The sequence below is a fragment of the Vreelandella lionensis genome (genome assembly GCF_044543515.1).
Classification (GTDB): domain Bacteria; phylum Pseudomonadota; class Gammaproteobacteria; order Pseudomonadales; family Halomonadaceae; genus Vreelandella; species Vreelandella lionensis.
Window position 1 is genome coordinate 56224 of the sequence record NZ_JBITWC010000006.1, and the last position, 106186, is coordinate 162409.

Sequence of the window (106186 nt, forward strand, 5' to 3'; positions counted from 1 at the left end):
TAACGGGCTGGGCGCTGTGGCAAGCCGAACTTGCTCCCACACAAACCTCCCACGATGCGGTGATGCTGGTCGGCCTTGTCTACGCCCTGTTCCACGGCGGTTTAGCGGTCGTCTTGACCGTGCTTCAAGGCCTGCGTGTGGGCTATGGCTATGTGGGCGCTCATGCTCCCTTCGAGCCGGGCGTAGTAGCCCTGCTTTGGCGCTATAACGTGGTCACCTTTGGGCTGCTCATAGGGGCGCTGGCGGTGCTGCCCCGCGTGTTAGGAGGGTAGGGCGATGGAACGATTGAACTTTACCCACCCTATCCATTTGATAGTGGGGCTAACGCTTTGGAGCGTTTGGTTTGTGGCCGTTTATAGCGGCCTATCGGTGGCCTGTGCGGTAAATCCACCGTCGCCGGAGGCAAGATCACTCACGCTGCTCAACGCAGGTCTGGGCGGTTTTACCCTTCTCTGTGCTGCTGGGCTTGTGCTGTTGGCCTGGGGGTGCTGCCGCACAGCCAAGCAGCATCAGGGGCGTCAACGCTTTCATGCCGTGGTATCCGGTTGGCTCTACTTGTTTTCTGCCTTTGGCGTGGCGTTTGCGGGGCTACCCATCATTGGCGTGCCGCCTTGTCTGTAACCGTGAACACAGACTCGCCTGCTAATGACGACGCACCGCTCTATACGCTTCATGGCATGTGGTGCACCAGCTGTGCGCTGGCGGTAGAGGGCGCGCTAGCCCGCGTGCCGGGAGTCGCTGAGGCCAGCGTTCATTACCCTACTGCAACGGTATGGGTGAAAGGCACTCCCGCAGCAACCCAGTTGGCGGCGTTAGCCCCCGTGGTGAAACGGCTGGGCTATCAGCTGAGCGAGCTAGAGCCAGTGCAAGATGCTCAGCAGCGTCTGGCCCAAGAGAGCCGCTACCTCACGCTGCGCCTGATTGTAGGTGCGGTGTTGGGTATGTGGACCATGCTGGCGTCGCTGCTGATCTACGTGGGCGCGCTGCCCAATGCCACCATAGAGCTGGTCGTTGCGTGGGTGGCCGGTGCCTTTTCACTGCCCGTCGTGCTCTATTCCGGCCTTCCGTTTTACCGAGCGGGGTGGCGCACGCTATTGGCCCGACGTCCCGGCATGGATGTATTGGTAAGCCTGGGTGTGTTTGGCTCCATGGCGGTATCGGTAGGGCTGCTGCTGCGCGGCTCTTCAGAGGTCTATTTTGATACTGCGGTGGTACTGATTGTGCTGCTTCTGGTGGGCCGACTGGTCGAAACCCTGTGCAGGCAGCGGGGGCTCAAAGCCTTTGATGCACTAAGGCTGCCGGAAGCTGATGTGGTGGTTTGCCAAGGCGGACAGCGCGAAACGCAGCCCGTTGGGGAAGTCTCCATGGGAGCCGTGATTGAAGTGCCCCCCGGTGAGCAGGTGCCCTTGGATGGCCTGCTGGAAACGCCCGGCTGGCTGGATACCGCCACGCTCACCGGGGAAAGCGTGCCCCGTTACCTGCATGCTGGGCAGCGAGTCTATGCGGGCTGCCGCTATGCGGCGGGGCTAAACGCAGCGCCTTTGAAGGTGACTGTGACGGCCACCGTTGGCCAGCGGCGGGTGGATAAACTGTGCGAGCAAATGCGCCGCGCCCAGGCAAAAAAGGGCGAATTGCACAAGCTGGCCGACCGCTTTGCCTCATGGCTAAGCCCCGTAGCGCTGCTGCTGGCTGTGCTGACACTCCCACTCGGGCTGCTATTGGGCCTTGGTTTAGAAGACGCTGCTGTGCGTGCGCTGTCTGTTTTGGTGGTGGCTTGCCCCTGCGCGGTGGGGCTGGCGGTTCCGCTGGCAAGCCTTGCCGGTAGCAGTCAAGCATTACAACAGGGCATTGCGCTTCGCGACCCTGCTGCTTTTGAAACCCTGGCGAACGTACGCGGCATTGCCTTCGATAAAACCGGTACGCTCACCCGTGGGCAGCATCAGGTAGTGCACGCCGCGCTGCGCGAAGGCGACGACCTCGCGATGTTTCAGACGATGCTGCACAGCGCCGTCAGCCAAAGCGAACACCCGCTAGCGAGCGGTTTGCTGGACTGGGCGAACAAGGCTGAAACAGCAACGCCGCCCAAGGCACTTTATAAAGTACTTCATAACGTACTTCATATTGAGGAGCATCCCGGCAAAGGCCAGCAAGCAACGTTTCAAAACGGAGAGCAGTGGTGGTTAGGTAGCGCCGCATGGATAGAGCAGCAGCTTGGCGCGCCCTTGCCAGATAACGCCCAACACCCTGACTACGCCTTTGCTTCACAGGTGGTAGTGGCCAACAGCCGCGGTTGGCTCGCCACGCTCTACTGTGCCGACCAGCCGGTGAGCGATGCGAAAGCGAGCCTTGCCGAACTACAGCGCTCAGGGTACATCGTGGCGCTGATCAGCGGCGACCGCCAGGGGCCGGTGGGCTGGCTTGGCCAGCAGGTGGGGTTAGCAAAAAACGCGTGCTACGCCCAGCGTTCGCCGGAAGCCAAAGCGGCACTGCTCAAAGGGCTGCCTTCGCCCACGCTCTATGTGGGCGACGGGGTGAACGATACCTTGAGCCTTGCCGAAGCCGGGGTAGGCGTCGCCCCCATGCAAGCCAGCGAAGCCGCCCGCGAAGGAGCCGCCGCACAGCTGCTTTGGCCTGGGGTGAGCGGTATCGTAAGGCTACTGACACTGTCTAAGCGCACCCGCCGAGTCATGGTACAAAACCTAGTGTTTTCGGCACTCTATAACGCGCTGGCGCTTGGGCTGGTGATCATGATGGCGGTACCGCCCTTGGCCGCCGTACTGGCGATGGCAGCAAGCTCGCTCAGCGTGACGTTAAATACAGCGCGCCTTGCTTGGGCAGAGCCTGATGAGGCTAGCGATAGCCCAGTACCTGACCTAAGCGCTCAGCGTTCGATGCCACCCACTGCGGGTCAATCGCCCCCCACTGCTTAATGGTGTAGTGGCCAATGTTGTGGCGCTCGCCGTCGCCTTTTTCAAATACGCACTCAATATCCAATTCCCCCAGGGACGTAATGGTGTCCTGGGCGGTGCGCCTCGGCATGCCGGTGGCTTCCATCAACGCGGGTACGCTGGCCACGCCTTGGTCAATCAAGTGGGCCACGTAAAGGCGGCGGTAAAAGCTGGATTTTGTTTTGCTGAGCGACATGGAGAGGGCGTCTTCTTAGTGATGGGTATTCCAGCAGTCTAATCAAATAAATCCCCCTGTGCCCGGGGCGGGCGAAAATCACGGGTATTCAGCCCCTGCTCGGTGCGTGGCTGCATGTTCCACTGGCGGCTAGCACGCTGAAACCGCTGGGCGATCAAGTCAGCGAATACCCCCTCGCCGCGAAAGCGCTTACCAAAGGCCGCATCGTAGGTTTTACCGCCACGGCACTGGCGCATCAAGCTCATTACCTTAGCGGCGCGCTCAGGGTAGTGGGCTTCTAGCCACGCTTCAAACAGCGGCGCGACCTCGTGGGGTAGCCTTAGCAGCATCCAGGTGGCGGTGCGCGCCCCAGCACGGCTGGCGGCTTCCAGAATGCGTTCAATTTCGTGGTCGGTCAGGCCGGGAATAATCGGCGATACCAGCGTGCCCACCGGTATTCCCGCCGTATTCAGCTCGCGAATCACTTTCAGGCGCGCCTGGGGCGATGCCGTGCGGGGTTCCAGCGTGCGCTTTAGGTTAGCGTCCAGGCTGGTCAAGCTCACGAACACCCGCACCAAGCGATGCTCCGCCATTTCTGCTAGTAGATCGATATCCCGCAAAATCAGCGTGCTTTTCGTCACTAGCGTCACCGGGTGGCGGCAAGCCAACAGCAATTCCAGCAAGCGGCGAGTGGTTTGGTAGGTGGCCTCTAGCGGCTGGTAACAGTCGGTATTGCCGGAGAGGTTAATGGGTCTGCAAACGTAGTGGGGGTGGCAAAGCTCCTCTTTTAAATGCTCCACCAGCCCGTGGCGGGCGATCAGTTTGGTTTCAAAATCCAACCCTGGCGACAAATCCCAATAGGCGTGGGAGGGGCGCGCATAGCAGTAGACACAGCCATGCTCACAGCCGCGATACGGGTTAAGCGAACGATCAAAGGGTAAATCTGGAGAGTTGTTCCAAGAGAGCGCGCTTTTACTGGCTTCCTCGCGCACTTCTGTTGCCAGCGAGGTAGACGCTTCTTCCTGCCACCAGCCGTCATCCTCCGCCACGCTGCGGGTAGGGGCAAAGCGGTTATGCGGGTCGTAGGTTGCACCGCGCCCTTTATGCACGGTAGCGCGGGAAGGGTCAAACGCCGCCATCTGCCACCTCGTAAGATATGTCGCTATATATGTTTAAACATACAGTATATGGCGTATGAAAGAAGGTGCAAGTACCAAGCGATTGGCTTCACTCAAGCAGGAATAAAAGACACTGCTAGCCCATACTGATGAGTGCGTGATGGTTTGCCTGGAAAGAGGGAATTTGCCTTATGAGCCTGCAAGCGCATTTTGTACTGATGGCACGGTATAACCAGTGGATGAATGCAAAGGTATATGACGCAGCCAGCAGGTTGAGCGCAGCTGAACTGGCCGAAGAGCGAGGGGCTTTTTTTGGCTCTATTCTAGGTACGCTGAACCATTTAGTCGTTGCCGATACGCTTTGGCTAAAGCGGTTTGCGACCCACCATTCCTCCTCAACCACTTTGGCCGTTATGGAGCCGCTGCCTATTCCAGGTCGGCTTGATCAGCCGATGTTTGATGATTTGGAAGGTTTAACAGCACATCGTAAATGGCTAGATGACGTCATTATCAACTGGATCGTCGCGCTAACAGATGATGAGTTAAACGCCGCTCTGAGTTACCACAACACGAAAGGCATAGCCTCAAGTAAACGCTTCTCACAGCTTATCTACCACTTCTTCAACCACCAAACCCACCATCGCGGACAAGTGAGCACCTTGCTCTTCCAGGTAGGTATCGATATTGGCGTCACAGACCTACTGGCCTTAATACCAGACGAGCCTGAAAAACGATAAGATACTTAGCCCTATCTAATAAAGCCTTATTGCTGATAGAGCTGTACCAAAGGCAGCCATGAATACTCTGGTAAGTATTATAGGCTGCTGATTTTATTTGATATTTTCACTATCTATACATTAGGGTGTCGGTCGGCTCACAAGAAGCGCCGCTCTAAGGAAGGAATTTCAAGCCCCATATCATCGGAGTACTCGTAGGTTATTCCATTTTCCTGCTCTAATATGCTAGATGCATAAGATCTGAGCCACAATTTTATACTTTTAGCTGAAAGTACATAGCCTTTTGAGCTTTCACTTCCTTTCAGCCGGTCTGGTATTGCCCAGCCTGTTTTTTCCAAATTAGCCACCGTCACGATGAGATGCGCGAGTAATGGTTGTTCCGGGGCTACTTCTTCATGGAAATGGGGCCAAAACTCTTGGTCACCTTCGGAGGCTTTCCATCCCTTATTGTCGTTAACCTCTGAGAGGTTTTTATAAGGATGTGAATGAAAGGTTCCAACTAGCTCTATATTGGGCCAGTAGTGTTCAAAAAACTCTTTTTTGCTACGTAATGAGTCAAAGTTGGGGGCTACCCACTCGTTATGGCGAACTGCGGAAGTTTCAACGGTGGCCATTGTAGCGATGACTTTGGCAGGTAATGTACCCTTGGCCGGAATAGAGTAGCCCCATAGCAGCCCAAAAGTTTCCAGTTGGTCAAACCCTTTTGAGCGCAGAGTGCTTCTATGGCTAAATTTGTATGCTTCAATAGCGGTAGTGAACATCTGCGGAACGATGTTATCTTCGATATATGCAATTTTCTTCATATCATTAATTATTCCTATGTGAGTTATGTAAGTAGCGTAACAAATAGTTTAATTTTCATTAAAACGCATCTTGCCAATAACGAACGGATGTTTCACCCACCACGCCATGCTGCGTACCAATCTCAATAACCGCTTGCTGGAGTGCGCGGGCCAAAGTTGGTTGGTGGCATAACGCTAATGACCGAATCATGCGCGTAATACGCAGGTGGTTATGGCCCCCGGCTTTCAACCAGATATGGGTTTGTATCGATAGCGTTGGCTGAGCGGTGATGATGTTGCCATCCCGTGTTAGCCCCAAAAAATTTAACATTACATCCAGTGAGCGTTGCTGGTGGTGGCGTAAGCGCTCGTCATTCGCAAAAGCTGCTTGCACCGCAGGCGTTAAGAGCGGCGCAAAGCTATTAAAACGGCTCGCTTCTGGGATAGGAAACAGCCACTGAATATAGTCGTGGGTATGCTCTAGCCAAAAAGGCGAGAGCGCCCAGATATCTTCAAGTAAACGCCCTTTATGATCGGGGGATTCACCGCGATAAAACGCGAGTAAGCGGGTATCGTTATCCATTATGTCTCCCCATTAACGTTTCAGCGTGGCCATGCAGCGCCAATCCGAGCGCAGGCAGTTTTCGTACAAAGCCTCAGTGTGTCTCGCAGGTGAGCGTTGTGTCCTGGTAGTGCGCTAGTACCTGCTCAGCACTCTTTTTTAATGCCTCACGCCACGTGGCAGGGGCGGTGACTTTCACATTGGCGCCCATGCCCATCAGCCACCAGATGGTTTGCTGGTCATCCGGTACTTGGGCGGTTAACCGGTACCAGTCACTGCCGGGGAGGACTTCAATGGTTTGCGTCTCGGAAAGCGGTGTTTCCTGCAGCAACCACGCCACAGGTTTCGCGATCTCCGCTTCCAGCGTCACATCGCTTGGCCCTTGCCGATAACCAAATGCGCCGCCCTGAATGTAGTGGTCAATATCAAAATCAGGTTGTGCCTGCCAGGGGTGCTGGCTGAGTGTGGCTTGTTTAATGCGATGCAGGGCAAACTGGCGCAAATCCTCAAACCCGTTTACATGGGCCAGTAAATAGGTCGCGCTATGGCGGCTGACGATGCCTTGCGGATGAAGCGTGAACGGCTTTTCTGTTTCGCTAGAGCGCGACAGGTAGACGACATCAACTGCCTTCTGCTCAAGCAAGGCTTCAGAAATAGTTTGCCAAGTGGACTCATCTATTTCAGCCGGAATCAGCGCTTTACCGTTGGGAATGGCACGTACTTTTCTTGCCCATTGGCTAAGCCCGTTGGCGTTCATTTCATCCAATAACCGCCGAGCATCGGTAAAGTGGGGCGATAATTGCCCGACCACCACTGGGGGTAAGAGCCCTTTTAAATACTCTTCCGCTAGCACCAGCGTTAAGGCGCTGGGTACATCCAGTGCCGGTAGCTGGCACTGAAAATCACGATCAAAATACCAGCGGTAAGGCTTCTGGCTATCGTCGCAGCCAATCGGAAACTGGGTGGAGAGCTTCTGGCTAAGGTCACGCTGTAGGGAGCGAGTGTCGATCTTAAAACCACGCTCGGCAAGCTTCTCTTTTAATACAGGGGTCGCGATACGCCCAGGAAAACGGGGAATCAGCTGCAGCATGGTTAAATAACGAAAGAGCGTGTCGCGTGCATCAGACATAATAACGCCAACCTTGGCCGCTGTGATAAAAGTAAACAGTCTACCGCGCCTCACAAAACTTAGCGACTCTCTCAGGTAACCCACTAGAATCTTTAGCGATGAGTTGAGCACGATGCCGCCAGAGCATGGCGATCCGCTCATCGGGCTGCGTATCGGGCAGGTGCCAACAAAGCTCGGCAGGGTGGATATCAGCCGTCACTTCGAGTGACGTGCCAGGGTGCCCCGCCAGCCAGCGATACACCTCCATTGCGTTACGGCCCACGCACACAGGAAACAGCGGTGCATCAACCGGTAGCGCCACACCTAACGCCAGCAGCAGCGTGTTCACTTCATGGTCGCACGCCAGGTGCCAACGATGCCGGCTAGCCACCAAAGGAGCGATAAGGTGGCCTGCCACACAGTGCCAAATCAGATGCGCCTGCAAATAGAGGCGCGCTTCCTCCGTTAGCGTGGCGCTATAGCGTGGGCAAAAGTAGAGAAACTTGCCATCGGTGCTAGCGCTGCCAAAGTGCTGTTCAGTAACGGGAAAGAGCGTTAAAAATTGGCTTAAAAAGCCCATAACAGGCAGCGTTTCAGCCCATGTCTCGCGATCTGCCTGCCACTTCACAAGCTCCTGCCGAGCGCAATCATCAGTAAGTAAACAATCGGGCATCATCACCATCGCTTTTACTCTTTTTGATGTTAGAGGCATACGTTATGGTGGTGATACGACAACTAATGTCGCGTTATTTTTGAATATGCATACTTAGGCACCATGCCAAGGGGTAGGCAATAGGAGAAAGTAGTAGCCTGAAGCACTAGCCCGTCATAAGCCATAATGGTAACCTCACTATCATTAATAATCACCACTGCATAACATGCAAAATATAGTGCGACATAATATGTCGGAGCATTGGGGTATCAAGGAATTTGGTGTAAAGCCAAATGCGTGGCCATGATGGCTGCGTAATGGAAGAGTGGCCAAAGCCACTACGATAACTATGGATCAAAAGGGATCATTGTAATGAAAATGCTGAAGTTAGGCTTTGCGTGTGTAACATTCGGTTTTTTAGGAGGATGTGCTGCTGCAGGGGTTACTGGGCTGCCAGCTGATACTGCCGAGAAAAACTTTGCATTTGATAAAAGTTATGATGAGGTCTGGGAAGCCACTGTAGAGTGGTTTGCAAGTAATAACACACCAATTGATAATGTTGATAAAGACTCAGGCTTAATTTCTTCAAACTATGGTCTTAATCCTGGCTCTGGCGTGATTGATTGTGGTCAGCCAACGGGAAATATAGGGCTTTATCCTGCTGTGTTTGAAGATATGAAAGCTAATATAAATGTAATTGTACGGAAGCAAAATGACCAACAAACAAGAGCGACAGTGAATATATTTGGTAATGCTTTAGTAGTTGTTCGTAATGGTTATGGTCAAACTGTAAGTGCTGCTGCTGTTGATTGTGTGTCAACTGGCAGTTATGAGAGAAGCTTTCAGCGTTATGTAGAAAATTACTAGCAGAGCTTGGCCTAGTCGTTAATGCTGTGCTAGGCCATCTTTAAAATGGTATGTGATTATGAATATTTTTAAAATATTTGTTTTTATTTTTGTTTTAAACTTTCTTTCAACTCTTGATGTTTTGGGATTTAAAGGCTTGGAGGCTGCTATTTATAACTCCTATATGTCTCAAGATCATGGTCGTTGGTCATCATTGAAACTTTCCTTAGGAGATGATGTTTTCTATAGAGCGGTTAACTCTACAGACTACTCGGATTTTGTCTTCTCTGTTGACTTCCCAGGTGAGTCTTGCTCTCCACATGTTGAAGGGCACTTCAGCCAGAGCACGAGTGCTGAAACTACTGAATATATAAGAGTCGCACCTGCATTTTTTAGAGTAGATAGATACCCTGTTCATGAGGCGCTGGTTGAGTATTCAACAGTTCGAGGAGATAAGACTGTTTATTTTGAGTTTGCCCTAGCCGATATGGCTCGTCTTGAAAATGAAATGAAACAGGGGAATGTGCTGAGGCTTAAATTAGAGCCTATTTATGGTCCAGGAAATGACGTGTTTGTTGAATTAAGCTTAGTCGGTTCTAGAGCAGCATTAGATCGCGCATATGCTCTTTGTATTAATAATCAATCAAACCCACAAGATTTTTTTCAAGAGGAAGTTACACCAAGCGAGGCTGAAGAATATTTTTGATTATCGTTTATTTTTTCTGATTGGACTTTGATGAAAGTCAAATGTATAGCTAGTGAATCAGAGTGGGCCAAAAGAACGCGCTTCAAGCTTGAGTAAGGAGACAAATGCAGTGATCTTAAAGGAAAAGGATGCTTTAGCGTCCAGTGATAAGCGCAGCCAGTACGGTTACCAGCAAGAGAAGGATGTGGCGTTTCACCTGCGCCGTGAATTTGGGGATAACGACCAAGTGCTAGTCTTCAACGATTTGCGCTTAACGCATAACGGAGAAAACGCACAGATCGATCATCTGGTGGTTTACCCGTTTGGTTTTATCGTCATCGAATCCAAAAGTATTAGCGGCAAAGTCAATGTGAACGCTGAGGGGGAGTGGTCTCGCAGCTATCGCGGCGAATGGCGAGGTATGCCGTCTCCCATACGGCAAGCCGAGCTGCAGCAGGCCTTATTGAAAGACCTGTTACGCGCAAATGTTGAGAAGTTCGTTCGCAAAATCCTCGGCATTCAAGGCCAGGTAGGCGGGCGAGAGTGGCATGTGCTTTGTGCCGTCTCCAGCTCGGCCATTTTAGACCGCAAGAAGATGCCTGCAAAAATATCTGAACTTACGGTGAAGTCCGAGTTTGTTGTAGAGCACGTTAAAAAACTGATGGGTTCGCTAGGTTCGTTGTCGGTATTAAAAGGACGTGCCCGTTTCAATGAACAAGAGCTTTCAGCGCTGGGTGACTTTTTAATTCAGCAGGATGCCGAGGCTAGGAAAACTTACCAGCCCTCACAGCCCGCTCAAGAACATGCAGTGCATACCATTCGAGAGCCCGGCGTGGTGGAAGCCCCTCGCACAGCGCGCTTAACCTGCAGGCATTGCGGCGAAGCGCATCTGCTGGAAGACCGCTACGGCAAATATGGCTATTTCGTCCGCTGCGGAAGTTGCCATAAAAACACGCCGATGAAACCCACTTGCGCTGAGTGCCAATCGCGCTCCGTCGTGGTGAATAAGAGCGGCCCGACCTATACCGCCACCTGCAAAAGCTGTAGTCACAAATTCATGCTCTTCCAGGCGGAGGTTAGTGCGAAAGCATAATCACTTTGCGGCTCTGTTCCTCTAGCTGGCAATAGCAGCGTGGCGTGTTTTTGTTGTGGTAGACGAACGCGCAACACTTACGCTGGTGAACCACTTTGATGCTAATGCCACACCTGGCGAGTGGCGATAAGCCACCAGTTCTCCGCCATAGGCCGCTGCATAATCTAAACACGCTATATTGCGCCCAAGGCGCATAGGGAACCCCGTCATTGCATAATGGCCAAAAAAGACAGGGTTGGCGTTGGTTGAGTAGCCATTTTCACGCGCCAATGTTGGTTCCAACTCCATGGGGTGAGTGAGCCCTACATCATTAGGCCACCAGCGCACACGTTTGCGTGTGGTACGGAACCCGGTCGCTGATGCGTAGGGGCGCAGTGCATGCTCGCAGCCAGCCACCACACGGTCTATTGCAAAATAGGTAGGCGAGTAAGTGTCTTGATAGGCCGCCATGGCATGGTCATCCAAGCAGTGAATACCGGCTGCCTTGAGGTGCTGAATTGACGTTTCATGCCACCATGCGTGCACCACGCGGCACTTCCCCACTTCGAGGTAGAGTGGCTGTGTTCGCAGCCACTTAAAATGATCCAACAACAACGCTAAGCCGTCTTCCTCAGCGGCAAATTCATCGACCAGCCGTTGGCGATCGTGATGTTGTCGCATTGCTTGAATAAAGGCGCGAGGGTTGTCTTGGTGCTGGTAGGTATCGCGTACCCAGTTCAGCTCATGGTTTCCCACAACCATTAGTGCCTGCCCCGCATCGACCATTTGACGTACCAAGCGAAGCACCGCACCTGGGGCCGGCCCCTTATCAATAAGATCGCCGACAAACACCGCCAAGTGCCCCGGCTGGCTCCAACCCTGGCTCTCTTCGCGATACCCTAAGCGCATTAGCAGCTTCACTAACGTGTCGAACTGCCCGTGAACATCCCCGATGATATCGTAATGCGTTATGCTACCCATGCGCGGTCTCCTACTGTGGTGAGCAATCAGCTTCCCACAGCAGTGCGACATTAGGTGTCGCTCAGGTGGCTAGGCTTGCTTTTGGCAGCATAACTCTTGGATGGAGATAGCTCCCTAAGCACTTTCCACTGGCCGGTGGCGTGACGTTTATAGAATATCAGCATTTAATGCACTGATCTCTCAGTAAACCACTGAAGGAAAGCGTATGTTCCAAACCCTGGCGTTGGAGAATTTTACCGCCTTTAAGGAAACCTCTTTCGAGTGGTCGCCGGGCGTGAACGTGCTTATCGGTGCCAATGGCACCGGTAAAACGCATATCATGAAATTAATGTATGCCTTGCAGATGCAGGGTCACGATGCGGCTGAACTGAAAAAGAAGCTGGCGGCGGTTTTTCGCCCTAGCGGCGATAAAGTATCACGCTTGGTTAACCGCAAAAAAGGCAGCAATACGGCGCGCATTAGCTTGTCCAACAGTGCGGCCCAGTCGTTATCGCTTACCTTTGATACCACTAGGCATCACACGTTTGAACTCCAGGGTGAGTGGGCTGTCGAGCGTTCCCCCGTATTCATTCCCGTTAAAGAGGTGCTCTCTTTCGCTCCCGGCTTTATCTCGCTCTATGATAAATATGAGCTCGCGTTCGAGGAAGTCTATTACGATATTATCAAACAAGCTTACTTGCCTGCCCGCAAGGGAATGCCACTCAATGATGAAAAGCCACTATTAGAGCTCATCCGCAAGACGGTAGGTGGAAAGGTGACATTAGAGGGGGATGAATTTCACCTTAGCGCAGGAAGTAAGAAGTTGGAAATGTCGCTGGTGGCAGAAGGGCACCGCAAATTGGCTCTGATTTGGCAGTTGATCCATAATGGCTCGCTATTTGCCAACAACACACTATTTTGGGATGAGCCAGAAGCGAACCTTAACCCTGCGCTCATGCCAGAGGTGGCTAAAATTCTGCTTATGCTTGCAGAGCGTGGTGTGCAAGTATTTGTAGCAACCCACGATTATGCCTTTCTGCGGGAATTGGATTTTGCGCGTCAGGAGACGCCTACACGCTACTTCTCCCTTGAGCTAACACAGGAGGATGGGGTTATTGCACATAGTTTCAGCCGCTACCGGGACATTCGGCCTAATAAAATTGCGGACGAGTTTCAGCGTCTTTACGACTTGGAAGTTCGTCACTCGCTGGGGGACTTTTCGTGAGACCCTGGGAGGCAAAGCCGGAGTGGTGCGAGTCGGATTTATACTTTGATTTTTCTCAAGCTCGTCAAGTAATTAAGCTAGACGACCAAGTGGCAGCCGCTGGTTTAACGCATCTATTAAAGGGTGGCGTTGATTTTGTTGTGGAGTGGGACACGCAATTATGGCTACTGGAAATTAAAGACCCAGAGAGCGGTGCTATTCCTGAACAGCATCGAGAAAAGCAGAGGCAACGCTTTCTTGCGGATATCGTCAGCCAATCGCTTATCGAGCGGCACTTATTCCCAAAACTGCGTGACAGCCTTATCTTTTTGGGGCTGGAGTATGGCATTGTCAATAAGCCGCTGCGCTATATTACCTTAATAGGTTTGAGTGACTTAGAGCCTGCTCAGTTAGCAGGTTTACGAGACAGGCTCTGGCGAACAGAATGGGTGTCTGGGCCGCGTTATAGCGGTTGGCGCAAATCCTTTGATGTGCAGGCGTTCAACGTTGATCAATGGAATCGCCTGATGACCAAGTGCCCTATACTGCGTATCAGCCAGCAGTAGGCGGCTTTTCTTGGCGTTCATTACCCTACACAAACCCCATCTGCTGGCGCTGCCCTTGCTGTTCGCGCTCTTCCAGTGTTAGCGCATCCAGCAGCGTGTTCAAGCGGATGGGCAGCCCACGCAAGTCCAGTTGGTCTAGCGCTGTACGCACGTTGCCGGGGGTTAGGCGGCGCTGGGCTAGGTGGTTGGCGGGAATGGTGGCTAAACGGCGGTGGTCGCGTTCGGGTAGAACGGCTTTCAGCAGTTCGCGCAGCGGCTCGGGGGCTAGCGGTAAAAACTCGACCTTGAGATCAAAGCGGCGCATTACCGCGCGGTCTAGGCTTTCCACGCGGTTGGTGGTGGCAAGCAAAATGCCGTCGAAGTTCTCAATTTGCACCATTGGAGGCTTCGCCCCCTGAGCTGCTGGTGGTCTTTACCGATGGTTATATTGCCACTCCGCCCCAGCCGCCCGGTTACCCAGTGCTGTGGTGCTTGGCAGAGGGCGGGCAGGCTCCGGCGAGCTGGGGGCAAGCGTTAGCTTTAGGCGTTGCCGACACCATAACGTAGTGATGACTACCACTCGCCACTATCCATCAGCGACCCTTGCTCAACGGCTGGGTTGTAGATGTAGCACCATGCGTCACCGTGCTGGGTAGGTAGTGTCGTGCGGTTATAGAGGCCTTGGCTTGGCGCGTGGTGAAAGTAGCCCTCCAACTGGTCGAGCCGCGCTAGCTGTTCAGCGTTAATGGCATACACCTCCACCGCAACGCCTGTGGATGGCGTGAGCTTAGCGCCTGGGTAGGGGCCAAGGTCGTAAAGCGTAATCTCTGTTAAACGGTCTTGGCCCAGCATGTCAGCGCCGTTTAACCAGTGATGATTGCGATGGCCGTGCTTTAACGTGCCGTATACCGCTACTCGTGGGCAGTGCTGGATGGCTTGGTGAAGATGCTGCATGACGTTCACCTTTTCACAATGTTCAATATGCCACGGCTACACGCCGATTTACGACGGTTGAGAGTCACTCAATAGGCGTTGACCCAAAAGCGCCCTGGCAGTCTGCCAAGGCGCTGTGCTTACTTACCTTTTAACCTAACGCTTCTTCCGCACCGGTTTTTTATCGCTGCTTGCTGGCTCGGCGCTATCGGCTTTGCGTGCGCTGGTGGGGAAGTGGGCACGCACCAGCTCAAGCAGCCCCTGAGTAGAAGCGTCGAAGTCGGCGGCGTTGGCGTCGATGCGCTCGCTGATTTCACCGGCGATGCGCTTGCCTAGCTGTACACCCCACTGGTCGAACGAGTTGATGTTCCAGATCACGCCTTGCACGAACACCTTGTGCTCGTAGAGCGCAATCAGCGCGCCCAGGTTTTTCGGCGTTAGCTCGTCGAGCAGTAGGGTGCTGGAGGGGCGGTTGCCGGGGCAGCTGTAGGGGTCGAGCTGGCTAAGCTCTTTGCTGTCGCCTTGGCTGCCTTCCATAAAGGCGTTGGCTTGGGCCAGCATGTTGGTCAGCAGGGCGAAGTGGTGGTCTTCCACGCCCGGTTCCGGCTTGAGCGAGGCGATAAAGTCGATGGGCACGTAGCGAGTGCCCTGGTGAAGCAGCTGGAAGAAGGCGTGCTGGCCGTTGGAGCCGGTTTGGCCCCACACAATCGGGCCGGTTTTGTAGTTCACCGGGTGGCCGAAAATATCCACCGACTTGCCGTTAGACTCCATATCCAACTGCTGCAGGAAGGAGGGCAACTGGTTCAGCGCCTGGTCGTAGGGCACGATGGCCTGGGTTTCCGCGCCGATAAAGTTGATGTACCAGATGCCGATCAGCGCCATAAGGACCGGCATGTTTTGAGCGAAAGGTGCTTCGATAAAGTGGCGGTCCATCTCATGGGCGCCTTCCAGCAGCTCGATAAAACCTTCAAAGCCAATCGAGAGCGCAATCGGTAAGCCGATGGAAGACCACATGGAGTAGCGGCCGCCCACCCAGGCCCAAAACTCGAACACGTTCTCTTCGCGAATACCGAACTCCATCGCCGCTTTGCGGTTGGTGGAAGCGGCAATAAAGTGCGCGCCCACGTCGGCGTCTTCGCCAGCGTTTTCCAGGAACCAGCGCCGCGCGGTCTTGGCGTTGAGCAGGGTTTCCTGGGTGGAGAAGGTTTTCGTAGAGACGATAAACAGCGTGGTGGCCGGGTCTAGCCGCGACAGCACTTTCTGAATATGGGTGCCGTCCACGTTGGAAACGAAGTGGAAGTGCAGCTCCGGATGGCGATACTTCAATAGCGCACGCACCGCCATGTTGGGGCCGAGGTCCGAGCCACCAATACCGATATTGACCACGTCTTTAATGCGCTGGCCGTTATAGCCTTTCCACTCGCCGCTACGCACCGCTTCCGAGAACAGCTTGATCTGCTCGCGGGTGCGGGTGATTTCTGGCATCACGTCTTCGCCGTCCACATACACCGGCTCATCGCCAAGATGGCGTAGGGCGGTGTGGAGTACCGGACGGTTCTCGGTCACGTTGATAATGTCGCCAGAGAACATCTGGGCGCGGCGCTGTACCAGGGCGGAGTGGTCGGCTAGCTCAATCAGTTTGGTCAGTACTTCATCCGACACCTGATGCTTGGAGTAATCTAGAAAGAGGCCGCCGACGCGCAGGCTCATTTTTTCAAAGCGCTGCGGATCATTCGTAAAGTAGTCACGAATGCGGTCATTGGCGGTTTTATCGCGCAGGCGCTCTAGGGCCTGCCAAGTAACGCTGCGAGTGAGTTGAAACATAACGGGTGGTCCTGTTGTTTTTACATCTGTTTTACATCGTTATCGCTAACGGGGCGTGTCCGACCCCTGGCGTCGCTGTTATTTATGTAAAAATACTACATGTTGCGCGCTTGAGAACAACAGTTAGCGAAAAATGGTTAATAAAACAGCGGGATGGTGGTCGTCTTGAATGTCTGACTGAAAAACAAAAGGGCGAGATTGCCTCGCCCTTAGTGTGCCGCTTTTAGCTGGCAACGGCTACTTGGGCAGCGCCACGTTTGATAAACGCGTAGCCCAGGCCGGTGATCAATGAGCCCACCACAATCGCGCCCAGGTAAAGCAGAGCGGGAGTAATGGCGTTAGGAATCAGCAGCACGAAGATACCGCCATGGGGGGCCATCAGCTTGGCACCCACCAGCATAGAAAGCGCACCCGTGACCGCGCCACCTGCGATACAGGCGGGAATCACGCGCAGCGGGTCTTTCGCCGCGAAGGGAATCGCGCCTTCACTGATAAAGCACAGGCCCAGCACGAACGATGCTTTACCCGCTTCCCGCTCGGGGGCAGAGAACTTGTTACGCGCCACGAAGCTGGCAATGCCCATACCAATCGCGGGCACCATGCCGGCGGCCATGATCGCGGCCATTGGGCCGTAGGTTTCAGAGGCCAGCAGGCCGACGCCAAAGGTGTAGGCCGCTTTGTTGACCGGTCCACCCAGGTCGAAGCACATCATGGCCCCGAGCAGAATGCCCAGCAGTACGGCATTGGTCGAGCCCATGGACTCCAAAAAGCTGGTGAGCGCGCTCAGCACGGCAGCCACCGGCTCGCCAATCACGTAGATCATCGTCAGGCCGGTGACCAAGCTGGCAATCAGCGGGATGATCAGAATCGGTTTGAGCGACTCAACGCTGGAAGGCAGTTTCACGTAGCGCGTGACGGCGAGGGCCACGTAGCCCGCCAGGAAACCGGCCAAAATGCCGCCGATAAACCCGGAGCCAATCTCGGCGGCCAACATACCGCCAATCATGCCGGGGGCAATACCGGGGCGGTCGGCGATGGAGTAGGCGATGTAACCCGCCAGAACGGGAATCATCAGCGCGAAGGCCGTGCCGCCACCAATCTGCATCAGCGCAGCGGCCAGGGTGCCTTCGTCCTGGAACGCTTCGATACCGAACACGAACGAGAGGGCTATTAACAAGCCACCCGCCACCACCATGGGCAGCATAAAGGACACACCGGTCAGCAGGTGTTTATAGACGCCTTTCTCTTTCATGCCTTTCTTGGCCGATGCGCCACTGGCGGAGCTGGCGCCGTCTTCCACAACGGCGTCGGTGAAGGCAGCCTCCAGGGTCGGGCGCGGCTTTTTCAGCGCATTGCCGGTAGAGGTGCGATAAACCCGTTTGCCTGCAAAGCGTGACGGGTCCACTTCGATGTCGCAGGCCAATACGACCACGTCCGCGTCGGCGATTTCCGCTTCCGTGAGTTTGTTTTGCGCGCCCACGGAGCCTTGGGTTTCCACGCGAATCTGGTGGCCCATGGCCTTACCCGCTTCGGCCAGCGCTTCGGCGGCCATAAAGGTGTGAGCAACGCCGGTGGGGCAGGCGGTGACGGCAACGATTTTTTTGCCGCCCGCACTGCTGGCCGGGGCCGCAGCAGTGGCTGCCGGGGCACTGTAGATCGGTGCTTCCCGCTTAGCTTGGCTTAAGAAGGCGCTGGGGTCGGGCAGGGCGCTGGCAATAGGAGCCTGGAATAGCCGCTTGCCTTCAAAACGTTCCGGAGCGGGTACGTGGTCGGCGGCCACGACGATCAAATCGGCGTTAGCAATCTGCTCGGCGCTGGCGGCTTGCAGTGGCGCAATCTCGCCGTGCATCTCTACATGAACGTTCCAGCCCAGCCGCGTGGCGGCTTGCTCTAGGCGCTTGGCGGCCAGGAAAGTGGTCGCCATGCCGCTGGGACAGGCGGTAATCAGGATTAGGTTCATCGCGTGGCTCCCTCGGTGTGGGTGTCGTCAAGACGCCGTACCCGGGTCTGTTGTTGGAGTGAGTCAAAATCATCGGCGTGGGAAGTGCCCACACCGACATGGCGTACCGCTTCGGCAGAAAGCGCCGTGGCGAAACGAAGCGTATCGTCGGGTGAGTGCTGGCTTAGCAGCCCGTGGAGCATGCCGGCCACAAAGGTGTCGCCTGCGCAAACGGTATTGGTGGCAGTGACGGTCGGCGGCGTGGATTGCCAGATGCCGTGCTGGCTCACCCATAAAACGCCTTCGGCACCTGCGGAAATCAGCGCGTGTTCGATGCCGCTGGCGTGCAGCCGCTCGGCGGCGGCTTGGCGCTGTTGGTCGCTATCAAGGGCGCTACCGGCCCAGTCGGCCAGCTCGGTTTCGTTGGGCTTTACTGCGGCAGGCTGCGCGGCAATCGCCGTGAGCAGCGCCGGACCGCTGGTATCCACCCACAGCGGCACCCCGAAACCTTTCAGGAAGGCAAGCAGCTCGCCAAACGTGGGCTGGGCGATGCCGGGAGGCAGGCTGCCCGCGACCACCACGGCCTCAGGCGGCGCGCAACTTTCAAACAGGCCGCTTAGCGTGGTGCGTAAAGCCTCCAGATGGGCGGCTTCGATGGGCATGCCGGGGCCGTTGATGTCGGTCACACGGCCGCTCTGCTCGGCGAGTTTTGCGTTGATGCGAGTGTTGCCCGGCACCCGCACGAAGGCATCTTCGACGCCGTAACGGGGGAAGGCGAGGCTGAAAGGGGCGTCGTTCTCTGCGCCCAAAAAGCCGCTGACGATCACCTCGTGGCCTAGGCTTGCCAATACCCGCGCGACGTTTACCCCTTTACCTGCGGCTTCCAGCTGCGCGCCGGTGGGGCGGTTGACGTGCCCCAGCGTCAGCGCATCCAGATTGAAGGCGAGATCCAGCGCTGGGTTGAGCGTAATACAGACAACTCTTGCCATTAGCTGGCCTCCAAGGCGTCGCGGACTTCGTCGCTGGTGGCTTTGCTCAGCGCTAACTGGGCGCTGGCCTGGGCTTGGGCAAGATCAAACTCGCGCAGGCGGGCTTTGACCAGCGGGATTTGGCGTGCGCTCACCGAGAGTTCATCGACACCTAAGCCCACCAGAACCGGCACGGCCATGGCATCAGAAGCCAGTTCACCACACACGCCGACCCATTTGCCTTGTGCGTGGGCGGCCTCAACGGTCATTTGAATCAACCGCAGTACCGCCGGGTGCAGGCCATCGGCTTGAGCGGAAAGCTCTGGGTGGCCGCGATCAATCGCGAGAGTGTACTGCGTTAGGTCGTTGGTACCGACTGAGAAGAAGTCTACTTCGGCGGCCAACGTGGGTGCTAACAAGGCGCTGGAGGGCACCTCAATCATCACGCCAAGCTGTACGTCGGTGGCGCGCTGCTGGGGGGAGATCTCCTTGAGCAGGCGGTCATAAATCGCCTTCGCCGCGCGGAACTCGGCCACGTCTTTGACCATCGGCAGCATAATGCGTAGCGGTTTACCGACGGCGGCCATCAGCAGCGCGCGAATCTGGGTTTCCAACACTTCTGGTTGGGTCAGCGCTAAGCGAATACCGCGCAGGCCGAGGAAGGGATTGTCTTCCTGGGGCACCGGCCAGTAGGGCAGCGGCTTGTCGCCGCCGACGTCAAGGGTGCGGGCGACGAGCGGGCGGCCATTAAGCGCATCGGTGGCTTCACGGTATTCGGCGATTTGCGTAGCGAGATCCGGCGCGCTGGAGTAGGCCATAAACAGGAACTCGGTGCGCAGCAGGCCGACGCCTTCCGCGCCGCGCTCTACCGCATCGGCGGCGTGGGCGGTGTTGCCGAGGTTGGCAGCCACTTCCACCTTGTGACCGTCGCGGGTTTGCGCTTGTTCAAAGCGCAGCTCCCAGGCATCCGCTTCACGCTGCTGTTGATCAAGCAGCTGCTGCTCGGCGCGGCGCAGGCGCTCTTCAGACGGCTGCGAAGTTACACGGCCGCGCTCGCCATCCAGAATCATCATGCCGCCGTTGTGTAGCGCCATCACCGCTTCACCGGCACCTACTACCGCAGGAATGCCCAGCGCGCGAGCCAGAATAGCGCTGTGCGCCGTGGCACCGCCGCGAACGGTCAGCAGGCCACGCACGCGGGATGTGTCTAAGCGGGCCACATCGGAGGGGCCGATATCGTCCATCACCAAAATATAGGGGTGGTCGGGTGGCTCGGGCAGGGTAACGTCGCAAAGCACGCCGAGCACACGGCGGCCTACATCGCGCAGGTCGGCGGCGCGTTCGGCCAGCAGGCGGTCTGCCAGCATCTCTTGGGCGTGGGCGGCGGTGTCGATGGCTTCCCACCAGCCTGCTTCCGCCGAGCGGCCTTCGCGAATGGCGTCAATCGCCGCCTGGTGCAATTCGGGGTCGTCGAGCATCTCTTCGTGCATAGAGAGAATGTCGGCCACTTCGCCGCCAGGGGCGTTGTGTACCAGCGCCTGCAGCTGGGCAGCGCCCTCTTTCAGAGCGGCCTCTAAGCGTGCGATCTCTTGGGTGGGGTCGCTGGCATGCTCCGGGTAATTAAACTGCATCGGGCGAATGACGAACACCGGGGCAATCGCTAACCCTGGGGAGGCTGCCACGCCGGTGTGCGGCTTGTCGGCGGCCAGCGGCTCCACGGCAGGCTTGCTGGCGTTGGCGGCGGGCGTGGCATCGCGGCCCCCGTCGAACGGCGTGACTTTTTCACCCAAGCCCTCTTCGACAGCGGCGGCAATGGCATCTAGCGCGGCGCTTGCCTGTTCGCCCTCGGCAGAGAAGATCAGCCATTGGCCACGGCGCGCACCCAGGCCAATCACTTTGGTCAAGCTGGCAGCAGATACCGTGGTGGCGCTGCCTTCTTCCAGGCGCACGTTGATGGGCATGGGCTGGGCGCGGGCGATTTGTACCAGCTGTTTAGCCGGGCGAGCGTGCAGGCCGTGGGGGTTCAGAACTCGCACGCGGCGGGTTTGGGTGCTGGCGGTTTCGCCTGCCAGTGCCGCCAGTAGCTGAGCGCTGTTTTTGCTCACAAAGCTGTCGCTTTCGCCGTTTTCCAGTACCGACATCAGCTGCTCGAGCAGCGGCCGGTGGGCATCGCCGCTGGTGGCCAGGCAGAACAGCGCATGAACCGGATGGCCGCCGTGTTCGATGGTGCCATCGGCGGGCGTTGCCACGCCTAGTGCGGGCTGGTTCACCCCTTGGGCGTGGCTTGAAAGCCATAAGCCTTTACCCAACCACTGGGGCTGGGCGCTCGCCACGGCACTAATAAAGCCGTTATCCACGCAGCCGCTTTGGCGCAGCCGCGCTGCCGCCGCTAGGGCTAGTTCCTGCGGGTCGCGGGCGGGGAAGTTGATGCACAGCGTATCGGTATCCAGGCGCGGTGCTAATGACGGCTTCGAGAGCAGGCGCGCAACATCGGCGGCGGAGCTGGCGCGGGCCAACTCGGTTGCTACGCCGTCGCGGTCGAGTACGTGGGTAAGCTGGCGCAGAATATCCAGGTGCTCGTCGTTTTGTGCCGCAATGGTGACCACTACATGTACGGTGTTGCCGTCGTGCCACTGCACTCCTTTAGGGAACTGCAGTACCCGCACGCCGGTACGCTTGACGTGATGGCGGCTTTCCGGAGTGCCGTGGGGAATGGCAATTGCGTTGCCTAGGTACGTTGAGGACTGCGCTTCGCGGGCGTGGAGGCCATCGCGGTACTCGGCCGCAACCAAGCCAGCCTCTGCCAGGGCGTTGGCGGCGCTGTCGAGCGCAGCTTGCCAGTTGTCCGCGTGGCGGTCGAGCAAGATGTCATCGGGGCCGAGTGTCAACATAGGGGTCTCCTGTAAACGCGGTCAGGCAACGGCAACGTCTGCGATTGGCGGCGAAAGTGCGCGCATAAAACGTTAGTCGTAGATCGTTGTGGTTAGCTGGATGAATCGTGTCACCTGTGTATAGTTGGCTATGCTGAATCGATTCACTTTTGGACACAAGGGTTGTCTTTTTAGACTTTGGTCTGAAGAGGGTAAAACGGCTGCTAAACTGCCGTCTTCATTTAGGGGGAAACCAGCATGACACTTGCCGATATTGCCCGGCTCGCCGGGGTTTCGCGCACCACGGCAAGCTATGTAATCAACGGCCAGGCCGAGCAGCGGCGCATCAGCCCGGCCACTATCGATAAAGTGATGGCCGTCGTGCGTCAGCACCGCTATCACATTGACCCTCAGGCCGCCGCGCTGCGCCGTGGCGCTAGCCGGTTGATCGGTTTGATCGTGCCGGATTTGGAAAACATCAGCTACGCGCGCCTTGCCAAACGCCTGGAACGCGGTGCTCGCGAGCGCGGCTACCAGCTGTTGGTGGTGAGTTCCGATGACTGCGCGGATAGTGAGCGCGCGCTGGCCTTAGCGCTGCGCGCCCAGCGCTGTGAGGTGCTGATTACCGCCAGCTGCCTGCCTGAAAACGACACCTTTTATACGGATATGGCCAACGAAGGGTGGAGCGTTGTTGGGATGGACAGGGGCCTGACACCCGAGCGCTTTGCTAGCGTGGTGAGCAATGACCAAGAAGCCGCTTATGCGCTGACGTGCTCGGTGATGGATGGTTCAACACGGCGCATTGCCTGGTTGGATGCCATGCCTGAACTCTCGGTAAGCCGGGAGCGTCGTGCAGGGTTTTTTGCCGCACTGGAAGGGAAGGGAGTTGAAGCCGTTACCTTTAGCGGTGGGCGCTATGAGCGAGATGTGGGCGTTGAGCTGGCGCAACAGCTCTTTGCTGCAGGCGAGGTAGATGCGCTGGTCACGGCCTCCTACGCGCTGATGGAAGGTGTGTTTGATGAACTGCTTGCCCAGGGCGGGCTGCCGGAGACGCTGCGGTTAGCCACTTTTGGTGACCACCGCCTGTTAGATTTTCTGCCTCAGCCGGTTAATTCGGCGCTGCAGGATTATGACCGCATCGCCGAGCTGACGCTTCAGTGCGCGCTGGGCGCGATGAATGGAAACTACCAATGCGGGCAGCAGGTGGTCGCGCGCCGCCTGCGTACTCGCTGAGCGCAGGCGGCGCGCGGTTTATACCGTGCGGGCCTGTGCCCAGGCGTTCGCGTCTGGAATCGACATATCATAGCGTTCGCTAAGATAGGGCGAGGAGAGCAGAAAGTCGGCACTGGCCGCATTACACGCTACCGGCACGTTCCATAGCGCCGCCAAACGCAACAGCGCTTTCACATCCGGGTCGTGGGGCTGCGGTGCAAAGGGGTCCCAGAAGAAGACCAGCACGTCGAGCTGCTGCTCGGCGATGCGCGCCCCAATCTGCTGGTCGCCGCCTAGCGGCCCGCTCATTAAGCCTTCCACTTCTAGCCCCAGGGCGGTTTTCAGCCGCCCTGCGGTAGTGCCTGTGCCAATCAGCGTGTGCTGGCTTAGTGTGTCTTGCCAGCGCGTCGCCCACTCCAGCATCTCGGTTTTTTTGCCATCGTGGGCAATCAGCGCAATACGCTTGCGCGGTTGCAGCGTGCGCACGGCTTGGCGGGGTGGGCGGGCATCGTTCATGGCATGGCTCTCCTGGTCATTCGCTTATTATTGATAGTGCGGCGAGGCGGTTAGTTACTCGGCGTCAACGGCCAGTACTTTCATGGTATTGGTGCCGCCGTGGGCATTCATATGGTCGCCGCGAGTAAGAATGACATGCTCACCTGGGCGTGCCAATCCATGGGCCTTCAGCAGTTTGATAGCTTCATGGTTCACCTCGGTGGCCTCCATGTGCGTAGTATCGAATGGAATCGAGACTACGCCACGGTAGAGCGCCATGCGCCGTTGGGCGATGGGGCTGTGGGCCAAGCCGACAATCGGCAAGCCAGAGCGGATGCGCGAGGCAATCAGCGGCGTGTAGCCGGTGGAGGTCATGCAGGCAATGGCGCGTACACCGGTTAGGTGGTTGGCAGCGTACATAGCGGAAAGTGCGATGGTTTCATCGATCCGCTCGAAGCCTTCATGAATACGGTGGCCAGAGGCTTGGGCGATGCGCTCGCGCTCGGCACCTAGGCAGACGCGGTCCATGGCTTCGATGGTTTCCACCGGGTAGTCGCCTGCCGCCGTTTCCGCCGAGAGCATGACCGCATCGGTGGCGTCGAGCACGGCGTTAGCCACGTCGAAGACTTCCGCACGGGTAGGGAGCGGCGATTCGATCATCGACTCCATCATTTGGGTGGCCGTGATCACCGCGCGATTCAGTGAGCGGGCATGCTTGATGATGCGCTTTTGGGTGCCAATCAGCGCTTCATCGCCAATCTCTACGCCCAGGTCGCCACGGGCGACCATCACCGCTTCTGACGCTTCAATGATGGCATCTAAGGTTTCATCGTTGGCCACGGCTTCTGCGCGTTCCAGTTTAGCGACCAAGCCAATCTCTTTGCCTTCCTCGCCCAGCAGCGCGCGGGCTTCTTGCATATCGGCGGCATGGCGCGGGAAGGAGACGGCTAAATAGTCCACGCCAATCTCAATGGCTGTTTTCAGGTCCTGCTTATCTTTGTCGGTGAGGGCCGGTGCCGACAGGCCGCCGCCTTGTTTATTAATGCCCTTATTGTTAGACAGCTTGCCACCCACGTGAACTTGGGTGTGAACCTCCTGCCCAACAATAGAGGTGACATCCAGCACGACGCGGCCGTCATCCAGCAGCAGACGGTCGCCGGGTGAAACGTCATTTACCAGCGCTTTGTAGTCGCAGCCGACCCGTTCGGCGGTGCCGCTATTGGCATCCATAGCCATATCGAGCACAAATGCTTGGCCGATGTCTAAGTGGATAGCGCCTTCTTTGAAGCGGGAAATACGAATTTTAGGGCCTTGCAAGTCGCCCAGTGCCGCTACGCTGCGGCCTAAGCGCTGAGCGATCTCGCGCACCTCGGTGAGGCGGCGGCGATGATCATCAGCAGAGCCGTGGGAGAAATTCAGTCGTACCACGTCAACGCCCGCTTTTAGCATGGCTTCCAACACCTCAGGGCGGTCACTGGCTGGGCCAAGCGTGGCGACGATTTTGGTACGGCGTAGGGGAGTCGGGGACGTTGCACGTGTCATATGGTACTCCTGATGAGCAGCGTTGGCTGAACGAGGCCCGAAAAAAGGGCGGGTGAATCGTTGATTAAGTATTGGACTACGATAGCCTTTATATAGTAATTTTACTACATATTGGATAGTTATTAGCCTTTAGGGGCGGTTATGGCAGGTTTTAATCGGCCTATAGGTGATTAAATACGTATTTTTAGTAATTTTTTTACTGGATACGCCATCTACGACCACTGCTTGATTGAGGTGCTACCATGACAATAAGAGTTGCCATTAACGGATTTGGACGGATTGGCCGTAACGTACTGCGTGCGCTGTATGAAAACGGCTACCGTGATCGCGTTCAGGTAGTTGCGATTAACGATCTGGGCGACCCTTCCCTAAACTCCCACCTGCTGCGCCACGATACTGTTCACGGCCATTTCCCGTTTGCGGTCGAGCACGATGCAGAGAGCATCAGCGTGGATGGGGATCGTATTGCGATCTCTTCTGAGCGCGATCCGGCCAACCTGCCTTGGGCCTCTATGAATATTGACCTCGTCATGGAGTGTACCGGCCTGTTTACCAAGCGCGAAGCGGCGGCCAAGCATATTGCTGCAGGTGCAAAGCGCGTACTGATTTCTGCGCCTAGCCCGGATGCGGATGCCACTATCGTTTACGGTGTGAATGACGATATTTTGACCGCCGAGCACACCGTGGTATCAAATGCTTCCTGCACCACCAACTGCTTGGCTCCGGTCGCTAAAGCGCTGAACGATGCAGTCGGTATCGAAAACGGCCTGATGACTACCGTTCACGCCTACACCAACGACCAGAACCTGTCGGATGTGTATCACTCCGACCCCTACCGTGCGCGTAGTGCCACCCACTCCATGATTCCGACCAAAACCGGCGCGGCGGCAGCCGTGGGTTTGGTACTGCCGGAGCTGGCGGGTAAGTTCGATGGCCTGGCCGTGCGCGTGCCGGTGATCAACGTTTCCCTGGTGGATCTAACCTTTACTGCGGGGCGTGATACCACCAAAGAAGAGATCAACGCGATTGTTGAGAAAGCCGCCGCGAACTCCCCGGTCTTGGCCGTCAACGCCCAGCCGCTGGTGTCTATCGACTTCAATCACGATGCGCACTCGTCTACCTTTGACGCTAACCATACTCGCGTTAATGGTCGTCTGGTGAAGATCATGGCGTGGTACGACAACGAGTGGGGCTTCTCCAACCGTATGTTGGATACCGCCATCGCGATGCAGAAAACCGCCAAATAACGCCTGTTTGATCTTTAAGGGCAGGTATCGCCCAGCAGCAGCTCGGTTTTGAGCAGCTGCTGGGTTTTTGGTATCCGCCCCAAAATCATTTTGGCGGCGACTCGCCCTTTGCCTGCGCTGTCCTGGCGTACGGTAGTTAAGCGGGGGGCACGGTACTGGCCTTCGGCAATGCCATCGAACCCCGTAATGCGTAACTCTCCCGGTACGTGAATACCTCGCTGCTCTGCTAGCGTTAGCGCAGTGAGCGCAATTCGATCTGACATGCATAGCAAAAGGTCAGGGCGCTGCTCAGCGGGCAGGTCAATGATCTCGGTAATCACCGGCGAGCACACGTCAAATACGTTCTCTTCAATATTCCACAGCGGAATCTGTTCGGTATCAAAGCCATGTTCGGTGAGCGCGGCATGAAAACCGGCCAGGCGCGCACGGCTTATCGTGCTGCTGTCGGGCAGCATCGTGTGCTCTTTGGTCACCCGGCCATTGCAGTGCTCTTTAGTTAAACGCAGGTTGATAATGGCAGGCCGAAGAGGGCGCTGCTTAAGCGCATGGGTTGCCATCGCGTAGCTGGCGTCGCGGTCATCGATGTGCACGGTAGGGCTTCCGTCGATATCGAAGTCTACCGACACCAAAGGGCGTTGAGAGGGCAGTTCGTTCAGCAGTTTATTGTTGGGCATCAGCCCGTAAACGATAAATCCATCGGCGATATTAGCCGAGCCGGGTGGCTGGGAAGCGTGGCCTCGGCCCGGTAATAGCAACATGGTATGGCCGTGGGCATCCAGCACTTCAGCCACGCCAGAGAGAAACTCACTGGCCACGGCATCGTTCAGGCTGTAAGTCAGGCTTTCGGCCAGAATCACCGCCACGATGCTGGAGCGTCCGGTGCGCAGGCTGCGTGCTTTGGCGTCGGGTCCACTATACCCCAGCCGCTTAGCTTCCTTAAGAATGCGGTCGCGCAGCAGCGGGGAGAGCTGGTCGGGTCGGTTAAAGGCGTTGGAAATCGTCGCGGTTGAGACGCCGAGTTCGAGCGCAAGATCCTTTAGGGTCATTCGGCGAGGGGCGGTCACGGTGCTTCCTAAACAAGTGAAGAACGTTAGCGGAGAGGGTGCGTGCCTGACACATTTACAGCGCAGGCTAATTATTTGATTGTCGCGCACAGAATAACGGCCTTGATGGTGTGACGACTACCCTCTTTGAAAGGTTGTCTCACCCAGCCAAGGCCGTTATGGGTCTTTCTATCAGTACTTAAGCTGCCGAGCGGGTTGCGGAAAGCGTTAATGCGGCGCCGCTTTCGTCGAATAAATGAACATGTTTGGTATCCGGCACCAGCGATACCTGCTGGCCCTCTTTCCACTGGCTGGGCGCTTCGCTGCGATGGATCAGCAAGGTAGAGCCCTCTTTCGGCTCCAGATACACGTAGACCTCGTTACCCAGGTACTCAACGTTGACGATATCAAAGCAGTTATCGCCCTGAGGCGCTTCCAGGCGAAGGTGCTCGGGACGCACGCCAAGTGTGAGCGAGGTGCCTTTCGAGTAAGCGTCGCCCGCTTGGGGCAATGATACTTCTCCCACTCCCGCCGCTTTCACTCGGCAGCCGTCGGCGGTGCCGCTCAGTAGCTCGGCGGGCATAAAGTTCATGGTGGGCGAGCCAATAAAGCCGGCTACGAATTTGGTGGCCGGACGCTGGTACAGCTCGTGAGGGCTGCCCACTTGCTCTACATGACCGCGGTTTAGCACCACGATTTTATCCGCCAGGGTCATGGCTTCTACTTGATCGTGGGTGACGTAAATCATGGTAGAACCCAGACGATTATGTAGACGGGCAATTTCGTTGCGCATCTGCACGCGCAGCGAGGCATCCAGGTTGGAGAGCGGCTCGTCAAACAGCAGGATGCGCGGCTCCCGCGCCATGGCACGGCCCATCGCCACCCGCTGGCGCTGGCCGCCGGAAAGGGCTTTGGGCTTACGGTGGAGAAGCTCTTCCAGCTGCAGGATCTTCGCTGTACTCATCACCCGCTCGTGCACGGTTTCTTTGTCGGTTTTGGCCAGCTTAAGACCAAATGCCATATTGTCGTAAACGGTCATGTGCGGGTAGAGCGCGTAGGACTGAAACACCATCCCCACGCCGCGTTCACGAGGCGGTAAATCGTTGACCACGGTGCCGCCAATGTTCAAATCGCCATCGGTGATCGATTCAAGCCCGGCAATCAGGCGCAGAAGGGTGGATTTACCGCAGCCGGAGGGGCCCACGAACACGACAAACTCACCGTCGCCAATGGAAAGATCAACGTCTTTGATGATGTGATCGCGGCCAAATACCTTATTGACCTTTTCAAGCGTAACACTTGCCATGGTAACTCCTTGCCGACCTCGACCGGAGCGGGTCGGCTATCGTTATTAACTGTTATGGGCGGCGTTTAGGCAACCTGCATAAAGGCGGCTTGGTACGCGGGCAGCGTGAGCGTGCTGCCATCTCGCGTGGCGGTAAATTGGGCGACCGGCAAGTCGCTGGCGACCTCCACAGGCAGGGTGGTTTGCTGCTCTTGCCCGGTCAGGTTGAACACGCACAGCAGGGTCTCGTCGCCTTTTTGACGGGTAAAGCCAAGTAGCTCCTCGCCAACGTCTACCAGTGCCAAGTCGCCATCGAACATTGCCGGTTGGCTGCGGCGGAACGCTAGCAGGGCCCGTACGGTGTTGAGCGTGGCGTTGGGGTCATCCTGCTGGCGGCTCACCGCCAAATCCAAGTGACGAGCTTCCATGGGCAGCCACGGTTCCACCGGAGAGAAGCCGCCCTGTTCGCCGTCGGTCCAGGGCATGGGTGTGCGGCAGCCGTCGCGGCCTTTAAACTCAGGCCACAGCACTTTGCCGTAGGGGTCTTGAATGCGCTCGAAGGGCACGTCCGCTTCCGGCAGGCCTAGCTCTTCGCCTTGGTACAGGCACACACTGCCGCGCAGTGAGAAAAGCATCGCCAGCATCACTTTCGGGTAGGCGTGGGGATCTTCGTCAGCGCCCCAGCGGGTCGCGCTGCGCACCACATCGTGGTTGGAAGTGGCCCAGCAGGGCCAGGCGTCACCTGCCAAGCGTTGGAAACGCTCGATCACTTCGCGCAGGTAGCTCGCGGAGTGGGGCATGTTGAGCAGGTCGAAGGTGTACGCCATGTGCAGCTTATTGCCACCGGCGGTGTACTCGGCCATGCGCTCTAGCGGGTTATCGTCGCCAATTTCACCTACGGTGGTGGTGCCGGGGTATTCATCCATCAGCGCGCGGAGGTCTTTGAGGAAGTCCAGGTTTTCCGGGCGGCTGAGGTCGTAGACATGGCGCTGCCAGGTATAGGGGTTTGCCTCCGGGGCGCCCAGGGTTTTGGCTTCGCCTTTCGGTACCGGCGGGTTGTCCCGCAGCTCAGCATCGTGGAAGTAGAAGTTGACCGTATCCAAGCGGAAACCGTCGACGCCCAAATCCAGCCAGAAACGCATGTTGTCGAGCTGTGCCTGACGCGCTTCCGGATTGTGGAAATTCACGTCCGGCTGGCTGGTCAGGAAGTTGTGCAGATAGTACTGCTGGCGGCGGGAATCGAAGGTCCACGCCGAGCCGCCAAAAATCGACAGCCAGTTGTTGGGTGGTGTGCCGTCGGGTTTCGGGTCGGCCCACACAAACCAGTCGGCTTTAGGATTGGTGCGATCCTGGCGGCTCTCCTGGAACCAGGGGTGCTGATCGGAGGTATGGCTGATCACCTGGTCGATCATCACTTTCAAGCCCAGCGAGTGAGCTTTTTCCAGCAGCGCCTTGAAGTCTTCCAGCGTGCCGAACATCGGATCCACGTCGCGGTAGTCGCTCACGTCATAGCCGAAGTCGAGCATCGGAGAAGTAAAGAAGGGCGATAGCCAGATGCCGTCCACGTTGAGGGAGGCCACGTAATCCAGCTTTTCGGTGATGCCGTTCAGATCGCCTACGCCGTCGCCGCGGCTGTCTAAGAAGCTACGCGGATAGATTTGATAAATAACGCCGCCGCGCCACCACATCATGTTGTCTTGCATTACTGTGTTCCTTAAAAAAGTGGCTGACGGATAAACATCAGCCCATCAATATATTCGTTGCGTGGGTTAGCCTTTGACGGCACCCGCGGTCAGGCCCGACACAATGCGGCGCTGGAAAATAATGACCAAAATCACCAGCGGTACGGTGACCACGACGGAGGCTGCCATGATCGGCCCCCAGGGCAGTTCGTAGGCACTACCGCCCGACAGAAGGGCAATCGCAACCGGCACCGTGCGCTGCGCATCGGTCAGTGTGAAGGTCAGTGCGAATAGAAACTCGTTCCAGGCGGCGATGAATGCCAGCAGGCCCGTGGTCGCCATGGCCGGCCACATCAGCGGCAAAAACACCTTGGTGATGGTCACCCAGGGCGTCGCCCCATCCATGATGGCCGCCTCTTCCAGCTCCATGGGGAGCTGCTTCATAAAGGTGGTGAGCACCCACACCGTAAAGGGCAGGGTAAAGATGGTGTAGCTGAGGATGAGGCCTGCCGGGTTGTTGTAGAGATTCAGCGCGCGAATCACCTCGAACAGACCAGAGAGAACGGCCACTTGAGGGAACATCGAAACCCCTAGAATGACCAGCAGTACGGTGGAGCGGCCGCGAAAGCGTACCCGACCCAGCGCGTAAGAAGCGGTGATGCCTAGTAGAAGCGCGATGAATACCACGCTGAACGCGACGATGATCGAGTTGAAAATCGCCCGCACGAAGCTCGATTGGCTAAAGATTTGTGCGTAGTTATCCAGGTTCCAGGTCGAGGGCCATAGCTCCACGCGGAACAGGTCACTGGAGGGTTTCACCGAGGTGATCACCGCGTAGTAAAACGGGAACACCGCATACACCATGATGACCGCAATTAGTGCCCAGAACCCGACGCGTTTCGCTACTTTGGCTAGCTGACGGCTGTTCATCAGTCACCTCCCAATTGAATCTGTTTGCGGCCAAGGTAGAGGTAGGCCACGGTGGCCAGCGCGATGATCAGGAACAGCAGCGTTGATGCGGCGCTGCCGTAGCCGACATCCTGGAATTCGACGAGCTGCTGGCGCGCGTAGACCGACATCGACATCGTGCTGGTAGAGTTGGAGGTCAATACATAGATCACGTCGAAGACCCGCAGGGCATCCAGCAAGCGGAAGATGACCGCCACCATCAGTGCTGGGGTAATCAGCGGTAGCGTGACCTTGAAGAACACGCGCACGGGGTGAATACCATCCACCTCGGCGGCTTCGTAACAATCTTTAGGCAGCATCTGCAGCGCGGCCAGGACCAACAGAGCCACGAAGGGAATCGTTTTCCATACGTCGACCATAATGACCGCCCACATGGAGTAGGTGGCGCTGGCCGTCCAGGCGATGGGATTATCAATAATGCCAACCACCATCAGCAGGTGGTTGATGATGCCGAACTGATCATTCAGCATCCACGCCCACATCTGGGCTGAGACAATGGTGGGGATGGCCCAAGGGATGAGGACCGCCGCACGAACAATCACACGGCCTTTAAATTCTGCGTTCAGAATCAGCGCCACGATAACGCCAAACACCACTTCCAGCGAAACGGAAACGACCGAGAAGTAGACCGTGTTCCACACGGACTGCCACCACACCGAGTCGGCTAGCACGCCAAACCAGCGGCCATTGTCGTAAACCAGATAGTTTTCAAAGCCGATCAGGTTCGCTGAGCCCAAGTCGGACAGCGACGCATCGGTAAAGCTAAGAAAAAACGTACGCAGCAACGGCCAGCCCGCCACCAAAGTGAGGGCGATCAGCATGGGTGCTAAAAACAGCCACGCCGCCTTGACGCGCTGGCGGCGTACCTTGGTGCCACGCTGCCGACGCGCAGGCGTAGCGGAACGCGCCCCGAGGGGCGCGTCTTGTTGAGAGTGGTGAGAAGAGCTCGACATAAGTGTCTCCGCGATTACCAGTTACGACGCTTCAGGCGCAGCAGTTCGCCTTCAAGGTCAGCGACGGCTTGAGCGCCATCTTTGGTGCCAGACAGCACGTCATGAGAGGTGCTGAAGAACGCGTTGCTGACGCGGCCATAGGCATCGCCGGTGGGGGCAGAAGGGCGCGCAACGGCGTTCGTGAAGGTATCGTAGAGCGTGCCGAAGAAGGGCACGGCATCCAGCACTTCCTGGTCTTGGTAAAGCGAGTCGATGGTCGGGTTGTAAGAAGCCTGAATGGCGCGGCGCTTCTGCTCTTCTTCACCGGTCAGGTAGGCAACCAGGTCAGCGGCGATCTCGGGGTGTTCGCTATAGCGAGAGACCGCCAAGTTCCAGCCACCTAGACCCGCAGCGCTTTGGCCCTCTTCACCGCCGGCAGGCAGTTGCACAACGCCTACTTTGTCACGCACATCACTGTCATCGCTTTGTGCCAGCGACCATGCGTAGGGCCAGTTACGCATAAAGACCGCGTTGCCGCCTTGGAACACGCCCCGCGCTTCCTCTTCGGTGTAGTTCAGCACGCCTTCAGGGGAGATGTCGCCAATCCAAGAGGCAGCGAGATCCAGCGCTTGCGCGGCGCGTTCGTTGTTGATGGTCACCTCACCTTCGTTATCCACCACGGTGCCGCCGCCAAAGCTGGCAACCCACTCAAGGGCGTTGACGGTTAAGCCTTCATAAGCACGGCCCTGGAACACAAAGCCCTGCATACGGTCGTTGCCCGCTTCGCGCTCAGCGTTTTGAATATCGCGCGCAATCTCAGTCAGTTCTTGCCACGTGGTGGGCACCTCGTGGCCGTGCTTTTCCAGCAAGTCTTCGCGGTAGTAGAGAACACCTGCATCGGTAAACCAGGGCATGGCGACCAAGCGGTCATCAATAGTGTTATTGGTCACGATGGTGTCAAAGTGGCCTGCAGCGGCGTCTTCGCCCAGCACTTCGCGTAGGTCAAGCAGGTGGTTGGCCAGTAGACCCGGCCATACCACGTCAATCTGCATCACATCGATATCGCTGGAGTTGGCAGACAGAATCTGCTGGTAGAGCGATAGGCGCTCAGTAGACGAGTTGGGCGTTGAAACCACATCGACACTGTGGCCGGTTTTCTCTTCCCAAGCGCGCACGCCTTCTTGGCAAAGGGTTAACTCTGCACCAACTGCGCCACAGGAAATCGTTAATTCGGCCGCCTGGGCAGACCCAGTGGCGCTAGCAATACTGGCCAAAGCAATAGCAGAAGTGAGTAGTGTCTTTTTCATGTTGGCGTTCCTCAGCGTTTATTGTTGTGAATGATGGGGGATCAGAGCGCTTGTAGCGCCTACTTAAACGATTAAGTACGCTGCCAGTTAGCCGTCTGTTGCCATGAAGTTCAATAGCGACTTTTGTCTAATCTGTTTCATTTATATTTTTCTAAGATGAATCACCCTTTAGACATTGGTCGATAATTAGTAAAAGCTTGTTGGTTTACTAGCTCTTAATCGATTAAGTTTCGTCTGTCACTCTTCCTGCAAACGTAATGCTGGTTGCTTTGCAACACAAAGGAATAAAAGGACACAGGGACAAAGGGCCTCAAGCGGCGTTGTTAGGTGAGTGGAGTCACTAACACGGGTGGCAGCTCTGAAACGCTGATTTTAACAACTTGGCTTTTAACGACATGGTTAACAGCAACATGGTTAAAAGCGGAGAGCAGAAACAGGGTTCAGACGTTCGGGATAAAAAACAATAGGGTTTAAAATAGGATTTAAAACAATGCACAAAATGACATTCAAGACACCATTAGCCATCGCCGTTGCCACTGCCAGCCTCGGACTTTGCGGTGCTGCCAACGCCGACACAACGATGGAAGAGCGCTTTGCCGAGCTAGAAGCGCGCATTGCGGCCGCCGAGCAGCGGGCTGAGGCTGCCGAGCGCCGCGCGGAGTTAGCTGAGCAGGGGCGCGGTGCTGCGCCTGCTTCAAGCGCGCCAGCAGCGGCAACTACCGATGCCGATATCGAAGAGCGCCTGGCGCGCGTTGAGCGCCAAGCCAGCGGCGAAGAAGGTTTCTCGTTTAACGTTTATGCCCGCTCTGGACTGCTAATTGGCGAAGATGGCAAAAGCGCGCCGGGTGGCCCTTATCTGACGCCAGCAGGTGGCAACGGCGGCGCAGTGGGCCGTTTGGGTAACGAAACAGACACCTACGCCGAAGCTATCCTGAACTACCGGATGCAGTTTGATAACGGTGCAAAAGCGCGCTACACCACGATGATTGCGGACGGTGTCAATACCAGTAATGATTGGACGGGAGCCGAATCTCAGCTCAACGTCCGTCAGGTTTACGCTGAGTTCAGCGACTTGCCGAGCTTTACCGGCGCGTTTGAGAATGCCTCCATCTGGGCCGGTAAGCGCTTTGACCGCAATAACTTCGACATCCACTGGCTCGATAGCGATGTAGTCTTCCTGGCCGGTACCGGTGGCGGTGTTTACGACGTCCAACTGGCAGAGAACTGGAAAACCAACTTCTCGCTTTATGGCCGCACCTTCAGCGACTATCCGGTCGTCAACCGCGAAAACCCTGGTTTAGACGGTGAAAGTAGCGATACTGATAACTTGATCCTTACCTCCAACAACTACTTCGGTAACTGGCAGGTGATGGTCAACGGCATGTCTGCCGCGGATAACGACGAGCGCGATATTGGCGTTGGCCAAACCGCTGCAGATACCGGCTGGCACACCATGGTGGCCTACCACGGCGACAGCTTCTTCGGCATGGGTGAAGGTAACTTCAAAGCGGCGGTTCTGCATGGCCAAGGCTTGGGTGCCGAAGTGAAGGGGCTCGGTAGCAACGGTGATCTAACCGACGATGCCTCCACGACGCGTCTGGCCGTTTACGGTACAACGTATGTTGCTCCGAAGTGGCGCATTGCTCCCGCCATCCTGGCGGAAACCAGCGATGACCGTTTTGCTAGCGGTGACAGCTACGACTGGGCGACCCTGAACGTTCGTCTGGCGAACGAGATTAACCAGAACTTTGAAATGCAGTACGAAGCCAGCTACCAGTGGATGGATTTCGAACCACAGGGTTACAGCGGCCGCAATGCGGTGGATGGCGACTACATGAAGTTCACCATTGCACCGACCTTCAAGCCGGAAGTGGGTGGTTTCTGGAAACGTCCTGAGATCCGTCTGTTCACTACCTACAGCGATTGGGATGAGAACCTCAACAGCTACGGTTCAAGCTTAGGCAGCGATGGCTTTACTGGTGGTGAGTTCACCTTCGGCGTACAAACCGAGGTATGGTTCTAAGAGCGAACCGCTCACTAGCAAGGCTGTTATTGATACGTTTGTTTCACCAATGCTGATTGCCCGCGATTCGTCGCGGGCTTTTTATTAGCCTAGGTTTACTAGGCTAGGTTTTGGGTAGTGAAAGGAGAGGGCCATGCCGCTGCTTCAAGAAAAGCTAAAAGCACCGCCGCTGCCACTGAGCGTCGTGGCAAGGCCGCGCCTGAACGATTTCTTCGCGTTGAACGAGCGGATACGCTTGCTGGTCGTGCAAGCGCCTTCGGGATACGGCAAAACCACGCTGTTGGCTGAACGCCTACCCGTCCTGGAACAAGAGGCGGCCTGGCTGCGCTTGGATCAGCGCGATAACCAGCCCGAGCGCTTTTTGAGCTACTGGCAAGCGGCCATCCAGTCGCTGCTAGGCGACCATACGCCGCTGTCGCCTTTGACCGAAGGGGCGGAGTGCGCTGAGCAAAAGTGCGTTGAGCAATTAGAGCGCTGGCTGGCCGAGCTGCCTGAACAGCGCGCAGCCTGCCGATTGGTGGTGGATGAGTTTGAACACCTTACCCACCCCGATATTTTAGCCGGGCTGGCCCACTGGCTACGCCACCAGCCACCCTGGCTGACCTTAACCATGGCCAGCCGCTCCCGCCCTGCGTTGGGCCTTGCCAGCCTGCGGTTACGCGGCGAGCTTGAAGAGATCGACCTTAGCGCCCTGGCCTTTGATAGCGAAGAGGCGCAAACCCTCTGCGCGGAGCAGCTCAGCTTTCCCCCTACGCGGGTAAGCCTTGAGCGGGCGCTACGCAGAAGCGGCGGCTGGGTGATGGCGCTGAATTGGCTGGTGGAGCGCACCACTACACGCGCCGGGTTCGATGCGCTGGTCGAGCGGTTAAACGGCGGGCATCCTGATTTTGTGGCGTGGTTCGATGAACGGCTGGCCGAGGCACTGCCCCCTGAAGAGCGTGAACTCCTGCTGCAGCTTGGGGTGCTGGAGCGTTTCTCCCCCGAATTGATGGCGCGTTTGTTGGAGGGCGAACGGCTCACCCAGCGGCTAGATGCCTTCGAGCAGGCGGGGCTGTTTATCGAGCGCCCCGACCCTCATGCCCAGTGGTACCGCTTTCAACGGCTGTTTGGTGAGTACCTGCGCCACCGCCGCCACGAGTTAAGCCTTGCCACCCAGCGCACCCTGCACCAGCGGGCCAGCCAGGCCTGGTTGGCACTCAACGACCCAATAATGGCGCTGCGCCAAGCCATTCTGGCGGAAGCGCCCGATGATGTGGCCAGCCTGCTGGTTTCTCAAGGGCCTGCACTGCTTGCCAGCGGGGCCTACGCGCTGCTGGCTCAAGGGCTTGGGTTGCTGGGGGAGCCGCAAATCTCGACACGCCCAGAGCTGGCGCTGCTTTACGGCTGGGTATCCCACGCCCAGTTTCAGTTTGATATCACCGCACGGGTGATTAGCTGGATCGAAGCGCAGCTTGAGGTGCCCGAGTGGCAGGTGTTGGGTGCGGAGTTTGCCACCCTGCGTGCCCAGCTGGCGATCAATCAAGGCAACGCCGAGCGTGCCGCTCCGCTCGCCGAACAGGCGCTGGCCGTGCCCGCCCGCTATTTAGCCTCCACACCGCTGACCGCGACCGCCATTTTGAGCGAGGCGCGCTTTGTGCTGGGCTATCTGGATGAGTCGCTGCAGCGGGTGCGCGAGGTAGAGCGCTTGGCACGTCAGCGTGAGGATCATCAGCTGCTGCTGTGGTCGTTCTGCCATCAGTCGGAAACGCTGGTGGCTCAAGGGCGCTTGCAGGCTGCCTACGATATTCAAGAACGCGCCTTTGCCCACCTGGAGCGAGCAGAGCTTGAGCACCTGCCCGTGGCGGAATTTCTCTACCGGATTCGTAGCCAAGTGCTTTGGGAGTGGCACCGTCTGGATGAAGCCGAGCAGGCCGCGCTGAAAGGTATTGCCGTGCTGGATAACCAGGGCGAGCGCTGGACGCTGCAGTGCCATATTCAACTGGCCAAAATTGCCCAGAGTCGTGGCGATCAGGCTCAGTGCGCCGACCATATCCGGCGGCTGCGTAAAATCCTGGCCGAAGGCGATTACCATATCGACTGGGTCGCTAACGCCCACGCCACGCTGCTGGCTTGGTGGCACTCCACGCAAGATCTCGACGCGGTGGAGCGCTGGCGCCAAGAAGCGCCCGCGCCCATCACTGAAGGAGCCACCAACCACTTTGCCCAATGCAACGTACGCAATCACGCTCGGGCACTTACGCTGCTGGGCCGCTTTGATGAGGCCCGAGCGCTGTTAGAGGCGCTAGAGGCGCACACCCAAAGGTTAGGGTTGGTCACCGATGCCAACCGCAACCAGCTCTGCCTCGCGGCCGCGGCGTGGTATGCAGGCAGCGAGGAGCAAGCCCGCCACCACATGCATCAAGCGCTCAGCTTGGCTTCCCGCACCGCGCTGGTAGGCAGCTTTCTGCGCTTGGGTAAACCGCTTGGGGAGCTGCTCAACGGCTTACTCGTCAGCGGCACGCTAGCGGCTTTAGAGCAGGCGAGGGCAGAGCGGCTGCTGGCGCTGGCGGGCCAACAGAAGGATTTCGGCTGCGCCCGACGCTTAATGCTAGATGAAACGGTCATCGCGGATATTGTCGCGAGGCCCGACGTGCCAGAGCTGATCCGCACCTCGCCGCTGACCCGCCGCGAATGGCAAATTCTGGGGCTGATTCACGCCGGGCTCTCCAACGAACAGATTGCCGAGCAGCTCTCGGTAGCACCGACCACCATCAAAACCCATATCCGCAGCCTCTACCAAAAGCAGAATATCCGCCGCCGGGACGAAGCCATTGCCCTGGCCGGACAGCTCTTGGCGCATATCCAGGGGGAGTAAGGCGCCGCGTTACCACTCCTCCCCGCACCTACGCCTGGCACTCCCCCGGGGGGAGGATTTTATCCCTTGGCGTAGCCTGCATCATGCCGACTATGGGTAATTACTCGGTTGTTAATAAAACCGTCGGCAATAACAAGGATAAGGACTCACCATGATGCAGACACCTTCTACTTCTCACTACGTTGGCAGCCAGGGGGCCGACTGGTGGCGCGGCGCGGTGATTTACCAAATCTACCCGCGCAGCTTTATGGACAGTCACGGCGACGGCATTGGCGATTTGAAAGGGGTGATCGATAAGCTCGACTACATCGCCTCCCTAAACGTCGATGCGATTTGGCTCTCGCCATTTTTCACCTCGCCAATGAAAGATTTTGGCTACGACATCAGCAACTACCGCGATGTAGATCCGATGTTCGGTACGCTGGAAGACTTTGACCGCCTAGTCGAAGCGGCCCATGCGCGGGGGCTGAAGGTGACGATTGATCAGGTGATGTCTCACTCCTCAGACCAGCACGCCTGGTTTGAAGAGAGCCGTCAAAGCCGCGACAACCCCAAAGCCGACTGGTACGTGTGGGCCGACCCCAAGCCCGACGGCGCGCCGCCCACCAACTGGCAGTCAGTATTTGGCGGCAGCGCCTGGCAGTGGGATACCCGCCGCTGCCAGTACTACCTGCATAACTTCCTGGCCAGCCAGCCGGACCTTAACTTCCGCACCCCTGCGGTAGTCGACGCCATGCTGGAAGAGGTGCGCTTCTGGTTGGAGCGCGGCGTAGATGGCTTCCGGCTGGATGCGGTGAATTTCTGCACCCACGGCGAGTTAAAAGACAACCCGCCGCGCCAGGAAATTATCGAGAGCTTCCTGGGCGTTCGCCCTGATAACCCCTACGGCTATCAGCTTCACCAATACGATAAAACCCAGCCGGAAAACCTGCTGTTTCTGGAGCGGCTGCGGGCGCTGCTGGATGAGTACCCCGGCACCACCAGCGTGGGCGAAGTGGGCGACGACGACGCGCTGGGCGTGATGGCGGAGTACTCCCAGGGCGGCAAGCGCCTGCACATGTGCTACTCGTTTAACTTGCTGACCGATAAAGCCGACCCCGGCTATTTGCACGAAACGCTTACTGAAATGGAAGCGCGCATTGGCGATGGCTGGCCCTGCTGGGCGCTGGGAAACCATGACGTAACGCGACTGGCAACCCGCTGGCAGGCGGAAGGGCAGCTCGAGAAGCTGCGCCTCTATTTGGTGTTCCTGTTCAGCCAGCGGGGCAGCGTATGCCTCTATCAGGGCGAAGAGCTGGGCCTGCCCGAAGCGCAGCTGACCTTCGAGCAGCTCGTCGACCCGGCAGGCATTACTTTTTGGCCTGCTTACAAAGGCCGTGATGGCTGCCGCACGCCGCACCCCTGGCAAGCAGATGCCCGCTATGCGGGCTTTAGCAGTGCCACCCCTTGGCTGCCGGTACCCGATTCCCACGCAAGTTTGGCGGTGGATCAACAAGAGCAGGATGCCGATTCGTTGCTTAACGCTTACCGTGCTTTTCTAGCGTTTCGCCGCACCCAGCCTGCGCTGGTTAAAGGCGAGGTGCGCTACCATCCGGTACGCGACGAGGTGCTCTGTTTTGAGCGCACCTATCAGCAAACGCGCTTGTTGGTAGCACTCAACTTTAGCGATCAAACCGTTACTCGCACAGCTCCCGAGCGCGCAGAAGCACTCGACGATGCGCCTAAGTGGCTAAACGGCGAGTGGCAGGCAGGTACGCTGACGCTGCCGCCGTTTGGGGTGGCGATTGCCCGCTGCCCGCAAACCCAGGAGGATGCGCCATGGGACGTTTAACCCTCAGCGGCATCGGTAAATCCTTCGATGGTGTCGAAATCTCACGAGATATCGACCTCACCATCGAAGACGGCGAGTTCGTCGTTTTCGTGGGCCCTTCCGGCTGTGGTAAATCCACGCTACTACGCATGATTGCAGGCTTGGAAGACATTACCGCAGGAGATATGCAGCTCGATGGCCAGCGGATCAACGAGATTCCGCCCCAGGAGCGGGACATCGGCATGGTGTTCCAGTCCTATGCCCTCTACCCGCATATGAGCGTGGCCGAGAACATGGCGTTTGGCTTGAAGCTGGCACGCACCGACAAAGCAGAAATTCGCCGCCGCGTGGAGCACGCCGCCGAGATGCTGCACCTCACCGAGCTTCTGGAGCGCAAGCCCAAAGACCTCTCCGGCGGCCAGCGCCAGCGGGTCGCCATTGGTCGCACCCTGGTCAAAGAGCCTGCAGTGTTCCTATTCGACGAGCCGCTTTCCAATTTGGATGCCGCGCTGCGCGTGGATATGCGGGTACAGATCGCCGCGCTGCACAAGCGCTTAAATGCCACCATGATTTATGTCACCCACGATCAGATCGAGGCGATGACCCTGGCGGATCGTATCGTGCTGCTCTCCAAGGGGCGTATTGCCCAGGTAGGCGCGCCGCTGTCGCTGTATCACTTTCCCAATACCCTTGAGGTGGCGGAGTTTATCGGCTCGCCGCGTATCAATACGCTGCCGGTGACGGTGGTCGACCCCGGCGAGCGCCAAACCGTGGTGCGCCTGCATAGCGGCGAAACTTTGGCGGTGGCGGTGAATGGTCAGCAGCTTCAGGCAGGCGATAGCGCCACGCTGGGGCTGCGGGCCGAAGACTTTGTGCCGGCGGAGCAAGCGGATGCAACGCTGAGTGCGACCCTGATGGTGGCTGAAAAGTTGGGCTATGAAACTCTGGCCCACTGGCAGGTAGAAGGCATTGAAGCGCCTTTAACCCAACGCCTGGATGGTTTAACCCGGCTTGAAGAAGGGCAAGCGTCACATCTGGGGTTGGCAGGGCAGCGCTGCCATCTGTTTGACTCCAATGGCAACGCCTGCCCACGCCAAGTCACGGTGGATGGGGTAAGCCGATAATTTTTTAAATAATTAAACTTTTTTTTAAAAAGAGTGCATCCAATCGGTCTCCTTGTGTGTATCCCCTATACAGCCGCTATTTAAAGCGGTTGATACAAAACCCAAGGAGACTGAAATGACCATCCAACATATGACGCGTGCTACTCTCGCCGCTACCTTGATTGCATCCTTCAGTCACGTCGCGCTGGCAGACATGACGCCCGCCGAAGTCCAAGTACCGGACGGCAACACCGTCGCTCTTGAAACCGTGGGCGTTGGCGCAATTACTTACATGTGTGAAGCCAAAGAAGACGGCACCATGGGCTGGGTATTCAAAGGCCCGCACGCTGCGCTGAACGATAGCGAAGGCACCCAAGTAGGCAGCTACTACGGCCCGCCCGCTACCTGGGAAGCCCTGGATGGTTCTAAAATTACCGGCACCCAGCTAGCCGTGGCGCCGAATGGCGATGGCAACATTCCGTTGCAGCTTGTTGAAGCCAACCCGGCTGAAGGCGAAGGCGCCATGAGCGGCGTGAGCTACATCCAGCGCCTGAACACCCAAGGTGGCGTTGCCCCTGATGTTGCCTGTGACGATGGTCACGACGGTGCCACTGCGGTCGTTACCTATCAAGCCGACTACATCTTCTGGACCGCGAACTAAGCGTTCCAATACTGACTCACCTTTATTAAGTTCAGTAAGGCTAGGGACTCGTATCCAGGCTCCCTAGCCGCTATGCTTCTGGCAGTGCGACGACCGATGCCGGCGCGTTACCAGGGAGCGAAGATGTGTCTGAACGTGATATGTCTGAAACAGGTAAGGCTAACACCATTAGCACCGAGAACGGCCACGTAAGGCCCGCTCAAGAATTCGATTACGCTGATGCGCTCGCCCGCTGTGCCCGGGGAGAGCACGCAGCGCTACAACAGCTTTATCAACAGGAAGGTGCCAAGCTGCTGGGCGTTGCTTTGCGCATAGTGAAAGATCGAGGCATGGCTGAAGATATCGTACACGATGCCTGCCTGAACATTTGGCAGCGCGCGGACAGCTTCGACCCGCAAAAAGGGGCGGCCTGTACCTGGATCTTCAGTATTGCCCGCCACTTGGCGCTGAATGCCATCCGCGGTCGTGACCGCGAAGTGAGTGTCGACCTGAATGACCCCCACGAACTCGATGACGACGACACCTTTCAACAGGCGTCGCGGGTGACGGACGCCTTCGATTGGCAAACCGGGCAACGGATGGATGAGTGTTTGCAGCAGTTGGAAACCGAACGCCGTAACTGCGTGCTGCATGCGTATGTTGATGGTTTGTCCCATGCAGAGATTGCGGCGCACACGGGCGCGCCGCTGGGCACCGTAAAAGCCTGGATTAAGCGCAGCCTACTTCGCTTACGGGAGTGTATGGCATGAGCCCTTCAAACGAACCCAATGACCTTCATGCCCTGGCCGGGGAGTACGTGCTAGGCACGCTTCCCATAGCCGAGCGTGAAGCCTTTGAGGCGCGTTTAGCCAACGACCCTGAGCTGCAAAAAGCGGTGGCGGCCTGGGAAGAGCGTTTCTTTCCCTATACCGCGATGGTGGACCCGGTCCCGCCCTCCGATTATCTCTGGCCGCGCATCGAGCGCAGTCTGAAGGCATCGTCTGCGAGCGCCTCGCGTCCGATACCTCATCGCACGCCGAGCTCCCATGTGCCGCGTCGTCGCTTGGCCCACAGCCTGCCGTTTTGGCGTGGGGTGGCGGGGGTCAGTGTCGCTGCTGTATTGGCAATGAGCGTGATGTTGACGAACGTGGTTACCGGACCCTCAACACCTGAGTACATGGTGGTGCTGCTAGCGCCGCAAACTCAGTCGGCGGGGTGGGTGGTACAGGCCGCGAATCGCCAGGAGATTCAGTTGATTCCCTTGGGCACGTTTGAAGTGCCGGAGGGCAAAGCGCTCGAGTTCTGGACCAAGGCCGATGATTGGCAAGCGCCTGTCTCGCTGGGGCTTGTAGAGCCGGGGCAACCGCTGCGCCTGCGGTTGGATCAGTTGCCACCGCTGGAAGATAACCAGCTATTCGAGCTGACGCTGGAAGATGACGCTGGCTCGCCCACCGGGCTGCCCACCGGCCCCATTGAGTTTATTGGCCGCGCGGTAGAAATCTAACATCGCCACCCCTGGTGGCGATGTTTATTGAAAGCCTTTGTTAAAAGAAGCTCAACCCGACCTGGAATAGGCGCTCCACGTCGCGAATGCGCCGCTTGTCGATCACGAACAGAATCACGTGGTCGCCGCTCTCCACCCGCACGTCACCATGGGCGATGAGCACCTCTTGACCGCGTACGATGGCACCAATAGTGGTGCCTTCAGGCAGGTCGATCTCGGCAATCGTACGGCCCACCACTTTTGACGACTGCTTATCGCCGTGGGCGATGGCCTCGATGGCCTCCGCCGCACCCCGGCGCAGCGAGTGCACATTGACGATATCGCCCCGGCGCACGTGGGTCAGCAGGCTTCCGATGGTGGCCTGCTGGGGGGAAATAGCAATGTCGATATCGCCGCCCTGCACCAAATCCACGTAGGCGGCGTTGTTGATCAGCGTGAGTACTTTCTTTGCCCCCAACCGTTTCGCCAGCAGCGACGACATGATATTCACTTCGTCGTCGTTGGTCAGCGCACAGAAGATATCGCAATCCTCGATGTTCTCCTCTTCCAGCAGCCGCTTGCTGGTGGCGCTGCCGTGGAGCACTACGGTGCGATCCAGCCGCTCGGAGAGCGTGGTGCAGCGCTCCAGGCTGTGCTCGATGATCTTGACCTGATGGCTGTGCTCTAAGTGCTCCGCCAGCCGCTCGCCGATATTGCCGCCCCCGGCAATCACCACGCGGCGGAAGTCCCGCTCCACCTTGCGCATCTCGCTCATCACCGCGCGGATATCCCGGCGGGCCGCCAAGAAAAACACCTCGTCGTCGGCTTCAATCACCGTGTCGCCTCGGGGAATGATCGGCCGGTTGCGGCGATAAATGGCCGCCACACGGGTCTCCACGTTGGGCATATGCTTGCCCAAAAAGGCCAGATCCTGGCCCACCAGCGGGCCGCCGTAGAAGGCCTTGACCGCCACCAGCTGCACCAAACCACCGGCAAACTCCAGCACTTGTAGCGCGCCCGGGTGCTCGATCAAGCGGCGTACATGGTCCGTCACCACTTGTTCGGGGCTGATCAGCACGTCGATGGGAATCGCTTCATGAGCGAACAGGCCCTTACGGGTGAGGTAAGCGGTGGAGCGCACGCGGGCAATTTTGGTAGGGGTGCGAAACAGCGTATGGGCCACCTGGCAGGCGATCATATTGATCTCGTCGGTGTTGGTCACCGCGATCAGCATATCGGCGTCTTCGCAGCCTGCTTGGCGCAACACAATGGGGTAGGAGCCCGCGCCGGTCACCGTGCGGATATCCAGCTTGGTGTGCAGTTCGCGCAGTTTTGCGCCGTCGGTATCGACGACGGTGATGTCGTTCTCCTCTCGGGCGAGGTGCTCCGCAAGGGTCGCGCCCACTTGGCCTGCGCCTAGAATAATAATTTTCATTGGTTGGACTCCTCACGGTCGAACTCGACGCAGAATCGGTAACCGATGCCTGGCTCCGTCTGTAACAGGCTAGGGGCCTGCGGGTCATCGCCTAGCTTTTGGCGTAGCTTGCTCACCACGATACGTAAATAGTGAGTGTCTTCCTGATGCGTAGGGCCCCAGATGGTTTTCAGCAGATGGGTTTGCGTGACGATTCGGCCCGCTCGACTGATCAATAGTTTCAGCACGGCAAACTCCTTGGGCGTTAAGTGCACAGTGTCGCCGTTCAAGGTCACCACATGGGCGTCGATGTCCAGCGTTAGGGCGCCATACTGGTAGCGGGATGGCTCAATCGCAGTGGGATAGTGGCGCAGAACTGCCCGAATGCGAGCCAGTAGCTCCTGAATGCCAAAGGGCTTGGTGACATAGTCATTGGCACCGCTATCCAGCGCGATGACCTTCTCGGACTCCTGGCCACGAACCGACACGATAATGATCGGTAGCGTGCTTTTTTGGCGCAGTGCACGAAGCACTTGCTGACCATCCATATCAGGCAACCCCAGGTCCAGTAGGACGACATCGACCGCATCGGCGCCTGCCGCTTCGTCCACAGTTCGAATGGCCTGTTGCCCGGTGCTGGCTTCGCTAATCAGAAATCCTTGTGATACTAGGCTAATGCGCAAGAACTGACGGATAGCGGGCTCATCGTCGACGATGAGAATGCGAGCAGACTTAGTCCTCATGGCTAGGCTCCTGCGACGGCGTCGGCAATGGCAGCGTCATGATGATGCTGGTGCCGTTGCCATCAGGCCCGTTGGTGGCCGTTACGGTTCCGCCATGAGCGCCCAGCATTCCGCGGCAAATTGCGAGACCCAGGCCGGTGCCGTGCAAACTGCGGTCGCCGTCGTTGCCGGTGAAGAACATCTCAAATACCTGCTCACGTAAGTGGCGTGGAATGCCCGGGCCCGCATCGCTCACGGTGAGTGTCATCCTGGAGGCCGTCTCATCGGTGGCGGCCGAAATGGTGATCTGGCCGCCAGCCGGAGAGAAGCGGGCGGCATTTTCCAAGACATTGACGAGCGCCTGCTCGACCAACGCGGGGTGAACATGTAGCAGTGGCAGCTCGCTGTCCCATACCTGCTGCACGTTGAACGGGGTTAACGACCCTGCTAAGCGTTTACGGGCTGAGGCCACCAAGTCGTCGACGCTGATCCAGTCTCGCTGGATGGCAAGCTCACCGTGCCCCAGTCGCGTCATGTCCAACAGGTTTTGAATGTAGCGATTCAAGCGCTCACTCTCGTTCAAGATACCGTCTAGCAGCTCGAAACGATCCTGTGAGGTCAGTTGAGGGTCGAGCGCGCGCAGGGAGCTGGCGGAGCCTATGATCGACGCCAGCGGCGTGCGTAGATCATGAGAAACGGACGCGAGCAGCGCAGAGCGCAGCCGTTCATGCTCCTCAGCAAGCCGCGATGCATTGAGGGCCAGCATGCGCTCGCGGCTCACCCCGGTAATGTTGCCGACGACCAGCGCCACGATTAAAAAGAACAGCAGCGTGACTAACTGCTCGCGCTCAGACACCGCCAGAGAAAAGTAGGGCTCAGTAAAGCCCACGTTGAAAATGATGAAATTCAACAGCGCGCTGATAAAGGCGGCATAGCTGCCAGCTAACACGGCGCAGGCCAACACGGCGGTCAAAAAAATGAGCGATAGATTGGCCAGCGCGAGCCAGGCGAATATCCACCAAGCAGCCAGCAGCGCCATGAGGCTAGTACCTAGCACCAGTGCTAGCTCTTTGCGGGAGGGTAGGCGTAGCGAGTGTGTCATTGCCTACTCCTTAACGCCGCCAGAACATCGGTGTCATCAAGACCACCACGGTCAAAATCTCCAGGCGGCCCATCAGCATGCCGATGCACAGTAGCCACTTGGCGGTATCCGGCAGGGTGGCGAAGTTACCGGCGGGGCCGATGATGTCGCCCAGGCCGGGGCCCACGTTGGCCACCGCCGTGGCGGCCCCCGTGAGCGCCGTGATAAGATCTAGACCCAGCGCGGCGAGCCCTAACGCCAGCACCGCAATGGTGATGAAAAAGAAGAATGAAAAAGCCACCACGCTGCGCGAAATATCGCTGGTAACCGGCTGTTGATTGAAGCGGGTGGTAAACACGCCATTAGCGTGGATCAAATAGCGCAGCTGGTTGCGCAGCATCAGCATTGCAATCTGGAAGCGAAAGATCTTCATGCCGCCACTGGTGGAGCCGCTACAGCCGCCAACAAACGTCAGGTAGAAGAAAGCGGCAATAGGCAGCGAGCCCCACAGGGTGTAATCATCGGAGGCGTACCCGGTGGTAGTGACGACGGAAATGACGTTAAAGGTCACGTGAGTCAGCGAGACAAACCAATCGTCGCCTTGTAGAACTCGCCAAACACTCAGTATCACGATGGCGGCAAGTAGCAGTTTGAGCAGCCCGCGTACCTGCTGGTCTTTCCAGAGGGCGCTGCGAGATGAGCGAATAAAGCGAATATACAGTACAAATGGCAGCGCGCCGCTGAGCATAAAGAAACTGCCCATCCACAGTAGCCAAGGTTGGTCTGCATAAGCACCAAAAGAGGCATCGGAGTTGGCAAAGCCGCCGGTTGATAGGGAAGTCATGCCATGCACAATGGCATCCAGTGGCAGCATGCCGCCAAGCCAATAGCTCAGAATAGCGATTAGCGTCAAAGCGGCATAAACAATCAGTGTTGCTTTGGCAATACCGCCGGTACGCGGCATGACTTTATCGGACCAGTCGGACGACTCGGTGTGAAACAGCCGCATACCGCCTACTTTTAGAAACGGCAAAATAGCGATGCCCATGACGATAATGCCGATGCCCCCCATCCACTGCATCAAGCCGCGCCACAGTTTCAAGCCGTCCGAGAGGTTTTCGATGCCCACCAAGACGGTAGACCCGGTAGTGGTAATCGCCGACACCGATTCGAACACGGCGTTGGTAAAGCTGAGCTGGGGAGCGCCCAGAATCAGCGGTAGGCTGGCAAAACAACTAATGCTGGTCCAACTCCCTGCCGTGAGAATAAACATTTGCCAAGGTTTTAGCTCTAGCGATACATGACGTGTAAGCACCCAGGTAGTGAACGTGGCGCTTAAAATAATGAGTAGCGAAACGGCAAAGGCAGGTGCATCGGGATCTTTTTCAATCACCAGTACCATTAGGGGCAGTGTCATGAATATCGCGAGTACCAGCCATAACACCGACATGATTTTAAAAATTTGCGCCCAGTTGCGGTAAGTATCTCGGTAGTATCGCGCGCTTGGAAACGTGGCCATAAGTCCGCTCTAAGTAGGTCCACTCTAAATTGCCCTAGTGTTTATAGCGCTATCTCACCATGACAAGGGCAAAAAGTCCGTAAAATTTCCCTAAAAATTACCCAGGCAATAAAAAACCGGCGCTGTTGAGCGCCGGTCATGAGCAACATGCTCAAGCGAGGAAACAGCCTAGTAAGTTCCTGCTTAACCCTTCACACCCCCTGCGGTTAAACCGCCAATAATCCAGCGTTGGCAGATCAAAAACGCCACGGTAATCGGTAGGCCGGAGAGAACAGCAGCGGCGGCGAAGTTACCCCAGCGCTGGTTGTGGTCGGCTAGGTACTGCTGGGCACCCACAGCGAGCGTCAGTTTGTGCTCGTCCACCAAAAGCACCGAGGCCATGGGGTACTCCATAATGCTCATCACAAACGCCAGGATGAACACCACCATCAAGATCGGGATAGAGAGCGGCAGCAGAATGTAGCGAAACGCTTGCCAAGTGCTGGCGCCATCCACCATGGCAGCCTCCTCAAGCGAGCCATCGATGGATTCGAAATAACCTTTGATCGTCCAGATATGCAGTGCCACTGCGCCGAGTGAAGCCACAATCAGCGCGCCGTGGGTATTGATCCCCAGCCAGCCAACAAACTGCCCCAGCCGGTCAAATAGCGCATAGAGCGCCACCAGTGAAAGTACCGCCGGGAACATCTGAAAAATCAGCATGCCTTTGAGCAGCGGCTCCTTACCTTTAAAACGCATGCGGGCAAACGCGTAGGCGCTGGTGGTGGCCAGCATCAGAATCAACACCGACGACACCACGGCCACCTTGATGGAGTTCCACAGCCACAGCAGCACGGGGAAGGGCGGTTGCACAATGGTGCCGTCTGGCCGCTCCCAAGGAATCCCCAGCGCCAGCGACCAGTGCTCCAGTGAGAAATTCTCTGGAATCAGGCTCCCGGTGGCAAAGTTGCCCTCCCGAAACGAGATCGAGATCACCAGCAGCAGCGGAAAGACAATCAGCGATACAAAGCAGATTAGCGCTAAGTGCGCCCCTAGGCGGCGCGCGCCAACGGAGCGGGGTTGAACCATGGGCATCAGTAACCTCCTAAACCTTCACTTTGGAAAGGCGCAAATTGAGTAGCGACATGCCCGCCACCAGCAGGAAAATCAGCGTGGCAATGGCCGCTGCGAGGCCAAAGTTCTGCCCCGCATCCTGAAAGGCGATGCGGTAGGTGTAACTCACCAGCAGGTCGGTGGTGCCCGCCGGGGTACTGGCGCCCAAAATATCTGGGCTGCCGCCGGTGAGCAGCGCGATCAGCACGAAGTTATTAAAGTTGAACGCAAAGGCGGCAATCAGCAGCGGCGTGAGCGGCTTGATGATCAGCGGCAGGGTGATTTTGAACAGGTTGGTGAGCGGGCCACCGCCGTCTACCGCCGAGGCTTCGTATAAATCCTGGGGAATGGCCTGAATCAAGCCCATGCAGAGCAGTAGCATGTAGGGGTAGCCTAACCAGGTGTTCACGATCAGCAGCATGCTGCGTGCCATCCACGGGTCGGTAAACCACTCGGGGCGCACCCCAAACAAGGTGTCCAGAATCATGTTCACTTCGCCAAAGTGCTGGTTGAACATGCCTTTGAAAATCAGAATCGAGATAAACGCTGGCACCGCATAGGGCAGAATCAGCAGCGTACGGTAAATGGCCTTGCCCTTGAGCTGGTCCCACTGCAGCAGTGACGCCAGTACGAAACCGACAGCCAGGGTAAACACCACGGTGAGGGCGGCAAATACGAAGGTCCACACAAAAATCTGCATGAACGGGCCGCGAATGTCCGGGTCGGTAAAAATCTGGGTGTAGTTGGCTAAGCCTACGTTCACCGGCCAGCCGGGGGTGATTTGCTCGCCGTCGTCAGCCACGAAAAACCCAATGCTGGGGTCGGGCGTGAGCAGCCGCTCATCGCGACGGTCATATAGCGCGCCATCCTCGCGGGCTTCGTAGCGGTTCACCATCGGAGCAAACTGGCGCAAGCCCGCCATACGCAGTTCGCTGCCGTCTGGAGTGACCAGCCGCAAGCCTTGCAGGGCATCCCGTGCTTGAATAATGGCCCGCATGCCCAGCGCTTCCTGGGCGGGTGGGGCATCGGCGGCCTGAACGCCAATCTGGCGGTTTTCCTGATTGGCAAAATTGAGCGGGGAAGACACGAACCGCTGGCCCTGAGGGCTCTCCAAATAGAGCCGTACCAAATCACCTTCGGGGTAGAGCGCTAGGTCAAAGGCGTTACCCTCCGCTTGATAGGTTTGGCTCATGAGCTGGCCACGCACCCGCTCTTCTGAAAGCAGGTTGGTAGAGCTGTAATTACTAAAGCTGATTCCGAAAGTGTAAATCAGCGGGAAAATAACAAAGACCCCGAGGCCTGCCACTGCTGGGAAAATATAGCGGTGGCTCATCAGCGTGCGTTTGGTGAACACCACGCCCAGCGAGCCGCCTAACACTAAAAACAGCAGGGCAAACATCCACTGGCCGTTCAAATGGAAGGCCAAGACTAACCAGAGTAGCGCAATCACCAAAACAGCAATCACGCCACGCATGGCCCAGCGGGTGTAGCGTTCAGTAAGATGGCGAGAGCGATGGCGGGGAAGGCCACGAGACGCGTTGGTGGTATACATGATGGCTTCCTGAAAGCTGCCCAGCGGCTAATGCCGCTGGGCAGATGAGCAAAAAAGAGAGGCTACTGACGCATGCGCCGTGCAGCGGCATCCAGCGCTTCTTGAGGGGCTTGGCGCCCGCTGCCGATGTTCTGCAGCGCTGGCTCCATGGCGGCCCAGAACGCACCCATTTCAGGAATATTGGGCATCGGCATGCCCACTTCGGCGTTTTCCAGCGTAGCGGCAATGTTGGGGTTATCCGCCAGCTCCGCCTGATAGTTGATATGGGCAACCGCACCCAGCGAACCATCGCTGTTGAAGGTGCGCATACCCTCTTCGCTGAGCAGGTAGTTCTCTAAAAACTCCACCACCAGGAAGTCGTTGGGCGTGGCGGAGTTGATCATGGCGGTCATCACGCCAAACATCGGCTTTGCCCGCTCATCGCCTACTTTAGGCAGCAGGGCGACGCCGTAATCGATACCGCTGCGCTCCAGATTGGGCCACGCCCAGGGGCCGCTGATCATGGTGGCTACTTCGCCCTGGTTAAAGCGGGTATCCATCAGGTTGTAGTCGGTGCCGCGGGGCAGTACATCGCTCTCGATCAGCTCGACCAGCAGCTCCGCGCCTTGAACGGCACCCTCATTGTTGACGCCAATATCGCTGACGTCATAGCCGTTATCGGTCTGTTTGAACGGGTAGCCGCCGTTGGCTGCTAGCAGCGTCCAGCCGTAGTAGGGTTCGCTGTAATCGAACAGGATGGCTTTCTTGCCTTCTTGAGCCAGCGTGGCGTCCAGCTCCATCAGTTCGGCAAAGCTCTCGGGCGGCGTTTCCACCAGCGCTTTGTTGTAAATCAGCCCAAGGGATTCCACCGAAATCGGGTAGCCGTAGGTGTCGCCATTCCACAGCGCGGCCTCCCAGGTGAAGTCGTAGAACGCTTCGCGGAAACTGTCGCTGGGAGCGATCGGTTTGAGCAGGCCGCTTTGTGCCCATTCACCCATGCGGTCATGGGCCCAGATGACGATATCCGGCCCTTGGCCGCTGCCTGCCGCCTGCTGGAAGCGGTCGGTCAGGTTGTCGGGAAATACGACTTCCACTTCGATGCCGGTATCTTCCAGGAATTGGTCAGCGACCGCGCGGATGCCTTCCTGGCCTTTGTTATCGCCCATCCAGATGGTCAAGCGGTCATCTTCGAAAGCAAACGCGGGAAGGGTGGCGGTGGCCGCTAACGTAGCGGCGAGCAGCGGCGTGAAAAATGGACGAACCATTGCCATGATGTGCATACCTCATTGTGACGTTGTTGTTGTCGGGCACGTTCGTTGTTAGACGTGCTTTGTTCACTGCCAGCGTCGCTAATTCAGCGCAAGGCCACCTCCTCCCCGGGGGGAGGAGGGGTGGCGTATCCGAGGGGCGTAGAGTAAAGGTAGAAGCGCCTGCCGAGCGTATCGGTGAAGTGCAGCTGGAAAGGGCAGCAATGAACAATATTTTGTAGTAAAATTACACGAATTATTGCGTATAATGCCTCATATAAGATAGATTTTAGGTAATCTAACTACATTAGATGACCTAATTATAAATAGGAGCTGAGATGAGCCAGTCACATGCCCCGCTGGGCGATCCGAATCACGCTATTGATTTAGCGCTTTTTGGGGCGCTAGGCGACCTTGCCATGCGCAAGCTGTTTCCTGCGCTGTATCATCTTGACCGCGAAGGCTTAATGCCCGAAAGCACGCGGATCATGGGGCTGGCGCGTCAGGAGCACGACACTGCCGCGTTCCGTCAGCTAGTCAGCGGCGCGCTGCAGAAGCGCCTGAAAAAAGAGGAGCAGGACAAGGCAAGCCTTGAACGCTTCCTGAACCGCCTAGAGTACCTCAAGCTCGACTTTGCCACCGCAGAGGGCTACGACGCCATTCGCCAGTGGCGCGAAGGCAGCAAGCGCCCAATGGTGGTCTACCTCTCCGTCGCCGCGCGTATTTATGGCGACATTTGCCGCAATCTCCAGGCCAGCAACAGCCTGGATGACGATACCCGCGTGGTAGTGGAAAAGCCGATTGGTTATGACTTGGCCTCTTCAGAAGAGATCAATGACGCCATCGGTGCCGTGTTCCCCGAATCACGCATTTACCGTATCGACCACTACCTGGGTAAAGAGACGGTTCAAAACCTGATCGCCCTGCGCTTTGCCAATCCGCTGTTCGGCACCCAGTGGAACCAGAACCATATCTCCCACGTCGAGATTACCGTCGCCGAAAAAGTGGGTATTGAAGGCCGCTGGGGCTACTTTGATGATGCGGGCCAGCTGCGGGATATGGTGCAGAACCACCTGCTGCAACTGCTGTGCTTGATCGCCATGGACCCGCCCTCCAACCTGGATGCCGATGCCATTCGCGATGAGAAGGTAAAAGTGCTTAAAGCGCTGAAACCCTTCACCGGTGAAGCGCTTGGGCGCGACGTAGTGCGCGGTCAGTACACTGCGGGCACCAGCGACGGCCAAGCAGTGCCGGGCTACCTGGATGAAGAGGGTGCCAACACCCAAAGCCAGACCGAAACCTTTGTGGCCATGAAAACCGAAGTGGCCAACTGGCGCTGGGCGGGCGTGCCGTTTTACCTGCGTACCGGTAAACGGATGCCGGAAAAACTGTCGCAAATTGTCATTCATTTCCGTCAGCAACCGCACTACATCTTTGATCCGGACCAGCGCGGCATCGCTTCTAACAAGCTGATTATCCGCCTGCAGCCGGAAGAGGGCATTGCCCTTCAGGTACTCACCAAGGATAGCGGCCTGGATAAAGGCATGCGCCTGCGCCCTGGCCCGCTGCACCTGGATTTCAACAGCGCCTTCCCGAAATCGCGTATTCCCGATGCTTACGAGCGTCTGCTGCTAGAAGTCATGAAAGGCCAGCAGTACTTGTTTGTGCGCCGGGATGAAGTGGAGCACGCGTGGCGCTGGTGCGACCAGCTCATCAGCGGCTGGAAAACACGTGAAACCCCGCCGCGCCGCTACCCGGCAGGCTCTTGGGGGCCGGTCGCCTCTATTGCCATGATTACCCAGGATGGCCGCAGCTGGTACGAGGATTATTAACATGAGCGAAGCACGTCAAGCGCTAGCCGAGCAGCTAGCGGAAGCCGTCTATCAGGCGCTAGCCGATGACCTTTCCCACCAGAAGCGTGCGCTGCTGGTGGTCTCCGGTGGCTCAACGCCCGTGCCTTTTTTCAAAGCGCTGGCGCAAAAGCCGCTGGAGTGGGCACGGGTAGATATCACCCTGGCCGACGAGCGCTGGGTAGATGAGCAAAGCAGTGACAGCAACGCCAAGCTGGTGCGCGATAACCTGCTGCAGGGCCCCGCCGCCGCGGCTACGTTTGTGCCGCTAACCTCTGACGCCGGTACGCCGGAAGAGGGCGTGGCAGCGGTAGCAGAAGCCACCGCCGGGCTGGCTTGGCCAGCGAGCGTGGTGATTTTAGGCATGGGCGGCGATGGCCACACGGCCTCGCTGTTCCCCGATAGCCAAGAGCTGGGCCTAGCGCTTTCCACCGATGAACCGCTAGTGGCCGTGCGTACTCCCAGCCAGCCTCAGCCGCGCATTACCTTCTCGGCGGACCGCCTGCATCAGGCAAAGCGCCACATTCTACATATTACCGGCGACGATAAGCGTGCCGTATTGGCGAATGCCATGAGTGGTGACGATGTTCGTACACTGCCCATCCGCGCCTTCTTATCTTGCCCGCTGGCGATCTACTGGGCGCCCTAACGCTACACTTTCGCCAATAACAATTTGCTTGGAGACTCACTCATGACCATCGATAAACAGCTACCCTCAACGCGCACCGCCGAGCTAGACAGCATCTGCCTAAAAGCAGAAGTAATCCCGGTGATCACCATCGAGCGCCTGGAAGACGCCGTACCGCTGGGCCGCGCCTTGGTTGAGGGTGGCCTGACCGTGCTGGAAATTACCCTGCGCACCGACTGTGCCCTGGAAGCCATCAAGCGCATGAAAGAAGCACTGCCGGGTGCCAGCATTGGTGTAGGCACCGTACTGACGCCCGCGCAATATCGCCAAGCCGAGCAAGTCGGCGCTGATTTCGTCGTTACGCCCGGTGCCACCGACGCGCTTTACCGCTACGGCGTAGAGAGCACGGTGCCCATGCTGCCGGGGGTTTCTACCATTTCTGAGCTGATGACCGGCTGGCAGTACGGCTACCGCCGCTTCAAGTTCTTCCCCGCTGAATCCAGCGGCGGTGCCAAAGCGATCAAAGCGTTCGGCGCACCGATCCCCGAAGCGCGTTTCTGCCCCACGGGTGGTATCACCGTTGATAACGCCGAATCTTACCTGTCACTACCCAACGTGATGTGTGTCGGCGGCTCTTGGCTGACGCCGAAAGCAATGGTCGATGCCGAAGATTGGGACGGCATCCGCGAACTCGCCCGCCAAGCAGCGGAGCGTTTCCACCACTAAGCGTTTCCATCACTAGTAGGTAACGCCTTACCGAGCACTCTCGTTACTTGCCTCACTGATGTCGGGTCGTGTGAGCAAGACGTTTGCCCGAGCATGTCGCCATGCTCGGGCTTTTTTGTGTCTACACCTAAAGGGGATGGTTCAGAACATAAGCAGTCGTGATACGCTAACTTAAACGATTAAGTTAAGGTTTAAGCATGACGTTAGCGGATTTTGAACCCCAGCGCCCGGCTGTGCATTTTGCGCCGCCGATGGGGTGGATGAATGACCCCAATGGGCTAGTGTTTTTCGAGGGCGAGTACCATCTGTTTTATCAGTTCCACCCGTTCAGCACCGTCTGGGGGCCAATGCACTGGGGGCATGCGGTCAGCCGTGACCTGTGCCACTGGCAGCATTTGCCCATTGCGCTGGCACCCAACGAAGAGGGTGCCTGCTTTTCGGGGAGCGCCGTGGTGGATGAGCACGATGTCACGGGGCTGTTTGACGGCCAGCCGGGACTGCTGGCGTTTTACACCTGCCACCGGGTGCTCTCTGATGAGCCGGAGGATTACCAGCAGTCCCAGTGCTTGGCGTATAGCCGCGATAAGGGCTGTACCTGGCAGCGCTACGAGCGTAACCCCATTCTGCCGCCGCCAAGTGTTAAAGACTTCCGCGACCCTAAAGTGGTTTGGCATGGCCCTAGCCAGCGCTGGGTCATGGCGCTGGCCTGTGGGCAGGAGATTCACTTCTATACCTCCCACAACCTGCTGGAGTGGCAGTTTGCCAGCGCCTTTGGCGAAGGCGAGGGCGCGCATACTCAGCACCCCTGGGAGTGTCCGGATCTGTTTGAGCTGCCGGTGGACGGCGCTGGGCCGGATGAGCCCGCCACGCGCTGGGTACTGGTGGTGGGGATTGGCGCCACGCCGGATAACCCGTTTGGCTCGTTTACCCAGTACTTTATCGGCGAGTTTGACGGCCAGCGTTTCACCAATGACAACGCTTCTGACGCCGTGCTGATGATGGACGAAGGGCGGGATTTTTACGCGGTGCAGAGTTGGTCTAACACGCCTGGTCGGCAGCTTGCGCTGGCGTGGTTGAACAACTGGCAGTACGCCAATCATGCCCCCGAAACGGGCTGGCGAGGCACCATGAGCCTGCCCCGAGAACTTACCTTGCGCGCGACTTATTGTGGGGTGCGGTTACATCAGCGTTTTGCTCGCGAAGCAGCTCAAGCGCTCAGCGCCCTAAGCCACATATCGCCTCGCTCGCTTCAAACGGCAGGGGAGCACTGCATTGCTTTGCCAGAGGGCGCGGCGGTTTACGGCCAGCTGACGCTGGTGCTTAAAGCAGGCACAAGGCTGGCGCTATCGCTGCAGCAGGGCTATCAGCAGCGGCTGTGGCTGACCGCAGATGAATCAACAACGTCGCTACACTATGAGCGTCAAGGGAGTAACGGTCAGGCCGCGTTCGATGAGCACTTTGCCTGTGATCACGCGGCGGGCAGCGTCGATGGGTTAACGGTGACGGTGCGGTGGTGGTGCGATCACGGTACGCTGGAAATGTTGATTGAAGGAGCCACCGAGCAGCGCTGCATCACCCAGGTGAGCTTTGTCGATCATCGCCGTCAACCGGTTACGTTGGAAGTCGTCAGTGGGCGGGTGGATGTGGCGGAAGGGGTTACCCAAAGCGTCGCCGAGTAGCGAACTCGACGACGCTGAGCGCTAGCCTGCCGAACTGCGCAGGGCTTCAATATCAGCGTGGGTGGGCAGTGCGGCATACGCGCCGGGGCGGGTGACCGCGTGGGCGCCGCAGCGGCAGGCAATGTTCACCGCGCGGGTGAGAAACGCGCTGTCCTGGTGCCAGCTCTCGCTGATGCCGTAGCTGGAAAGCTCTGCCAGCAATCCGCCAATGAAGGCATCGCCACCGGCGGTGGTGTCCACTGCCGTGACGCGGGGCGGGTTCACGGTTTGGTCAATGCCGATGCCTTTGAGCACGACATCGTTGGGGCCATCGGTGACCACGACCACTTTGACCCCTGCGGCCATGCGCTCGGCCAGCCACGCGTCTTGTGGGTGGTCGCCGCGCAGGTAGTCCAGCTCTTCTAGCGATACTTTCACCAGCTCGGCGCTGTCGATCAGATCGGTGACCAGCCAAGTGTCCGCAGCTCCCTCTGCCCATAGGTTGTGGCGCAGGTTAGCGTCCACGCTCACAAGGCAGCCCGCACGCTTGGCCATAGCAGCGATGGCGAGAGTAGTCTCGGCAATTTCGGGGTCTGTCAGGCTGTTGCTGCACAGGTGAACGATGGCGGGCTGCTCGAACACGCCGTGGGGCAGATGCTCCAAGCGGTAGAGCAGGTCGGCGGCCGGTGGGCGGTAGAAATCGAAGGTGCGCTCGCCGCTGCTGTCGCGGGAGACAAACGCCAGCGCCGTGCGCGCTTCTTTGGTGAGCACCACGCCCTGGGTATCCACGCCGTGGCTTTTCAGCTCACGAATTAGAAAGTGCCCAAAGGTATCGTCACCCACCATGCCCAAAAACTGGCTGGGCACGTTGAGCCGTGCACAGGCTACCGCCACATTGGCGGGCGCGCCGCCAGCGTAGGGGGTAAAGGTTTCCGGCCCCGTGCTATCACCCAATCGGCTAGAGAGCATATCAATCAAGGCTTCACCGAAAGCAATCACCGGCGTCATAGATCATTCCTTGTCATTATTGGCATCAAAATTGGAAAAAAGCGCTAGGCGACGCAGTGGCCCCGTGCGGCTTCCAACAGCTCGTACCAGGCTTCTCTAGGCAGCGTTTCCGGGCCGTTCAGCATATCGGCAATACGCTCGGGTTTCACGCTGCCCACCACCGGTGCTGGGCGGCCGGGCAGGGTGCGCAACCATGCCAGCGCCAGCGCGCCGGGGGTGCTGTTCAGCTCGCCTGCTAAACGGTTCAACACGCGGCTCACCTCACCCTGCATCAGTTGGCCGCCCGCCAGCGGGGACCACGCCATGGGCGCATGGCCATCGGCACCCAGGTCGTCAAAGCTGCCGTCGAATAGCGGCGCGCTATGGGCAACGGAGAGTTCGATCTGGTTGGCCTGAAGCGGGTGGTGCATATGGCGTTGCAGCCTGCGCCACTGGCTGGGCAGATGGTTGGAAACCCCCGCCGCGCCAATTTTGCCCGCCTCGATGGCATCATCCAGCGCGCGACCAGTGGCAGCGGCATCCATCAGCAGGTCCGGGCGGTGAATCAGAAAGTGGTCCAGGCGCTCGACGCCCAAACGGCCCAGCGCATCGTCAATGGCGCGGCCTAAGTAGTCCGGGCTGGCATTGTAGTGCTTTACCTTGCCGGAACCGGGGGGCGGGTTGTCGTTGGCGATGCTGGCTTTGGTGACGACATTTAGCCGCTTAGCCAGTGCTGGGCGGGCGCGCAGCGCTTGGCCAAACAGTGTTTCGCATGCTCCGTTGCCGTAAATGTCGGCATGGTCGAACCAGTGCAAACCCTGCTCTAAGCGAGCTTCGATCCAGTCGGCCAAATGGCTCGCTTGGTGCATCTCTTGTGCTTCATGCAGGCGCATCATGCCGAGTACAAACGGCACGTCGAACGTAACAGCAGCCATGGCGTTTCCCATCAATTAAAAGACTTCTTCGTTATGCAGCGCTTCGGCGGCCCCTAGCAGGCCTGTCCATGGGTGCGTCACGATCCACACAGGAATATCGGCGTTGTACGCGCCCATGCGCCCTTTGTTGACGAAGCTTGCGCGAAGCTCGCACTTGGGCAGCCAGTCCAACAGGCGGGGCAGAATACCGCCGCAGAGATACACGCCGCCGCGCGCACCCATGGTCAGGGTGGCATCGCCGCACACGTCGCCGAGAATTTTCAAAAAGCGCAGCAGGGTAGCCGTGGCCAGGGCATCGCCCTGGTTGGCCGCTTGGGTCACCTCGGCGGGGGTCTCGCAGCGCGGCGTTTGGCCTTCCAGGGTGCAGTGGGCTTGGTATAGCTCTAGCAGCCCCTGGCCGCACAGAATGCGCTCGACGCTCACCCGCTGGTGGCGCTGTAAGAACACGTCCAGCAGCGCGCGTTCGGTGGTGTCGGTGGGCGCAAAGGTGACATGACCGCCTTCGGTGGGCAGCGGAATCCAGGCGTGCTGGCCGGGGAACACCCCGGCCACGCCTAAACCGGTACCAGGGCCAATGACCAAGCGGGTCGAGTGCGACTGGGCTTCACCAGGCTGCACTTCCACCAGGTTATCTTCCCCCACGTGGGGAACGCCCAGTGCTTGGGCGGTGAAGTCATTGATGACTTTAAACAGCGACAGATTCAGCGCCTGCTGAACGTCGCTTTTCATGAAGTCCCAATGGTTGTTGGTCATTTTCACCCGCTCGGCGTGCACCGGGCAGGCGAAGGCCAGGCACGCTTCTTGCGGGGCGTTATCGCCCGTTGCGCCTACCCGAGCGAGATAGTCCTGAATCGCTTCGATCACGCCGGGGTAATCGGCGCAGGGCAGGTTAAGAATGTCGTGGGGCGTGACCTCACCCGGCGTGACCAACGCCAGGCGAGCATTCGTGCCGCCAATGTCCCCGATTAATGCCGGTCGCATCAGGCGTCCTCTTGAAAAATCTGACCTTCTTGACGAGCGAGATCGTCGGCTTCAAAGCCGCCCAACGAGCCCGCGCCCTCTTCGCCGCGCATTGCCAAGTGGCGGAAGCCCGAGAACAGCTCGCGGCCCAGGCCAACGTGGTAGTGGTCAAGGTTCGCCACTACGCGCTCGCGGTCGGCCCAGGTGGCCGCATCCACTTTGGCTTCCAGCGTGCCGGCGTTGGCATCCAGGCGCACCACGTCACCATCGCGCAGCTTGGCCAGCGGGCCGCCGTCGAGCGCTTCCGGGCTCATGTGGATGGAGGCGGGCACTTTGCCCGACGCGCCGGACATGCGGCCATCGGTAACGAGAGCGACCTTGAAGCCACGGTCCTGGAGTACGCCCAGGAAGGGGGTGAGTTTGTGCAGTTCGGGCATGCCGTTGGCTTTGGGGCCTTGGAAGCGAACCACCACAATGACGTCGCGGTCCAGGTCGCCCGACTCAAACGCCGCTTTCATTTCGTTCTGATCCTCGAAGATCTTCACCGGCGCTTCTACTACACGGTGCTCTTCGGCTACCGCCGAGACTTTGATGACGCCACGGCCCAGGTTGCCTTTCATCACGGTCAGGCCGCCGGTGGGGGCGAAGGGTGTAGCGACCGGGCGCAGCACTTCTTCGTCCAGGCTGTTTTCCGGGCCTTCGCGCCATACCACTTTGCCATCTTCCAGGAAGGGCTCTTGGGTGTAAGCGGTCAGGTCGGTGCCAAACACCGTGGGAATATCGCCGTGGAGCAGGCCCGCGCCCAGCAGCTCGCGGAACAGGTAGCTCATGCCGCCCGCTGCCTGGAAGTGGTTAATATCCGCCTGGCCGTTGGGGTACACCTTCATGATGCTGGGCGTGACCGCTGACAGATCGGTGAAGTCGTCCCAGTTGAGGGTAATGCCCGCCGCTGCCGCCATAGCAATCAGGTGCATGGTATGGTTGGTAGAGCCGCCAGACGCAAGCAGGCCGACCACGGCGTTGACGATGGCGCGCTCGTCGATCTGCTTATAGAACGGACGGTACTCGCCGCCGGGTTCGGTGTTGCGAATGGCCTGCTCGGTGGCGTAGCGGGTGAGCGCTTCGCGCATCTCGGTGCCCGGGTTGACGAACGAGGTGCCCGGCAGGTGCAGGCCCATCACTTCCATCATCAACTGGTTGGAGTTGGCTGTGCCGTAGAAGGTGCAGGTGCCGGGGCTGTGGTAAGAGTCGGACTCCGCCTGCAGCAGCTCCTCGCGGCCCACTTTGCCTTCGGCGTAGAGCTGGCGAATGCGCGCTTTCTCTTTGTTCGGCAGGCCGCTGGGCATTGGGCCAGCGGGTACGAACATGGCGGGCAAGTGACCAAAACGCGCCGCGCCGATGAATAGTCCGGGAACGATTTTATCGCATACGCCGAGGTAAAGAGCGGCATCAAACATGTTGTGCGATAGGCCCACGGCGGTGGCCATGGCAATCACGTCGCGGGAAAACAGCGAGAGTTCCATGCCCGGCTGGCCTTGGGTTACGCCATCGCACATGGCGGGTACGCCACCGGCAAACTGCGCGGTAGAACCCATGGCGCGGGCGGCCGCTTTAATGGTTTCCGGGAAGGTTTCAAACGGCTGGTGGGCCGAGAGCATGTCGTTGTACGAAGAAATAATCCCTAGGTTGGCGCTGTTCATCAGCTTCAGGGAGTCTTTCTCCTGGGCGCTACAGGCAGCAAAGCCGTGGGCCAAGTTACCGCAAGAGAGTTCAGAGCGGTGAACGCCGCGCTTGTGCTGGTCCGCCATGCGGCGCTCATACAGGGCGCGTCGCTCGGCAGAGCGCTCACGAATACGTTGGGTAACCTTAGCAACCGTAGGATTGAGTGTGGCGGGTGTTGAACCAGGCATAGAGACCTCTGCATGTGTAGAGACGGTGAATCCAGATTTGTAGTTATTTTACATCTTATGGCGTCGATATAAGAGACTTTACGGCAATAAAAACGCTATTTATAGCTTAAGTTGTAGTTTTATTACCCTAATGGATAACAACTATCGCCGTGGCACATGATGCTTTGATGAATGATAGAAAAAAACGGTGCTCAAGCGCCTGTTTGGCGTTTAAAGCGCAAGTATAGCAGTCCTGCTTTTGCTACTATCTTGCGCCACCAGCCTGGGGAGAATTGCGATGGTTAACGAGCCGACCGCTGAACAGCGGCTTCAAATACTGCTGGCACGCATCAATGCGGTGGACACCGCCGCCGCTGAGTGCAGCCGTGCTTATATCGATACGCTCACCAAGCCCCCCGGTAGTTTGGGTCGGCTCGAAGCGCTGGCCATTCAGCTTAGCGCCATCACCGGCCAAGCCGCTCCTTTCGTTTCGCCGCCGGGCGTGGCGGTATTTGCCGCCGACCACGGCGTGGCTGAAGAAGGGGTGTCGGCTTTCCCTCAAGAAGTGACCGCGCAAATGATGGCTAACTTTGCTCACGGTGGGGCAGCCATTAACGTCTTCGCCCGCCAAATTGGCGCGCAGGTAGAAGTGATTGATGTGGGCGTGGTGTCATCGCTTTCATTGCCGGGCGTGGTCGATGCCAAAGTGCGCGCCGGTACCGCCAATATGGTGCAGGAAGACGCCATGAGCCGTGAGGAAGCCCTGAGCGCTATCAATGTTGGTGCCGATTCGGTAGGGCGCTTGGCTGAAAAGGGCGCGAAAAGCATCATCGTCGGAGAAATGGGTATTGCCAACACCACCGCCAGCAGCGCGATGCTGGCGGCGTTCACCCAAGTGCCAGTCGCAACAGTGGTAGGTGCAGGAACCGGCATTAATAGCGCCCAGCAGGCGCATAAAGTGGCGGTGATTGAGCAGGCGCTTCACGCCCGCCAAGCCGATAGCAACGACCCTTTAGATGTGCTGCGTAAACTCGGCGGCCTGGAAATCGCCGCCATGACGGGGGCCTATTTAGCCGCTTCCGCCCATCGGCTACCCGCCATTGTGGATGGTTTTATTGCTACCGTCGCCGCACTAACGGCCTACCGGCTGTGCCCAGCGGTGCGAGGCTATCTCATTTTTGGCCATCGTTCTGAAGAGCCGGGCCACGCCACCGCGCTAGAAGCGCTTCAGGCCGAGCCGCTCTTGGCGCTGGGCATGCGTTTGGGTGAAGGCAGTGGGGCGGCGCTGGCGTTCCCGCTGGTGCAGGCGGCCGCCGCCATGCTGAAGGAGATGGCCACCTTTACTCAGGCCGGTGTTAGCAGTAACACCGCATGAGTTTTATGACTGATGGGATGCCTGCCGCAGTTATCCTCGTCGCCTTTGCCATTCTCATTGACCTGCTAGTGGGCGACCCGCGCTGGTTGCCACATCCGGTGGTGATCATTGGGCGGATGATTAGCAGCTATGAGCGGCTGTGGAATCGGGGCACGGCGCGGCAGCGTAAGCTAAGTGGTGCTTTCCTAACCGTGACGGTGGTGGGTGGCGTGTGGTTGGTGAGCTGGCTGTTTCTCTTAGTGCTTGCCAGGCTTCACCCCGGGTTGGCGTTGATAGCCGAGCTGTGGCTGCTTTCCACGGCGCTTGCGATGAAAGGCTTGGGCGATGCGGCCCGTGCGGTGGCAGCACCACTTAGCAAAGGCGACTTGCCCGCCGCACGCCAAGCACTGGCAATGATTGTAGGACGCGATACGCAACGCCTAGAAGAAGCAGGCATCACCCGTGGCGCAGTGGAAACCGTGGCAGAAAATACCGTGGATGGCATCACTGCGCCGCTGTTTTTTGCGCTTATTGGCGGGGCACCGCTAGCGCTAGCGTACAAGGCGGTGAATACCCTGGATTCGATGGTGGGCTACCGTAACGAACGCTTTAATGACTTCGGCTACGCCTCCGCAAAACTCGATGATATCGCCAACTGGCTGCCCGCCCGGCTGACGGCACTCTGTTTATGGCTGGCAGGCGGTTGTTTGATAGGGCGGGGAGTTACTGGGTCACGCTGGCGGGGCGCGCTAGCCGCCACCTGCCGGGAAGCGCCGCGCCACCCCAGCCCCAATGCCGGTTGGCCGGAAGCCATGGTGGCGAATTTGCTGGGCGTACAGCTAGGCGGCACTAATTTTTATCAGGGAGTGGCCTCCCATCGGGCGACCTTGGGGAGCGGGCAAATGCCGCTCAACGTGGCGCATATTTCCATGACGCTGCGGCTGATGCACGGCGGGTGGCTGCTGTTCTTTACCTTAGCCGCGTTGACTCTCTGGGGGCTGAGATGACCTCCACTCCCTGGCCAAACCATGGCGGCGACGCAGCGGCGCTATTGAAGCGCTTTGGGCTGCCTGCGGATCACCCGTTCGAGGATGTAAGTGCTAACCTCAACCCGCTGGGGCCGCCGCCCTGGGTGGCGGATTGGTTGGCTGAGCGTATTGGCGAGCTAAGCCGCTACCCAGAGCCCAGCTACCACGCCGCACGACAAGCCATTGCCGAGCACGAGGGCGTGGCGCCAGAGCAAGTGCTGCTCACCAACGGCGGGGCGGAAGCGATTTTTTTGGCCGCCGCCCACCACGCCCACCAGTGCGGGTTGATCGTGACGCCCACCTTTGGTGAATATGCCAGAGCCTGTGCAGCGCATCGGCTTACTGTGACGGAATATGTGCTTGAGGCACCGCGGTTTGAGGTGCAACCGGCGGCGTTAAACGTGCGGGCTGCTAAAGCGGATGTGGTGTTTTTATGTCGCCCCAATAACCCCACCGGCACGCTGATCCCCGCTGCTGAGATTGAGCGTTTGCTCTCGTGCATGCCTACCACGGCAACGCTGGTGGTGGATGAAGCCTTTATTGATTTAGCCATAGACGCTGAGCCGCTCACGCCGCTGCTAGCCCGCTATCCGCAGCTTATGCTGCTGCGCTCCATGACCAAGTTTTACACCCTGCCCGGGCTGCGCCTGGGTTATGTGTTGGCCAGTGCCGAGCACATTGCCGCCTTAGCACGCCATCAGCCGCCCTGGAGCGTCAATCACCTCGCCGCCGAGCTAGTGGCACCGCTGCTGGCCGATGTGGTATTTGCTCAGCGTACCCGGCAGTGGCTTGCCAGTGAGCAGCCGCGCATGGGGCAAGCGCTGGCCGCCATGGGGCTTGAAGTGGTGCCTAGCCACAGCTGCTTTTTTCTCGTGCGCCCTGGAGCTGAGCTGTGCCAGCGCGGTATTTCCAGCGTGCTGCTGCTTGAACGCTTGCTTTATACCGGTATGCTGGCGCGGCATACCTATAGCTTTTCGGGCCTAAACGGTAGTTGGCTGCGGCTAGCCGTGCGCGATGGTTCAGCAAATGATCGGTTGTTAAAGGTGTTACATGATTGTGTTTGTTAGTGGGGGCGCGCGCTCCGGTAAAAGCCACGTTGCTGAACAGTGCGTAATGCAAGCAGCTAACGGTAAGCCCTGTTTCTATGTGGCCACCGCCAGTGTCTATGATGATGAAATGGCTGAGCGGGTAGCGCGCCACAAAGTGGAACGGTCCACCTCCAGTGCGGTGTCTTCTTGGGTAACGCTGGAAGCACCGTTGGCGATTGATCAAGCGGTGTCCCAAGTGCCGGACGGTCACGCTGCCCTGTTAGATTGCCTTACTCTGTGGGGTAGTCAGGTCATGTTTCATGAGGAAGACGACGAGAGCGAGCCGCTTTCCACTACTGAAGGTTTCTCTCTTTTAGTACGCTGCCTACAAGATGCGCGGGCGCGAAATATTACCTTAGTGGTTGTCTCCAATGATCTTAACGAAGCGCCGCTGCCGAACGGGTCCGAAACGCTGCGCTACGTGGAGTTTTTGCAAATGCTTCACCGTTGGTTGGCCGCCGAGGCAGATAGCGTCATTGAGGTCGTGGCGGGTCAGCCCATCGAGTGGAAGGCGGTCGCGAATTCGTGAACAACATCATGTATGGCGGGCTGCTCGCCCTACAGTTTCTCACTCGATTACCCATTCCGGTGGCCTGCCCCTGGACACCCGGTACCCGCCGCTGGGCTATTCGCGCCTACCCGCTAGTGGGCCTGCTGGTGGGCGGTTTGCTCGCGCTGGCTGCGTTGCTGCTGGGGCAGTTGCATACTCCTATACCGATCACCGCACTTCTGCTACTCAGCGTGTGGGTGGCGTTAACTGGCGGCCTGCACCTGGATGGCGTGATGGACCTGGCCGATGCGCTGGGCAGCAACCAGCCGCTGGAACGGCGCTGGGAGATCATGAAAGACCCACAAATCGGCAGCTTCGGTATGCTGGCGCTGCTGTTTTTGCTGGCCTGGAAGGGCGTGCTGCTCTGGGCGCTGCTGCAGTATCACGCGCCGCTGTGGTGGCTGGTGATCGTGCCTGCGCTAGGGCGCTGGGCAGGTGTGGCGCTACTCATACTCACCCCGTGTGCCCAACCACGCGGCCTGGCTTGGAGCTGGCAGCAGTCGCTTAGTCGTCACGATGTAGGGCTAGCGCTGGTGCCGCTGCTACCGCTGGCGTTGGCATGGCCCACGATGGTGCTGTGGCTGGTGGCAGTCGTTTGTTGGGTAGCGCTGGCGCGTGCGGCACTGCTGCGTCTATTTAACGGCATTAACGGCGATATGGTCGGTGCCACCATTGAAGGAGGAGAGCTTTGGCTACTGGTCTTCATGTGGAGTTGGTGGCAGTACGCCACGGTATCACCGCCTGGAATTTAGAGACCCGTTACCAGGGCCAGCGGGATATTCCGCTGCTGTTTCCCGATGCGGAGGAGGGGCTGCTAACGCTTCGGAAAGCCCTTATGGATGAACGCTTTGACGCGATTTATGCCAGTGACCTTGGCCGCTGCCAGCAAACGCTGGCGTGGTCACAAGCAGCAAAGCCGGGTATACCCGTCTATGCCGAACCGCGCCTACGGGAGCTCGATTTTGGCGAGTACGAAGGCAAGGTTTACGATGAATTAAAAGAATTGCCGCACTATCGCGCCTGGATCGACAGCGTCGGCGAGCTGCAGATTCCCGGCGGTGAGTCGTCCGGCCAGCTGCGTGAGCGTCTGGATGCGTGGCTTGACGATGTGGCGGCTCACAGCCAGGCGCACGGTTATCAAAAAGTGTTGGTGGTCACCCACGGCGGGGTGATTCGGGAGCTGCGTCGGCGCTTTGAAACCCTCGATTTTTGGGAGGGCATTGTGCACCAAGCCCAGGGGCGACGTTGGCAGCTTGTCTATCAGGTAGGGTCGGATGGAAAAGGAGGGTGGCAATGCAACTATTCATCGGCGGTGCCTGCGCAGGAAAGCGCGACGCCGTAAAACAGCGCTTTCCCGGCGCGCTTTGGTGGCGCCTAGCGCCTGGCCAGCGCCTTCAGGAAGTGGCCCAAGTGATGCTGCCCAATACACCGCTGGTGGTGCACGGGTTATTTGAATGGTTAATGGCGACGCTTGATTCAGATCTCAGCATTGACGAATGGCGTGCCCAGTGGCGAGAAGATTTTCCTCGCCTACACCAGGCCGCAGAAGCAGATAACGTAGCGCTAGTGATGATTGCTAATGAGCTAGGCCGGGGGCTGGTGCCCATGGCTCGTGACCAGCGCCGCCTGCGGGATTTAAGCGGCTGGTTCACACAGGATGCCGCTGCCCAGGCAAGCCACGTGTGGTACGTGCGGCACGGGTTAGTGCAAGCACTAAAAGGCTAGCCGCCGAGGCGAGCGGTAAAATTGACCTGCTGACAGCAAGTTGCTAGTTTACGCGCACTCTCAGGTGCTGATGGCACGCATGCCATCAGTTAAACGGGAAGTTGGTGACCCTTTGGGGATGAATCCAACGCTGCCCCCGCAACGGTGATCGAGATAAGAACGGCTAGAGACGCCACTGTGCTTACGCATGGGAAGGTGGTCGTTCGGAAAGGCATGGCGCTTACGTTAAGCCGCCCCTTTCGCTCGTCAGCCCGGAGACCGGCCTAAGAGTGATGGCTTAGAGAAGCCACGAATTACCGGCATGCGGAGGGCATGTGCAGGGCGAATACCAGAGGCGTTCAGCCGCTGCTTTCCCTTGTGTGCCCCTGCCCGGTCACTAAAAACACACTGTGCGGGTGAGCACAGTGAGCAAGGGACCCCACCATGTTATATCGTTTCCGCACCACCGCTTCGCTGGCGGCGTTCGCCATGGCTGCTTTGCCAATGGCCGTTCAGGCGCAAGCGCAGTCTCAAACCTCGACGCAAACGGCAGACACTTCCGGCTCGCTTAATCCAGTGGTCGTCACGGCCGCACTGGCACCGCGCACCGCCAATGAAAGCCTCGCATCGGTCACGGTGATTGATGAAGCCACCCTGCGCCGCCAAGACCCCGTGAGTATTACCGACCTGCTGCGCGGCCAGCCGGGCGTGGACGTTTCCAGTAACGGCAGCTTTGGTAAGAACAGCAGCGTCTTTATTCGTGGCACGGGCAGTGCCCAAAACGTACTGCTGATCGATGGTATTCGCCTGAATTCAGCCACCAGCGGCGGTGCCGCCTGGCAATCGCTTGAGCCGCGCATGTTTGAGCGCGCTGAAATCGTGCGCGGCCCCCGTGGCAGCCTCTATGGTGCCGACGCCATTGGCGGTGTCATTCAACTGTTTACGCCAGAAGGCCAAGAAGACAGCCCCCAGCCGCGTATCTCCGCAGGCGGCGGCTCGTTCAATACCCAGCGCCTAAGCGCGGGTATTAGTGGGAAAGAGGGCGGCACCCGCTACAGCTTCTCTGGTAGCCACTTCAATACCGACGGCCAGCCAGTGCGTCGTAATGGCGACGACAAAGGCTACGACAACACCTCCGCGCTGGCGCGGGTCTCCCACACCTTCGATAACGGGGCAGAAGCGGGCGTATTGGTTCTGCGTGCCCGAGGTCATAACGAGTACGACGGTGGGGAAAACGATTTTGTACAGCAAGTAGCTGGCGTGTACGGCGAGCTGCCACTGGCCGACAACTGGCGCAGCCGGTTAACGCTCAGCGAAGCGAGAGATGAGAGCGATAACTTCGCGGATTACGGCGACTCCGTTTTCAATACCAAAATTCGTACTGCTCGCTGGGAAAACACCGTGACTGCTGGTGCCCACGAGCTAGTGGCTGGCGCTGAATACAGTGAAGACCGCGTGGACAGCACCACCGCCTACGATGAAACCAGCCGTAGCAATGCCGCCGTCTTCACGCAGGCGCTGCTGAATTTCTCGCCCTTTATGCTACAAGGCAGCCTGCGCTTTGATGATAACGAATCTTATGGTGACGAAGTCACCGGAAGCGTCGGCGTGGGTTATGAGCTAGATGGCCACCACACGCTGCGCGCCAACTACGGCACGGCGTTTAATGCCCCTACCTATAACCAGCTTTATTACCCCGGTTTTGGCAACCCGGACTTAGAATCTGAAACCTCCGAGTCGGTTGAAGTCGGTGTGCGCGGCCAGTATGCCCGCTGGTTCTGGGATGCGGCGCTTTACCAAACCGATATCGACAACCTGATTGCGGGCCAAGGGCTACAGTTTAACGTGCCGAAATCTCGTATTCGCGGCGCTGAGCTTAGCACTGGCGTAGAAGTGAATGAGTGGACGCTGGCCGCCGCGCTGACCTACACCGACCCTGAAAACCGCCTGACCGGCAAGCGCCTGCAGAATCGCGCTTCGCAAAGCCTGCGCCTAGACGTAGACCGTGAGTTGGGCGATTGGTCGCTGGGTGGCTCTTGGGTCGCGCAAAACCACCGCTACCGCGACGCCTCTAACGAAGACCGCCTCAGCGGCTACGGCTTGGTGAACCTGCGCGCGGGCTGGCAGTTTGCGCCGCTGTGGAGCGCTCGGGTAACGTTAGAGAACGTGCTGGACCAAGACTACATCACCACGCGCTCGTTTGATGGCGCTGACTATATCAACGCAGGCCGGGCAGGATTTTTGAGTGTTCACTTTGGCCAATAAACCAAAGCCGTTTTGCGGCGCCCTTGGCGCCGCTTTGTTATGGCTGGGTAGCGGGTTTGCTAACCCGCTGCACGCGGATAACCCCAGCCGCTGCGCGGTAGACGACCGTGGGCGGGAAGTGTGCCTACACGCCTCAGCCAACCGCATTGCCACGCTCTCCCCAGGGGCAACGGAGCTGACCTACTCCGCAGGCGCAGGAGATCAGGTCGTGGCCGTGGTGAGCTACAGCGACTACCCGCCGCAAGCCCAAGAAGTGGCTTCGGTGGGCAGCCACACGCGGATTGATTTAGAGGCCCTGGTCGGGCTTGCCCCGGATTTAGTCATCGGCTGGGTAACAGGTAACCCCGCCGAGCAGATGGAAACCCTTGAAGCGCTGGGCATGCTGGTGTTCTACATTGAGCCGCGCAGCGTGGAAGAAGTCGCCCACACCATTGAGAGACTGGCCCGTTTAGCAGGCACCGAAGCCAAAGGGCGGCAGGCGGCTAGCGAGTTTAGAGACGGCATGGCCGCGCTCACCGCCCGCTACAGCGAACGCGACCCGGTACCCACGTTTTATCAAGTGTGGGACGAGCCGCTGATGAGCGTTAATAACGAACATTTGATTGGTCAGGTAGTAGAGCTTTGCGGCGGCGAGAACGTCTTTGGCGATCAGCACCGGTTAGTACCGCGTTTAGACGATGAAGCCGTGCTGGCAGCCAACCCCGAAGCCATCATTGCCGGTGGCATGGGGGAGGAGAACCGCGACTGGCTCACCCACTGGGAGCAGTACCCCAACCTTGCCGCTGTGGAAGCGGGTAACCTCTATTTCGTGCCGCCTTCTTTAATTCAGCGGCCCACTCCGCGCCTGCTGGAAGGGGCACAGCTTCTGTGTGAAAAGCTCGAACACACTCGCCAAAAGCGCGGGGCCTCTTAATGGTGGCGCGCCTGTGGCAACCCCTTGGCCTGCTGGCGCTGATTGCCTTGGCCGCCATGCTGTTTTCTCTGGCAGTGGGCAGCGCGCAGCTTTCGGCAGCGCAGCTCTGGGCGGTGGTGCAGGGCCAGGGCGATGCGCTGGCGCGCACTATGGTGATAGAGCTTCGCCTACCACGGGCGCTTTCCGCCTTTGCGGTGGGCGGGCTGCTATCGGTGGCCGGTGCCTTAATGCAGGTACTTCTACGTAACCCGCTGGCAGACCCCTACGTTCTGGGGCTTTCCGGCGGGGCATCGATTGGTGCACTGGCGGCCATGCTGGCAGGCGTGGGTGGCGTGCTGATGTCCGGCTCGGCATTTTTAGGCGCGCTGCTTTCCACGTTTTTAGTGTTTGGCCTAGCCCACGGCAGCGGTGGTTGGACGCCTTCACGGCTGTTGCTGACTGGCGTGGTGGTAGCAGCGGGGTGGGGCGCGGTGATTACCCTGATGCTCGCGCTAAGCCCCGCCGAGCGGCTGCCGGGCATGCTCTATTGGCTGATGGGGGATTTATCCTACGCCCGCGCGCCTTGGCCGCCTTTGCTGCTGTTGATGGCCACCTGCGTGCTGCTGATACCCCTGGGGCGCAGCCTCAACGTGTTGGCCCGTGGCCCGCAGCAAGCGGCTGCCCTCGGCGTAGATGTTCGCCCGCTGGAGTGGGGCATCTACATTGCCGCCAGCCTCTTAACCGCCGCCGCCGTGACCACCGCAGGCAGTATTGGATTTGTGGGGCTGGTAGTGCCCCATATGCTGCGCCTGCTGTTAGGCAACGACCAGCGGCTGATTCTGCCCGCCTGCGCCCTGGCAGGCGGCACGCTGCTGGTACTGGCCGACACCTTAGCGCGCACCATGATTGCCCCTGAGCAGCTCCCCGTGGGGGTGATTACCGCGCTGCTGGGCGTGCCCACGTTCCTCTTTTTGCTTTACCGGAGCCGCTGATGACCCGCTTGGCGACTCAAGACCTGATCATCAACGTGCCAGGGCGCAGCGCAGGCACGGCGCTGAACCTCACCATCGAGCCAGGGCAGGTGTGGGGCGTGCTTGGCCCCAATGGGGCGGGCAAAACCACGCTGCTGCATACGCTGGCGGGGTTAAACGCCCCCCGTTCAGGGCAGGTGCTGATAGGCAACACGCCGCTAAGCCAGCTGCGCAGGCGGCAAGTGGCGCAGCAGCTAGGGCTGGTGTTTCAAGAGCGGCTAGACGGCTTTCCCGCCACGGTGCTAGAGACCGCGCTGATTGGCCGCCACCCGTACCTTTCCCTGTGGCAGATGGAAGGTGCCGACGACTACGCCCGCGCCGAGGCCTCCCTGGAAGCGCTGGATGTGGCGCATCTTCGCCACCGCTTGGTCAACACGCTTTCCGGCGGTGAACGCCAGCGGGTAGCGATGGCGACGGTGCTTACCCAAGCGCCCAATATTTGGCTGGCGGACGAACCCACCAACCACCTGGATTTACACCACCAAAGCGTAGTAATGGCGCTAATGGTCGAGCAGGCCGCCCAGGGCAGCGCGGTGATGATGTGCCTGCACGATTTGAATTTAGCCGCCCGCTGGTGCGACCACATTCTGCTGCTCTACCCCAGCGGCGAAGCCTGCTGGGGCCCGCGCGACACCATGTTGGTGCCCAGCGCTTTAGAAAGCCTCTACCGCCAAAAGCTCGCGGTGGTAGAGGTGGATGGCGCGCCGGTGTTTGTGCCGATAAAAGGATAGCGCTTACTGGTCTAGCTCCTCCCGCCACGCATGGCGAGGTGTGAAGCCGACCAGTCGACGGGCTTTTTCGTTGCTGTAGAACGTCTCAAATTCGCCCATGTCGCGCTTGATGGGGACGCCAGCATAGAAGCGCTCGATCACTTCAGCGTTGGTTAGGCCAACCGAGAGATCGTCATTGGCGACGTTGAACACTTGGTAGCCCAGGCCGTCCGTTTTCAGGCAGCAATCGACCATCTGGCCCAGGTCGCGGGCATCGATGTAGGCGAAAATATTGCGACGACGCAGGGCGGGGTCATCCATGTAGGCCGGAAAATTCTGACGGTACTCGTGGGGCTCGATAACGTTGTTGATGCGTAGGCCGTAGATATCGATGCCCGAACGCGCCTGGAAGGAGCGTGCGGTCACCTCGTTGACCACCTTGCTCATCGCATAGCTATTTTGAGGCACGGTGGGGTGCTCTTCATCGATGGGGAGATAGTCCGGTTTCTTCTCGCCATCGGCAAAACAAATGCCGTAGGTCGTCTCGCTGGAAGCGAAGATCACCTTAGGAATGCCCAGCTTGGTGGCGGCATCTAGCACGTTGTAAGTGCTCAACGTATTGATGCGGTAGGTCTCATTATCCGGCCGATGCAGGATGGCGGGAATGGCGGCGAAATGAACAATGGCATCGTAACGCGGCACGCCGGTGCCCGGTTCAAGCTCGTCGAACCCTGCGTAGGCTTGGCATGCATTGAACACTTGGCCTGCATCGGTCAGGTCGGTTTTGAGGGTAGTGATGCCGGGCACGTCGGATACTGCCCAATCCAGATTGGTGACGCGATGACCTTGATCGCGAAGATAAGCAGTGGCATGGCGGCCAGCCTTGCCGCTGCCGCCAGTAAACAGAATACGCATGCGGAAAACTCCGGTGAGTGAAACAGAGCGGAACATAGAATCAAACGAAGACCTTCACCTTAGCAAAGAAAGGTTCGACCCGCAGATACTCAGCCTTTAACGCATGGACATGGAATCACCATTAACCGATAAACAGGATCGTTATGTTCCAGGGAAAAGCACACGCAGCGCTCATCAGCGCGCCCGGTTCCGGCCAGGGCAAATCCATGGTCACGGCGGCGCTGGCGCGGCTGCACCGTAACGCCGGGCGCACCGTGCGGGTATTCAAACACGGCCCCGACTACCTAGACCCCATGGTGCAAGAGGTCGCTTCCGGCCAGCCGGTGTACCAGCTTCATCCCTGGATGACCGGGGAGCACGAGTGCCGCTGGCGCTTAGCCAAAGCCGCCCAAGAAGCCGACGTGATTTTGGTGGAAGGCTCTATGGGCCTATTCGATGGCTCACCGTCCAGCGCGGACTTAGCCATTCTAGCGGGCATCCCCGCGCTGCCGGTGATCGATGCCTGGGGCATGGCACAAACCTTTGGCGCGGTGGCTCAAGGCCTGGCCAACTACCACCCCGACCTCGCCATTCACGAAGTGATCGCCAATCGCATCGGCAGCCCCGGCCACGGCAAGCTGCTGAATGAGAGCATGCCGGAAGGCATTACGCTGCTGGGGGCAATTCCCCGTAACGACGCGATGAAAATCCCCGACCGCCACTTAGGCCTTGTGCAAGCCAGCGAGCTGAGTGGCCTGGATGCCCAGCTAGATGCCGCCGCCAAGGTGTTAGAAAACGCCGGGCTAGGCCGCTTGCCCAAAGAAGTAACGCTAAGCGCTGACGCCCCCACGCCCACACCGGGCTATTTGCGCGGCGTGCGTATCGCCATCGCCAAAGACGACGCCTTTGCGTTTATCTACCGCGCCAATCTCGATGTATTAGAAGAGATGGGCGCGACGCTGCACTTCTTCTCACCGCTCAACGATTCTGCACTGCCAGAATGCGATGCCCTCTGGCTGCCCGGCGGCTACCCAGAACTTCACGCCGCCCGCTTCAGCGCCAACCAGCCCATGCTAGAGGCGATCAGCGCTCACCACCGCGCAGGCAAACCGATACTGGCCGAGTGCGGCGGGCTCATGAGCTGTGTCGAGCAATTAGTCGATGGCGAAGGCAGCGCCCACGCCATGCTTGGGCTACTGCCCGGCACCGCCAAAATGGCCGGTAAGCTGACAGCGCTAGGCCTACAAAGCCTGCACACCCAAAGCGGCGAACTGCGCGGCCACACCTACCACCACTCGCTGCTGGAAACCTCCATGCAACCGCTGGCCCGCACCCGCAAACTGGCCGGTAGCGAAGCCGAACCGATTTATCGTGATGGTACCTTGGTAGCCAGCTACTTCCATGGCTACTTCCCTTCAGCGCCTAAACTGGTGGCGGATATCTTCACCGGCCAAGCGATAGGCTCTGTCTGAAAACTGGCTGCGCTCGGCCATACGGCGTTAAAAATCGGCTCAAAGTACTCATTTACAACATGTAAACTCCGTCTTTTCGCCGATTTTTGCCTTGTCTGACCTTCGCTCGCCGACTTTTCAGACAGAGCCTAGCGTAGTTATTGATAGGGGAAAGCGCAGCGACCGGCCTAAAAATATGGAAGGTTTTTCCATAAAGCAGCAGTGGGCTATCATAGAGCGGCGAGACACTCCCCAACCCTAAAGGAGCTACCATGAGCTTTTACGTATACCTTTCCGGCGAGATTCACACTGACTGGCGTGAAGAGATCCAGCGCGGCGCAGAATCGGCAGGCCTGGATGTCGTTTTCACCGCCCCCGTGACCGACCACGACGCTTCCGATGCGGCAGGCGACCACCTGGGCAAACCGGACAACGGCTTCTGGCGCGACCACCAGTCTTCCAAAGTGAACGCCATCCGCACCCGCACGATGATTGAGCAGGCGGATTTAGTGGTGGTGCGCTTTGGCGATAAGTACAAACAGTGGAACGCCGCCTTTGACGCAGGCTACTGCGCGGCACTCGCCAAGCCCTACATCACCCTGCACAGCGAAGAGATTGTTCATCCGCTGAAAGAAGTCGACGCCCAAGCGCAAGCCTGGTGCACCACCACCGATCAGGTCGTGGAAACCCTGCGCTACGTGCTGAAAGCATAAAACACCCCAAGGAGACCCCATGCGCGAAAATGCCAAAACCCCGGAACGCCATGCCCAGCGCATGGCGGCCAAGCAAAAAATCATGAACGAGCGCATTGCCCGCGCCGATAAAGAGCAGGGCATCTTGCTAGTGCTCACCGGCCCCGGCAAAGGCAAAAGCAGCTCCGGTTTTGGCATGCTCGCCCGCGCCCTTGGCCACGGCATGAAGGTCGGCGTGGTGCAGTTCATCAAGGGCGCGTTCAGCACCGGCGAAGAAGCCTTCTTCCGCAACCTACCCAACGTGGACTACCACGTAATGGGCGAAGGCTACACCTGGGACACCCAAGACCGCGAACGCGACGTCGCCGCCGCCAACGCCGCCTGGGAACAAGCCAAGCGCATGCTCCAAGACAACAGCTACCACATGGTACTGCTCGACGAACTCAACATCGCCCTACGCTACGAGTACCTCGACCTAGACCAAGTCCTCGACGACTTACAAGCCCGCCCCGATATGCAACACGCCATCGTCACCGGCCGCTACGCCCCTCAACCACTCATCGACCTCGCCGACACCGTCACCGAAATGAAAGTGGTCAAACACGCTTTTAAAGACCAAGGCATTAAAGCTCAGAAAGGGATAGAGCTTTAAGGGGAAGGGGAGAAGCGTAATTGGTGAATGGTGAGGGGGAAATGATCGAACCCTCATTACCCTGCGTTATGCCTATGCCTATGCCTATGCCTATGCCTATGGCTGGTGGCAGCCTGAAATTGTGGGAGGGAGCTTCAGCTCGCGACGATCAAGTCACAAAGTTCAACATTCCCTCAAAACTAAATGTGACCACCTGTGGGAGGAGCTTCAGCTCGCGATGATAAAGCCACATAGCCCAATCCCGTAGCGCGGCGTAACGCTGAGCGAGAGCAACGAGCGAAGAAGGCACCCGCGAAGGCGGCGACTAGCCGCCCATCCCCTGAGCCACGGCCAAGCACCCAGCTCAAGTTAAGCTAAGCATTCGCCGTCCCCCACACTGAACCGCCCCGGCTTTACCGGAGACTCCATATCTTGAGAGGATGGAGTTATGAACTCACCAAAACGATATTCCCCAGAAGTCCGGGAGCGAGCTGTTCGATTAGTCCTTGAACAGCAAGGCGAATACCCGTCCAAGTGGGCGGCGATCTGCTCCATTGCCAGCAAGTTCGGCTGTACACCAGAGACTTTGAGAGCCTGGTGCAAACGCACAGAACTCACGCAGGAAAACAGCTCGGTTAACCTGTCTGAACATGAACGGCTCAAGCAGCTAGAGCGTGAAAACACCGAATTGAAGCGTGCCAATGAAATTCTCCGTAAGGCGGCTGCTTTTTTCGCCCAGGCGGAGCCCGACCGCAAACCCAATTGATGGTGTCATTTATCGACGAGCATCGTGCTCAGTTCGGGGTCGAGTCGATTTGTAGTCAGCTGCCAATCGCCCCATCGACGTATTACCACCACAAGGCACTTGAAGCTGATCCTGAACGGTGGGCAGACCGGTATCGACAGGATGCGTTTCTTACCGCTGAGATTCAGCGCGTGTGGGAAGAAAACTTCTGCGTCTACGGTGCCCGTAAGGTCTGGCGGCAACTCCGCCGTGAAGGCGTTAATGTTGCTCGTTGCACTGTAGAACGGCTCATGCGCCGCCTAGGAATTCGCGGCGTGGTGCGAGGCCAACGCCCCTTCACGACCCTCAGTGATCCCGGCCAGAAACGGGCACCTGATTTAGTGAAACGTGACTTTACGGCTATGCGTCCTAATCAGCTTTGGGTGGCCGATTTTACCTATGTCGCTACCTGGTCTGGCTTCGTTTACGTTGCGTTCGTTATCGATGTTTATGCACGCTGTATCGTGGGTTGGCGTGTAGCGACGTCGATGAAAACGGGATTGGTACTGGACGCTCTGGAGCAAGCCCTGTGGGCACGAAAGCACAGGCAAGGGTTAATCCACCATAGTGATAGAGGAAGCCAATATCTCTCGATCCGCTACACCGAGCGTATGGCTGACGAGGGTATCAATGCCTCAGTCGGCACCACCGGTGACTCCTACGACAATGCGCTGGCCGAGACCATCATCGGCTTATTCAAAACGGAGGTGATTCACCATCGCGGACCATGGAAAGGGCGAGATGCCGTTGAGTATGCCACGCTGGAGTGGGTTGACTGGTTTAACAATCGCCGACTGCTGGAACCCATAGGAAACGTTCCACCAGCAGAACGAGAAAGGACGTATTATCGTCAATTGGAGGAGTCGGGTGAAGCTGCCTGACTCAAACAAACCGGTCTCCGGAATAACCGGGGCGGTTCACACCTTAACCCAACACATTTCTCCCAAAAATTCTGCGTGACCTAAGCTAAATTTATGAATAGAGTATGATTAAATTGTAATAAGCAGCGGGCACGCGAATTTTGGATATGTCGCCATACAACAGAAATAGTTTAATTAAAACAGTGATTTATGAGGGTTAGAGTGGCTATGTAACATCAGTAAATTTGCTGGCCTGTTCAATTGTGTTATGTGGAATGCTGCATAATCACTATTAGAACTAAGGGATTCCTATGACCGAGAAGGTATTCTATTCCTGGCAATCAGACAGTCCAGGAAATACAAATCGAAACCTGATATCCGCAGCGCTTAAGAGTGCGATTGAAGAAGTTAAGAGCGACGAATCAATCGAGGTAGAGCCTGCTATTGATAGAGACACTCTGGGTCTTTCGGGCTCTCCAGACATCAGTCAATCTATTTTCTCCAAAATTGATCAATCATCAGCATTCGTGTGTGATGTTTCGATTCTCGACTCAAAGGCGAAGAAGCCTTCTCCCAATCCTAATGTTTTAATCGAACTCGGATACGCGGTGAAAGTGCTTGGTTGGAACAGGGTCATATTGGTTATGAATACCGAATATGGAAAGCCAGAGCTCCTGCCATTTGACCTCCGATCTAGGAGAGTACTGACTTACAGCGTCTCTAAGGATGCAGAAGAGAAGGCGCCAGTACGGAATTCACTCAGAAAAATATTAGTCGGTGCGTTAAAAAGTATCTTTGAGAATCACGGACCAATGAACGCGGCTCCCGTCAAACCTGAACACGTGGAGAGGCCAACTGATGCCGACAAAGATTTATTCGAAGTATTTAAATCTACATTGCCATCGAAGGGCAGCATAAGTTTTATAGATGAGCAGAATATGGCTGGGTTTTCATGGCCGAGAAAAAACCTTGAGCAACTTGAAAAGTTCTATCATGAGTGGGATGACGCAGAGCATGAATTCTTGAGTAATGAGCTGGAAAGTCTCCGATCAAAGTTGCACCAGCTCATTGGAGATTACTTGGGTCAAATTGCAGTCAACACGTTTCCTGCTAATAATCCGGATAGGCAAACAGTTCCTCCTGAATGGGAACTAGAAAATCCAAAACGATTTTTTGATGTTGTTAATAGCCTGCATGAAACTGCCGAAGAAATCGTGAAGGCGCACCAAGATCTCATACGAGCTGGACGAAAAAGATTGGGTGTATGAGCCTGAGGTGCTCTAACAATCGGCTGCACAGCGACCGATTTTCCGCCGCTTCACGGCTCCAAACCGGCGCGTGAGCCGGGCGTTAGAGCTCACGCAGTCCTGAATATCAGCATCATTAAAGGAATTAAATGCAAAATCTTGTAAAACATACACTTTACCTTTTTCTATGTATTACTGGTCTAACTGCTGCAATGACGTTAGTAGGTATTGGCTACGCTTGGTTTTTTTCGGAAGCGAAAGAACTCCCACATTTGGAGTGGCTAATAGGCTCTGTGATTGTAGAGGTGGTCGCGGTGATCCTAATGCTTGCAAAAAAAGGACTGAAGTATCTTCCAGATACACAAACTGATAAAGAGCCAAAAGACACTCTTAAGTTTATGGAAAGTTTTATTTCTACGGGCACTAGTGCAACTGTTGTGAGTAACCGAGTGTCATGGCTTTCAGCTAACGATAAGCTTATATTAATTCTTCAATCAAAAATTGAAAAAGGCACTCATGTTGAAATTATTACTCCAAATGAAGTTCCAGAGGTACTTAGAGAAAAGCTGAATGGCGCATCTTTTATTGTCACAAAAGAGAATGTATCTCCTGAAGCTAGATTTACATTAGTGAATGGAGATCGCAGCGGCGCTGAAAAGCTCGCCATTGCTCGTGGAGTTCATCCTGACCACGAGATTACAATTTTTGACAACAATTCAGGCCCCCAAATAATTGCAATGGCGAAGGACATAATTAGAAAATCCAAGGAGTTGGCTAATGCCCCATAGGTGGTGTAATTCGGCGCAAATACGTCGAGAGCAAATTGAGTCAGGAGCAGACTTAACATTCAACGAGGTTTTTAAGCCGCTTTTAGTTAGTCAAATTAAGAGCCTCTCACCTAGCAATGTTCTAGAAGTAGGCGCTGGAACTGGCCATATTTCTAAAGAGCTATCTGAATTAGGGTTTTCTGTTACAGCAATAGAACTTTCTACCGGAATGTATGGGGTCGCAAAAGACGTCTTGTCTTTAACCGATGTTAGATTGTTGAACTGTACTTCATTCAACTTAGAGAAAAGCCAGCTTTATGAGGTTGCTTTCTCCCATCTTGTTGCACACATTGTTGATGACCTTAATGAATTTTTTGAATTAGTCGGGCAGCACCTGAAAGCCAACAGTCATTTTATTTTTTCAATCCCTCACCCCTGCTTTTATAATGAATATAAGGGGTTTTTCGGAGATGAATATAATTATATGACCCCAATGTCCAAGACCCCAATGTCCAAGACCGTGTCATTTGCAATCACTAAAGATTCAAAAAATAAAATTAGTGGAGTGCCGTACCATCACAGACCGTTATCAGAGTACATCAATAAACTGGTCGAAACTGGTTTCGCTATTGATGGATTTGACGAAACCTATCCGGAAGAAGACATACAATTAAAATATGGAGCCAAATGGGAGTCACCACGATACTGTGTGTTTATCTGTAGAAAGCTCTAACAAGCCCATGTTGTCGGACTGGTTTTCCGCTGCGCTCCAAACCAGCCGCAAATGCGGGGGTTAGTGCTTAAGCCTGAGAAATTCTCGAATGATGGAATAAACAATGAAAGGCTGTTTAAAAAGAAAATTTTACAGGTTGAATAGCTATCTAGATCAAAAATATCCTGATTTTGAAGCTATGTTCACCGAATCCGATGAAAATAAAAGAAGCCTAAGTCTTAATAAGGTTTTGTTTAAAGTTCTCTCGTTTGCAGTATTAAGTGCCGGGTTACTATTGCTAATTAATCTGGCTTTGATATCGTTCACTGAACGAGGTGGAGTTTTCGGAGATTTTTTAGGTGGAGCCCTAAATCCAATACTAACTTTCTTCACGTTGTTTGGCCTAATCGCCACCATCGTGATTCAACGACAAGAGCTGCGTTTGGCCCGTCACGAATATGAAAAGACTGCTGATGCTCTTAGTACACAAGCTATCGAAACGACTTTTTTAACATTCTCGATCTGCACCATAAAATTGTAGATAATCTAAAGGTTGATTTAGAAGAATTGAGTTATAGGAGTGAGGCTGAAAAAGCCCTTAAAGGAGTTGCTGCATCTTTTATAAACTCGCAATTAGGTGTGAGCGCATCATCTAAAAAATCCAAGGTTGAAGGGCGAGCTGTATTTGAAGAGATTCTGGCATTCTTATCAATTGAGGCTAAAACACCGGAAGATGCTCTAGAGCGCTATAAAAATATTCAGAGGCATCACAATCACATATTAGGCCGCTATTTTAGGAATCTATACCAAGCTCTAAAAATTATTGATGGCTACGAAGAAAATAAATTGACCTACGAAGAAAAAAGAAAATACTCAAGTATTCTGAGAGCGCAGCTTTCTACAAAAGAGCTCGCATTGCTTTTTGTTAATTGTCTAGATGGTGTGTCAGATTCAGGGCAATTTAAAAATCTTCTAGTAGAGTTTCAGATGTTAGAGCACCTACCAATACAAAAGCGTAAAAATGGCTATTCACTTGCTGGTTCTAAAATAGCGATGGCTAGTGAGGACATGCTTTTGCAATATAAAGAGAAGAAGAATATAGGTGTTAGTTTGAAGAAATACTATGGTGGGGCTTTTGGTACTAATGGGGGCGTTCCCTATAATCTTAGCCCTAACAAATCAATGCAGCCGACTGCTGACGAATCGGCTGATTGAGCGTTATGCAATTTAATTGAAGGAGCGTTCATGCAAGTAACAACAGCCCGCTACGGCATCATACTTAACACCGAAAATTACACCGAATGTGTGGCTTTCTACCGTGCCCTTTTTGGTTTACCGCTGCTTTTCGAACGTGACGAAGATGGTTTTAAGCTCACGTGCTTGAAGAACGGTGATGGTTACTTGATGGTAGAGCAGGGCGGGAGAGCAAAGCAGGGCGAAAAAACACCCGAAGAAAGCAGCTTCAAGTTAAGATTCAACGTGGATGACCTAGAGGTGGCACTCGCGCAGGTCCATGCTTGGGGCATTCAAGCGACCATCATTGAAAACCCTTGGGGCAGAACCATCAACCTCACAGATCCAGATGGCAACAGGGTCGGTATCAGGGACGAGGCGGGCTTTATCAATCAGATCAATGAATATGCCGCTACGTAAGCTAGCTTTGCCGGTGGCGAAAGTGGCAAGTAGCTAACACCCAAATTTAAAAGGCAATCCACCCTACCATGACCCGCAAAACCCTAAGCCTCAAAACGAAAAGACCAACAGAGCCCAAACCCACCAACGAAGTCGAAGACCCAACCACCACCGACCCCATAACACGCTTCCTAAACGGCACCGCCATTCATCCTTCCCCACGCTTGTATTTATCGCCGAGTGATCAGCCGCGCACCGTGCGGGCGATGGATTTGATTACGCCCATCGGCATGGGGCAGCGGGGGTTGATTGTGGCGCCGCCCGGTTCTGGCAAAACGACGCTGTTAAAGCATATCTGCCAAGCCGTGGCAGAGGCTTACCCGGAGATAAAACTGTATGCCTTGCTGATTGATGAGCGCCCAGAAGAAGTCACCGACTTTAAGCGCAGCGTCTCGGCAGAGGTGCATGCCTCATCGTCCGATGAAAGCTACGCGCACCATGTGCGGATGGCCGATCAACTGCTGGATACGGCGCGTAAGCAGGCAGGCGAGGGGCACGATGTGATGATCGTGATCGATTCACTCACCAGGCTTTCGCGGGTTCACAATGCCGAGCAGCGGGGTAATGGGCGTACCATGTCGGGTGGGTTGGATGCCCGGGCGATGGAAATCCCCCGCAAACTGTTTGGCGCGGCGCGAAAAATCGAAAACGGCGGCTCGCTCACCATTCTGGCCACCGTGCTGGTGGATACGGGAAGCCGTATGGATCAGGTGATCTTCGAGGAGTTTAAGGGCACGGGCAATATGGAGCTGGTGCTATCACGGGACCTGGCGAATCAACGGATTTTCCCGGCGATTGATATTGCGAAAAGCAGTACCCGCCGAGAGGAGCTATTAATTGATGGGAAAGATATTGAAAAAGTAAGGACACTGCGCAGAGCGTTAACACCGCTTAAGCCCATAGAAGGCGCGCAGAAGCTGTTTGCGCTGTTGGAGAAATACCCCACGAATGCCGAGCTGTTGAATGCTTTTTCGCCCGCTGAGTAGAGGTGAAGCTCACCCATGACTTCAGAGGTGAGCTTCTTGGTGAACGCTTAACGGCTGCTTTTTTTAACGTGGTTCAAGTTAGACGCGGGCACGGCTTTTTTGACCGGGAAGCCTTCTACTTCTTTGCGCTCAATCGTGTTTTTCAAGCGCCTTTCAATCGCACACAGATTTTTAAAGTCGCTGATATCGACCAGCGAGATGGCTTCACCGGACGCACCCGCTCGGCCGGTGCGGCCAATGCGGTGGATGTACTCTTCCGGCTGGAAGGGTAAATCGTAATTCACCACACGGCTGAGTTCGCCAATATCCAACCCCCGCGCGGCGACGCCTGTAGCTACCAGGTACTTCAGTTCGCCCGATTTGAACTGATCCAACACTTTTTCACGCATGGCTTGGCTTCTGCCGCCATGGATGGAATCCGCTTGAATGCCGCGCTTTTCCAGCTGAGCCACTAGCTTGGCCGCGCTGTGCTTTTTCTCGACAAAAATCAGTGCCTGATCCCACGCTTGCTCGTTGATCAAGTGGCTCAACAGGGCGGACTTGGTGTCTTTGTCGACCGTGATCAGCCACTGTTTGATGGTGGCGGCGGCGCGGACGTTGGGCGTAATGGAGATGTTCGCCGCCATGTCGGTCATTTTGCTGTCTGAAAACGCGTGGGCGATGGCGCGCACGTCGTTGGTCATGGTGGCCGTGAACAGCAGGTTCTGTCGGTTCTCCGGCAGGCGCACGATGATTTTATGGATATCATCGACAAAGCCCATATCGACCATTCTGTCTGCTTCGTCCAGCACCATGACTTGCAGTTCATCAAAGTGCAGCGCGCGCTGATGCGCCAAATCCAGCAGCCTGCCCGGTGTGGCGACCAGAATATCCACCCCTTCGATCAAGCGCTCTTTTTGCGGCGCGGTATCCACTCCACCATACGCGGCCATCGAGGTGAGCGGGGTATGCTTGGCGTATTGCGCCACGCTGGCTTCCACCTGAACCGCCAGCTCGCGGGTGGGCACAAGGATCAGCGCACGGATGCGTTTACCGCGCAGCGGTTCTGCGGCTTTACTGAACTGTTCCAGCAGCGGCAGCACAAAGGCCGCGGTTTTGCCCGTGCCGGTTTGTGCAGTGGCGATTAAGTCTTTGCCCGACAGAATGGCAGGAATCGCTTGTTCTTGGATGGGCGTTGGCGTTTTGTAACCGAGTTCGGTAATCGCCTGTACGAGAGGGCTGGATAAGCCTAGTTTTGCAAAGGGCATGAGAAGCTCTGACAGAGTGTCGTAAGGGGTGTCGAAAATAAAAAGTGGTGCAGCATAGCGTAAAATCAACCGTTCGTTGCTCGAATACGCGTTTATTTCCATCCAACCTTTCCACCGTACCCCCATCCCCACAAGGTATAATCCCTCCATTCACCCAGAAGCTCACGCTTGCCGGGTTTGTTATGAGTCTGTTTTGCGTCATCTGTTTCTGAGCAATAGGGGTAGTGGTCCATGATTAACACCAAAATTTACAAGGCGGTGTACGAACTCGCCGAAAAGCTGATGAAGGCCGCTGCCAAAGATGACCGCGCCACCTTTGAAGCGCTTTATGCCGAGCTGCAGGCGATCTGCACCGAGCACGAGAACACCGAGAAAGACCACCCGGAGCAGTGGGAAACCCTGGCCGACTTCACAGAAGAGCTAGAAGACGCGCTGCCGATCTACCAAAAAGCGCTGGATAAGGCGGTGGCGAAGCAGTCGAACGACCACATTGCCTCGATTGGTTTTTCCATGGCAGCGCTGCAAGTGGAGCTGGGCGACAACCAGGCGGCGATTGAACGCTTGCAGCAGGCCCAGGCCAGTGCCCACACTATTGAAGATAACGAACTCAAAGCAGAAATTGATGAGCTGCTGGCAACATTAACTACCGGTTAGGAACCTGATTTTGACCAATAACGATATTTTTCGCCGTATTCGCTACACCTTTGATTTAAAAGACAACACCATCGTGGATATCTTCGCGCTGGCAGAAGTGCCCGTTACCCAGTCGCAGGTCACCGCGTGGCTGAAGAAAGACGAAGACGACGCCTTCGTCACGATGAAGAACCGCGAGCTGGCCGCGTTCTTGAACGGTTTTATCAGCTTTAAGCGCGGCAAGCGTGAAGGCCCGCAGCCTGCGCCAGAATCGCAGCTGAACAACAACATGGTGTTTCAGAAGCTGCGCATTGCGCTGAACATGAAGGCCGACGATGTATTAGAAGTGTTTGAGCAGGTGGGGCTGCCGCTAAGCCATCATGAGCTCAGCGCGTTTTTCCGCAAGCCGAGCCATAAGAACTACCGTGAGTGTAAAGACCAAATGCTGCGCAATTTCCTGATGGGTGTTCAGCTTCAGCTGCGCCCGAACGATAAAGGCTAAGCGAGGCCCTCGCGCTTTACACACACGAAGATCGCATTGCCTGAGACGTTATCCCAGGGCGTGATGGTCTGGTAATCATGCTCAAACACGTGCACCTCGAAGGTAGGCTCCAGCAGGGCGATAAGCTCGCTAAAGCTGACCGCCACCATGGGGTGCTCGTCGTTCCACACCTGCGTTGCGCCTGCCTCTGTTTTTTCAATGCTTAGCCGTAACGACTGCCGCGCCCCTTGCCCGCTATAGTGCCAGCCCGAGCGAAAGCTAAACGTGGCGTCTGCCTGTTTAGTCGTGTGCTTAACGAACAGATCGTTATTAATGCGCTGCTTATCCACCCCGTTAAAGCAGAGCACGCCGCCCTCGCTTAAGGCGCGGTGGGCGCTGGCAATGCAGGCGCTTAGCTTCTCTAGACCATCGCTGTAGTGGATGGAGTAAAGAAAGCAGGTGATGAGATCCAGCGGTTCGTCCACCTCAAAGCTGCTCATATCCTGCAGTGAGAAGTGCGCCTCTGGGCAGCGTTGGGCGGCGATATCCAGCATCGGTTGGTTAATATCCAATCCGCTGCTGGTGTAGCCAGCATCCAGAAAATAACGCACGTGAGGGCCGGTGCCGCAGGCTAAGTCCAGATGGCGTTTGCCTGCGTTGCCAAAAATTTGGTGCAAGCGACGAATGGCGTTGCTTTGGGCCTGGTAGTCGATGTCGACGCACATCAAATCGTAGTAGCCAGAAAGGTCGGTGTAGAGTGCGTTGACGGACATAGTGGCCTAATGGTGGGGGGCTGAAATAAATTGGGTGGCGCATAGTAAACGAGCGGTTGGGGTTTGAGAAGCGAAGGCAGGGGAGCCACGTATGCAAATACGCGTTGAGACATTGGAAGAGCAAGACGTAATAACGCTGCTTGAAGAGCATATGGCCGATATGCACGCCACATCGCCACCTGAAAGTATTCATGCCCTTGATGTGGCGGCGCTCAAAGCGCCAGAGATTACCTTCTACTGCGCTCGGCGGGACGGCGTGCTGTTAGGTTGTGCGGCGTTGAAGGCGCTGGGCAACGGTCAAGCGGAGCTGAAATCCATGCGCACCACGAAAGCCTCACGCCAGCAGGGCGTCGCCGCTCAGCTATTAGCACATCTGTTGGAGGAAGCGCGCTCGCGGGGTTATCACACGGTGAGCTTAGAAACGGGGTCGATGGCCTTTTTCGAGCCTGCCCGGCGGTTATACGCCAAGTTCGGGTTTGAGTACTGCGGGCCGTTTGGTAGTTATCAACTAGATCCGAATAGCTGTTTTATGACGCGGCGGCTGACTGAGTGAATTTGCACTCTTTCACAGTTCGGCTAGCGCTTTAGGGCTAATGTCATTAAAGAAAGTCTGCGATGGTCCGATAACTACTTAAGTCGCACGTTTTTTATGATTGCCACACGAGGCTGCTATGCCAAAACCCCTTGCCCTATTTCTCTCCGCTATGCTTCTGGCGTTGGCCTCTCACGCGCAGGCATCCAACGAGGCGGCTGAAGCAGCCGCGCTGGCATGGTTAGAGGCGATTGATCAAGGTGAGTACGAACAGGCGTGGGAGAAGTCGTCGCCGCTGCTGAAAACACCGCTTTCCCCCACCATGCTGCAGCGGGTGGTGACGCTGGCCCGCAATGATTTAGGCAGCGTCGAGTCGCGGCGGCGTATCCGTATGTCGCAGTACACCTCGATGCCGGGTGCCCCCCGTAACGACTACAAAGAGTTCACTTTTCAAACTCAGTTCACGAACAACCAGCGCTTGGTTGAAGTAGTAACGCCACATCTGGAAGAGGGCACGTGGCGGGTGAGTGGATATTACGTGCAGTAACCCGCGTCGCTATATGCGCAGTGCATTCAGCACCATGGAAAAGGCCGTAGTGGGCTGGCGTCTGCTGGGATAATAAAGATAGTAACCGGCGAAGGGCTCACACCACTCTTCGAGTACGCGTTCTAAACGGCCTTCTTGAAGATGAGGGGAAAATTCGTCTTCAGGTAAGAAGGCAATACCTAACCCTTGCACGGCAGCATCCACGATGGCTGTAGATGTGTTTAGCACCAGCTGCCCCTCTACGCGCACGTTCAGCTCTTGCCCCTGGTGCTCGAATTCCCACACGTAAAGCCCTCCGCTAGAGGGGAAACGCTGATTAATACAGTTATGGTGGATGAGGTGGTGGGGGCTTTGGGGGCGTGAGTTGCGTTTAAAATAGGCCGGTGAGGCTACCGCTGCCATACGAAGCTCAGTGCTGATCGGTACGGCAATCATATCTTTATCTATGGTGTCGCCTAGGCGCACTCCCGCGTCAAAGCGGTCGGCTACTATGTCGCGAAACCCATAGTTCACGTCAAACTCCATGTGAATATCAGGGTACTGCCGCAACAGCGGTGTCAGTTTTGGAAGTAACACGTTTCTTAACACGTGATCTCCGCAAGTAATCCGTACTGTTCCCACGGGTTTATCACGAAACTCTGTGAGCAAGCTTAATTCAGCTTCGATGTCATCGAAATGCTGCCCCACGCTTGCCAGTAACCGTTCTCCCGCTTGCGTTGGTGTGACACTGCGGGTGGTACGGGCTAAAAGGCGAATATCGAGCTGATTTTCTAGGTTACGAATCGTTTGGCTAAGCGCGGATTGAGTGACGCCGAGACGCGTGGCAGCCCGGGTGAAGCTGCCTTCTCGTGCAACCATCACAAATGCTTGTAAGTCATTGAAGTTGCGCTTTGCCATTTTTATGCCCCGCTTATTGATTAGCTATTCTTATATCTTCAATAAGAATTGATTAGCTAGTCAACCCCTTATCGTCCTGTGAAAATCCAAACCTTAGCCAATGAAGTGGCTTTGTAGGCGTTTATGCGCAAAACCACACGCTGATGGAGGCGGATGTGCAACAGGACTTATTAGCCAGTGACGACGAACGCTTGCCAACCACCATCAGCAGGGTGAATGAGGGCAGCAGCCCTGCTTATTGGAGCGGTGTATTCGCGATGACGCTGTGCGTGTTCTCGCTTATCGCTTCAGAATTCATGCCTGTTAGCTTGCTCACACCTATTGCTGACAACTTGCGCATCAGTGAGGGATTAGCGGGGCAGGGTATTGCTATCTCAGGGGCGTTTGCTGTTTTCACCAGCCTATTTATTTCCGTGTTAGCGGGAAGCTTGAATCGCAAAACGTTGTTATTAGGTTTAACCGCCACGATGGGTGTATCGGGCGCCATTGTGGCGATGGCCCCTAACTACTTTACTTACATGGTGGGTCGCGCGCTGATTGGCGTGGTGGTGGGTGGCTTTTGGTCTATGTCCGCTGCCATTGCGATGCGATTAGTCCCTTTGCACCGGGTACCCCGCGCCTTAGCCATTTTTAATGGCGGTAATGCGTTAGCGATGGTGGTCGCTGCGCCACTGGGGGCGTATTTAGGGGCCTTGGTGGGTTGGCGCGGTGCTTTCTTCTGTTTGGTTCCTATCGCCATTATTACCTTTATTTGGCAATGGATAAGCTTGCCTTCTATGCCTGTGGAAAAGCGTGCTGGTGGGATGGGTAGCGCATTAAACGTCTTTAAGTTACTAAAAAAGCGTGTCGTGCTGATGGGCATGCTTGCTGTCGGCTGCTTTTTTATGGGGCAGTTTACGCTGTTTACGTATGTTCGGCCGTTTCTAGAAGTTGTTGCACAGGTGGGCATTTCGGCACTTCCTTTTGCTCTTTTGGTGATCGGGGTGGCTGGCGTTGTAGGTACTGTTTTTATTAATGCCATTCTCAAAAGAGGCTTTTATCAAACGCTGATGGGTATACCTGTGGTGATGTCGGTCATTGCGATATGCCTCATCCTCTTTGGAGACCAAGCAGCCGTTGCCATGGCTTTACTGGGCGCTTGGGGATTAGTGGCTACCGCCGCCCCCGTTGGCTGGTGGGCATGGGTACCTAAAACATTCCCAGAAAATGCGGAAGCGGGTGGTGGCTTGATGGTGGCTGTCATTCAGCTGTCGATTGCGCTTGGCTCCACGGCGGGTGGATTGCTGTTAGATGCTCGTGGTTTTCAAAGTGTCTTCTTGGGAAGTGCGGCACTGTTATTAATATCCGCGTTATTAGCGTGGCGTACTGCTCGTGAAACGGCTGCGAGCGTTTATTAGCCCGTTGGATAAGCAGGAGGTCGTTATGAGCGTATTTAAACGATGTGGATGGCTGCTTGTGCTGACGCTTTTCATCAGTGTGAGCCATGCGGAAGAACTTTCTTCTGAAAGTGTCGCTGAAAGGAACTCTGAGCGCGCTAGGGCCCACTCTGTAGATTTATCTCTAAATACATCGCTAAGTATAAATGAGCCCTATATGCGAATGAACATTAATGGCCGTCACTTTGATATCCAGCTAAACGATACCCCCACTGCCAGCGCTTTGATGGAACAGCTGCCGTTAACGCTGGCTATGTCTGATTTACACCGTAATGAAAAATATGCCCAGTTGCCAAAGCCTCTGCCAACGGATTCAGTTCGCCCGGGCGTGATTAATAACGGCGATGTAATGCTGTATGGCACCGATACGCTGGTCGTTTTCTATTCAACATTTAACTCCTCCTATTCTTACACCCCTCTGGGAAAAGTCGTGGATACCTCGGGCCTTACTGACGCTCTAGGAGAGGGGCGTGTGTCGATCACTTTTTCCATGCAACAGCAGCATCACTGACGTAGCTGCCACTCACGCTACGGTAGCTCCAAGTACTTCACTAAGAGGTTGTCACTATGAATGAGCATGAACCTGCAAGCGCCGCACGGATTGAAATCGACCGTCGTCAGTTCCTTCAGTATATGGGGGCTGGTGTGGCTGCACTGGGTATGGCATCCAGTCTTTATTCACCCTTTGTAGGAGCGCAAGATATGTCTAATGGGGCCAACAATTTCTACACCAGCGATCTGGTAACGATGCAGAAAGTGGCGTTTCCTAGCCTGTACCGTCTCAATGTGGCGGGTAATTTGTTCTTGCCTATCCATGCTGATGCCTCTTCCAGGCTGCCCGCCATTGTGGTGGGGCACCCAATGGGCGCAGTAAAAGAGCAAAGTGCTAACTTATACGCGACCAAGATGGCTGAGCAGGGCTTTGCAACACTCGCCATCGACCTTCCTTTTTGGGGTGAAAGTGAAGGGCAGGCACGCCAAATTGTGTCGCCGGATGTATACGCGGAAGCATTTAGCGCCGCCGTTGATTATCTCGGCACACACGCTGCTATTGATCGTGAGCGAATTGGAGCGATTGGGGTGTGTGGCAGCGGTAGTTTCGTGATTAGCGCAGCGAAGATTGACCCTCGTATGAAAGCCATTGCCACCGTGAGTATGTATGACATGGGGGCTGCTAACCGGCATGCTTTGAATCATTCACAAAGCCTCGCGCAGCGCAAAGAGCTGATTGCAGCGGCAGCGCAACAGCGTTGGGCTGAATTTGAAGGCAGTGCAACTGAGTATACTAGCGGAACCGTGCATGAACTCACTGCCGATACCCATCCCATTCAGCGTGAGTTTTATGATTTTTACCGCACTCCTCGCGGTGAGTACACTCCTGCCAGTAGTACCCCGCAGCTGACCACACACCCCACGCTGACCAGTAACGTTAAATTTATGAACTTCTATCCTTTTAACGATATTGAGACTATCTCACCCCGTCCTATGCTGTTCATTAGTGGTGATCAGGCACATTCACGAGAATTTAGTGAAGATGCTTATCAACGTGCCATGGCGCCGAAAGAGTTAGTATGGGTTGAAGGTGCGGGTCATGTTGACCTGTACGATAGGGTCGACTTGATTCCCTTTGATAAACTCACCTCCTTCTTTACTGAACACCTGTCGTAAAACTTTATTTTCATGGTTCATTAACGCCAATCACTAAGCACTTATCCTGGGATGATGCCAGGAGGGCGCTTTCTTTTTGCTCAGGAACGACATGACAATTAAACGATTATTGCTGATGGTATTAGCGGTGGGCGTATTACTGGTGGTAAGTGGCGTCGCGTATTTGCAGCATCCGGTCTTTGGTCAACAACCCGAGGGGGAGCGGCTTGCCACTATTCAGGCGTCGCCGAACTATCGTGATCGCGAATTCCATAACCTCATCGAAACACCCATGCTGACCACCGACCAGTCACGCTTTTCCATGATGTTGGAAAATATTCTGAACGGTTCAGAAAGCACCCATCCCAGCGCAGCTCTGCCTACTGAAAAAGTTGATCTAAAGACATTGGATAGCAGAGAAGACCAAGTGATTTGGCTGGGGCACTCTTCGTATTTTGTGCAGCTGGCAGGCCAACGTATCCTGATCGACCCCGTATTTAGCGCCAATGCCTCACCTGTACCAAGGACTAACGTAGCGTTTGAAGGCACTCATCTCTACACCGCTGAGGAGTTGCCGCCCATCGATATATTACTGATTACCCACGACCATTATGACCATCTTGATTACCCCAGCATGCTGGCGCTTGAACCCAACGTTCAGCAAGTGATCACTGGATTGGGCATCGGGGCACACCTTGAGCGGTGGGGGTATGACATGAGCCGGGTGATCGAAGCGGATTGGTACGAGCGTATCGAGATACTGCCGGAGCTAGATATCGTGGTGACTCCTGCGCGCCACTATTCAGGGCGGACGTTCAAACGCAATCAAACATTGTGGGTAGGCTTTGCGCTGTTATCGTCAGAGACTCGGCTATTCTTCAGTGGCGATACGGGCTATGGCCCGCACTTTTCAGCATTGGGGCAGGCTTACGGCCCTTTTGACTGGGTGACACTGGATGCTGGGCAGTATGACCCGCGGTGGGCAAATATCCATATGAACCCTGAACAGGCGGTACAGGCCGCCAATGACTTGCAAGCGCGGGCGATGACGCCTAAACACGTTGGGCGATTTTCGCTCTCTCCGCATGCTTGGGATGACCCCTTTGTGCGCCTGGCGGATGCCAGCCAAGGGCAGGAGTATGCACTTTGGACACCTACCATTGGCCAGCCTATGTACCTTGATCAGCGCGAACAGTCATTTTCTCGTTGGTGGGAAGAAGTACGCTAACACCGCATAGCGCCTTGTTTTGGGGAGGTGATTTGCGGTGCCGTGGTATTAAACAACAATTAAACAACAAGCCCCGCCAGCGCCTGCATCCCCAGCACTAACAGCAGCACCACGCTACCTAGTGCCAGGCTGGTTTTTAGCGCATGACGTTTCCACATGATTTCCACTCGGTGACCAAAGCGGTGAACCAGCCAGGCAAGGCCGAAGTAGCGCAGCCCACGGGCAATCAATGCGGCCAATACGAAAAGCAGAATAGGGTAGCCGGAAAGCCCGGCAGTAATCATCGCCACCTGAAACGGAATCGGCAAAATACCAATCGCTAAAATGGCGGCGAAGCCGTATTGGTCAAAGAAGCCTTGGAAAGCTTGGTAGCTCTGTTCCATCCCCATAAATTCGATAAACCAAGTACCCACAGATTGGTACAACACCATGCCCACGCCATAGCCGACGATGGATGCCACTAAGCAGCCCAGCGTGGTGGCGGTGGCAATCGCCCAGATCCGCTGCCGGTTCACCGCCATGAGCGGAATCAATACCAGCTCAATGGGAATCGGGAGAATAATGGTTTCTAAAAAAGAGAGGATGGCGAGCAGCCACAGCATGTTTTTTGAGCCGTTAATACGCTCAAACCACTGTTTGGTTCGCTTTGATGTAAAGGCCATGAGTCGAGACCGCTATACGGAAGGGTTAATGCGCCGGTAGGCAGCAGTGAGAAGGCTATAAATACCAAACGCGAATAACCCGATGGCCACAAACGCCAGCAGCCACTGTCCGAACGCTTGGTTTCTCAAGGCGTTCAAAGCTTCTGCTGTGCCGCCTGCTTGGCTAGGGTTGTATTGGTACGCGGCTATGATAAATAAGCTGCCCACAATCACAAAGACTAAGCCACGCACCGCCAAGCCAAAGCGACATACGGGGTAAGCCCAACGCTGTACGTGGGCGGGCATGGAGAAGTGGCGGTCGAATTTTGCCTTCCAGCCTTTAATGGCATGGGCGATGCCCGCGCCAATCAATGCCGCACCCACTGCCGCCACCATCCAGCGCCCTAGGGGCTGCTGCATCAGCCAACTGGCGGCACTTTCAGAGCCACCGCCCGAGCCACTGGAACTGCCCAAACGAACAATTAACTTGGCGGCAAAAAAAGCCAGCAGCGTGTGAGTGACGGCACTGACCAGCAAACCCCCACGAATTGCTAACCCTTTTAGGCCGCTGCCGTGGTGGTCGGTGTCTTGAAGCGCTTGCAGCGTGCGCCACATGGCATAGCCCACTAATCCAAGGGCAATAATGCCGAGCATTATTTTGCCGAAGGGGGCAGTTAATACGCTTTCCAGCGCCCCTCGGCTGCCTTCGGTTTGGCCGCCTTGGCCAAAGGCTGCCAGCGCGGCTAGGCCGCCTACCAGTAAATAAACCACGCCCCGCGAGGCGTAGCCTAAACGTGCGAGTAGTTTCACCGCGTCCCGGTGATTGGGGGTATGACTGGCCATGGTGTCCTCCTGACGTAAATGGCAGTGCCGATCCTTTCGGCGGCCCATACTGTGCGTGTGACGGGGTATTGTCCAGCGTAGACTATGTAGCGTGCTTGGTCGTGAGCGGGCGCTGTTTTGGTATAGAACGCCGTTTAATAGTGCCATTTTGGTGCTGGTTGGCTGTTAATTATGCTTCTTTCACATTTTATGGATCTTCTTAGATGAGTGATCACCATATCGTTTTCATTCCAGCAGCCCCCCACTACCTGCCCACTGAGCAGCAGGTATCCAGTGCGAAAGCGGCGTTATGGCAGTGGATACCGGAGGCAGAGGCGATTGAAGCGGCGGTAACTGAGTACGTGCAGTTTCATGACTGCGGCAGTAATTTTGAGTACGTGCGCTGCCACGTGTGTGGGCAGGAGCTGACGATTCCTCAATGGCATCTTCTGATGGAGCAGGATTACGACCTGGAACGTGGCTTTGGGCTAACGCCACAAACGCTGCCGTGCTGTGGAAATGTCGCTAGCGTGAACCAGCTCGACTACTCCTTTATGCAAGGCTTCTCGCGTTTTTCGCTCACGGCGATTAACCCAAGAACGGGAGCGGTGAGCGCCCAGCAAACGGAGCTGTTACAGCGGCAGTTGGATCATCCACTGTTGGTGATTTATTGCCATGTGTAGGGTGTGAGAACAGTGCGCAAGACGGCGCGAAAGAAGGCTCGAAAGAACAGTGCGCAAGATTCGGGTGGGGTTTGGCGCTTTAGCTGAGTAAGCTTGAATGATCATGCACGCGATCCCGTCACTTTCCCCGTGAGATAGAAGCAATGAACGACTATGCCCGCATCGAAAAATCCATGGCCTTTATGGTGGCGAATGCAGCCCAACAGCCCAGTTTGGACACGATCGCGGCGCAGGTGCATTTGAGCGCGTTCCATTTTCAGCGGCTGTTTTGCCGCTACGCAGGCGTTAGCCCGAAGCGCTTTTTACAGGCGCTAACGCTGGAGCGGGGTAAACAGCTGATTGCCTCGGCGCAAAGCCTGGCCGATACCGCCCAGGCGCTGGGGCTAAGCGGTGGCTCGCGGCTTTACGATCATTTTGTGACACTGGAGGCGGTCACGCCTGGAGAGTTCAAGCGCCAAGGGGAGGGCGTGGAGATTGCTTACGGCATTCACCTCACGCCGTTTGGCGAGGTGCTGGTGGCCACCACGCCTAGGGGCATTTGCCGGATGGGCTTTCTTGCCGCTACACCCGAGGCGGATATTCTTGCCCTGCTGGCCGCCGAGTGGCCGCGCAGCACGTTGCACCACCAGCCAGAGGCCACCCGTTATGCGGTTGAAGCACTGTTCGAGCCAAAGAATAATGCTGTACCTGGGGCACTCTCGTTGCACGTGCGTGGCACTAATTTTCAGCTGAACGTGTGGCGCGCGCTGCTGCTGATTCCTGATGGCCAGCTGGCTAGCTACTCGCATATTGCCCAGCTACTTGGGGCACCGAAATCGTCGCGGGCGGTGGGGAACGCGGTAGGGGCGAACCCGGTGGCGCTGTGGATTCCTTGCCATCGGGTGATTCAGCAAAGCGGCGCGCTAGGCGGCTACCGCTGGGGGCTAGATGTGAAACGCAAAGTGCAGGCCTGGGAAGCTGCCCAGTACGCTGAACAGTTGGAAAGCGCCCACGGCTAGTGCCCAAACACCGACCAGCCGGTGCGCTGCACGAACATCTCCAGCGCCCGTGCGCCGAGCAGGCTGTTGCCGTAGTGATCCAATCCTGGCGACCATACCGCCAGCGAACCGCGCCCCGGCGCGATGGCTAAAATGCCGCCGCCCACGCCGCTTTTGCCCGGCAGGCCCACGCGGAAGGCGAACTCTCCCGAGGCGTCGTAGTGGCCGCATAGCATCATCAGCGAGTTGATCCTCCGCGCCCGCTGGGGCGATACCACCCGCAGGTTGCTGGGGCGGTTGACTCCATCGGAGGCCAGAAACAGCCCGGCGTGGGCCAACTGTTCGCTGCTCATGGCGATGGCGCACTGGTGAAAGTAGGTGCCGAGCACTTTATCGACATCGTGGCGCAGCCGCCCAAAGGCTTTCATAAAGTGGGCTAGCGAAGCGTTGCGATCTTTGTGCTCCATTTCCGACGCGGCGACTTGATGATCAAAACAGATGCTGCTGTCGTCTGCGATGTAGCGCACAAAGCTCAAAATTTCCGCCAGGGTCTCTTTGGGTTCGTGGCCCATCATAATGGCATCCACCACCGCAATGGCCCCGGCATTGATGAACGGGTTACGCGGTTTGCCGCCCTCATGCTCTAGCTGAACGATGGAGTTGAACGGGTCGCCGGAAGGCTCGCGGCCTACTTTTGACCACAGCCCATCGCCCCATTTGCCCAGCGCAATAGTCAAAGTAAATACCTTGGAAATACTCTGAATCGAGAAGGGCGTGGTCGCGCAGCCCGCCGAAAAGCGCTCGCCCTCTACCGTGGCTAGGCTAATGGCAAACTGGCTGGGGTCTACATGGGCAAGCTGGGGAATATAGTCGGCCACTTTGCCGCGCTCGGTCTCTTGCGCAAGCTCGGCGACTATCTCGTTCAGTATCTCTTGCATATCGGGCGTAGTCGGTTGGTGGCGGGAGCCGCTACCCTAGCGGAATTTGCCGGGCCTGTCTGCCGTGGAGAAACCCACCTTCATTAACCCTTAGCTTGATTTAAGTGCTGGTTGACGCGGGTTGAGGGCTATTCCCTTGCGTATGGGGCGGCGAATTCTAGACTGAAGCGTTAGCCGTGCATTTCAAGGAGCAGGAATGGATAGGAGATCCAACCCAGCGCCGTTACCGACGGCCACGCTGAGCGAAACTATTGCCATTGTTTGCCGTGTGATAGCGCCTAATGTGGCGAAAGGGGTGATACGCCGCCGCCCGAAAATCGTGGGGGTAGTGGAGCGCTTCGCCCTGGATGCCCAAGGTGTGCAGCAGCTTCAAGCGTTAAGCCAAAAGTATGGCCGTGGGCCGCTGATGCTGAAAGTGCCTGGCAAGCCGATGGCGGTGGTGCTGGACCCCGCCGATGCCAACGACGTGTTGGAGCACACCCCCGAGCCGTTTGCGACCGATGAGCGGTTAAAGCGCAGCGCCCTGGGCCACTTTGAACCGGAAATGGCGCTGGTTTCCAGCGGCAAGGCCCGAGAAAAACGCCGCGCCTTGAATGAGCGGGTTCTACAGAGTAGCTGCCCCCGCCATACTTTCGCTGAGGCGTTTACCAGGATTGTGGAGGAGGAGGCCGAACAGCTAGTAGCGCGGGTAGGAACGCGCTTTGATGAGCTGGATTGGGCAACCTTTCACGTTACCTGGGAGCGTATTGTGCGGCGCATCGTGCTGGGGGATATCGCCCGCTACGACCGCACGCTCACCAAAGAGCTTGCTACCCTACGTAAAGCCGCCAACTGGGGTTTTATGCACCCTAAACGCAAGCGGTTGCAGCAGCGTTTTGAACGGCACCTGGCGTTTTACTACCAGCGGGCGGAACCGAACAGCCTGATGGCGATGCTCTCGGCGCAAGGCGCGGAAAGCGAGCAAGCGCCGCTGCAGCAGGTGCCCCAGTGGTTGTTCGCATTTGAACCCGCAGGCATGGCGGCGTTTCGTGCGTTAGCGTTACTGTGCGCGCACCCCGAGTTCGCGGCACAGGCGATGGCAGAGGCCGATGGCACGTCGCCGCCCGCCGTAGATCGGTTAACAGCCAGCGTTTTAGAGTCCCTGCGTTTATGGCCCACCACCCCGCTGATTTTAAGGCAGTCGACTAGGCTTACCCAGTGGAAGCAGGGCACCCTGCCAGCCCATACATCGCTGTTGATTCATACGCCCTATTTTCATCGTGATGAGCGCTACTTACACGCCGCTCACCAGTTTATGCCAGAGATGTGGCTAACCCCCGACGGACCAGGTCAGTGGCCGCTGGTGCCGTTTAGCGGCGGGCCAGGGGTCTGCCCCGGCAGGCATATCGTCCTGCTCGTCACCAGCCGATTGCTCGCCGCACTTCAACGGCGTGCCCGCTGGACGCTGCAGCCACCGGAGAAACTCAACGGCCAAGTTCCCATGCCGAGCTTGCTTAGTCCGTTCCACTTACGGTTTCGGCGGGAGCACCTCCAGCCAAACAGTGCCACCACGGCTTAGAAGGAGACAACGCGATGCCAAAAGCGCAAGCTTCCAACGGCTTAAACTTCGATGTGCTGGTGAATATTCTGCCCTCCGCAGAGGATATCCCGCCGCTGCAATCCTACACCGCGCGGGATGGCAGCACCTTGGGTTACCGCTACTACCCAAGTGCCGACGTTGCCGGGCGGGCCACACCGCCCACGCTGTTAGTGCTGTTGCACGGCTCATCGGCCAGCAGCCACTATTTGGCCCCGATGGCGGAATATCTGGCGGAGTTTGCCGGTTTCGATGTAATTACCCCCGATTTACGCGGCCATGGGCCAAACCCTGCGCAGCGTGGCGATGTGGATTATATCGGCCAGCTGGAAGATGACTTGGCCGACCTGATTGAGCACGCTAAACAAGAGCACGCCCCACACGATAGGGTGGCTATTGGCGGGCACTCCTCCGGCGGTGGGCTGGCGCTGCGTGTTGCGGCGGGTAGTCAGGCGGGCAAGCTTGCTGGTGTGGTGCTGTTGGCACCGTTTCTAGCCTATAATGCCGCCACGGTGCGTAAACAGGCGGGATGGGCCACGCCGAACCTTTGGCGCATCGTGCCGCTGGCGCTGCTCAATCAGATGAACGTCACCCGATTTAATCACTGGCCAGTACTGCGGTTTAACCTGCCGCTGGCGTACCGCACCGGCTCGGACACCCTGAGCTACACCTATCGAATGATGGAGAGCTTTGGCACCGCACATTACAAAGCCGATCTTGCCAACATCCGCGCGCCGATTCTGGTGCTGGTGGGGGATAGGGATGAGGCGTTTTATGCCAAGCAGTTTGAGCCCACCATACATCCCCACGCGCCCCAGGCGGAGTTTGAATTTATTGCCGGTGTGTCACATTTGGATATTGTAATGAATACTACCGTGGCCCAGCGTATCGCCCTCTGGGCAGAAACCCTCGGGCTGTAACCGCCTGCGGCGCGACTGGGTTGCGCCGCGCTTGAACGCCCGCTAAGGTTCGCTCTTTTAGCCAGGGCGGCCACGCATGACCACACTGATGATTCAAGGCACCACCTCAGATGCGGGCAAAAGTACCGTGGTGGCGGGGCTTTGCCGTGTTCTCAAGCGCCGGGGTGTTTCGGTGGCCCCGTTCAAACCGCAAAACATGGCGCTGAACAGCGCGGTGACCAGCGATGGCGGCGAGATTGGCCGCTCCACCGCGCTACAGGCCCAAGCGGCGGGCGTCATTCCCCATAGCGATATGAACCCGGTACTGCTAAAGCCAGAAACCGACCGGGGTGCCCAGGTGATTCTGCGCGGCAAGGTGTATGGCCATATGGACGCGCTGGACTACCACGCCTTCAAACGCACCGCCCAAGAGAGCGTGATGGCAGCGTGGCAAGCCCTAGAGCAGCGCTATGATGTGATTATTGCCGAAGGGGCAGGCAGCCCGGCGGAAATCAACCTGCGCAAAGGCGATATTGCCAATATGGGCTTTGCCGAAGCCGCTGACTGCCCGGTGCTGCTGGTGGGCGATATTGACCGTGGCGGCGTGTTTGCTCAGCTGGTCGGCACGCTTGCGCTGCTGAGTGACAGCGAACAGGCCCGCACCAAAGGCTTTATCATCAACCGTTTTCGGGGCGATATTGCGCTGTTAGAGCCAGGGCTAGAGTGGTTGGAAGCGCACACCCAAAAGCCGGTGCTGGGCACTCTGCCGTATCTACAAGGGCTGCTGCTGGATGCCGAAGATAGCATCGGCACCGTGCAGGCGGAGAAAGAGAGCCAAACGCTCAAGGTCATCGTGCCCGCACTGCCGCGCATCAGTAACCACACCGATTTCGATCCGCTGCGCCTGCACCCGCAGGTATCGCTTAGTTTTATCGGCCCCGATCAGCCTATTCCTCCCGCTGATGTGATCGTACTTCCCGGCAGTAAAAGCACCGCGAGCGACTTAGCCTGGTTAAAGCGCCAGGGCTGGGACGCGGCGATTACCCGCCACCTGCGCTACGGCGGCAAAGTGCTGGGCATTTGCGGCGGTTTTCAAATGCTGGGGGAGTGGGTGGATGACCCCGACGGGCTGGAAGGTGCTCCTGGAAAGATGGCCGGGTTGGGGCTATTACCGCTGACGACTCGCATGGTAGCGGGCAAACAGCTTCGCAACGTGAGCGGCGTGTTGGTGGGGGAAGAGGCAAAGGTAGAGGGGTACGAGATTCATAACGGTGTTAGCGAAGGCCCCGCCCTGAGCAGGCCACTCTTCGATGTAGGCACCCACTTGGATGGGGCCATCAGCGAGGATGGTCAAGTGATGGGCACTTACCTACACGGCTTATTCGATCACCCAGAAGCCTGCCAAGCGCTCCTCACCAAGCTTGGCCTAGCCAAAGCAGGCAGCGTCGATTACAACGCCCACCGCGAACAAGCCTTGGAGCGCTTGGCCGATACGCTAGAAGCGCACCTGGATATCGACGCGATCCTGGCGCTAATTGCGTCTTCAAGCGCTGCTAAACAGTCTCTTTGCCCCAGTGCTCTAACAAAAGATCGATAAACAGCTGCGCCGTGCTGGATAAGCTATGCGAGTTGCTGCGTACCAAGCCAATCGAGCGCTGAATGCGTGGCTCGGGTAAATCGCGAGAGCAGAGCGTGTCGTGGTCCGGTCCGGGCATGGTCATGCGCGGCAAAATAGCCACGCCAAGGCCTGACTCCACCAGTCCCAACGAGGTAGAGAGGTGCTGTACCTCGTAAAAGCTGTTGAGGTGGATACCCTCGGCTGATAGAGCGTTATCCAGCAGCGTGCGGTTGCCACTATCGCGGCTCACGGTGATGAGCCGCACATCCTCTAAATCGCTCCACTCAATCTGCTTTTTACTAGCAAGCGGGTGGTCTGAGCGTAGTGCCAGTACAAACGGATCTCGCAGCAGCGGCGTAAAGCGCACCTCCGAGCTTTGCGCGCTGATCATGTTGATGCCGAAATCCGCCTCGCCATTAATGACTTTTTCCAGCCCCTCATTAGCGCTGACATCCAAAATCCGGATGCGAATGCCCGGCCACGCCTCGCTAAATACGCGAATGACACTAGGCAAAAAGTAGAAGGCCGCCGTGGGCAGGCAGGCAATCGTCACCGTGCCTTTTTGGTGGGTGACGAGCTCGCGAATGCCTAAGATGGAGGACTCGTACTCCTCTAGCATGCGTCTGGCTCGGGGCAGAAAATCGGCTCCAATCGGCGTTAGTCGAGTACGCCTTGTGGTTCGCTCAAGTAGTTCAACTTCAAGGAGTTCTTCGAGTTTTTGAATACGCCGAGTGAGCGCTGGCTGCGACAAATGCAGGCGCTGCGCCGCCTCATGAAAGGTGCCCAATTCAGCGACCAAAATGAAGGCCTGGAGGTCAAGAAATTCGAGTCTATGCAGCATAGGATTGTTGCGCTAAAAAGTTGGATTCATAACCAAAACACATTAATGCACAAATCGGATTTATAGCAATCTATATTTGCATTTGAGACATTAAACATTGGCTGACATTCTCCGTTCATACCAGTCATCGCGAACTATGGCGGAGCGATATGAACAGCATTCCTTGTGTCATTATGCGGGGCGGCACCTCTCGAGGCCCCTTTATTCGCATGAAAGACCTGCCCAGTGATCAGGCTCAGCAGGCTGATATTCTGCTGAGCCTGATGGGCTCTGGGCATGCGCTTCAGATCGATGGTATTGGAGGGGGCGACCCGCTCACTAGCAAAGTGGCCATTGTGGAGCGCTCGTCACACCCGGATGCCGACGTTGACTACCTGTTTGCTCAGGTGGACGTAGTGAATAAGCGCGTCGACTTTAACCCGAACTGCGGCAACATGCTCTCTGCCGTTGGGCCCTACGCTATCGAAACAGGGTTGGTGGAACCGCAAGACGGTACGACCGTGGTGAAGGTGCATAACCTGAACACCCAGCGGCTGATTGAGTGTCATGTACCCACGCCGGGTAAGCAGGTGCAGTACGAAGGCAGCGTCACCATTAGCGGCGTTCCTGGCAGTGCGGCGGGTATTCAGCTTAGCTTTTTAGACATCATGGGCAGTAAAACGGGCCAGCTGTTACCCACGGGAAACGCCTGCGATGACATAGAAGGTGTCGAGGTGAGCTGTATTGATGCCGCCACCCCCATTATGCTGCTGCGCGCGGAGTCGGTGGGGCTAACTGGCCATGAAGCGCCTGCGGAGTTGGATAATAACGCGCCCTTGTTAACCCGCTTAGAAACCCTGCGCCGTGAAGCAGGGCGGCGGATGGGAATGGGCGATGTGAGCCAGAGCGTGCTGCCCAAGGTGGTACTGATTTCAGAGGCTGAAGCGGCATCACACACCCTGAATGTGCGCTATTTTGTGCCCCATCGCTGCCATAAAGCGATTGCCGTGACAGGGGCGATGGCCGTAGCGGCAGCGATTAACGTGCCCGGCTCGGTGGCCAATCACATGGCCATAATCACTCAGAAGCTTTCTGCCGGGCAGCTGTTATCACAGATTACACTAGAGCATCCTTCTGGTTCTATTGAGCTAACGGCGGAATATCGCCAGCAGAATGCCTTTGACCTAGCGCGCGTGTCGCTCATTCGAACGGCTCGCAAAATTATGAGCGGGCAAATTTTTTACACGAGCCCGCCAAAGGAAGTGGGGCATCACGCCATCGAAACCGTTGATTGAATAACGCTACCAAAATAACTAACCGACAATAATCAATAACAGGAGTATCGCCATGACCACCCTGAAGAACACTCCGTTTAAAACGTTCAAGAAAGCGCTACTGGTCGTTGCTTGTTCCACGCTAGGCGCTATCAGTGTGAATGCTCACGCTGACGATGTGAACGTGCCTGACACCATCCGCTGGACCATTCCCTTTGGTGTGGGCGGTGGAACCGACGTATGGGCGCGCTTCTTCACCACCTGGATGAGTGACCATATTGAAGGCAACCCGACGCTGGTGATTGATAACGTACCCGGCGGCGGCTCTATCAATGGCAGCAATTTGTTTGCTATGCGAGCGGACTCGGATGGCAGCCAGTGGATAGGCACCTCTGCCTCCACTCAATACCCTGCCATGCTGCAAGACCGCCGTGTGCGTTATAGCTACGATGATTGGACGCCGATTCTAGCCACGCCCACCGGCGGCGTGGTTTATGCCCAGCCTGGCCTAGGCGATAGCGCAGAGGAGGTGTTGAACGCAGTAACTAACCAGCGCGTTAAGTTTGCCGTGCAGAGCCATACCGGGCTAGAGCTACCGGTACTGATTGCGCTTGATTTGCTGGGGGCCGATGTGCAGGCCGTGTCGGGCATGCGTAGCCGTGGAGAAGGGCGGTTAGCCTTTGAGCGTGGCGAGGCTGATATCGACTTCCAAACCACTTCTGCCTATTTCAGCAGCGTAGAACCATTGGTTGAGAGCGGACGAGCGGTGCCGCTGTTTTCGCTAGGCGTGCTGAACGACAGCGGCGAGATCGTGCGCGATCCTGCTTTCCCTGATTTGCCGACCTTCAACGAAGTGTATGAAAGCCTGCATGGTGAAGCGCCCAGCGGCCCAGGTGCCGAGGCGTATCGTAAGTTCTTTGCTTCCGGGTTTACGCTGCAAAAATTGATTTTACTGCCAAATGATGCGCCAGAAGCGCTGATTCAGGAGTATCGCGACGCGGCGCGCCGTTTTGTGGATACGGAAGCGTTCAAAGAAGCCGCCATGGCCCAGCTTGGCCCCTACACGCCGGTGGTTGGTGAGGTCGTCGAGCAGCATCTGCAGGATGCCATGTCGCTGGATGATGCCACGCGGCAGTGGCTGGTGGAGTGGCTGCTAGAGCAGCACGGCGCCCGTATTTAACACGCCAGTTAACACTAAAAAGGCACGGCTGAGGCAGTGCCTTTGGGCTCCCTTACATTAAACAACATAAGAGCCAAGACAATGACAGATGTCTTATTTTCCAGTTTGGGGCAGTTGTTTACTGTTCCCCATATGCTGTACATGGTGATTGGTGTCCTCATCGGTCTAATTGTGGGCATCATTCCTGGGCTTGGTGGCATTGCGGGTATGTCACTGCTGTTGCCCTTTCTCTATGGCATGGAGCCGTCTGTGGCACTGGGCATGCTGATGGGCTTAGTGGCGGTGATCCCCACGGGCGATACGTTTGCCTCGGTACTGCTTGGCATCCCGGGCTCTAGCGCTTCCCAGGCCACCGTTGTGGACGGCTTTGCGCTGGCGAAAAAAGGGCAGGCGGCACGAGCGCTGTCTAGCGCGTTTTTGTCGTCAATGATCGGTGGGCTTATCGGTGCGCTGGTGCTGACGGCCTTTATCCTGATTGCCCGGCCGGTCGTGCTTTCGTTCTCTTCCTCAGAGCTGTTTATGTTGACGCTGCTGGGGCTCTCCATGGTGGCGGTGCTGTCTGGTAAAGATGTCTTTAAAGGCATTGCTGCCTGCGGTGTTGGCTTACTGGTGGGTACCATTGGTATGGCACCCGCCACCGGGGAGTTCCGGCTGCCGTTTGAAATTGACTACCTCTACGATGGATTGCCGTTAGTGGTGGTGGGGTTAGGTATTTTTGCACTGCCTGAAATCATTGATTTATTAGTGAAACGCGGCGCGATTGCCGAGCAGCCCTGCCAATTGGGCAAAGGCTGGAAAGAGGGCGTTAAGGATGTGGCCAAGCGGCCTGGACTGGTAGCTCGCTGCGCGGGGATTGGCAGCTTGATGGGCACGGTTCCTGGCTTGGCGGGCTCCGTGGTGGATTGGCTCACCTACGGCCATGCGGTGCAGAGCGCTAAGGATAAATCACAATTCGGTAAAGGCGATATTCGCGGTGTGATTGCGCCGGAGTCGGCTAACAACGCCTGTGCCTGCGGCGCGATGGTGCCCACGCTACTGTTTGGTATTCCTGGGTCTGGTACGGCGGCGGTGTTTTTAGGTGGTTTGCTACTGCTGGGCCTTCAGCCTGGGGTGAGTATGCTGGAGACGAACCTTGACCTGACGTACACCATTATTTGGTCGTTAGCTTTGGCGAATATCTTAGGCGCTGCGCTCTGTTTAGGTTTAGCGCGCCCGGTGGCTAGCTTAACGCGAGTGCCGTTCGTGATTTTAGCGCCGCTGATTACCATCTTGATTCTCTTTGCGGCCTACCAAGCAACGCGCTCGCTGGGGGATCTCTTTGCACTCGGTATCATTGGCGCGATTGGTGTGCTGTTCAAGCAGGCGAATTGGTCTCGTCCTGCCTTCTTGATTGGTTTTGTGCTCGCGCCCGGTGCCGAAGCGTACTTCTATCAAGCTGCCCAGTTTCAGGGGGCTGAGGCCTTTATGCGGCCTGGCGTGCTGATCATTGGTGCTCTGATTGCGGCATCACTGCTACTCCCGCCTCTACGCAGCTACTTGAAAAAGCGCCGTCAAGCAAATGAACCCATGACCCATGAGCTTCAGGAGGAAGTGGCTCCGCTGGCACTGGGCGTGATCGATGTCGCGTTGCTGGGTAGCCTGTTAGCAGTGGCGGGGTACATGTGGTGGGCATTTGCGGACCTTTCCATGCTGGGGGGCATCATGCCTAGGCTGGCGATTGCCATTATTGTCGCGGCGTGCGTGATGGAAATTATCAGAACGGTCATCAAGCCGATGAAGTGGCAAACGCAGACATTGAGTCAGCAGTTGATTTGGGTCGCCGGTTTCTTCGCATTAATAGGCAGTGTGATGGTGCTGGGCTTCCTATTTGCCGCTGCGGTATTTTGCCTAGGGTTCTTACTGGTGGTGGCACAGATGAAACCAGTAGCTGCCGTGGGGCTGGCGGCGGGCGTCACGCTATTTCTGATGGGGATGGCCAACCTGCTAACGCTGACCTATCCGACAGGAATGTTGGCGGGGCTGTAAAACGGCGCGAGCTAAAGACGAACACACAAAAAGCCACTTAAGTGGCTCAGACTGCTGACGAACCCACCTATTTTGGTGGGTTCGTTGCGTTTAGAGCAGGCGTACACTCGCGGCCTGACTCACCACCCTCATCGCACGGCTTCTGCCCATCGTCGGGTATAACGCCCTCTGAAGAGCCCT

Annotated in this window: 100 protein-coding genes, 1 riboswitch and 1 other annotated feature (1 of these 102 cut by a window edge); of the genes, 60 read left to right on the plus strand and 40 right to left on the minus strand. The window is 56.9% G+C overall.

Going from position 1 to position 106186, the window contains the following annotated elements:
- The 3 genes in view from ctaD to ACIGG6_RS05115 are tightly spaced (at most 4 nt apart) and all read left to right on the plus strand, a layout consistent with a single transcriptional unit that may run on beyond the window.
- On the plus strand, nt 1-272 hold the 3' end of the coding sequence (gene ctaD, locus ACIGG6_RS05105) for a cytochrome c oxidase subunit I (protein WP_399842795.1). 2254 nt of this gene lie to the left of the window's left edge; only the last 272 of its 2526 coding nucleotides appear in the window; its start codon lies beyond the left edge, outside the window; the stop codon is at nt 270-272.
- A gap of 4 nt (nt 273-276) precedes the next feature.
- On the plus strand, nt 277-621 hold the full coding sequence (locus ACIGG6_RS05110) for a hypothetical protein (RefSeq protein WP_285264364.1): 345 nt from the start codon (nt 277-279) through the stop codon (nt 619-621).
- Nucleotides 612-2930 carry a heavy metal translocating P-type ATPase gene (locus ACIGG6_RS05115; protein WP_399842797.1) on the plus strand — a complete coding sequence of 773 codons (2319 nt, stop codon included), beginning with the start codon at nt 612-614 and terminating at the stop codon, nt 2928-2930. The genes ACIGG6_RS05110 and ACIGG6_RS05115 overlap by 10 nt, the downstream gene beginning before the upstream one ends.
- Here ACIGG6_RS05115 and ACIGG6_RS05120 read toward each other — a convergent pair.
- Nucleotides 2851-3144: a winged helix-turn-helix domain-containing protein gene (locus tag ACIGG6_RS05120; protein WP_399842799.1), complete on the minus strand. Its 294-nt coding sequence runs from the start codon at nt 3142-3144 to the stop codon at nt 2851-2853. The genes ACIGG6_RS05115 and ACIGG6_RS05120 overlap by 80 nt on opposite strands.
- A 38-nt stretch (nt 3145-3182) precedes the next feature.
- Nucleotides 3183-4262, minus strand: a complete 1080-nt coding sequence (locus tag ACIGG6_RS05125; protein ID WP_399842800.1) for a PA0069 family radical SAM protein — start codon at nt 4260-4262, stop codon at nt 3183-3185.
- A gap of 170 nt (nt 4263-4432) precedes the next feature.
- On the opposite strand from ACIGG6_RS05125, the gene ACIGG6_RS05130 reads away from it, so the two are divergent.
- A complete protein-coding gene (locus ACIGG6_RS05130) occupies nt 4433-4978 on the plus strand; it encodes a DinB family protein (protein WP_399842802.1) in 546 nt (181 codons plus the stop codon).
- A gap of 137 nt (nt 4979-5115) precedes the next feature.
- Here ACIGG6_RS05130 and ACIGG6_RS05135 read toward each other — a convergent pair whose 3' ends face one another.
- The 4 genes from ACIGG6_RS05135 to ACIGG6_RS05150 all read right to left on the minus strand — a co-directional run bounded on the left by ACIGG6_RS05135 (nt 5116) and on the right by ACIGG6_RS05150 (nt 8058).
- Complete coding sequence (locus tag ACIGG6_RS05135; protein ID WP_399842803.1) at nt 5116-5781, minus strand: hypothetical protein; 666 nt, start codon at nt 5779-5781, stop codon at nt 5116-5118.
- Between the two features lie 58 nt (nt 5782-5839).
- Nucleotides 5840-6343: an opioid growth factor receptor-related protein gene (locus ACIGG6_RS05140; RefSeq protein ID WP_399842806.1), complete on the minus strand. Its 504-nt coding sequence runs from the start codon at nt 6341-6343 to the stop codon at nt 5840-5842.
- A 73-nt stretch (nt 6344-6416) separates the two neighbouring features.
- Entirely contained in the window at nt 6417-7451 is a 1035-nt protein-coding gene (locus tag ACIGG6_RS05145) for a helix-turn-helix transcriptional regulator (protein ID WP_399842807.1), read from the minus strand.
- Nucleotides 7452-7491: 40 nt separating this feature from the next.
- Nucleotides 7492-8058: a DUF2201 family putative metallopeptidase gene (locus ACIGG6_RS05150; RefSeq protein WP_399842809.1), complete on the minus strand. Its 567-nt coding sequence runs from the start codon at nt 8056-8058 to the stop codon at nt 7492-7494.
- A gap of 396 nt (nt 8059-8454) precedes the next feature.
- On the opposite strand from ACIGG6_RS05150, the gene ACIGG6_RS05155 reads away from it, so the two are divergent.
- From ACIGG6_RS05155 to ACIGG6_RS05165, 3 genes are read left to right on the plus strand one after another with little or no spacing between them, the layout of a single operon-like run.
- On the plus strand, nt 8455-8949 hold the full coding sequence (locus ACIGG6_RS05155) for a hypothetical protein (protein WP_399842811.1): 495 nt from the start codon (nt 8455-8457) through the stop codon (nt 8947-8949).
- 58 nt (nt 8950-9007) lie between these two features.
- Nucleotides 9008-9634 carry a hypothetical protein gene (locus tag ACIGG6_RS05160; RefSeq protein WP_399842812.1) on the plus strand — a complete coding sequence of 209 codons (627 nt, stop codon included), beginning with the start codon at nt 9008-9010 and terminating at the stop codon, nt 9632-9634.
- Between the two features lie 52 nt (nt 9635-9686).
- Nucleotides 9687-10706: a nuclease-related domain-containing protein gene (locus ACIGG6_RS05165; RefSeq protein WP_399842815.1), complete on the plus strand. Its 1020-nt coding sequence runs from the start codon at nt 9687-9689 to the stop codon at nt 10704-10706.
- Between the two features lie 21 nt (nt 10707-10727).
- On the opposite strand, the gene ACIGG6_RS05170 is transcribed toward ACIGG6_RS05165, so the two are convergent.
- Nucleotides 10728-11666, minus strand: coding sequence for a metallophosphoesterase (locus tag ACIGG6_RS05170; protein ID WP_399842818.1), 939 nt, complete (start codon nt 11664-11666; stop codon nt 10728-10730).
- A gap of 205 nt (nt 11667-11871) precedes the next feature.
- On the opposite strand from ACIGG6_RS05170, the gene ACIGG6_RS05175 reads away from it, so the two are divergent.
- Both ACIGG6_RS05175 and ACIGG6_RS05180 read left to right on the plus strand, forming a co-directional pair.
- The gene (locus ACIGG6_RS05175) at nt 11872-12870 is read left to right on the plus strand and encodes an AAA family ATPase (RefSeq protein WP_062360264.1); all 999 of its coding nucleotides are present in this window, start codon (nt 11872-11874) and stop codon (nt 12868-12870) included.
- The gene (locus ACIGG6_RS05180) at nt 12867-13415 is read left to right on the plus strand and encodes a hypothetical protein (RefSeq protein WP_399842820.1); all 549 of its coding nucleotides are present in this window, start codon (nt 12867-12869) and stop codon (nt 13413-13415) included. The genes ACIGG6_RS05175 and ACIGG6_RS05180 overlap by 4 nt, the downstream gene beginning before the upstream one ends.
- Before the next feature lie 25 nt (nt 13416-13440).
- Here the strand turns inward: ACIGG6_RS05180 and ACIGG6_RS05185 are convergent, their stop codons facing one another.
- The 6 genes from ACIGG6_RS05185 to ptsP form a co-directional block, all read right to left on the minus strand.
- Entirely contained in the window at nt 13441-13794 is a 354-nt protein-coding gene (locus ACIGG6_RS05185) for a hypothetical protein (protein ID WP_399842821.1), read from the minus strand.
- 173 nt (nt 13795-13967) lie between these two features.
- Nucleotides 13968-14348: a gamma-glutamylcyclotransferase gene (locus ACIGG6_RS05190; RefSeq protein ID WP_399842822.1), complete on the minus strand. Its 381-nt coding sequence runs from the start codon at nt 14346-14348 to the stop codon at nt 13968-13970.
- 135 nt (nt 14349-14483) lie between these two features.
- Nucleotides 14484-16151: a glucose-6-phosphate isomerase gene (gene pgi, locus ACIGG6_RS05195; protein ID WP_213262556.1), complete on the minus strand. Its 1668-nt coding sequence runs from the start codon at nt 16149-16151 to the stop codon at nt 14484-14486.
- 223 nt (nt 16152-16374) lie between these two features.
- Nucleotides 16375-18111: a PTS fructose-like transporter subunit IIB gene (locus ACIGG6_RS05200; RefSeq protein WP_399842824.1), complete on the minus strand. Its 1737-nt coding sequence runs from the start codon at nt 18109-18111 to the stop codon at nt 16375-16377.
- Entirely contained in the window at nt 18108-19079 is a 972-nt protein-coding gene (pfkB, locus tag ACIGG6_RS05205) for a 1-phosphofructokinase (protein WP_399842827.1), read from the minus strand. Before pfkB ends, ACIGG6_RS05200 begins: the two co-directional genes overlap by 4 nt.
- Entirely contained in the window at nt 19079-21949 is a 2871-nt protein-coding gene (gene ptsP, locus ACIGG6_RS05210) for a phosphoenolpyruvate--protein phosphotransferase (protein ID WP_399842828.1), read from the minus strand. The genes pfkB and ptsP overlap by 1 nt, the downstream gene beginning before the upstream one ends.
- A gap of 237 nt (nt 21950-22186) precedes the next feature.
- Between ptsP and cra the strand changes: the two genes are divergently transcribed.
- On the plus strand, nt 22187-23161 hold the full coding sequence (gene cra / locus ACIGG6_RS05215; RefSeq protein WP_399842831.1) for a catabolite repressor/activator: 975 nt from the start codon (nt 22187-22189) through the stop codon (nt 23159-23161).
- Nucleotides 23162-23179: 18 nt separating this feature from the next.
- On the opposite strand, the gene ACIGG6_RS05220 is transcribed toward cra, so the two are convergent.
- Complete coding sequence (locus tag ACIGG6_RS05220; protein WP_305947898.1) at nt 23180-23656, minus strand: methylglyoxal synthase; 477 nt, start codon at nt 23654-23656, stop codon at nt 23180-23182.
- Between the two features lie 54 nt (nt 23657-23710).
- A complete protein-coding gene (pyk, locus tag ACIGG6_RS05225; protein ID WP_399842834.1) occupies nt 23711-25177 on the minus strand; it encodes a pyruvate kinase in 1467 nt (488 codons plus the stop codon).
- Nucleotides 25178-25419: 242 nt separating this feature from the next.
- Here pyk and gap point away from each other — a divergent pair, with 242 nt between their 5' ends.
- The gene (gap, locus tag ACIGG6_RS05230; RefSeq protein ID WP_399842836.1) at nt 25420-26424 is read left to right on the plus strand and encodes a type I glyceraldehyde-3-phosphate dehydrogenase; all 1005 of its coding nucleotides are present in this window, start codon (nt 25420-25422) and stop codon (nt 26422-26424) included.
- A 14-nt stretch (nt 26425-26438) separates the two neighbouring features.
- Here the strand turns inward: gap and ACIGG6_RS05235 are convergent, their stop codons facing one another.
- The 6 genes from ACIGG6_RS05235 to ACIGG6_RS05260 form a co-directional block, all read right to left on the minus strand.
- Nucleotides 26439-27470 carry a LacI family DNA-binding transcriptional regulator gene (locus ACIGG6_RS05235; protein ID WP_399842993.1) on the minus strand — a complete coding sequence of 344 codons (1032 nt, stop codon included), beginning with the start codon at nt 27468-27470 and terminating at the stop codon, nt 26439-26441.
- A 196-nt stretch (nt 27471-27666) separates the two neighbouring features.
- Complete coding sequence (locus tag ACIGG6_RS05240) at nt 27667-28773, minus strand: ABC transporter ATP-binding protein (RefSeq protein WP_399842839.1); 1107 nt, start codon at nt 28771-28773, stop codon at nt 27667-27669.
- 65 nt (nt 28774-28838) lie between these two features.
- Nucleotides 28839-30455, minus strand: a complete 1617-nt coding sequence (locus ACIGG6_RS05245; RefSeq protein ID WP_399842841.1) for an alpha-glucosidase family protein — start codon at nt 30453-30455, stop codon at nt 28839-28841.
- A gap of 66 nt (nt 30456-30521) precedes the next feature.
- Nucleotides 30522-31364, minus strand: coding sequence for a carbohydrate ABC transporter permease (locus tag ACIGG6_RS05250; protein ID WP_139528481.1), 843 nt, complete (start codon nt 31362-31364; stop codon nt 30522-30524).
- Nucleotides 31364-32356 (minus strand): carbohydrate ABC transporter permease, encoded by a 993-nt coding sequence (locus ACIGG6_RS05255; RefSeq protein WP_399842843.1) that lies wholly within the window; start codon nt 32354-32356, stop codon nt 31364-31366. Before ACIGG6_RS05255 ends, ACIGG6_RS05250 begins: the two co-directional genes overlap by 1 nt.
- 14 nt (nt 32357-32370) lie before the next feature.
- A complete protein-coding gene (locus ACIGG6_RS05260; protein ID WP_399842846.1) occupies nt 32371-33642 on the minus strand; it encodes an ABC transporter substrate-binding protein in 1272 nt (423 codons plus the stop codon).
- Nucleotides 33643-34132: 490 nt separating this feature from the next.
- On the opposite strand from ACIGG6_RS05260, the gene ACIGG6_RS05265 reads away from it, so the two are divergent.
- The 7 genes from ACIGG6_RS05265 (at nt 34133) to ACIGG6_RS05295 (ending at nt 43576) form a co-directional block, all read left to right on the plus strand.
- Nucleotides 34133-35665, plus strand: a complete 1533-nt coding sequence (locus tag ACIGG6_RS05265) for a carbohydrate porin (RefSeq protein WP_399842848.1) — start codon at nt 34133-34135, stop codon at nt 35663-35665.
- A 133-nt stretch (nt 35666-35798) separates the two neighbouring features.
- Nucleotides 35799-38519, plus strand: coding sequence for an HTH-type transcriptional regulator MalT (malT, locus tag ACIGG6_RS05270; protein WP_399842851.1), 2721 nt, complete (start codon nt 35799-35801; stop codon nt 38517-38519).
- A gap of 151 nt (nt 38520-38670) precedes the next feature.
- Entirely contained in the window at nt 38671-40350 is a 1680-nt protein-coding gene (locus tag ACIGG6_RS05275; RefSeq protein WP_399842853.1) for an alpha-amylase family glycosyl hydrolase, read from the plus strand.
- A complete protein-coding gene (gene ugpC / locus ACIGG6_RS05280) occupies nt 40338-41453 on the plus strand; it encodes a sn-glycerol-3-phosphate ABC transporter ATP-binding protein UgpC (RefSeq protein ID WP_399842856.1) in 1116 nt (371 codons plus the stop codon). Before ACIGG6_RS05275 ends, ugpC begins: the two co-directional genes overlap by 13 nt.
- 115 nt (nt 41454-41568) lie before the next feature.
- Nucleotides 41569-42093, plus strand: coding sequence for a DUF3455 domain-containing protein (locus ACIGG6_RS05285; RefSeq protein WP_399842858.1), 525 nt, complete (start codon nt 41569-41571; stop codon nt 42091-42093).
- A 125-nt stretch (nt 42094-42218) separates the two neighbouring features.
- Nucleotides 42219-42842, plus strand: coding sequence for a sigma-70 family RNA polymerase sigma factor (locus ACIGG6_RS05290; protein ID WP_399842861.1), 624 nt, complete (start codon nt 42219-42221; stop codon nt 42840-42842).
- Entirely contained in the window at nt 42839-43576 is a 738-nt protein-coding gene (locus tag ACIGG6_RS05295) for an anti-sigma factor (RefSeq protein WP_399842863.1), read from the plus strand. The genes ACIGG6_RS05290 and ACIGG6_RS05295 overlap by 4 nt, the downstream gene beginning before the upstream one ends.
- A 40-nt stretch (nt 43577-43616) precedes the next feature.
- On the opposite strand, the gene trkA is transcribed toward ACIGG6_RS05295, so the two are convergent.
- From trkA to malE, 7 genes are all read right to left on the minus strand, one after another.
- Nucleotides 43617-44990, minus strand: coding sequence for a Trk system potassium transporter TrkA (gene trkA, locus ACIGG6_RS05300; protein WP_399842866.1), 1374 nt, complete (start codon nt 44988-44990; stop codon nt 43617-43619).
- Entirely contained in the window at nt 44987-45712 is a 726-nt protein-coding gene (locus ACIGG6_RS05305) for a response regulator (protein ID WP_399842868.1), read from the minus strand. Before ACIGG6_RS05305 ends, trkA begins: the two co-directional genes overlap by 4 nt.
- Nucleotides 45702-46793: a sensor histidine kinase gene (locus ACIGG6_RS05310; RefSeq protein WP_399842871.1), complete on the minus strand. Its 1092-nt coding sequence runs from the start codon at nt 46791-46793 to the stop codon at nt 45702-45704. Before ACIGG6_RS05310 ends, ACIGG6_RS05305 begins: the two co-directional genes overlap by 11 nt.
- A gap of 10 nt (nt 46794-46803) precedes the next feature.
- Nucleotides 46804-48291: a TrkH family potassium uptake protein gene (locus ACIGG6_RS05315; RefSeq protein WP_399842873.1), complete on the minus strand. Its 1488-nt coding sequence runs from the start codon at nt 48289-48291 to the stop codon at nt 46804-46806.
- 183 nt (nt 48292-48474) lie between these two features.
- A complete protein-coding gene (malG, locus tag ACIGG6_RS05320; RefSeq protein ID WP_399842876.1) occupies nt 48475-49365 on the minus strand; it encodes a maltose ABC transporter permease MalG in 891 nt (296 codons plus the stop codon).
- A gap of 10 nt (nt 49366-49375) precedes the next feature.
- On the minus strand, nt 49376-50935 hold the full coding sequence (gene malF, locus ACIGG6_RS05325) for a maltose ABC transporter permease MalF (protein WP_399842879.1): 1560 nt from the start codon (nt 50933-50935) through the stop codon (nt 49376-49378).
- 62 nt (nt 50936-50997) lie between these two features.
- Entirely contained in the window at nt 50998-52185 is a 1188-nt protein-coding gene (gene malE, locus ACIGG6_RS05330) for a maltose/maltodextrin ABC transporter substrate-binding protein MalE (RefSeq protein WP_399842880.1), read from the minus strand.
- Between the two features lie 314 nt (nt 52186-52499).
- On the opposite strand from malE, the gene zwf reads away from it, so the two are divergent.
- From zwf to ACIGG6_RS05350, 4 genes are all read left to right on the plus strand, one after another.
- The gene (zwf, locus tag ACIGG6_RS05335; RefSeq protein WP_399842883.1) at nt 52500-53993 is read left to right on the plus strand and encodes a glucose-6-phosphate dehydrogenase; all 1494 of its coding nucleotides are present in this window, start codon (nt 52500-52502) and stop codon (nt 53991-53993) included.
- A 1-nt stretch (nt 53994) separates the two neighbouring features.
- Nucleotides 53995-54660, plus strand: coding sequence for a 6-phosphogluconolactonase (pgl, locus tag ACIGG6_RS05340; protein ID WP_399842886.1), 666 nt, complete (start codon nt 53995-53997; stop codon nt 54658-54660).
- 42 nt (nt 54661-54702) lie between these two features.
- Nucleotides 54703-55365 (plus strand): bifunctional 4-hydroxy-2-oxoglutarate aldolase/2-dehydro-3-deoxy-phosphogluconate aldolase, encoded by a 663-nt coding sequence (locus ACIGG6_RS05345; RefSeq protein WP_399842888.1) that lies wholly within the window; start codon nt 54703-54705, stop codon nt 55363-55365.
- A gap of 197 nt (nt 55366-55562) precedes the next feature.
- Nucleotides 55563-57044 carry a glycoside hydrolase family 32 protein gene (locus ACIGG6_RS05350; RefSeq protein WP_399842890.1) on the plus strand — a complete coding sequence of 494 codons (1482 nt, stop codon included), beginning with the start codon at nt 55563-55565 and terminating at the stop codon, nt 57042-57044.
- Between the two features lie 21 nt (nt 57045-57065).
- On the opposite strand, the gene ACIGG6_RS05355 is transcribed toward ACIGG6_RS05350, so the two are convergent.
- From ACIGG6_RS05355 to edd, 4 genes are read right to left on the minus strand one after another with little or no spacing between them, the layout of a single operon-like run.
- Nucleotides 57066-58031, minus strand: a complete 966-nt coding sequence (locus ACIGG6_RS05355; protein WP_399842892.1) for a carbohydrate kinase — start codon at nt 58029-58031, stop codon at nt 57066-57068.
- 44 nt (nt 58032-58075) lie between these two features.
- Nucleotides 58076-58945: an aldo/keto reductase family oxidoreductase gene (locus ACIGG6_RS05360; protein WP_399842894.1), complete on the minus strand. Its 870-nt coding sequence runs from the start codon at nt 58943-58945 to the stop codon at nt 58076-58078.
- A gap of 15 nt (nt 58946-58960) precedes the next feature.
- Nucleotides 58961-59926, minus strand: coding sequence for a glucokinase (gene glk / locus ACIGG6_RS05365; RefSeq protein ID WP_172416086.1), 966 nt, complete (start codon nt 59924-59926; stop codon nt 58961-58963).
- Nucleotides 59926-61815, minus strand: coding sequence for a phosphogluconate dehydratase (gene edd, locus ACIGG6_RS05370; RefSeq protein ID WP_253507285.1), 1890 nt, complete (start codon nt 61813-61815; stop codon nt 59926-59928). The genes glk and edd overlap by 1 nt, the downstream gene beginning before the upstream one ends.
- 277 nt (nt 61816-62092) lie before the next feature.
- Here edd and cobT point away from each other — a divergent pair, with 277 nt between their 5' ends.
- The 11 genes from cobT (at nt 62093) to ACIGG6_RS05425 (ending at nt 72437) form a co-directional block, all read left to right on the plus strand.
- The gene (cobT, locus tag ACIGG6_RS05375) at nt 62093-63169 is read left to right on the plus strand and encodes a nicotinate-nucleotide--dimethylbenzimidazole phosphoribosyltransferase (protein WP_399842896.1); all 1077 of its coding nucleotides are present in this window, start codon (nt 62093-62095) and stop codon (nt 63167-63169) included.
- Nucleotides 63166-64155, plus strand: coding sequence for an adenosylcobinamide-phosphate synthase CbiB (gene cbiB, locus ACIGG6_RS05380; protein WP_399842898.1), 990 nt, complete (start codon nt 63166-63168; stop codon nt 64153-64155). Before cobT ends, cbiB begins: the two co-directional genes overlap by 4 nt.
- Complete coding sequence (gene cobD / locus ACIGG6_RS05385; protein WP_399842900.1) at nt 64152-65243, plus strand: threonine-phosphate decarboxylase CobD; 1092 nt, start codon at nt 64152-64154, stop codon at nt 65241-65243. The genes cbiB and cobD overlap by 4 nt, the downstream gene beginning before the upstream one ends.
- A complete protein-coding gene (locus ACIGG6_RS05390) occupies nt 65227-65793 on the plus strand; it encodes a bifunctional adenosylcobinamide kinase/adenosylcobinamide-phosphate guanylyltransferase (RefSeq protein WP_399842902.1) in 567 nt (188 codons plus the stop codon). The genes cobD and ACIGG6_RS05390 overlap by 17 nt, the downstream gene beginning before the upstream one ends.
- Entirely contained in the window at nt 65790-66566 is a 777-nt protein-coding gene (gene cobS / locus ACIGG6_RS05395) for an adenosylcobinamide-GDP ribazoletransferase (protein WP_399842905.1), read from the plus strand. Before ACIGG6_RS05390 ends, cobS begins: the two co-directional genes overlap by 4 nt.
- On the plus strand, nt 66503-67156 hold the full coding sequence (locus ACIGG6_RS05400; protein WP_399842908.1) for a histidine phosphatase family protein: 654 nt from the start codon (nt 66503-66505) through the stop codon (nt 67154-67156). Before cobS ends, ACIGG6_RS05400 begins: the two co-directional genes overlap by 64 nt.
- Nucleotides 67108-67539 (plus strand): bifunctional adenosylcobinamide kinase/adenosylcobinamide-phosphate guanylyltransferase, encoded by a 432-nt coding sequence (locus ACIGG6_RS05405; protein ID WP_399842910.1) that lies wholly within the window; start codon nt 67108-67110, stop codon nt 67537-67539. Before ACIGG6_RS05400 ends, ACIGG6_RS05405 begins: the two co-directional genes overlap by 49 nt.
- A gap of 45 nt (nt 67540-67584) precedes the next feature.
- Nucleotides 67585-67820: riboswitch (cobalamin riboswitch) on the plus strand.
- 142 nt (nt 67821-67962) lie between these two features.
- Nucleotides 67963-69783 carry a TonB-dependent receptor domain-containing protein gene (locus ACIGG6_RS05410; protein WP_399842913.1) on the plus strand — a complete coding sequence of 607 codons (1821 nt, stop codon included), beginning with the start codon at nt 67963-67965 and terminating at the stop codon, nt 69781-69783.
- Nucleotides 69764-70696 carry a cobalamin-binding protein gene (locus ACIGG6_RS05415; protein ID WP_399842914.1) on the plus strand — a complete coding sequence of 311 codons (933 nt, stop codon included), beginning with the start codon at nt 69764-69766 and terminating at the stop codon, nt 70694-70696. Before ACIGG6_RS05410 ends, ACIGG6_RS05415 begins: the two co-directional genes overlap by 20 nt.
- Nucleotides 70696-71667, plus strand: a complete 972-nt coding sequence (locus tag ACIGG6_RS05420) for a FecCD family ABC transporter permease (RefSeq protein ID WP_399842916.1) — start codon at nt 70696-70698, stop codon at nt 71665-71667. Before ACIGG6_RS05415 ends, ACIGG6_RS05420 begins: the two co-directional genes overlap by 1 nt.
- Nucleotides 71667-72437 (plus strand): ABC transporter ATP-binding protein, encoded by a 771-nt coding sequence (locus ACIGG6_RS05425; RefSeq protein ID WP_399842917.1) that lies wholly within the window; start codon nt 71667-71669, stop codon nt 72435-72437. Before ACIGG6_RS05420 ends, ACIGG6_RS05425 begins: the two co-directional genes overlap by 1 nt.
- A gap of 3 nt (nt 72438-72440) precedes the next feature.
- Here ACIGG6_RS05425 and ACIGG6_RS05430 read toward each other — a convergent pair whose 3' ends face one another.
- Nucleotides 72441-73331, minus strand: a complete 891-nt coding sequence (locus tag ACIGG6_RS05430; RefSeq protein WP_399842919.1) for an NAD-dependent epimerase/dehydratase family protein — start codon at nt 73329-73331, stop codon at nt 72441-72443.
- Between the two features lie 143 nt (nt 73332-73474).
- Here ACIGG6_RS05430 and ACIGG6_RS05435 point away from each other — a divergent pair, with 143 nt between their 5' ends.
- From ACIGG6_RS05435 to rho, 11 genes are all read left to right on the plus strand, one after another.
- On the plus strand, nt 73475-74782 hold the full coding sequence (locus ACIGG6_RS05435) for a cobyrinate a,c-diamide synthase (protein WP_399842920.1): 1308 nt from the start codon (nt 73475-73477) through the stop codon (nt 74780-74782).
- A gap of 251 nt (nt 74783-75033) precedes the next feature.
- On the plus strand, nt 75034-75474 hold the full coding sequence (locus ACIGG6_RS05440) for a YtoQ family protein (protein WP_399842923.1): 441 nt from the start codon (nt 75034-75036) through the stop codon (nt 75472-75474).
- A 19-nt stretch (nt 75475-75493) separates the two neighbouring features.
- Nucleotides 75494-76105, plus strand: a complete 612-nt coding sequence (gene cobO / locus ACIGG6_RS05445) for a cob(I)yrinic acid a,c-diamide adenosyltransferase (RefSeq protein ID WP_399842925.1) — start codon at nt 75494-75496, stop codon at nt 76103-76105.
- A 427-nt stretch (nt 76106-76532) separates the two neighbouring features.
- Nucleotides 76533-77749 (plus strand): IS3 family transposase gene (locus ACIGG6_RS05450; RefSeq protein WP_399842927.1). Its coding sequence is split into 2 segments (ribosomal slippage): nt 76533-76818 and nt 76818-77749, totalling 1218 coding nucleotides; the frame shifts between segments, so codons are not numbered across the junction.
- Nucleotides 76808-76924 (plus strand) — a sequence feature (AL1L pseudoknot). Its footprint overlaps the gene before it by 117 nt.
- Before the next feature lie 290 nt (nt 77750-78039).
- A complete protein-coding gene (locus ACIGG6_RS05455) occupies nt 78040-78996 on the plus strand; it encodes a hypothetical protein (RefSeq protein ID WP_399842929.1) in 957 nt (318 codons plus the stop codon).
- A 128-nt stretch (nt 78997-79124) separates the two neighbouring features.
- Nucleotides 79125-79763, plus strand: coding sequence for a hypothetical protein (locus ACIGG6_RS05460; RefSeq protein ID WP_399842931.1), 639 nt, complete (start codon nt 79125-79127; stop codon nt 79761-79763).
- Nucleotides 79753-80475, plus strand: a complete 723-nt coding sequence (locus tag ACIGG6_RS05465) for a class I SAM-dependent methyltransferase (RefSeq protein ID WP_399842933.1) — start codon at nt 79753-79755, stop codon at nt 80473-80475. Before ACIGG6_RS05460 ends, ACIGG6_RS05465 begins: the two co-directional genes overlap by 11 nt.
- 103 nt (nt 80476-80578) lie before the next feature.
- On the plus strand, nt 80579-80995 hold the full coding sequence (locus ACIGG6_RS05470) for a hypothetical protein (RefSeq protein WP_399842936.1): 417 nt from the start codon (nt 80579-80581) through the stop codon (nt 80993-80995).
- 26 nt (nt 80996-81021) lie between these two features.
- The gene (locus tag ACIGG6_RS05475) at nt 81022-81669 is read left to right on the plus strand and encodes a putative phage abortive infection protein (protein ID WP_399842938.1); all 648 of its coding nucleotides are present in this window, start codon (nt 81022-81024) and stop codon (nt 81667-81669) included.
- A gap of 30 nt (nt 81670-81699) precedes the next feature.
- A complete protein-coding gene (locus ACIGG6_RS05480) occupies nt 81700-82107 on the plus strand; it encodes a VOC family protein (RefSeq protein ID WP_399842941.1) in 408 nt (135 codons plus the stop codon).
- Between the two features lie 68 nt (nt 82108-82175).
- On the plus strand, nt 82176-83132 hold the full coding sequence (gene rho, locus ACIGG6_RS05485; protein ID WP_399842943.1) for a transcription termination factor Rho: 957 nt from the start codon (nt 82176-82178) through the stop codon (nt 83130-83132).
- Between the two features lie 47 nt (nt 83133-83179).
- Here rho and ACIGG6_RS05490 read toward each other — a convergent pair whose 3' ends face one another.
- Complete coding sequence (locus tag ACIGG6_RS05490; RefSeq protein ID WP_399842946.1) at nt 83180-84379, minus strand: DEAD/DEAH box helicase; 1200 nt, start codon at nt 84377-84379, stop codon at nt 83180-83182.
- Nucleotides 84380-84610: 231 nt separating this feature from the next.
- Between ACIGG6_RS05490 and ACIGG6_RS05495 the strand changes: the two genes are divergently transcribed.
- Together ACIGG6_RS05495 and ACIGG6_RS05500 are read left to right on the plus strand one after the other, a co-directional pair.
- Nucleotides 84611-85033, plus strand: a complete 423-nt coding sequence (locus ACIGG6_RS05495) for a tetratricopeptide repeat protein (RefSeq protein ID WP_305947861.1) — start codon at nt 84611-84613, stop codon at nt 85031-85033.
- 10 nt (nt 85034-85043) lie between these two features.
- Nucleotides 85044-85514, plus strand: a complete 471-nt coding sequence (locus ACIGG6_RS05500; protein WP_399842949.1) for a DUF1456 family protein — start codon at nt 85044-85046, stop codon at nt 85512-85514.
- Here ACIGG6_RS05500 and ACIGG6_RS05505 read toward each other — a convergent pair.
- A complete protein-coding gene (locus ACIGG6_RS05505) occupies nt 85511-86266 on the minus strand; it encodes a class I SAM-dependent DNA methyltransferase (protein ID WP_399842951.1) in 756 nt (251 codons plus the stop codon). The two genes, ACIGG6_RS05500 and ACIGG6_RS05505, sit on opposite strands and share 4 nt — an antisense overlap.
- A 91-nt stretch (nt 86267-86357) precedes the next feature.
- On the opposite strand from ACIGG6_RS05505, the gene ACIGG6_RS05510 reads away from it, so the two are divergent.
- Entirely contained in the window at nt 86358-86819 is a 462-nt protein-coding gene (locus ACIGG6_RS05510; protein ID WP_399842954.1) for a GNAT family N-acetyltransferase, read from the plus strand.
- A gap of 118 nt (nt 86820-86937) precedes the next feature.
- Nucleotides 86938-87345: a DUF4019 domain-containing protein gene (locus ACIGG6_RS05515; protein ID WP_399842957.1), complete on the plus strand. Its 408-nt coding sequence runs from the start codon at nt 86938-86940 to the stop codon at nt 87343-87345.
- Between the two features lie 9 nt (nt 87346-87354).
- Here the strand turns inward: ACIGG6_RS05515 and ACIGG6_RS05520 are convergent, their stop codons facing one another.
- Nucleotides 87355-88242 carry a LysR family transcriptional regulator gene (locus ACIGG6_RS05520; RefSeq protein WP_399842959.1) on the minus strand — a complete coding sequence of 296 codons (888 nt, stop codon included), beginning with the start codon at nt 88240-88242 and terminating at the stop codon, nt 87355-87357.
- A 155-nt stretch (nt 88243-88397) separates the two neighbouring features.
- Between ACIGG6_RS05520 and ACIGG6_RS05525 the strand changes: the two genes are divergently transcribed.
- From ACIGG6_RS05525 to ACIGG6_RS05540, 4 genes are all read left to right on the plus strand, one after another.
- A complete protein-coding gene (locus tag ACIGG6_RS05525; RefSeq protein WP_399842961.1) occupies nt 88398-89639 on the plus strand; it encodes an MFS transporter in 1242 nt (413 codons plus the stop codon).
- A gap of 25 nt (nt 89640-89664) precedes the next feature.
- Nucleotides 89665-90189 (plus strand): cyclophilin-like fold protein, encoded by a 525-nt coding sequence (locus ACIGG6_RS05530; protein ID WP_399842964.1) that lies wholly within the window; start codon nt 89665-89667, stop codon nt 90187-90189.
- A 56-nt stretch (nt 90190-90245) separates the two neighbouring features.
- Nucleotides 90246-91346: an alpha/beta hydrolase gene (locus ACIGG6_RS05535; protein WP_399842965.1), complete on the plus strand. Its 1101-nt coding sequence runs from the start codon at nt 90246-90248 to the stop codon at nt 91344-91346.
- 91 nt (nt 91347-91437) lie between these two features.
- On the plus strand, nt 91438-92553 hold the full coding sequence (locus ACIGG6_RS05540) for an MBL fold metallo-hydrolase (RefSeq protein ID WP_399842966.1): 1116 nt from the start codon (nt 91438-91440) through the stop codon (nt 92551-92553).
- Between the two features lie 59 nt (nt 92554-92612).
- Here ACIGG6_RS05540 and ACIGG6_RS05545 read toward each other — a convergent pair whose 3' ends face one another.
- Both ACIGG6_RS05545 and ACIGG6_RS05550 read right to left on the minus strand, forming a co-directional pair.
- On the minus strand, nt 92613-93215 hold the full coding sequence (locus ACIGG6_RS05545) for a YqaA family protein (protein ID WP_399842967.1): 603 nt from the start codon (nt 93213-93215) through the stop codon (nt 92613-92615).
- 12 nt (nt 93216-93227) lie between these two features.
- Nucleotides 93228-94037: a DUF1206 domain-containing protein gene (locus ACIGG6_RS05550; protein WP_399842970.1), complete on the minus strand. Its 810-nt coding sequence runs from the start codon at nt 94035-94037 to the stop codon at nt 93228-93230.
- Nucleotides 94038-94240: 203 nt separating this feature from the next.
- Between ACIGG6_RS05550 and ACIGG6_RS05555 the strand changes: the two genes are divergently transcribed.
- Together ACIGG6_RS05555 and ACIGG6_RS05560 are read left to right on the plus strand one after the other, a co-directional pair.
- Nucleotides 94241-94699, plus strand: coding sequence for a hypothetical protein (locus tag ACIGG6_RS05555; RefSeq protein ID WP_399842973.1), 459 nt, complete (start codon nt 94241-94243; stop codon nt 94697-94699).
- 143 nt (nt 94700-94842) lie between these two features.
- On the plus strand, nt 94843-95697 hold the full coding sequence (locus ACIGG6_RS05560) for a methylated-DNA--[protein]-cysteine S-methyltransferase (protein ID WP_399842976.1): 855 nt from the start codon (nt 94843-94845) through the stop codon (nt 95695-95697).
- Here the strand turns inward: ACIGG6_RS05560 and ACIGG6_RS05565 are convergent.
- On the minus strand, nt 95694-96614 hold the full coding sequence (locus tag ACIGG6_RS05565) for a glutaminase (protein WP_399842978.1): 921 nt from the start codon (nt 96612-96614) through the stop codon (nt 95694-95696). The genes ACIGG6_RS05560 and ACIGG6_RS05565 overlap by 4 nt on opposite strands.
- Nucleotides 96615-96810: 196 nt before the next feature.
- Between ACIGG6_RS05565 and ACIGG6_RS05570 the strand changes: the two genes are divergently transcribed.
- The 3 genes from ACIGG6_RS05570 to ACIGG6_RS05580 all read left to right on the plus strand — a co-directional run bounded on the left by ACIGG6_RS05570 (nt 96811) and on the right by ACIGG6_RS05580 (nt 100686).
- Nucleotides 96811-98172 (plus strand): cytochrome P450, encoded by a 1362-nt coding sequence (locus tag ACIGG6_RS05570; protein ID WP_399842980.1) that lies wholly within the window; start codon nt 96811-96813, stop codon nt 98170-98172.
- 14 nt (nt 98173-98186) lie between these two features.
- Nucleotides 98187-99110, plus strand: coding sequence for an alpha/beta hydrolase (locus ACIGG6_RS05575; protein ID WP_399842981.1), 924 nt, complete (start codon nt 98187-98189; stop codon nt 99108-99110).
- Nucleotides 99111-99186: 76 nt separating this feature from the next.
- Nucleotides 99187-100686: a cobyric acid synthase gene (locus ACIGG6_RS05580; RefSeq protein WP_399842984.1), complete on the plus strand. Its 1500-nt coding sequence runs from the start codon at nt 99187-99189 to the stop codon at nt 100684-100686.
- On the opposite strand, the gene ACIGG6_RS05585 is transcribed toward ACIGG6_RS05580, so the two are convergent.
- Nucleotides 100643-101548 (minus strand): LysR family transcriptional regulator, encoded by a 906-nt coding sequence (locus ACIGG6_RS05585; protein ID WP_253018899.1) that lies wholly within the window; start codon nt 101546-101548, stop codon nt 100643-100645. The genes ACIGG6_RS05580 and ACIGG6_RS05585 overlap by 44 nt on opposite strands.
- Before the next feature lie 149 nt (nt 101549-101697).
- Here ACIGG6_RS05585 and ACIGG6_RS05590 point away from each other — a divergent pair, with 149 nt between their 5' ends.
- The 3 genes from ACIGG6_RS05590 (at nt 101698) to ACIGG6_RS05600 (ending at nt 106006) form a co-directional block, all read left to right on the plus strand.
- The gene (locus ACIGG6_RS05590) at nt 101698-102822 is read left to right on the plus strand and encodes a 4-oxalomesaconate tautomerase (protein ID WP_399842986.1); all 1125 of its coding nucleotides are present in this window, start codon (nt 101698-101700) and stop codon (nt 102820-102822) included.
- Between the two features lie 52 nt (nt 102823-102874).
- Complete coding sequence (locus tag ACIGG6_RS05595; RefSeq protein ID WP_399842989.1) at nt 102875-103981, plus strand: tricarboxylate transporter; 1107 nt, start codon at nt 102875-102877, stop codon at nt 103979-103981.
- Nucleotides 103982-104062: 81 nt separating this feature from the next.
- On the plus strand, nt 104063-106006 hold the full coding sequence (locus ACIGG6_RS05600) for a tripartite tricarboxylate transporter permease (protein WP_399842990.1): 1944 nt from the start codon (nt 104063-104065) through the stop codon (nt 106004-106006).
- The last annotated feature ends 180 nt before the right edge of the window (nt 106007-106186 follow it).

Excerpts from the sequence above, each read along its gene's own strand:
- ACIGG6_RS05275 (WP_399842853.1), top strand. The coding sequence starts at position 38,671 with ATGATGCAGACACCTTCTACTTCTCACTACGTTGGCAGCCAGGGGGCC.
- ACIGG6_RS05540 (WP_399842966.1), top strand. The coding sequence starts at position 91,438 with ATGACAATTAAACGATTATTGCTGATGGTATTAGCGGTGGGCGTATTA.
- gap (WP_399842836.1), top strand. The coding sequence starts at position 25,420 with ATGACAATAAGAGTTGCCATTAACGGATTTGGACGGATTGGCCGTAAC.
- ACIGG6_RS05120 (WP_399842799.1), bottom strand. The coding sequence starts at position 3,144 with ATGTCGCTCAGCAAAACAAAATCCAGCTTTTACCGCCGCCTTTACGTG.
- ACIGG6_RS05480 (WP_399842941.1), top strand. The coding sequence starts at position 81,700 with ATGCAAGTAACAACAGCCCGCTACGGCATCATACTTAACACCGAAAAT.
- ACIGG6_RS05530 (WP_399842964.1), top strand. The coding sequence starts at position 89,665 with ATGAGCGTATTTAAACGATGTGGATGGCTGCTTGTGCTGACGCTTTTC.
- ACIGG6_RS05405 (WP_399842910.1), top strand. The coding sequence starts at position 67,108 with ATGCAACTATTCATCGGCGGTGCCTGCGCAGGAAAGCGCGACGCCGTA.
- pgi (WP_213262556.1), bottom strand. The coding sequence starts at position 16,151 with ATGTTTCAACTCACTCGCAGCGTTACTTGGCAGGCCCTAGAGCGCCTG.
- ACIGG6_RS05595 (WP_399842989.1), top strand. The coding sequence starts at position 102,875 with ATGACCACCCTGAAGAACACTCCGTTTAAAACGTTCAAGAAAGCGCTA.
- ACIGG6_RS05390 (WP_399842902.1), top strand. The coding sequence starts at position 65,227 with ATGATTGTGTTTGTTAGTGGGGGCGCGCGCTCCGGTAAAAGCCACGTT.
- ACIGG6_RS05235 (WP_399842993.1), bottom strand. The coding sequence starts at position 27,470 with ATGACCCTAAAGGATCTTGCGCTCGAACTCGGCGTCTCAACCGCGACG.
- malF (WP_399842879.1), bottom strand. The coding sequence starts at position 50,935 with ATGTATACCACCAACGCGTCTCGTGGCCTTCCCCGCCATCGCTCTCGC.
- edd (WP_253507285.1), bottom strand. The coding sequence starts at position 61,815 with ATGCCTGGTTCAACACCCGCCACACTCAATCCTACGGTTGCTAAGGTT.
- ACIGG6_RS05245 (WP_399842841.1), bottom strand. The coding sequence starts at position 30,455 with ATGCAAGACAACATGATGTGGTGGCGCGGCGGCGTTATTTATCAAATC.
- ACIGG6_RS05305 (WP_399842868.1), bottom strand. The coding sequence starts at position 45,712 with ATGAGGACTAAGTCTGCTCGCATTCTCATCGTCGACGATGAGCCCGCT.
- ACIGG6_RS05535 (WP_399842965.1), top strand. The coding sequence starts at position 90,246 with ATGAATGAGCATGAACCTGCAAGCGCCGCACGGATTGAAATCGACCGT.
- cobD (WP_399842900.1), top strand. The coding sequence starts at position 64,152 with ATGACCTCCACTCCCTGGCCAAACCATGGCGGCGACGCAGCGGCGCTA.
- ACIGG6_RS05560 (WP_399842976.1), top strand. The coding sequence starts at position 94,843 with ATGAACGACTATGCCCGCATCGAAAAATCCATGGCCTTTATGGTGGCG.
- ACIGG6_RS05495 (WP_305947861.1), top strand. The coding sequence starts at position 84,611 with ATGATTAACACCAAAATTTACAAGGCGGTGTACGAACTCGCCGAAAAG.
- ptsP (WP_399842828.1), bottom strand. The coding sequence starts at position 21,949 with ATGTTGACACTCGGCCCCGATGACATCTTGCTCGACCGCCACGCGGAC.
- ACIGG6_RS05430 (WP_399842919.1), bottom strand. The coding sequence starts at position 73,331 with ATGCGTATTCTGTTTACTGGCGGCAGCGGCAAGGCTGGCCGCCATGCC.
- ACIGG6_RS05570 (WP_399842980.1), top strand. The coding sequence starts at position 96,811 with ATGGATAGGAGATCCAACCCAGCGCCGTTACCGACGGCCACGCTGAGC.
- ACIGG6_RS05140 (WP_399842806.1), bottom strand. The coding sequence starts at position 6,343 with ATGGATAACGATACCCGCTTACTCGCGTTTTATCGCGGTGAATCCCCC.
- ACIGG6_RS05345 (WP_399842888.1), top strand. The coding sequence starts at position 54,703 with ATGACCATCGATAAACAGCTACCCTCAACGCGCACCGCCGAGCTAGAC.
- ACIGG6_RS05440 (WP_399842923.1), top strand. The coding sequence starts at position 75,034 with ATGAGCTTTTACGTATACCTTTCCGGCGAGATTCACACTGACTGGCGT.
- cra (WP_399842831.1), top strand. The coding sequence starts at position 22,187 with ATGACACTTGCCGATATTGCCCGGCTCGCCGGGGTTTCGCGCACCACG.
- ACIGG6_RS05360 (WP_399842894.1), bottom strand. The coding sequence starts at position 58,945 with ATGGCTGCTGTTACGTTCGACGTGCCGTTTGTACTCGGCATGATGCGC.
- ACIGG6_RS05350 (WP_399842890.1), top strand. The coding sequence starts at position 55,563 with ATGACGTTAGCGGATTTTGAACCCCAGCGCCCGGCTGTGCATTTTGCG.
- cobO (WP_399842925.1), top strand. The coding sequence starts at position 75,494 with ATGCGCGAAAATGCCAAAACCCCGGAACGCCATGCCCAGCGCATGGCG.
- malT (WP_399842851.1), top strand. The coding sequence starts at position 35,799 with ATGCCGCTGCTTCAAGAAAAGCTAAAAGCACCGCCGCTGCCACTGAGC.
- ACIGG6_RS05520 (WP_399842959.1), bottom strand. The coding sequence starts at position 88,242 with ATGGCAAAGCGCAACTTCAATGACTTACAAGCATTTGTGATGGTTGCA.
- malG (WP_399842876.1), bottom strand. The coding sequence starts at position 49,365 with ATGCCCATGGTTCAACCCCGCTCCGTTGGCGCGCGCCGCCTAGGGGCG.
- ACIGG6_RS05130 (WP_399842802.1), top strand. The coding sequence starts at position 4,433 with ATGAGCCTGCAAGCGCATTTTGTACTGATGGCACGGTATAACCAGTGG.
- ACIGG6_RS05240 (WP_399842839.1), bottom strand. The coding sequence starts at position 28,773 with ATGGCAAGTGTTACGCTTGAAAAGGTCAATAAGGTATTTGGCCGCGAT.
- ugpC (WP_399842856.1), top strand. The coding sequence starts at position 40,338 with ATGGGACGTTTAACCCTCAGCGGCATCGGTAAATCCTTCGATGGTGTC.
- ACIGG6_RS05250 (WP_139528481.1), bottom strand. The coding sequence starts at position 31,364 with ATGAACAGCCGTCAGCTAGCCAAAGTAGCGAAACGCGTCGGGTTCTGG.
- ACIGG6_RS05585 (WP_253018899.1), bottom strand. The coding sequence starts at position 101,548 with ATGCTGCATAGACTCGAATTTCTTGACCTCCAGGCCTTCATTTTGGTC.
- ACIGG6_RS05110 (WP_285264364.1), top strand. The coding sequence starts at position 277 with ATGGAACGATTGAACTTTACCCACCCTATCCATTTGATAGTGGGGCTA.
- ACIGG6_RS05420 (WP_399842916.1), top strand. The coding sequence starts at position 70,696 with ATGGTGGCGCGCCTGTGGCAACCCCTTGGCCTGCTGGCGCTGATTGCC.
- ACIGG6_RS05145 (WP_399842807.1), bottom strand. The coding sequence starts at position 7,451 with ATGTCTGATGCACGCGACACGCTCTTTCGTTATTTAACCATGCTGCAG.
- ACIGG6_RS05310 (WP_399842871.1), bottom strand. The coding sequence starts at position 46,793 with ATGACACACTCGCTACGCCTACCCTCCCGCAAAGAGCTAGCACTGGTG.
- ACIGG6_RS05545 (WP_399842967.1), bottom strand. The coding sequence starts at position 93,215 with ATGGCCTTTACATCAAAGCGAACCAAACAGTGGTTTGAGCGTATTAAC.
- pyk (WP_399842834.1), bottom strand. The coding sequence starts at position 25,177 with ATGACACGTGCAACGTCCCCGACTCCCCTACGCCGTACCAAAATCGTC.
- ACIGG6_RS05505 (WP_399842951.1), bottom strand. The coding sequence starts at position 86,266 with ATGTCCGTCAACGCACTCTACACCGACCTTTCTGGCTACTACGATTTG.
- ACIGG6_RS05600 (WP_399842990.1), top strand. The coding sequence starts at position 104,063 with ATGACAGATGTCTTATTTTCCAGTTTGGGGCAGTTGTTTACTGTTCCC.
- ACIGG6_RS05220 (WP_305947898.1), bottom strand. The coding sequence starts at position 23,656 with ATGAACGATGCCCGCCCACCCCGCCAAGCCGTGCGCACGCTGCAACCG.
- ACIGG6_RS05470 (WP_399842936.1), top strand. The coding sequence starts at position 80,579 with ATGAAAGGCTGTTTAAAAAGAAAATTTTACAGGTTGAATAGCTATCTA.
- ACIGG6_RS05425 (WP_399842917.1), top strand. The coding sequence starts at position 71,667 with ATGACCCGCTTGGCGACTCAAGACCTGATCATCAACGTGCCAGGGCGC.
- ACIGG6_RS05515 (WP_399842957.1), top strand. The coding sequence starts at position 86,938 with ATGCCAAAACCCCTTGCCCTATTTCTCTCCGCTATGCTTCTGGCGTTG.
- ACIGG6_RS05565 (WP_399842978.1), bottom strand. The coding sequence starts at position 96,614 with ATGCAAGAGATACTGAACGAGATAGTCGCCGAGCTTGCGCAAGAGACC.
- glk (WP_172416086.1), bottom strand. The coding sequence starts at position 59,926 with ATGCGACCGGCATTAATCGGGGACATTGGCGGCACGAATGCTCGCCTG.
- ACIGG6_RS05575 (WP_399842981.1), top strand. The coding sequence starts at position 98,187 with ATGCCAAAAGCGCAAGCTTCCAACGGCTTAAACTTCGATGTGCTGGTG.
- ACIGG6_RS05555 (WP_399842973.1), top strand. The coding sequence starts at position 94,241 with ATGAGTGATCACCATATCGTTTTCATTCCAGCAGCCCCCCACTACCTG.
- ACIGG6_RS05155 (WP_399842811.1), top strand. The coding sequence starts at position 8,455 with ATGAAAATGCTGAAGTTAGGCTTTGCGTGTGTAACATTCGGTTTTTTA.
- ACIGG6_RS05580 (WP_399842984.1), top strand. The coding sequence starts at position 99,187 with ATGACCACACTGATGATTCAAGGCACCACCTCAGATGCGGGCAAAAGT.
- trkA (WP_399842866.1), bottom strand. The coding sequence starts at position 44,990 with ATGAAAATTATTATTCTAGGCGCAGGCCAAGTGGGCGCGACCCTTGCG.
- ACIGG6_RS05295 (WP_399842863.1), top strand. The coding sequence starts at position 42,839 with ATGAGCCCTTCAAACGAACCCAATGACCTTCATGCCCTGGCCGGGGAG.
- ACIGG6_RS05160 (WP_399842812.1), top strand. The coding sequence starts at position 9,008 with ATGAATATTTTTAAAATATTTGTTTTTATTTTTGTTTTAAACTTTCTT.
- ACIGG6_RS05255 (WP_399842843.1), bottom strand. The coding sequence starts at position 32,356 with ATGTCGAGCTCTTCTCACCACTCTCAACAAGACGCGCCCCTCGGGGCG.
- ACIGG6_RS05435 (WP_399842920.1), top strand. The coding sequence starts at position 73,475 with ATGTTCCAGGGAAAAGCACACGCAGCGCTCATCAGCGCGCCCGGTTCC.
- ACIGG6_RS05460 (WP_399842931.1), top strand. The coding sequence starts at position 79,125 with ATGCAAAATCTTGTAAAACATACACTTTACCTTTTTCTATGTATTACT.
- pfkB (WP_399842827.1), bottom strand. The coding sequence starts at position 19,079 with ATGGCAAGAGTTGTCTGTATTACGCTCAACCCAGCGCTGGATCTCGCC.
- ACIGG6_RS05190 (WP_399842822.1), bottom strand. The coding sequence starts at position 14,348 with ATGCAGCATCTTCACCAAGCCATCCAGCACTGCCCACGAGTAGCGGTA.
- ACIGG6_RS05410 (WP_399842913.1), top strand. The coding sequence starts at position 67,963 with ATGTTATATCGTTTCCGCACCACCGCTTCGCTGGCGGCGTTCGCCATG.
- ACIGG6_RS05455 (WP_399842929.1), top strand. The coding sequence starts at position 78,040 with ATGACCGAGAAGGTATTCTATTCCTGGCAATCAGACAGTCCAGGAAAT.
- ACIGG6_RS05465 (WP_399842933.1), top strand. The coding sequence starts at position 79,753 with ATGCCCCATAGGTGGTGTAATTCGGCGCAAATACGTCGAGAGCAAATT.
- cbiB (WP_399842898.1), top strand. The coding sequence starts at position 63,166 with ATGAGTTTTATGACTGATGGGATGCCTGCCGCAGTTATCCTCGTCGCC.
- ACIGG6_RS05170 (WP_399842818.1), bottom strand. The coding sequence starts at position 11,666 with ATGGGTAGCATAACGCATTACGATATCATCGGGGATGTTCACGGGCAG.
- ACIGG6_RS05355 (WP_399842892.1), bottom strand. The coding sequence starts at position 58,031 with ATGACGCCGGTGATTGCTTTCGGTGAAGCCTTGATTGATATGCTCTCT.
- ACIGG6_RS05490 (WP_399842946.1), bottom strand. The coding sequence starts at position 84,379 with ATGCCCTTTGCAAAACTAGGCTTATCCAGCCCTCTCGTACAGGCGATT.
- ACIGG6_RS05125 (WP_399842800.1), bottom strand. The coding sequence starts at position 4,262 with ATGGCGGCGTTTGACCCTTCCCGCGCTACCGTGCATAAAGGGCGCGGT.
- ACIGG6_RS05285 (WP_399842858.1), top strand. The coding sequence starts at position 41,569 with ATGACCATCCAACATATGACGCGTGCTACTCTCGCCGCTACCTTGATT.
- ACIGG6_RS05135 (WP_399842803.1), bottom strand. The coding sequence starts at position 5,781 with ATGAAGAAAATTGCATATATCGAAGATAACATCGTTCCGCAGATGTTC.
- pgl (WP_399842886.1), top strand. The coding sequence starts at position 53,995 with ATGAGCGAAGCACGTCAAGCGCTAGCCGAGCAGCTAGCGGAAGCCGTC.
- ACIGG6_RS05265 (WP_399842848.1), top strand. The coding sequence starts at position 34,133 with ATGCACAAAATGACATTCAAGACACCATTAGCCATCGCCGTTGCCACT.
- rho (WP_399842943.1), top strand. The coding sequence starts at position 82,176 with ATGACCCGCAAAACCCTAAGCCTCAAAACGAAAAGACCAACAGAGCCC.
- ACIGG6_RS05175 (WP_062360264.1), top strand. The coding sequence starts at position 11,872 with ATGTTCCAAACCCTGGCGTTGGAGAATTTTACCGCCTTTAAGGAAACC.
- ACIGG6_RS05260 (WP_399842846.1), bottom strand. The coding sequence starts at position 33,642 with ATGAAAAAGACACTACTCACTTCTGCTATTGCTTTGGCCAGTATTGCT.
- cobT (WP_399842896.1), top strand. The coding sequence starts at position 62,093 with ATGGTTAACGAGCCGACCGCTGAACAGCGGCTTCAAATACTGCTGGCA.
- ACIGG6_RS05200 (WP_399842824.1), bottom strand. The coding sequence starts at position 18,111 with ATGAACCTAATCCTGATTACCGCCTGTCCCAGCGGCATGGCGACCACT.
- ACIGG6_RS05510 (WP_399842954.1), top strand. The coding sequence starts at position 86,358 with ATGCAAATACGCGTTGAGACATTGGAAGAGCAAGACGTAATAACGCTG.
- ACIGG6_RS05550 (WP_399842970.1), bottom strand. The coding sequence starts at position 94,037 with ATGGCCAGTCATACCCCCAATCACCGGGACGCGGTGAAACTACTCGCA.
- ACIGG6_RS05315 (WP_399842873.1), bottom strand. The coding sequence starts at position 48,291 with ATGGCCACGTTTCCAAGCGCGCGATACTACCGAGATACTTACCGCAAC.
- zwf (WP_399842883.1), top strand. The coding sequence starts at position 52,500 with ATGAGCCAGTCACATGCCCCGCTGGGCGATCCGAATCACGCTATTGAT.
- malE (WP_399842880.1), bottom strand. The coding sequence starts at position 52,185 with ATGGCAATGGTTCGTCCATTTTTCACGCCGCTGCTCGCCGCTACGTTA.
- ACIGG6_RS05185 (WP_399842821.1), bottom strand. The coding sequence starts at position 13,794 with ATGGTGCAAATTGAGAACTTCGACGGCATTTTGCTTGCCACCACCAAC.
- ACIGG6_RS05590 (WP_399842986.1), top strand. The coding sequence starts at position 101,698 with ATGAACAGCATTCCTTGTGTCATTATGCGGGGCGGCACCTCTCGAGGC.